Raw genomic sequence first — 111,282 nt, 5'->3', positions numbered from 1 at the left:
TTCGGCAACCGTGTTCTTCGCCGTGTTCGGCTACGACGCCATGAGTACCGCGGCCGAGGAAGCCACGGACGGCAAGAAGCACATGCCCAAGGCCATCATCCTCTCGCTCATCGTTGCCATGCTCCTGTACGTCGCCGCCACCCTGGTGCTCACCGGCATGCAGAACTACAAGGACATCGACCCGAAAGCCGGCTTCGCATCCGCCTTCAACGGCGTCGGCCTGCCCGTGATCGCCACCATCATCTCGGTGTTCGCCGTCTTGTCCATCCTCACCGTGATGCTCACGTTCCTCCTCGGCGTCACCCGCGTGTGGTTCTCTATGAGCCGGGACGGACTGCTTCCCGGCTGGTTCGCCAAGACCGACCGCCACGGCACCCCGCAGCGCGTCACCTGGATCGCCGGTGTGGCCTCCGCGGTCCTGGCGGGTATTTTCCCGATCAAGGCCGTGGCGGACCTGACCAACATCGGCATCCTGGCCGCATTCGTCGTCGTCTGCCTCTCCGTGATCATCTTCCGTTACAAGCGGCCCGAAGCACCGCGCACCTTCCGGCTGCCGCTCATGCCCCTGGTCCCGGCCTTCGGCATGCTGGCGTCGTTGCTGCTCATGTTCCAGCTGCACTGGGAAACCTGGGTGCGTTTCGTCGTCTGGCTCATCGTGGGTTTGGTCATCTACTTCGGCTACGGCCGTAAACATTCGCTGATGAACCCGGACAGCCCGCGGCATGAAGAAGCCGTGGCGCTGCACCGCCACGTCGGTTAGCCGGCCCGGCCCACACGCACCACCCACCACCCACCACCCACCATCGGCAGGCTCACCCCTTCCCCCCGTTGCGCTATCACTTACGGTCCCCATCCCACGGCTTTAGGGACCAAACGTGATAGCGCAACGGGGGAGGGCGGGTGGGTCTGCCGAAGCCGCTTAACGCCTGCCCGCTGCCTGCCCGCCGCCCGCTTCGGCAACAGCGCAAATCATCGGCTTTTCTAATTTGTATTGCTTAGAAAACATCGCTTTATCTTATGTGACTCCAAGTTCATACTGATGAATGAGACGCTCCCCACGTACGGAAAGAACGAGTATCAGCCATGACCAACATTTCAATGGAGTCCGGCGTTTTCGCCGATAAGCCGACCATCGGACCGGCCGCTGCCGGCGCCTCGGAGCTCGCTGAGGCAAAGGCCCTGGCAGGCGAGGCCGTGGCGCTGGTGCGCCACTGGCTCTCCGAGGCCTCCAAGGTTCCCGTCGACGCTTCCGCGCAGCAGCTCGCCGGCGTCCTGAAGGACCCCAACGGCCTGGACTTCACGGTGGGCTTCGTCGACGGCGTGGTCCGCCCGGAGGACCTCCACGTCGCCGCCCGCAACCTGGCAGCGCTGGCCCCGAAGGTCCCCGCGTTCCTGCCCTGGTACATGCGCAGCGCGGTCCGTCTCGGCGGCACCATGGCCCCGGTCCTGCCGCAGGTTGTCATTCCCATGGCGCGCCGGGTGCTCCGCGAGATGGTCGGCCACCTGATCGTCGATGCCACGGACGCCAAGCTGGGCCCGGCCATCGCCAGGATCCGCAAGGACGGCATTCAGCTCAACGTCAACCTCCTCGGCGAGGCCGTGCTCGGCGAGCACGAGGCCTCCCGCCGGCTCGAGGGCACCCACGCGCTGCTGGCGCGCCCCGACGTCGACTACGTCTCCATCAAGGTTTCCTCCACCGTGGCCCCGCACTCGGCCTGGGCCTTCGACGAGGCCGTGGAGCACGTTGTGGAGAAGCTCACCCCGCTCTTCACCCGCGCCGCATCCTTTGCCGCCGCCGCGTCAGGCACTGGCGGGGGAAAGACTGCCAAGTTCATCAACCTGGACATGGAGGAGTACAAGGACCTGGACATGACCATCGCGGTCTTCACCCGGATCCTGGACAAGCCCCAGTTCAAGAACCTCGAGGCCGGCATCGTGCTCCAGGCATATCTCCCGGATGCGCTCGCCGCGATGATCCGCCTGCAGGACTGGGCCGCCGCCCGCCGTGCCGCCGGCGGCGCCGCGATCAAGGTCCGCGTGGTCAAGGGCGCCAACCTGCCCATGGAGCAGGTGGAAGCCTCCCTGCACGGCTGGCCGCTCGCCACGTGGAACACCAAACAGGACTCGGACACCAACTACAAGCGGGTCATCAACTACTCGCTGCACCCGGAGCGCATCAGCAACATCCGGATCGGCGTCGCCGGCCACAACCTCTTCGACATCGCCTTCGCCTGGCTCCTGGCCAAGCAGCGCGGGGTGGAATCCGGCATCGAATTCGAGATGCTGCTCGGAATGGCCCAGGGCCAGGCCGAAGCCGTCAAGAGGGATGTCGGCTCCCTGCTGCTCTACACCCCGGTGGTTCACCCCGCCGAGTTCGACGTCGCGATCGCCTACCTGATCCGCCGCCTCGAAGAGGGTGCCAGCCAGGAGAACTTCATGTCCGCCGTGTTTGAACTTTCCGAGAACGAATCCCTCTTCGAGCGTGAGAAGCAGCGCTTCCTTGCCTCCCTCGCCAGGCTCGACGACGAGGTTCCGCCGCCGAATCGCCGGCAGAACCGCAGCCTCCCGGCCGATCCGATGCCGCACAGCTCCTTCGCGAACACCCCGGACACGGACCCGTCCCTGCCCGCGAACCGAGACTGGGGCCGGGCAATCCTGAAGCGCGTTCCCTTCTCCACACTGGGCAACGCCTCCGTGGAAGCTGCCACCATCACAGATGCTGAAACGCTCAACACGGTGATTGCCACCGCCGTCGAAAAGGGCAAAGCGTGGGGTGCCCTTTCCGGCGCCGAGCGCGCCGAGATCCTGCACCGTGCCGGCGATGTCCTCGAAGCCCGTCGTGCGGACCTGCTTGAGGTCATGGCCAGCGAGACGGGCAAGACCCTCGACCAGGGTGATCCCGAGGTCAGCGAGGCCGTCGACTTCGCCCACTACTATGCCGAATCGGCCCGCAAGCTCGACGACGTCGACGGCGCCACCTTCGCCCCGGCAAAGCTCACCGTCGTGACACCGCCCTGGAACTTCCCGGTCGCCATCCCTGCCGGCTCCACCCTGGCCGCGCTCGCGGCGGGCTCCGCCGTCGTGATCAAGCCCGCCAAGCAGGCCCGGCGCAGTGGTGCCGTGATGATCGAGGCACTCTGGGAGGCCGGTGTTCCGCGCGACGTCCTGACCATGGTCCAGCTGGGCGAGCGGGAACTCGGCCGGCAGCTGATCTCCCACCCGGCCGTGGACCGCGTCATCCTGACTGGCGGCTACGAAACCGCAGAGCTGTTCCGTTCTTTCCGCAAGGACCTGCCCCTCCTTGCGGAGACCAGCGGCAAGAACGCCATCATCGTCACCCCCAGCGCGGATCTGGACCTCGCGGCCAAGGACGTGGCGTACTCCGCGTTCGGCCACGCCGGCCAGAAGTGCTCGGCCGCTTCGCTTGTGATCCTCGTCGGATCGGTGGCCAAGTCCAAGCGTTTCCACAACCAGCTGATCGACGCCGTCACCTCCCTGAAGGTGGGCTACCCGGAGGACCCGACGAGCCAGATGGGCCCGATCATCGAGCCGGCCAGCGGCAAGCTCCTCAACGCGCTCACCACCCTCGGCGAGGGCGAGAACTGGGCCGTCGAGCCGCGCAAGCTGGACGAGACCGGCCGGCTCTGGAGCCCCGGCGTCCGCTACGGCGTCCGGCGCGGATCCTACTTCCACCTCACCGAGTTCTTCGGACCCGTCCTCGGCGTGATGACCGCGGACACCCTCGAAGAGGCCATCGCCCTCCAGAACCAGATCGAATATGGCCTTACCGCCGGCCTGCACTCCCTGAACACGGAGGAACTGGCACTTTGGCTGGACTCCATCCAGGCCGGCAACCTTTACGTCAACCGCGGCATCACCGGGGCGATCGTCCAGCGCCAGCCTTTCGGCGGCTGGAAGAAATCCGCCGTCGGCGCCGGTACCAAGGCCGGTGGCCCGAACTACCTCGTCGGCCTCGGCGAATGGGTCAGCACGCCGAGTCAGGCAAGCCGGACCGGCGGCGCCGCAGCCGCGATTATCCACTCGGGTGTCCGGCGCCTGGCCGACGCCGCGAAGGGGGCCGTGGGCACAGCCGAGTACGAGGCCCTGCAGCGGGCACTCGCGTCCGACGCCCTCGCCTGGGCCCAGGAGCTCGGCGCGGCCAAGGACGTCTCCGCCCTCAGCGCCGAGCGCAACATCTTCCGCTACCGGCCCCTGCCAGTCACCGTGCGCCTGTCCGAAGGCGAGCCGCTGGGCTCGCTGCTCCGGACGGTCGCGGCGGGCGTGCTGGCCGGCTCCGCCCTGAGGGTGACCAGCGCCGTCGAGCTTCCGGCGCCGCTTCAGGCGGCGCTGGCCGGGCTGGACATCACGGTAACGGTGGAGGACGACGCCGCGTGGCTGGCGTCCGCCGCCCGGCTTGCCGGCGCGGGAAAGGTGTCCGTGGGCAGGATCAGGCTGATCGGCGGAAACGCCGCGGCGCTGGCCGAGGCCATCGGCGGACGGCCGGACGTGGCGATCTACCCGCACCCCGTCACTGAGGCCGGCAGGGTGGAGCTGCTGCCGTTCCTGCACGAGCAGGCCATCAGCATCACAGCGCACCGCTTCGGCACACCCAACCACCTCTCGGACACCGTGATCTAAGGCAGGGCACGATCTAGGCCGGGCATAAAAGATCGCCGCCGGTGGAGACCATGACCTCCACCGGCGGCGATTTCTGTTTCAATCCTTGCTTGTACGGATAGTGTCCGTAGGAAAAGCCGGCCTAGCCGAAATACCAGCCGGGCGGCACCCACGACGCGGGGACCGAGTGCGCCGAGAACTCCTCACAGCCGGAGCAGAAGTAGGTGACTTCGCCCGGCCTCCTGAGTGTGCCATCGTGCCGGAACTTTGCCGGAACGAACGTTTCCAGATAGATGAACTCATCCGTGCCGCACCGTTCGCAATAGGGGCTGCCCACAAACTCGGCATCGACCAGGGTGTTTCCGGCGGGGTGCGGTTCGCGCCTTGTGCTTGCGTCAGCGTGCAAGTTGCTGTCGCGGTACGTCGGCGTGTTGCGGTGTGCGCCCACAGCTGGCGGGCGTAGTGTTTTGAGAGAACCTGCAGGTGAGACTGAAATGTGCGGGTGGTTCGTGGCTGGCGTCATCGCATGCCTATTCCCGAACTTAGTCCAAGGCGCCCCCCAAGGCAGCGACAATGGACAGCGGCTCGTATCGAAACGTCGTCATCGGCTTCTGCTTAACCTTCAACAAATCCAGCATAAATTACGCGCGAATTATGATCAATGACTTGCGGTTAACTCGTGCCCGCAGGCTAGGCGGACCGTTTGATGGTGCGGCCCACGATTGACTGCGTGAGGGCTTCAATCACCTCGGTGTTGGCGAGGGGATTGCGAATGAGCGTGAAGTCCACGTCCCCCACCGGCGGCAGGTCGAAGCGCCGCGTAATGATCTTCAGGTCGTCGGGAACCAATGAAGATGGCATGACCGCCACACCGATTCCTGCGCGGACCGCCGCCAGTACTCCGCTGATCTGCCGGGTGGTGCAGGTGATGCGCCATGTCCGTCCCCTTGACTCCAGCGCGTCGATGGCCAGCTTCCGGCTCAGGCTGGGCGACGGGTAGGCGATGACCGGCACCGGCTCGCCCGGATCCAGTACCGTCTGTTCCAGGCCCACCCATGCGAAGGCATCATGCTGAACCACGGTCCCGTCCTTCGCGCCGGCCACCCATTTCACGAAGACCAGGTCCAGTTGGCCGGCGTTGAGGCGCTTGTACAACTGGTCGCTCTGGCCCACGGTGAGCTCAAGATTGATTTGCGGGTAGATCTGCCGGAACTCGCGCAGGATGCGGGGCAGCCCGGTGATTGCCAGGTCATCGGCCGTGCCAAAGCGGAGGCGGCCGCGCATCGCGGATCCTGAGAAGTAGCGGGAGGCGGCATCATGGGCAGCCAGGATTGTTCTGGCGAATCCCGCCATGGCGTCGCCGTTGTCCGTGAGCCGCACCTCACGCGTGTCGCGGGCCACAAGGACCCGCTTGGCCGCGGTTTCCAGCTTCCGGACGTGCTGGCTGACGGTGGGCTGGGCCAGCCCCAGCCGCTCCGCCGCCTTGGTGAAGCTGAGGGTCTCGGCGACAGCCAGGAACGAGCGGAGCTGGGCGGGTTCAAACATGCGGGGACTCCTCGAACGGCGAGCGGCCTCCAGCAGGGACCGGTGATTGCGAATCGCAATGTTAGTTATAGGAACAATACGCTTCCATGATCACTGGGGCCACCATAGCGTTGAGGTATTCCCGCCCGTCCCCACCCCGAGGATTCCCTGTGGCACCCCCTTCGCCGTCCACGGCCACCGCCAACCCACCCCGCAGTGCCACCCAGCCCATCGCCGTCGTGAGCGAACGGCTGCCCTGGCGCCACACGTTCATTTCCCTCCGTGTACCCAATTTCCGGATCTTTGCCATGGGCCACTTCGTGGCCGTGGTGGCCCTGTGGATGCAGCGCATCACGCAGGACTGGCTGGTACTCCAGCTCTCCGGGTCAGTCACCGCCGTCGGGGTCACCGTTGCTCTGCAATTCACGCCGTCGCTGGTCTTGGGGCCCTGGGGCGGAATGGTGGCAGACCGGTTTGCCAAGCGGAAGATCCTGATCCTCTGCCAGTCCGTGGCCGCCGTGCTGGCTGGTGCGCTGGCGGTGCTGGCCCTGAGCCAGCGCATCGAAGTGTGGCACGTTTACGGCATCGCCCTGGTGCTGGGGCTCGTCACGGTGCTGGACCAGCCGGCCCGGCAGGTCTTCGTCAACGAACTGGTGGGACCGGCCTATCTTCGCAACGCCATCAGCGTGAACTCCACAACGTTCCAGCTCGGAGGCCTGATCGGGCCCGCGCTGGCCGGCATCCTGCTGACCGCGGTGGGCGCCGGCTGGGCGTTCGCCGCGAATGCGCTCGCTTGCTGCTCCACGGTGACCATGCTGCTGCTCCTGCGCAAGGACCAGCTCTTCATCACCGCCCCGGCGCCGAAACGCAAGGGGATGGTCCGGGAGGGGCTGCGCTACGCCCTGGGTAAACCAACCATCTACTGGCCGTGGCTGATGGCCGGCTTCATCTCTGTGTTCGCCATGAGCCTGCCCGTGGTGCTGGCTGCCTTCGCCGACCACGTCTACAACGTGGGCGCCGGGGGGTACGGACTGCTGAACGCGCTGGTTGCGCTGGGTGCCCTGGGCGGGGCCATTGCCTCCACCCGCCGACGCCAGCTGCGGCTGCGTTCCGTGGTCCTGGCTGCCGGAATGTACGGGCTGATGCTGTGCCTGGCCGCATTGACGCCGTCGATGGTGTGGTTCGGGGCCACCATGGTGCTGTCCGGGTTCTGGTGCCTGATGTTCCTCACGGCTTCAAACCAGCTGGTCCAGGTCAGCTCGAACATGGGCATCCGCGGGCGTGTGATGAGCCTCTACATCATGGTGCTGATCGGCGGGCAGGCCATCGGCGGCCCCATGATCGGCTGGATTGCCGAGCACCTGGACCCGCATGGCGCCCTCCTGGTCTCCGGTGGCGTGCCGGCGCTGGCCGCGGCAACGGTCGCCGTCGTGCTCGCCCGGCGAGGCGAGCTGAGAGTCAGGGTTGACTTCAAGGACCGGCGTCACCTGCTGCGCATCCTCAAGCGCCCGACGCCGCGGCCAGCGGTTTCGCCTGTTACGCCTTCAGAGGGCCGTGCGGATACTCCGGCGCCCGTTGCTGGAACTGCAGCACATCCTTGTTGAGGATGCCGCCGTCACGGATTTCAATCGCGCGGGCGATGGTCTCATTGCCCGCCCACGCCTCCGGCCCCGATATGACAGTTTCGAGGAACGGCAGCAAGGCCTCACTGATCTCCCACGTGGCGGAGTTCCAAAGATAGGACGGGCTGTGGTCCACCGCGTAGTAATCGATGTGATCACCCACAGTGAACATCGGTTCCGCGAATGTGGTGGTCCGCGCCCAGCTGAAGCCCATGCCCTCGTCGCAGGAAACGTCCACGATCAGGCTGCCGGGCCGGAAAGCCGAGAGATCCTCTTTCCGCAGGTAGGTCAGCGGGGCGTTGGGGTCCTGCAGCGTGCAGTTGACCACGATGTCACTCGCGGCGAGAAACGGCGCCAGCGGCACCTTGCCGCGCTCGGTGATGACCTGGCTGAGGAACGGCGCCTTGTCGTCATGGTCGAACTGGGCTATCCGCACAGAGTGGATGGGTGAGCCAACCGCGGCCACGCCGCGGTTGGTCAGCACCTGGACATCGTGGATGCCGTGGGCGTTCAGTGCCGTGACGGCTCCGCGGGCGGTTGCGCCGAAGCCGATCACGACGGCGGTAAGCCTCCGGCCGTAGTCGCCGGTGGAACCGGTCAGGGCCAGGGCGTGAAGGACTGAGCAGTAGCCGGCCAGCTCGTTGTTCTTGTGGAAGACGTGAAGCCCGAAGCCGCCGTCACTGGCCCAGTGGTTCATGGCTTCGAAGGCGATCAGCGTGAGCTTCTTATCGATGGCCAGCTGGGTGATGGCGCGGTCCTGGACGCAGTGCGGCCAGCCCCAGAGGACCTGTCCGTCCCGCAGCTCAGCCAGGTCTTCCGGCTGCGGCTTGGGCAACAGCACGACGTCGGCGTCGGCGATCAGCTCCCCGCGGCTGGCAAGCCGCCCCACAAGCGAGGCCAGATGAACGTCTGACACGCCAAACCGCTCGCCGTAGCCCTCCTCCAGGATGATTCGTTGCCGCAGTTCCGGCTCGATCCGCTCGAAATGCAGCGGATGAATGGGGAGGCGGCGCTCGTCCGGTTTCCGGGTGGAAGCCAGGATCCCGAGGGTGAGTTGGTTCAAGGGGGCGGCGGTCACTTCTTTTTGGGGCTCGCCGGCTTGGAGGTGGTGGCCTTGTCCATGGAACTGGGGGGCGCCGCGGCTGATCTCTTGTCTGCGCGCTTTTCCTTGATGGATTTGCCGGATTTCTTGGATGCTGCTTGACGGGGGGACTTGTCAGCCATGATCGCTCCTGTAGCGGAACCGAAGAGGTTCCTGGCTTCTGACGATACAGGTAGGCGCCTAATACCACGGCGTCCCGCACAACGCTGTGGACGAACGGCGGGTTTGGGGTAGCGCACGAGCAGGAATTGGAGCGGCTGACGGGAATCGAACCCGCGTATCAAGCTTGGGAAGCTAGCGCTCTACCATTGAGCTACAGCCGCAATTTGGCCTCATTTCACCGGGCCAGAACCTAGCTTAGCCTAGATGCGACGCGTGGCCGCACATTGCATAACTCTTCGATTAAGGCGCGCCATCAGGCGGTGCGGCACCGGCAGCGGCTGACTATCCTGTTCGAGTTAGCTGCCGTCTCAGGGGAACGGGCTGCGTCCGAAAGCCGTCCGCCAATCAAGGGATCCCTGTGGCATTTGCAGAGTACGAGGTCGTCATCAAGCGCGACGCCATCAGCATCTACAACTATCTGCTGGACGGACTGCACCTTCCCTCATGGCGGGAGGGAATCCGCAGCATCGAGCTTCGGTCCGGAGCCGTGGGGGCGCCGGGCGCCGTGTATCAGCAGACTCTGACCGGGCCCGGCGGCCGCCCGATCGCCGGAGACTTCCAGATCACCCAGCTGCGTCCCGGAGCCGAGATCCAGTTCCAGGTGATCGCTGGCCCGGCGCGGCCGCATGGCGGCTATTACCTCAGCACCGAGGGGGACAGCACGCGAGTCCGCTTCGCCCTCGAGTACCAGCCCAAGGGCCTGGCTGCACTCATGAACTTCATGGTCCAGCGGACCATGAATGCCGAGGTGGCGCAGCTCGAGCGGTTGAAGACGGTATTGGAAGGGCAACCGGCTGCCGGGTAGGAGTCCTGGGCCGCGCTACGGGGCAGCACTGGATGCGGTATTTTTGAGTGTGCTCATCTCTGACCGCGATATTCGTGCCGAAATAGATTCCCAACGGATTGTTCTGGAACCCTTTGACCCGGTGATGGTCCAGCCGTCCTCCGTGGATGTCCGCATCGACCGGTTCTTTCGGCTGTTCGACAACCACAAATACGCGCATATCGACCCCGCCGAAGAGCAGCCTGACCTGACACGGCTGGTCGAAGTCGACCCGGGGGAACCGTTCATCCTGCACCCGGGCGAATTCGTGTTGGGTTCGACCTACGAGACCGTGACGCTCCCGGACGACATTGCCGCCCGGCTGGAGGGAAAGTCCTCGCTGGGCCGCCTTGGCCTGTTGACCCACTCCACCGCCGGCTTCATTGATCCCGGGTTCTCAGGCCACGTCACACTGGAGCTCTCCAACATGGCCACCCTCCCCATCAAACTCTGGCCGGGCATGAAGATCGGGCAGCTGTGCTTCTTCCGGCTGAGCTCGGCGGCGGAATTCCCTTACGGCTCGGGCGAATACGGCAACCGATACCAGGGGCAGCGTGGTCCAACCGCAAGCCGCAGCCACTTGAACTTTCACCGCACGGACATCTGACGCAGCATCCGGAAGCGCCAGCAGCCCGTGTTGGTCGGCCCGCCGTCCGCCCAGACCTTCAGACGGCGCGGACTGGGCGCACCTTGGCGGGTCGCCACACCAGTTTGACGAGCGGCTCGATGTAGCGCGCCGCCAGTGGTCCGGTCACCGCCATGATCAGCACATAAGCAGTGGCCAGCGCGGCGAGGTCCCGTGGGACCACCCCTGAGGTGACGGCAAGCCCGGCGATGACGATCGAAAACTCGCCGCGCGCCACCAGCGCCGCGCCGGCACGGAATCGGCCGGGCCGGCCGATGCCCGCACGCTTTGCGGCCCAGTAGCCGGTGATCATTTTGGTGGCCCCCGTGACAACGGCCAGCACGAGCGCCCAACCCAGCACCGGCGGAATGGTGGTGGGATCGGTGTTGAGCCCGAAAGCCACAAAGAAGATCGCGGCAAAGAGGTCCCGCAGAGGCTCCAGGATCCGCGTGGCGCTGTGGGCCGTGGCTCCCGAGATGGCGATGCCGAGCATAAAGGCGCCCACGGCGGCAGATACCTGCAGCGCCGCGGCCAGGCCCGCCACCAGCAACGCGGCACCGAGAAGGTTCAGCAGGAACACCTCCGAATTCTCGCTGTGCACGGCCTTGGACACGTGGTGTCCGTGCCGGAGCGCCACGATAAGGACCAGGGTGACCACGGCCAGCGAGATCCCTACAGTCTGGAATCCGCCCAGGAAGCTGACCCCCGCCAGCATGGCCGTCAGGATGGGCAGGTAGACGGCCATTGCGAGGTCTTCGAATACCAGGATGGACAGGATCGCCGGTGTTTCGCGGTTACCGATCCGGCCGAGGTCTGTGATGACCTTGGCCGCGATGCCGGACGAGGATATATAGGTGACCCCACCCATCACCATGGCGCCCACCAGTCCCCATCCAAGCATCACGGCCAGGCCCGCTCCCGGGAGGAAATTCAGCACAAGGTCCAGGACCCCGGCCTGCCACGAACGCCGGAGGCCGGTGACAAGCTCGGCGGCCGTATATTCCAATCCGAGCATAAGCAGCAGCAGGATGACACCGATCTCTCCGGAGAGGTGCGCGAATTCGTGCGTGCCGTCCAGCTTGATCAGTCCGCCGGCGCCGAAGAACAGCCCGCCCACCAGATAGAAGGGGATGGGTGACATTCCGATCCGCCCGGCGAGCCTTGCCAGCAGGCCGAGGCAAAAGACGACGGCCCCCAGCTCAATCAGGGCAAGCGCCAACGGATCCATGACCGTTATCCGTTGCGGAGAATATTGGCCGCCGTATCCAGGCCCTCCTGCGTTCCCACCGCCACCAGCAAATCACCAGGGTGCAGGACTAAATCCGGGCCGGGCGAGGGCACCACCTCGCCCTCCCGCATGATGGCAACAATGGAGACGCCGCTGCGGGTGCGGATGCAGGCTTTCCCCATCGGCTGGTCGTGGAACGGAGAGTCGGCGCCGATCGAGAACTGGCGTGTGACAATCCCGGGGATCTCGCGGTGTTCCTCGGACAACTGCATGGCCAGACGCTGACCTCCGAGCAGGTTGCCCAGGGCGGCGGCTTCATCGGCTGTCAGGGGGATGGACGCCTGGCACGTGTCAGGATCGTCCCACGTGGAAACGATTAGCTCGGTTTGGCCTTCGCGGTATTCCACGACTCCGATCCGGCGGCCAGATGCGGTCATGAAATCCTTGCGCCGGCCCAGGCCGGGGAGGTCCGTCTCATCCACGTTCATGGCACCAGCCTAGTCCGCGAACCGGCGGCGGGGGAGGGGACGCGGCGCCAGTTCAGTCCTCGGGAACCACGGCAATCTCAACCTTGCCGGGGGGCTTAACGGGAAGGAGCACCAGCAGTCCTGCCAGGAGCACCGCCATGATGCCGAGGATGCCCCAGCGCTGGGCTTCGCCCGGATTCACCAGCGGAGTGGCCACTGCGATGCAGAGGGTGAAGAGCGACGGCGCCAGGAAACTGACAGCGCGGCCCGTAGTGGCGTACAGCCCGAAGAGTTCTCCGGATTCGCCATGCGGGGCCAAACGGGCAAGATAAGCCCGGGAGGACGACTGCGCGGGTCCCACAAAGAGGCACAGGAACAGCCCGAAAACCCAAAAGGTGGTGGTGCCTGGCCAGGCGTGCCCGAAGAAGACGTAGCGGCCGTTGCCGAGGATGAGGATGGCGGTTCCGGCGACCATGAGCCCGGCCAGCGAGCCGATGATCACTCGTTTAGGGCCGACGCGGTCGTCCAGGAGGCCGCCGATCATTGCTCCGGTTGCCGCCACCACGTTTCCGAAGATTGCGAAGAAAATGACCTCCTTCAGTTCGAACCCGAACGTTCCTGCCGCGATGATCCCGCCAAAGGTGAATACCGCCGCCAGTCCATCACGGAAGATGGCGCTGGCCAGGAGGAAGTAGATGGTGTGCGGGCTGGTCCGGTAGATCGCCTTGATCCGGCGTGCCAGGAGCCGGTAGGACGCAAGGAAACCCAGTCCGGGGGCCGTGGTGGACTTGGGGAGTTCCGGCACGGCGAACAGAACCGGCAAGGCGAAGACAAAGAACCAGAGTGCGGAAAACACGGCAACGAGCCGGATGTTGAGGCTGTCCTGGGTGGAGGCGCCGAACCAGTCGAAACTGGGCTGCACGAACAGCTGAAGCACGATCAGGAGAGCCACAATGCCGCCGAGGTAGCCCATTCCCCAGCCGAAACCGCTGATCTTGCCGATGTTTTTCGGTGTGGAGACCTGGACCAGCATGGCGTTGTAGTTGACGCCCGCGAATTCAATGAACACGTTGCCCAGCGCGATCAGGGTGACACCGAGCAGCAGGAATTCCGGCCGCGGAAAAACGAAGAAGCAAAGGCCGGTCAAAACGGCGACGGCGGCTGTGTTGACTCCCAGCCACAGCTTGCGTCGGCCGCCGGCGTCGGAGCGTTGCCCCGTCACCGGCGCCAGCAGGGCGATTGCCGCTCCCCCCACGGCGAGGGCACCGCCCAGGACAGCCGAGGCCTGGTCTTCGCCGCCGAAGGCCTTGGAGGTCAGGTAGACCGTGAACACGAAGGTGGTCATCACGGCGTTGAAGGCCGCGGACCCCCAGTCCCAGGCCGCCCAGGCAAGGACCCTTCCCCTGCTGGTTCCCGGGATCCCGGACTCCAGGTCGGACGGTTGATGCGTGGCCGCGGACGCGGTGGCGGGCTTCATAGCCTGAATGCTATCCGCCCGTAGCGCAACGGCTTGTGAACACAAGGTGGAAACTCGCCGGTATCCCGGGGATCCTTCGCCCACACGCCTTTCAGCTGCAAAAAGTAGTTGTATCCGCTTGATAAACTGTCTGGACTGAACCTGACGAATGACCGCCTGCTCCAACTCTTGACAATCGAATTCCTGACGTTGCGGAGATACCAGTGATCACAGTCCTTGCCGTGCATTTCGCGGTGGCTGCTGTGGCGCCCCTTCTCTTTCGGAAGTTCGGCAGGAATGCGTTTTACGCGCTGGCGGCCGTCCCGGCCGGATCGTTCATCTGGCTGGTTCTTCAGCACCCCGCCGTCTACCGGGCAGGGTCCGGCACCACCCCCGCTGAGCCCGGCTTCATCTCGGAGATTGTTCCCTGGGTCCCTGACCTTAAGATCGACCTTGCTTTCCGGATGGATGCGCTCGCCTGGATCATGTCCCTGCTGGTGCTTGGCGTGGGCGCGCTGGTTCTGGTGTACTGCGCCCGGTACTTCAAGGACAAGGACAGCGACCTGGGCGGATTCGGAGCCCAGTTGCTCGCCTTCGCCGGGGCAATGTTCGGCCTGGTGACAGCCGACGACCTGCTTCTGATGTTCATCTTCTGGGAACTGACCACGGTCCTGTCGTATCTGCTGATCGGGTACGCCCGCACCAGGCTCTCCGCCCGGCGCTCGGCGCTGCAGGCACTCATGGTCACAACTGCCGGTGGCCTGGCCATGCTGGTGGGTCTGGTCATCCTCGGGTTCAGCGCCGGCACTTACCGGATGTCGGCCATCCTGGAACAGGCCCCGGCACTGTCCACCGGCCCGGCGGCCGGGGCCGTGGGCGCCGCCGTCGTCCTGATCCTTGTCGGCGCCGTCACGAAATCCGCGCTCATCCCGTTCCACTTCTGGCTGCCGGGAGCCATGGCGGCCCCCACCCCCGTCAGCGCCTACCTCCACGCCGCGGCCATGGTGAAAGCCGGCGTCTACCTGGTGGCCCGGCTGGCGCCGGGTTTCGCGGAGACCGCGTACTGGCTGCCCATGGTGCTGGGGCTGGGTCTGGCCACCATGCTGGTGGGCGGCTACCGGGCGCTCCGCCAGACAGATATTAAACTCATTCTGGCCTACGGCACGGTCAGCCAGCTCGGCTTCCTGACCATGGTGGTGGGCCTCGGCACACCGGACGCCGCACTGGCCGGACTCGCGCTTCTCCTGGCCCACGGGCTCTTCAAAGCCACGCTGTTCCTCGTGGTGGGCATCATCGACCACCAGTCAGGGACCCGCGACCTCCGCAAGCTCTCCGGCGTGTACAAGTCCTCGCGCGCACTCGCCATAGTGGCGGCAATAGGCGCCGCCTCCATGGCGGGCATCCCGCCGATGGCCGGGTTCGTGGCGAAGGAATCGGTGTTCGAAGCTTTTCTGCATTACGGCCCCGCCCCGGGGGACGGCGCGCAGCCCGTCCCCTGGGTCTTGATGATCCTGGTTGGCCTGGTGTTGGGATCGGTCCTCACCTTTGCCTACAGCGCCCGTTTTATGTGGGGAGCGTTTGCAACAAAGCGTGGCGTCACCGCCACCCCGTTCAAGGCCATCAAGCCGTCTTTCCTGGCTGCCCCGGCCGTCCTGAGCCTGCTCACCATCATCTACGGCCTCTGGCCCGCTTCCGTGGACGGATGGATCCAGCCGTATGCGGCGCAGTTCGCGCACGACGCCGGTGCCGCGGCCGCCGGGGCCGGCCACCTTGCGCTCTGGCACGGTTTCACGCCGGCGCTTGGACTCACGGCCCTGACTTTCGCGTTGGGCCTGGCGATGTTTTATGGCCGCGACCTCGTGGCGCGGTTGCAGGCCCTGGTGCCCGGCTGGATCGACGGCGACCGGGCCTACCAGATGACCATCGGCGCCTTGGACGACACCGCCGTCTGGATTACGGGCCGGACCCAGCGTGGTTCCCTCTTCTTCTACCTTGCCGTCATCCTGACGATGGCGTTCGTGCTTCCCCTCACGGCACTTATCGCCGCCAACAAGCCGTTGCCCGAGGGCCTGTACTTCATCGATCCGCATTCCCCGTTGCAAGTCGTGGCCGGCGCCGGCATCGTGATCGGGGCCCTGGCGGCGGTGCGCGCCAACAAACGGTTCCTCGCGGTGCTGATGGTTTCCGTGACCGGCTACGGTATTGCGCTGATGTTTGCGCTGCAGGGGGCACCGGACCTGGCCCTGACGCAGATGCTGGTTGAAACCATCATCCTCGTGGCATTTGTGCTGGCAATGCGGAGCCTGCCGGCCGAGCTCCGGGACCGCACCGGCGGCAAGTACCGGGTGGTCCGGGTCATCATCGGCCTGGCCTTCGGCGCCACCATGATCTTTGTGGCTATCTACGCCATGGGCGCGCGCACCGCCCTGCCGGTCTCGTTGCAGTTCCCGCAGCTCGCCTACGAAGGCGGCGGGGGCCTGAACATCGTCAATGTGACCCTGGTGGACATCCGGGCGTGGGACACGTTCGGTGAGATCTCCGTCCTGGCCCTGGCGGCCACCGGCGTGGCAAGCCTGATCTTCGTGCGCAGCCGCGGCGACAGCGTCCGCACCCCCGCCACGGTTGTGGAGGGCACGGTGGGACGGCGCACGGTTGCTGACCAGAGTTCCCGTGACGGCGCCGCGCTGGCATTGAGCCGGAAATTCGCCGCGGCGACGCGCGACGCATGGCTGGTGGCGGGACGGACCATGGCCCCGGAGCGACGGTCCATCATCTTCGAAGTGGTTACGCGGCTGGTGTTCCACTCGATGATTGTCTTCTCCATCTACCTGCTGCTGGCCGGGCACAACCTTCCCGGGGGCGGATTCGCGGGCGGCCTCACGGCTGGACTTGCCCTGACCCTGCGGTACCTGGCGGGCGGCCGCTTCGAGCTGAGGGAAGCCACACCTGTGGGCGCCGGCACGCTCCTGGGCATAGGCCTGGCCACGGCCGCAGTCTCCGGCGTGATGCCGCTACTGCTCGGCGGACAGGTCTTCCAGAGCGCCGTCATCGAACTGTGGCTGCCGGTCTTTGGCGACGTCAAGTTCGTCACGTCCACCATCTTCGACATCGGAGTCTACATCGTGGTGATCGGCCTGGTGCTGGACGTGCTGCGCAGCCTTGGTGCCGAAATCGACGAGCATTTCGAAGAGCATCCCGGTGGACCGGGCGAGGACCAGGAACCGGGTGGTATTCCCGCCGAAACCACCGCAAAGGGGAAAGCATGAACGTCAATCTGACGTTGCTGACGGTGATGGGTGCGCTCTATGCCTGCGGCATTTACCTGATCCTGGAACGCAGCCTCACCCGGGTGCTCCTGGGCCTGATGTTGCTGGCCAACGCCACCAACCTGCTGATCCTGGCCACGGGAGGTTATGCCGGCGTGGCTCCCATGTTCAGGAAGGACACCGCGCCGGAGGCCTACAGCGATCCCCTCCCGCAAGCACTGATCCTCACCTCAATCGTGATCTCGTTCGCCGTCACCGCCTTTATGCTCGGAATCATCTACCGCGCCTGGGTGCTGGCCCGCCAGGATGAAATCCAGGATGACATTGAGGACCGCCGCGTTGCCGAAACCCCCAGCTTCGACGCTGAGGACGACGCCGAAATTCCCGTGGAGACTTCCGAGTTCCCGCTCACCATGATTGGCTCCGACGGCAGTGCAGTCTCCAACGCGGCAGCCGCGGACATTCTTGAAACGATCCCCGCGGGAGGCGGCGAAATTGCCGTTAGGGACGCGGCCGCCGAGGAACAGCCTGGTTCCCAGAACGTGGCACCCGGGCCGGAAGGAGGCACCAAGTGAACATCGCAAGCCTGGCACCGCTCGCCGTGGTGCTTCCCATCCTGGGGGCCGCGCTGACGTTTGTGCTGATCCGGTACTCGAAGGCTCAGCGCGCGGTCAGCATCCTCGTGCTGAGCCTCACGCTGCTGCTCGAGTGCCTTTTGCTGGCCTCCGTCTGGGAAGGCGGAACCGCGGCCGTCAGCATCGGCGGCTGGCTGCCGCCCTGGGGCATCGTCCTGGTGGTGGATCAGTTCTCCTCCCTGATGCTGGTGGTCTCCTCCGCCATCAGCCTTGCAGTGCTGGTGTACGCCACCGGACAGGGCATGGCCGACGGCGACCGCGACGCGCCGGTCTCGATCTTCCACCCCACCTACCTGATCCTGGTGGCGGGGGTGTCCAATGCTTTCCTCTCCGGGGACCTGTTCAACCTCTATGTCGGGTTTGAGATCCTCCTGACCGCGAGCTACGTCCTGATGACCCTGGGCGGAACCGGGCCGCGTATCCGCGCCGGCATCACCTACGCCGTGGTCTCGGTGGTTTCCTCCGTGCTGTTCCTGATTGCCATCGCCATGATCTACGGCGCCACGGGCACCATCAATATGGCCGACCTCGCCATCAAGCTCGCGGACCTGGACCAGGGGACCCGCACGCTGCTGCACGTCATGCTGCTGGTTGCCTTCGGCATCAAGGCGGCCGTCTTCCCGCTTTCCTTCTGGCTTCCAGACTCCTATCCCACGGCCCCGGCTCCCGTGACGGCCGTGTTCGCGGGCTTGCTGACCAAGGTGGGCGTCTATGCGATGGTCCGGACCGAGACCCTGCTCTTCCCGGGAGATACGCTCAACAATCCGCTAATGGTGGCGGCTCTGCTGACCATGGTGGTGGGTATTTTGGGTGCCTTGGCGCAGAGCGATATCAAACGTCTGCTGTCCTTCACCCTGGTGAGCCACATCGGGTACATGGTGTTCGGCCTGGCCATGTCCTCCGTGGCCGGGCTGGGCGCCGCGGTGTTCTACGTGGTCCATCACATTACTATCCAGACGAGCCTCTTCCTGGTCACTGGACTAATCGAGCGCCGCGGCGGAAGCTCGTCGATCGACCGCGTGGCCGGCCTGGCCAAACTGTCCCCGATGCTGGCCCTTCTGTTCTTCATCCCCGCCATGAACCTCGCGGGCATCCCACCGCTGTCCGGCTTCCTCGGGAAACTCGGACTGCTGCAGGCCGGCGTCCAGCTGGGGACCCCGTTGGCGTATGCGCTGGTGACCGGAGGCGTCCTCACCAGCCTGCTCACCCTGCTGGCCGTTGCCCGCGTATGGAACCGCGCGTTCTGGCGCAAACCCGAGGATGCCGACCACCCCGACCCGGTCCTGCTGGCCGCGCCGGAGAACTCCGATACCGGAAGCCGGGCCGGGAGGCACAACGTGGTGCTCTTGCCGCGGACCATGGTGGGCTCCACCCTGGGGCTGGTGCTTTTCGGGATCGCCTTGACCGTCTTTGCGGGCCCGCTGTTCAAGGTGGCGGACCAGTCCGCCCAGGACATGCTGAACCGGTCGTCCTACATTCAGGCAGTGCTGGGCGAAGACGCGGCCGTGCCGCCCCTGGCGCAGGGGCAGAAATGAGCCGGCGACGCGTCTCCCTCCGGCAGGAGCTGCCCCTGCTCGTGTGGCTGGTGATCGTCTGGTGCGCGCTCTGGCAGGACTTCAGCCCCGGCAACGCGCTCTTCGGCGCCCTCATTGCGATCGTGGTGGCCAGGCTCTTCTATCTTCCGCCGGTGGAGCTGGGCGGCCGCTTCAGCATCGTGCATGCCGTGCCGTTCGCCCTGCTTTTCCTGACCAAGGTGGTGGCGGCCAGCTTCCAGGTGTTTTACCTGGCGGTGGTCCGCGGACCCAAGGTGAACAACGCCGTCGTTGCCGTTCAGCTCAGAAGCCACTCGGACCTGATGGTAACGGCCACCGGCCACGTGATCTCGCTGATCCCGGGTTCGCTCGTGGTGGAAGTGGACCGCTCCACCTCCACGCTGTACATCCATGGGCTGAACGTGCGGAACGCCGAGGACGTGGTGGCGCTCCGCAAGGAGGTCCGCGACACCGAGGCCGGGCTGATCAGGGTTATGGGCAGCAAGGAAGAACTTCTGGCACTGAAGGAGGAAGCAGGCGCGTGATGCAGCTTGTCCTGGCCATAACGGCCGTAATCCTGTCCCTGGCTGCGGCCGGTGCAATTGTGCGGATCGCCATCGGACCATCGCTGCTGGACCGCGTCCTCGCCTCCGATGTCCTGCTGGCCATCATCGGCGCGGCGCTCTGCATCGACATGGCGGTGAACAGGCACCTGAACAACCTGATGCTGCTGGTGGCGCTGTCCATCATCGGCTTCATCGGCTCGGTGACGGTTGCGCGGTTCGTTGCGGACAGGCGGGACCACCCCAATGAATCCTGAGGCAGTGAGCATGGACTGGCTGATTGATGCGGTTTCGGCCGTCTTTATGGTGGGCGGCGCGGTGCTGTCCCTGGGCGCGGCCATCGGGCTGCTGCGCTTCCCGGACCTCATGAGCCGGATGCACGCGGCCACCAAACCGCAGGTGCTGGGGTTGTTCCTGCTGCTGGCCGCGGTGGGCCTTCAACTGCGGTCCTGGTGGGTATGGCCCGTGCTTCTGCTGGCGTGGATCTTCCAGCTGCTCACCGTACCCGTGTCCGCTCACATGGTGGGCCGCGCGGGCTACCGCACCAAGCACCTGCACAAGGAACTGCTCACCACCGATGAGCTGGAGGCCGTGGTGCAGCGGGCAGCAGATAAGCAGGGCCTCGAGGATGAGGCCTGACCCTGCGGGTTAGACGATGTCCTGGGTCTTGGCGAAGCGGGTGATGGCCCGCTGGGTGCCGCGGTTGGCGAGCACCTGGATGACCGCGCTGACCGATGCCGAGATCAGGGCGAACGTCAGGGCGGAGCGGAGCGTGGTGGGAACATCGTCCTTGCCGCCCTTCGGGGGCTTCTTGCCGGTGCTCTTTTCCCAGATGGTGTCCACGAGCTTTGTGCCGGCGAAGCCTGCCAGGAGGCTGACTCCGGTGCCAAGCAGCTTGATGAAGATGTTCATACAGGAACTCCTTGTGAGGGGAACAGGGCTTTCCCTAGCCTAACGGCATCCGTGAGAGGATTCCCGCCAACGCCTCGACCACCAGTTGGCGCCTGGAGCGGGACCAAGGGCTCTGGCAGCACCTGGCTCGGCCACGTCGTTTGATGCCATGGCTGCAGCAGCATCCGAACCGAAGCCCAGGAAAACCGCCGCCGGATTGTGACTGCCGGCCCGGGAATCACAGGTCATTCAGGTGTAAACTGAGCACCGCCCATAAGGGCGATTTGATACGACAGGGGAGCGCCGCCGTCGGGCATCACTGGAGCAATCCAAGGAAACCGTGGATGGGCGCTGAGAGTGCGGACAGCCGCAGACCCTCGAACCTGATCCGGCTAGTACCGGCGCAAGGGAGTCGAGTTCTCAGAGTGTCCGGTAGCAGGCGGCAACGCCGCGACAAAGCCGGGGAACACTCTCCCCTCCTGTACTTCAGGAGGAAGACATGACTGACATTTCTGCAAAGCAGACGCTGACCGGCAGCAAATACAACTGGCGGGTGGTGGACATTGTGGTGGCCGCCCTCGCCGCCGTGGCCGGCGGCGTCATTTTCTGGGCCTGGGACCAGGGCGCCAACGTGATCTCCACGCCTGTCAACGCGCTTTACCCGCCGCTGACAGGGCTCTACGCCGGCGGCTGGATGATTCCGGCCATCCTGGGCATGCTCATTGTCCGTAAGCCCGGCGCCGCGCTGTTCTGCGAAACCGTGGCCGCCACGGGCGAGCTGATCATGGGCTCGCAGTACGGCACCACGGTGCTGATCTCCGGCGTTCTGCAGGGCCTGGGCGCCGAACTGGTGTTCGCGGCGTTCATTTACAAGCGGTTCAACCTGCCGGTTTCCCTGCTGGCTGGCGCAGGCGCCGGCCTCTTCTGCGGCCTCAACGACTCCTTCATGCCCTGGGGCTGGAATATTGCCTACGAAGCCGGTGACAAGCTCGCCTACATCGTGTTCTGCGCCATCTCCGGCGCCGTTATTGCCGGTGCCGTCTCATGGGTTGCCACCCGTGGCCTCGCCAGGACCGGCGTGCTGAGCTCCTTCGCTTCCCGCAAGGCAGCAACGGAGCCCGTCTTCTCCTGATGAGCTCCCACGACGCCGGTGTCCGCCCGGCAGCAGTCGCGGCACGCGGTTGGGGCTGGCGCCACGCCGGCCGGCCCCGTCCTGCTGTCCGCGCCCTTGACCTGGACATCCGTCCGGGCGAACGGGTGCTGCTGCTGGGCCCCTCGGGGGCGGGCAAGTCCACGCTCCTGCACGCCCTGGCTGGGGTCCTCGGGGACAGTGCCGCCGGCTCCCACGGGGCGGCCGGCGGGGACCCGGAGGATGCGGACGAAACCGGCAGCCTCCTGATCGATGGGGCGCCCCCTCGCGCCCAGCGCGGCCGCGCCGGGCTAATGCAGCAGGATCCCGAAACCCAGGTGGTGCTCTCACGCCTGGGCGACGACGTGGCCTTCGGCGCGGAAAACCTCTCCGTGCCCCGCGAGGAAATCTGGAAGCGCGTGCATGAAGCACTCGACGACGTCGGGCTTGCCCACCTTTCGCTGGACCACCCGACGTCGGCCCTTTCGGGCGGCCAGAAGCAGCGCCTGGCGCTCGCGGGAATCCTGGCGATGCGCCCCGGACTGATCCTGCTCGACGAGCCCACCGCCAATCTCGACCCCGTCGGTGTCCTGGAGGTCCGTGACGCCGTGGGCCGCTGCCTGGACAAGGCCGGGGCCACACTGGTGGTGGTGGAACACCGGGTGGGCGTGTGGAAGGACCTCGTGGACCGGATCGTGGTCCTGCAGCCGGGATCCTCCACGGACCCCGCGGTGCTGATCGACGGCAGTCCCGACCAGGTGCTGGAACAGGCCAGGGATATGCTCACCGCCGCCGGAGTCTGGGTGCCCGGGTACGTGCCGGCCACCCGTGGCCGCTCAGGCGCGGACGCCGGCGGTCAGGGGTCCGGCACCCAGCGGTCCGGCACCGGCGGGGAGCCCGACGCCGGTGCGCTGCTGCTTGCAACGGAGCAGTTGGCCGTCTCCCGGGAAAGGCCCCGCCGCCGCGGTTTCACCACAGTCCCGCCCTCGCCGGTCCAGTCCGGCATAGCAGCCCAGGTCCGCGCCGGCCACGCGCTGACCATCACCGGGCCGAACGGTTCGGGAAAATCCACGTTCGCACTGACCCTCGCCGGACTGCTTGAGCCGGTGGCGGGCAAGGTGTCCGCCACGGTGGATCTCAGCACGGGTGCGGGCATCGATCCCTACAAGTGGCGGGCCGAACAGCTGATCTCGCGGATCGGCACGGTGTTCCAGGAGCCCGAACACCAGTTCGTCACCGGCAGGGTCCTGGACGAGCTGATGTTCGGACCCCGGCACCTGGGCCACGGCGAGGAGCGCGTGGACGAACTGCTGGAGCGGCTCCGGCTGGCCTCCCTGGTGGACGCCAACCCCTACACACTTTCCGGCGGCGAGAAACGCCGGCTTTCGGTGGCCACGGTCCTCGCGGCGCACCCGCAGGTGCTGGTCCTGGACGAACCCACCTTCGGCCAGGACGCCAACACCTGGGCGGAACTGGCATCCTTCCTCTCGGAGCTCCTGGACGGCGGCACCGCCGTGGTTTCCGTCACCCACGACCAGGAGTTCACCGCCGTGCTCGGCGGCACCGAGCTGAAACTGGGCTCCCCGGAGCGCGGCGCACCCGAGCTCACGAATCCGGGGGTGAGTCCGCTGTGAGGGAGGCCCTGACCCTGCGGGGCAACAGCGCCCTCCTCACGCGCGCCAACCCGCTGGCCAAGTTCGCCGCCGTCGTGCTGATCACCCTGGTGCTGGCGCTGTCGATCGACTGGGTGTCGGCGTCGGTGGCGCTCGCCGGTGAACTGCTGCTTTTTCCGCTGGCCGGGCTGACCGTGCAGTTGCTGTGGCAGCGCGGTTGGCCTTTGATCCTCGCCGCGGCCTTGGGTGGCTGGAGCACCGCCATCCTGGCGCCGGACAGGGGAAGAATACTGCTCGACGTCGGCATTTGGTCCATCAGCTCCGGTTCCCTTGAGCTTGGGGTGGGATTCCTCCTCCGCGGCCTGGCGATCGCCTTGCCCGCCGTCCTGCTCATGAGTTGTACGGACCCCACAGACCTGGCCGATGCGCTCGCCCAGAAGGCGAAACTGCCGCACCGCTTTGTCTTGGGAACGCTCGCCGCCATGCGGCTGGTGGGACTCATGGCTGAGGAATGGCAAACCATCGGCATGGCCCGCCGCGCCCGCGGAGTGGGTTCGCGCGGCAACCCGTTCCAGCGGATCCGCGCCACCCTCGGGCAGAGCTTCGGGCTGATGGTCCAGGCGATCCGGCGCGCTTCCCGGCTCGCCGTCACCATGGAGGCGAGAGGTTTTGGAGGTGCCCGGCGCACCTGGGCGCGGGAGTCAACGTACAGCCGCCTCGACCTCTGGGTGGTGCTTGGCGGACTGGCGATTGCATCCGCCGCCTACAGTGCCGCCGCCGGGGCGGGCACCTGGAATCTGGTCTTTCTGGTGCGGCAGTAGCAGGCATTTATCGCACAGGATGAATATTCTGTGACGTTGGCGGCAATTCGGCGCTTCCGTCCGGGCGGAATAGCTCACCCATGATATTTTTCTCGGATGACTCAAGAGACTGCTGAACACGTAGGCGTGCTGCTCCGCGATGCCCGGGGGGAGAAGGGCTGGACCCAGGGCCAACTGGCGGCCGAGCTGGGCACCAGCCAAAGCGCCATTGCCCGAATGGAACAAGGCAAACAGAACCTCAGCCTCAAGATGATTCAGCGGCTGGAGACCATCGTGGGCCGGACCATCGTCAAGGTGGGCCGCCCTGCCATGACTCACCTGCGGGTGGAGGGCGGCCGGACACTCTCCGGTTCCGTGGACGTGAATACGAGCAAAAACGCCGGGGTGGCCCTGCTGTGCGCAAGCCTCATCAACCGCGGCACCACCACGCTGCGCCGGCTTGCGCGGATCGAGGAAGTGAACCGGATCGTGGAGGTGCTGACCAGCATCGGCGTCGAATGCACATGGCTCAACGCCAACGATCTGCAGATCCGCCGCCCGGCCGTCCTGGACCTTGATGCCATGGACGTGGAGGCAGCCCGCCGGACCCGCAGCGTGATCATGCTGCTGGGCCCCCTCCTGGACGAGTCGGCCGAGTACCGCCTTCCGTATGCTGGCGGCTGCGACCTGGGCACCCGCACGGTGCAGCCGCACATGCAGGCGCTTCGCCAGTTCGGGCTGTCCGTCGAGGCGAAGTCCGGCTTCTATGCGGTGCAGGCGCCGCCGTCGGACGGCAACGACCGCACGTTTGTGCTCAGCGAGCGGGGCGATACCGTTACTGAAAACGCCATCATGGCGGCCGCCCACCGGCCGGGCACCACGGTCATCCGCAATGCCAGCCCCAACTACATGGTGCAGGATCTCTGCTTCTACCTCCAGCGGCTGGGCGTGGAGATCGACGGGGTGGGCACCACCACGCTGAAGATCACCGGGCGCCCGTCCATCGACGTGGACATCGAATACTTCCCGTCCGAGGACCCGATCGAAGCGATGAGCCTGATCACCGCGGGCATCGTCACCCACTCGGAGGTCACCATCCGCCGCGTGCCCATCGAGTTCATGGAGATCGAGCTGGCCACCCTGGCACAGATGGGCCAGGCGCTGGAGATCTCCGGGGAGTATTTCGCCCGGAACGGCCGCACCCGGCTGGTGGACGTCACCACCAAGCCCTCCGAGCTCCGCGCCCCCGAGGACAAGATCCACCCCATGCCGTTCCCGGGCCTGAACATCGACAACCTGCCGTTCTTCGCGGTCATTGCCGGCAACGCTCACGGCCAGACGATGATCCACGACTGGGTCTACGAGAACCGGGCCATCTACCTGACCGAGCTGAACAAGCTGGGCGCCCAGGTCCAACTGCTGGACCCGCACCGCATCTATGTCAACGGACCCACCAAATGGCGTGCGGCCGAGGTGGGTTGCCCGCCGGCACTGCGCCCGGCGGCCTGCCTCCTGCTGGCCATGCTCGCCGCCCGCGGGGTATCCGAGCTGCGCAACATCTATGTGATCGAGCGCGGGTACGAGGATCTGGCCGAGCGTCTCAACACCATCGGCGCGAAAATCGAGTATTTCCAAGACTGAATCGTCTGACGGCACCAAGGATCCCTTACCCCGGGCGGCGTGTCTGAGGGGGCGCCAGTGGCCCCCTGTAGCTCCGTGTACTTGCGTTACGATGCCTGTCTAACACGCAGCGCAAGGGGCAGAATGTATGCATGCGAACTTTCGGGGTTGAGGAAGAGCTGCTGATCGTGGACCCCGTGAGCGGGGAGCCGCTGGCGCTGGCGGACGCCTTGTTAACTGGACGGAAGCTCGCCGCGGACGACGCCCCGGACAGACCCCGGATCCCCGATCCCCACGATCAAACCACGCGACACGAGGCCTCCGGCCTGACTGCCGAACTGAAGCTCGAGCAGATAGAGACCCAAACGAAGCCGTGCCTGGACTACGCCGAGCTGTTGCAGCAGATCCGGCAGGGGCGGGCATTGGCGGACGAGGCGGCGCGGAAACACGGCGCCCGGGTGGCCGCCCTTGCGACGTCGCCCGTGCCGTCAACCACACACACCACCCCAAACCCGCGATACGCCACCATGCAGGAACGGTTCGGGCTGACCGTCCACGAGCAGCTGACCTGTGGTTTCCACGTCCACACCTTCATCGAGTCCCAGGACGAGGGAGTGGCGGTGCTGGACCGCGTGCGCGACAAGCTGGCCGTGCTGACCGCCCTCAGCGCCAACTCCCCGTACTGGAACGGCGTGGAAACCGGGTTTGAGAGCTACCGGACGCAGGCTTGGAACCGCTGGCCGACCTCGGGCCCTTCTTCGTTGTTCGGCACCCTGTCCTCCTATCGGCGCCTGGTCACCCGTCTGCTGGACAGCGGCGTGCTGCTGGACGAGGGCATGATTTATTTCGACGCGCGGCTTTCACGGAACCACCCCACCGTGGAAGTCCGCGTGGCGGACGTTTGCCTGAACGCGGAGGACGCGGCCCTGATCGCGGTACTGGTGCGGGGGCTGGTGGAATCGGCGGGCAGGGAATGGCGCGCCGAGGTGGATCCGGCGCCGGTGCCCACGGTGCTGTTGCGGATGGCGGCGTGGCAGGCAAGTAACTGCGGGCTCCGCAGCGAGCTGCTGGACTTCGGCACTTTCCGGCCTGCCCCCGCCGCGGAGGTGGTGGAGTCGCTGGTGGATTATCTTGCCCCTGTCCTCTCTGAACAGGGTGAACTTGAGCTCGCCCGCAGCGGCGTCCGCAGGATCCTGGAGCGCGGAACAGGCTCGCAGCAGCAGCGCCGTGTCAGGGACGCTGCCCTCTCCGGGGCCGCGTTCGACGACGCCGGGCTCGCCGCCGTCGTGGCGAACGCGGTGGAGGTGAGCATGCGGTGTGCGCAGGCCAACGCCGCGGAGGAACCCGCCCCGGTGTTGCTGCGCGTGCGCATGCCCTGAGCCCACGCCCTGATTGACCTGGGAGGCAGCCAGTCCAGAAGTACCGTCTTCGTCCAACGACCGGGAGCACGCCATGGAAACTGAATATGCCGACGTGGTGGATCATGATGTCACCACCATCACCTGCGTCTGCGGGAACACCGTCAGCAAGGACGGCCTGATCCAGGCCAACTCGCAAGGGATACCCGTGCATATTGACGGCGAGTCACCCGTGCCGGCCGGGCTGGCCCCGTGGCCTGACGACGAGGACGTCTACACCCTGTGCCCTTCGTGCGGCCGGGTGTACCGCGACGCCGTCATCGAAGAAACGGGGACCGCTCCGGTTGCCTTCCGGGTGGACGTGACAGGGGGCCCGGTGGCGGAGGCAATCCGTGTCCACTGGGACGTCGACACCGCGGGCTGATCCGGGAAATCCTGCACTGAGGCACTGAGGCACTGAGGCACTGAGGCACTGAGGGGCTGTTGCCCGGGCCCGTCGCCCGGGGAACCGCCGCCCGGGGGACCGCCGCCTAGATCTGTTTGAGAGCCTGTTGCAGGTCTTCGATGAGGTCGTCCACGTCTTCAAGGCCCACCGAGAGCCGCACCACGCCGTCGCTCAACCCGATGGCCGCGCGGCCCTCCGGGCCCATGGCGCGGTGGGTTGTGGTTGCCGGGTGGGTGATGAGTGACTTCGCGTCACCCAGGTTATTGGAGATGTCGATGATCCGCAGCGCATCCAGCAGCGCGAAGGCGGCCTCTTTGGCCGAGCGCCCGGCGGAGGGAGACAGCTCCAGGGTCAGGACGGTCCCGCCCGCCTTCATCTGCGCCGCCGCGAGTCCGTACTGCGGGTGGGACTTCAGCAGCGGATACTTCACCCAGCTGACCGCGGGCTGTTCCTCGAGCCATTCCGCCAGCCGCAGGGCCGAGGCGGACGAGTGGTTCACGCGCAGGGCCATGGTTTCCAGGCCTTTGGTGAGCACCCAGGCATTGAATGCGGACAGCGCCGGGCCGGTGTGCCGCATCAGCTGTTTGACGGGGCCGTCGATGAATTCCTTCGTGCCCAGAATGGCCCCGCCCAGGACCCGGCCCTGGCCGTCGATGTGCTTGGTCCCGGAGTACACAATCACGTCCGCGCCAAGATCGCCGCAGCGCTGGAGCAGCGGGGTGGCGAAAACGTTGTCCACCACCACGGTGGCACCGGCGGCGTGCGCCAGTTCGCTGACGGCGGCAATGTCCACGATCTCCTGCATCGGGTTCGACGGGGATTCGAAGAACACCGCCGTGGTGGGCCGGGACAGAGCCTCGCGCCACTGTTCAAGATCCGGTCCGTCCACAAAGACCGTCTCCACGCCCCAGCGGGGCAGGATCTCGTTCAGGATCACAAAGCAGGAACCAAACAGCGAGCGGGCCGCCACCACGCGGTCGCCCGCGGCCAGCAGGGCGCCCAGGGCGGTGAAGACGGCGGACATGCCCGACGCCGTCGCAAAGCACGCCTCGGTGCCTTCGAGCAGCCGCAGGCGTTCCTGGAACGTTGCCACGGAGGGATTCCCGTAGCGCGAATACACGAACCGTTCATCCTCGCCGGTGAAGGCACGCTCGGCTGCGGCCGCGGATTCGTAGACAAATCCGGAGTTGAGGAAGATCGGCTCGGCCGTTTCCTGAAAGTTGGTGCGGTCAAGGCCGCCGCGGACTGCCTGGGTGTCGGGGCTCCAGCTGGCGGCGTCGGGGTTGAAGGTCACTTAGTTCTTTCCGAGATTGGTGGGCAGGCCGCGGTTCTTCCAGCCGTTGACGGTGCGCTCGCCGTAACGGTCCGGTTCGCCTTCGAAGCCTTCCAGGACGTTGTAGGCCGTGTAGCCGGCCTGGGTGGCCGCGATCGCCGCCGCGATGGACCGTGCGCCGGACCGGCACAGGAACACCAGTTCGACGGCGGTGTCCTCAGGAGCCTGCTGTTTCAGCTGCTCGACGAAATCCGGGTTGGGGATGCCGCCCGGGAAGACCCACTGGATGAAAAGGGGATCATTGTCGGTGGCCTTGGTGTCCGGTATCCCGATATGGGCCCACTCTCCCTCGGTGCGGACGTCCACGAGGACGGCGCCTTGCTCCAGCTTGGCCCAGGCATCGTGAGGGCTGAGGTCTCCTGCGTAGCTCACGCGTGGCCCTCGAATCCTTCGTCCGGGAATTCGCCGTCGAAATCCAGCTCGTCAACAGCAGTGGCAACGGCGGCGTCCGCGGTGGCCACAGCGGCGGGCAGAATGACGGCCTGGGCAACGATCACGCTGGTGCCGTTGAACGTGGCGGCCGGGCTTCCGTGGAGCACATAGCCGTCGGCCAGCGCCTCGGAGATGCGCTCGCAGAAGGTGCGGTCGTCCGGGCCCGTGATGAGGCGATAGGCCAGTTTTTCCTGGGCGGGTTGTTGCTGACCGGCAGCAGGCTCAACGGCCGGGCTCAGATTGACGGGGGCATCAGACACAACAGATCTCCTTCTCTCACGCTTGCAACTCGAATGGGTCGATATGCCGAGTATTCACCTGAGGCACCCCGCCGCGAAAGGGAGGGTTGCCGACCGGCCAGTCAGGGCTTGGCACCGGTTCTCATTACTCCCCAAAAACGTAACACTTACAAGGACGGCCCGCACCGCCGTCGTCGTCATGTTCCGTAACGGCACGCGTCCAACGGCACGGAACACTGGCACAGGTCTTTCCTGATTCACCCGGGCATACAGAGTGAAACTCGCGTGCACAGATTACGACTCGATCACCAATAGCGATCACTACAGACAGAGAGCCCAGTCTCGTTGTACGCTTTTGAAACGTTCGCGGTTACTGCATCCTCGAATCAGTGTGCGGCAGCCATGGACGGGTCCCGGGCTCAGCCGGGACCAGCACTTATAAAGGAATAACCAATGTCAATGGATGAGACTTCTTTTCCAGCATTGACCGACGGAGAGCTGACAGCGGAATGGGGAACCCAGTCAATCCCGCCTTCGGACGTGAGTAGTCCTGCGATCCGTGGACAGGCATGGGACATTATCGAGTCGGTCCTGGACGATCCCTCTCCGCAGAGCGAGTGGGCGCGGGAACGGCTACGGACCCGCATGGCCACGCATCCGGGACGCCCCGAGCGCGCGTTGCTCGAACACCTGATCGCCACCAGGGCCGCAACGGATGATCACGCGCCCGGGGCCTCCGGTCCTGAGGCCCAGGGAATTGACGTGCCGCCAGCGGCCCTTCTCACTCCGATTCTGCCGCCGCCTGAGGCGGACACCGGGAACCCGGTTCTGTTCACGCGGCGCAGCAGGAAGAAGATCGAGGCGATCCTGGGTGACAGGATGCTCCTGACGGCATTCCAGCCGATCTGCGAACTCGCCACCGGAAGCGTTGTGGGCGTCGAGGCGCTCACACGTTTTGTGAGCGACGACGGCGCAAGCGCTGATCACTGGTTCAACGAGGCCGCGGCAGTCGGGTTGGGCGCCGATCTCGAGTTCGCGGCCCTGCAGGCGGCGCTCGCCGCTGCGGAAAAACTTCCCTCGCATCTCTATGTGGACCTGAACTTGTCGCCGGCAACGTGCCTGGACCCGCGGCTCCGCGCCTTCGTGGAGCAATCCGAGTTGGCCCTCGACCGGATCGTCATCGAATTGACCGAGCGGCTCGCTGAAGACGAGTACGCCCCCCTGGTGGAGGCACTGGCGCCCCTCCGATTGCGCGGACTGCGGGTGGCCGTGGACGGCGCGGGGGCCGGTTTCGGCTCGATGCGCCAGGTGAAGCTGCTGAGCCCGGATATCGTGAAGCTCGACCGGGGCCTGATATCAGGCATCGACCGGGCTGCCGGCCAGCAAACAGTCGGTGCCGCGATGGTGGAATTTGCCCGGCAGATCGATGCTGACCTGGTGGCCGAAGGAATTGAAACAGAGGCCGAACTCGCCACAGTCACCCGCCTGGGAATGACCGCAGGCCAGGGATATCTGTTGGGCCGCCCGTCGGTTCAACCGCTGGAATGGGCGCACTGGCGTGTGGCAGCCGAACAGGAATCGTCCCGCTCGCAGCCCTCCCATCAGACCACCTAGGTCTGTTCAGCCGCTTGAGCTGCCTTCCCGGGCGCACTCCGCTCCGGAAGGCAGCTGGTCCGGGCGAAAATAAATCTCATCCAGTTACTGGACTTTCCGGCGGGGACCCAACGACACTGGCTACAAGAGCTGGCTGCACGCTGCCGAACCCGCATGCCGGCGGCTCCGCGAATCCCGTCGAAAGGGCCCTGTGATGCCGGACTTGTCAGCGTTCTTCCCCCTGATTGCCGCCATCCTCGGGGCCGTTGTCGTCATCGCTTTCATCTGGGTGGCCGTAAAACTGATGTGGAAAGTCGCTGAGCCCAACGAGGCGCTCATCATCTCCGGATTGACGCGGGGGACCCTGGAGACCAGGGAGGGCATGGACTTCAAGATCGTCACAGGCAAGGGCGCGCTGGTGATTCCCGGGCTCCAGACGGTCCGGCCCTTGTCCCTGACCCTGAATGAAACGGAACTCAAGGTTTCCTGCGTGACGTCGCAGGGCATCCAGGTGATTGTCGAAGGCGTGGTCATCTACAAAATCGGAGACGCCCCGCCCTTCATCGCCAATGCGGCGCGACGCTTTCTGGGGCAGCAGCCCAAAATGCAGAGCCAGGTTTACAACGTCTTTGAGGGCCACCTGCGTTCGATTATCGGCAGCATGACAGTTGAGGAAATCATCAGGGAGCGCGACAAGCTCGGTTCCCAGGTCCGCAGCGCCAGTGGCGTGGAAATGGAGAAGCTCGGCCTGGTGGTGGATTCACTGCAGATCAAGGACCTCCAGGATCCCACCGGTTACATCCAGAACATTGCCAAGCCGCACATCGCCCAGGTGAAGATGGAGGCCCGGATCGCCGAGGCAACCAGAAACCGCGAGGCGGCGGAAAAGGAAGCAGAAGCGGCGGCCCTGATCGCGGATGCCCAGAGCGTCTCCGCGATTCGGCAATCCGTGGCCCAGGCGAATGCCGAAAGGGCACGGGCGAATGCCTCCCAGGCCGGCCCCCTGGCGGAGGCGACGGCGCGTCAACAGGTGGTGGTTCAGGAGACGGAAGTAGCCAAGCTCGAGGCGGACCGCGAGGAACAAAAGCTGCAGACCACCGTCCGCAAGCCTGCGGACGCAAAGGCCTACGCCAAGCGCACCGACGCCGAAGGCCAGAAGGCCGCAGACATCAGCGCCGCCGAAGCGCTCGCCCGCCGCACTGAGCTTGAGGCGCAAGTCAACGCCAGGCGGACCGAACTCCAAGCGCAGGCCAACGCAACAGCCGCGGCGGCCGCGGCTGGCGCCACCAAAGTCACCGGCGAGGCCGAAGCCGCGGCCACCCGGGCACGCGGTGATGCTGCGGCGTCGGCGATCAGGGCGAAGGCCCTGGCCGAGGCCGAGGGCATCAAGGCCCGGGCCGAGGCGCTCGGGACCAACCAGGACGCCGTCATTTCGCAGCAGCTCGCCGAGAACATGCCCGCCATCATCGCCGCGGCGGCCGAACCGTTCTCCCATGTGGGCCAGATGACCGTGTTGAACGGCGGCGAAGGTGTCAACAAGATGCTCGGCGGGATCCTCGCCCAAGTAGGTGACTATCTTCCTGCCTTGTCCTCGGCGCTGAGGAACAGCCGGGAAGGCAAGCGCCCCGCGAAAGCTCCAGATGCATAGAGATGTTGATCGGAGCCTTACCGGCAAGATCGGCAGGGTCACAGGACTCATCGGCCCAGGGACCATCGGCGAGGTTATGCTGCCGTTCCGCGGTGGAACAAGTGCGTTCCATGCCCATCCTTTTGATAAGACAAGTGTGTTTCCGGTGGGCGATATGGTTCTGGTCATCTACTTCGAGCCACCCCAAACGGTCTACGTTGACGCATTGCCCGACTTTCTCAAAGCGCAACCGTGACTCCTCGGAAGATGGAAGCGGCCTGCCGAAATAACACTTTTCGGTATACCTAAATTTGAGCTATCCTCGTTTATAGGCCCCCAAAGACGAGGAATGAACGAATGGCTACTTCCACCCTCACGGAACGCCAGGCTGCGAGCCCCCGGTGGCGATCCCGGCTGCTCCTCATGGGCCCCGCCTTTGTGGCCGCCATTGCCTACGTTGATCCGGGAAACGTGGCGGCCAACCTGACTGCGGGCGCGAGCTTCGGATACCTGCTCGTCTGGGTCCTGGTGGTGGCCAATGCCATGGCCGTCCTCGTTCAATACCAGTCGGCCAAGCTGGGGTTGGCCACCGGACAAAGCCTGCCCGAGATCCTGGGCCAGCGCCTTGGCACCCGCAGCCGCCGGCTCTACTGGGTGCAGGCCGAAGTGGTGGCCGGTGCCACGGACATGGCGGAAGTCATCGGCGGCGCCGTGGCCCTGAACCTGTTGTTCGGCCTTCCGCTGCTGGCCGGGGGAATCGTCATCGGCCTGGCGTCGATGCTGCTGCTGGCCCTCCAGTCACACCGCGGCCAGAAGTCCTTCGAATACGCCATCCTCATCCTGCTCGGAGTCATCGCCGTTGGATTCGTGTCCGGCCTCTTCGTCAATCCCCCCGAGGCGGGAAGCGTCCTCACCGGACTCGTGCCGCGCTTCGAGGGCACCGATACGGTACTGCTCGCCGCAAGCATGCTCGGCGCCACCGTGATGCCGCATGCCATCTACCTGCACTCGGCCCTGGCTCGGGACCGGCACGGCTTCTCCCCTGATCCAGCCGTGCGGAGCAGGCTCATCCGGGCAACCCGGGTGGACGTGGCGGGAGCCCTGCTGCTGGCCGGGGTGGTCAACATCGCCATGCTCCTGCTGGCCGCATCGAGCCTGCGGGGCATCGAGGGAACCGACACGATCGCGGGCGCGCACGCCGCCGTGACGTCCGCACTGGGCCCGGTGATCGGAGTGGTGTTCGCCATCGGCCTGCTGGCGTCCGGGCTGGCCTCCACCTCGGTGGGCTGCTACGCCGGCGCCACCATCATGGGCGGCCTGCTCAAGTTCAAGGTGCCGCTCATGACGCGCCGCGTGCTCACCCTTATCCCGGCCCTGGCCGTTCTCGGTGGAGGAATTGAACCGACTCTCGCCCTGGTCCTCAGCCAGGTCCTGCTCAGCTTCGGGATTCCCTTCGCCTTGATTCCGCTGATCCGGCTTACCGGCAAGCGCGAGGTGATGGGCATCCACATGGATTCCCGGCCCCTCAAGATCGCCGGGTGGGCCAGCGCAACGCTTATCGTGGGCCTCAACTGCGTGCTCATAGTGCTCACGCTGGCGGGCCACTCCTGATCTGCAAGCAAGGGCGCGGGCTACCCTAACCAGCCTTAACCGCAACCCCGACTATTCGATAGTGGCGAACAGTTCGTTGAGTTCGGCTGTCAGTTGCTTGCGCAGTGCCGGCGTTCCGATTTCCCTGCCGTCGATGTGGTTGACAGGCGCCAGCAGGCGGATGCTCGAAATCAGCCACACGGCGTCGGCGTCAAAAAGGTCCCGCGGCTCGAGCGGCCCGTAGCCCAGTTCCCAGCCAGCCGCCCTGGCGGCCGCGAAAAGCGCCCCCTGCGAGGTGCCGGGAAGAATGCCGCTGTCCAACTGCGGCGTGATGAGCCGCCGGGTGGTGCGGGTGCCACCGGCGCCGTCTTCGGCCGTTTCCAGGTGCGCAAGCAGCACCGTCGACGTAGGGCCTTCGAGGACCCTGCCGTCCGAGGAGGTGAAGATGACGTCGTCGGCTCCCTGCTTGCGCGCGTGCCGCAACGCCGCCATGTTCACCGCGTAGGAGAGGGTCTTTGCGCCGAGGAGCAGCCACGGGGCGCGTTCACCCACTTCGCTGTCGTAGCCGCGGTCCAGGAGGATCACGTCGATGCCGGCCTCCCGCTGCCTGCGGCCCGAGGCGGGAACGGGGGAGGCCTGCACCCAGCAAGTGGGGGCATCCGCGCCTTCCACACCGCGAGTGACCAGCAGCTTCACCACCGCCTCATCCTCCTCGGGGGCGGGCGCCGGGTGCTGGCGGCGGTACTCCGTGATGGCGGTCTGGATGGCCTTACGCCACGCATCCTGGGCCGGGATGTCAAGGTCAAGCAAGCGCGCGGACCCCGCCAGGCGCCGCAGGTGCGCATCGAGCTTCCTCGGGTGGCCCTGCACTGCGAGCATCGATTCGAACACCCCGTCGCCCCGGGTGGCGCCCTGGTCCGTTGCCATCAGTTGCGGCTTGGAAGCGTCGGCGATGCGGCCGTTTTCGGACTGGGGATCGAGGAATACCAGCACCGTGGCGGGGGCAGCAGAAGTCATGCTTCCAGCTTAGCCTCGCTGCCGGATACCCTGAGGGCTGCCCCGCCGTTCCGATTGGGCTGCCCCGCCGTTCCGATTGGGCCGCCCCGCCGTTCGCACCCGTCCGCACCCGTCCGCACTCGGGCCCCCGCACGCGGATCCAGCGCCACGACGGCGCCGGTGAGGCCGCACGTGGCCGGATCCCGGGGCTCCGGCGGGATAGGCTGGGCTGAATGCCCGCCACGGAACAGGTCCGGCGGGCGAGGAACCATTTAGGGGTCTGACTGTGCTGTGGCCGTTTCCGCTGGCGGGCGCCGCGCCCGGCTGGCTTATCGTGGCGTTGAGCGTCGTGGACCTGGTTATCCGTGTGCTGGCCCTCGGAATCATCCCCGGTAACCGACGTCCCACCACTGCCATGGCGTGGCTGCTGGGCATCTTCTTTGTGCCCTCCGTTGGCCTGGTGCTGTTTCTGCTCTTCGGGAACTTCCGGCTCTCACGCCGGCGCCGAGCGCAACAGCGCGCGGTGAACATGCGGATCCGGGCGGGCACGTCCCACATGGCGGCGGTGGAGAGCGACTACAACGGCCCTGAGTGGGTGGCCTCCGCCGCCGAGTTGAACAAGACCCTCGGCTCGCTGCCCATGGTGGACGGCAACAGCATTGATTTGCTCCCCGGGTACCCCGACTCCATCAAGGCCATGACCGCGGCCGTCCGCGAGGCGAAGGTGTTCGTCAACGCCGAGTTCTACATCATGAGCACGGACCACGTCACGGACGATCTCTTTACCGCACTCGAGGAGGCCGCCGATCGGGGCGTGGAAGTGCGCGTGCTGTTCGATCACCTGGGCACGCTGCGCATCAAGGGCTACCGCAAACTCATCGCCCGGCTCAAGGCCAGCAAGATCCACTGGCGGCCCATGCTGCCGCTGAATCCCTTCCACAGGCAGTGGCGGCGCCCGGACCTGCGCAACCACCGCAAGATCATGGTGATCGACGGCGATATCGCCTTCACCGGCTCGCAGAACCTGATCGAGCCCTCCTACAACAACCCCCGGCACCGCAAAGTCGGCCGTGAATGGGTGGAGCTTATGGCCTGCATGCGCGGACCTATCGTCACCACCCTGAACGTGGTGTTCGCCACGGACTGGCTGAGCGAAACCGACGAATCATTGGAAGCGCAGCTGGCTCACCAGCCCGCGCCGGCTCCCGGGAACATCACCGCGCAGGCCGTGCCCAGCGGCCCCGGGTTCGTCACCGAAAACAACCTGCGCCTGTTTAACACCCTGATCTATTCGGCGCAGCACCGGATCTCCATCTGCAGCCCGTACTTCGTCCCCGACGACTCCCTGCTCTACGCGGTGACGACCGCGGCGCAGCGGGGCGTCGACGTCGAACTGTTCGTCTCGGAGAAAGGCGACCAGTTCCTGGTCCACCACGCCCAGCGGTCCTACTACGAGGCGCTGCTGGAGGCCGGAGTGCGGATCTACCTGTACAAAGCGCCGTTCGTCCTGCACGCCAAGCACTTCACCATCGACGACGAAGTGGCCGTCCTGGGTTCCAGCAACATGGATATGCGGTCCTTCTCGCTCAACCTGGAGGTCTCCGTCATGCTGCTGGGGGAGGACATCGTGAACAGGATGCGGTCCGTCGAGGACACCTACCGGGACATCTCCCACGAGCTGAAGATCGACGACTGGATGCAGCGTCCCATGGGCGTCAAGTACGTGGACAACGTGGCCAGGCTCACTGCGACGCTGCAGTAGGCGCCCGGCCCAGGTACTAGCTGCCGGGGAATTCGGTCCCGAGCGCGGAGAGGACACCGTAGGCCTTGGTGCGGATTTCCTCGTACTCCTCCTCCGGCGAGGAATCCGCCGTGATGGCCCCGCCGACGCCGAGGCTGAGTTCCGCCGGGCCGGAACCGCCGCTGATGACCACCAGGGTCCGGATGGCCACTGCCGTGTCCATGGCCCCGCTCAATGAGAAGTAGCCGATAGCGCCCGAGTACACGCCGCGCGGGGCGGCCTCGAGACGGTCCAGGATGGCCATCGTGCTGATTTTCGGAGCGCCCGTCATGGAGCCCGGAGGGAAACACGCGGCCACGGCCTCGGCCCGCGGCAGCCCCGGGCGCATCCGGGCGTCGATGGTGCTGACCATCTGATGGACGGTGGCGTAGCTTTCGATAGCACACAGCCTGCTGACCGTCACCGAACCCGCCACGGCGAAGTGGCTGAGGTCGTTGCGCAGCAGGTCCACGATCATGATGTTCTCGGCGCGGTCCTTCGGCGAGGACTCGAGCTCCTGCCGCAACTGCTCATCGACGTCGCGGTCGGCGGCCCGGCGCCGGGTGCCCTTGATGGGCTCGGCGCGCATGCCGCCGTCGGCCCCTATCCGCAGGAACCGCTCCGGCGACGTGCTGGCAACGGTCAGTTCCCCGAAGCGCAGGTAGCTGGCGAACGGCGCGGGATTCCTCCTCCTCAGGGCGAGATAGGTCTGCCAGGGATCCAGCGGCCCCGAGCCGGCCGGAACCGTGGCGCTGAGCATGGTGGTGAGGCAAACCTCGTAGGTGTTGCCCTCCGTGATCTCACATTGCGCCTCGGCAATCTTTCGTTTATAGCCGGGTTCCGAGTCGCGCGCGGCGAACCGCAGGCCAGGGGCACCGGCCACGCCGTTGCTGGCGCCGGCAGCCGCTTCGGCGACCGGTGTTGCCGCCTCGGCGACCGCCGACCGTGCGCGCGCCAGCCACTCATCGGCGTCAGGGGAATCCAAGGCAAGCAGCCAGACGGCACCGTCGCGGTGGTCCAGGACCACCGCACGGCCGGCGAAGATCAGCGCGGCATCCGGTGTCCCGGCGGCGACGTCGCTCCCGCCGGTTTCACGCTTGAGCTCATAGCCGAGGTAGCCCAGCCAGCCCAAGGCGAACCCGCAGTCATAGCCTTCCGGGGCCCGGAGGGCGCGGCGGCCCCAGACCCCGTCCAGCCAGCGAAAGAACGGTCCGGGCGTCTGCACCGTGGCGCTGCCCGCCGTCAGCCGGGTCACGCCGGAGCTGTGGCGCACGTCCTGGCCGAACCGTCCGCCGTCGTCCGCCAAGATGCTGAACCGGCTGCGCTCCGCAGCGATGCCCTCTGCCCGCAGCGAGGAGTCCAGCCAGACGGCGTTCGGTGAGTGAGCGTAGAGCGCGGCGAAGAGCCGGCCGGCGTCGGCTTCGGCGTCGATTCGCTCGGACCTCAGCTGCAGTCCGCGGCGGGAGGACAACTCGGGGAGCAGGCAGGCGGCGAGGGCGGGCAGGTACTGCAGGGCCTGGAGCACGTCATCCGGGGCCGTGCCGTCCGCGTTGTTGCGCACCCGGACGTCGGCGTAATCATGCACCGGATCGGAGTCCAGCCACTCCTGCTCCTGCGCGGCCCACAGGTCCCAAAAGGCTTCGTACGTGCTTCCGTCGCGGGTCAGGGCCCGGGTGCGGCGGTCCTGATCGGGCGCCTCGGCCCAGATCACCGCGTCCAGCAGGGGGCGGGCTGCCGCGGCGGCTGCGCCCACGCCCTCCACGATCACTATCTCCGCCGGGAGCGTGACACGGGCCTCGCCGTCGTAGTGTTTCTCCCAGTCCCAGCTGACCCATTCCGCCGCCTCGCCGCGCCGCAGGGGTGACAGGACCGTGGTCACGAAGCGTTCAATGCCCGCGGAGAGCCCGTTCCAGCCGGGGTAAATGTCTTCCAAATGAAAGAGCGAAACCTTGCGGTGCTCCCGGAGCCTGGCCGCCAACTCGATAGCCAAAGTGGTTTTACCTGCGCCGGACCGGCCGTCAATGGCGATGATCACGGGTGCGGGGGTCATGAAATAGAGCGTACCTGCTGCTCTGGCTGGTTCCGTTGACGTAATTCCGCCCGGACGTGGTCCACGATCCCGGGAATGGCCCCCCGGATCAGGTCCCACGTGACGTCGAAATCCGCGTGCCCGCCGTACCAGGGGTCCTCGATGCCCTGGTCCAGCAGATCCCGGGCCGCCACCGCCGGGTCAAAGCTGCGAAGCATCCGGACCCGGGCCAGGGCTTCGCCGTCCGGAGCGCTGGCCCGCAGCCAGCCGTAATGGTCCACGTCCAGTGCCAGGATGAGATGCCGCTGGTGGAACCACTCGGGCCGCCATTCACGGGCGACATGCCGATCGGAGCTCAGCTGATGCGCCGCAAGCTTGCGAGCTGCCCTGGGATCGATGGGACGGCCCGCCTCATACGCGGTGGTTCCGGCCGAGTCCACAATGGCGTCGCCGGCGAGCCCCGCTGTTGCCAAGGCCTCGGTCAGCATCAGCTCGGCCATCGGGGACCGGCAGATATTGCCTGTGCAGACCGCGATGATCCGGTATGGGCTCGACATTGAGGACATGGAAGCAAGCATGGGGGATAGTGGCCCATCTTGGCTAGTCAAGCTGCTTGACGAGCCAAGATGGGCCAGGACATGCGCCGCCGGCCTTGGCAGGCGGCAAGCCAGCCGGAGTAATTTTCATCACGGTTTCTGCGTCTTGCCGTAATCCAGGTTTCCCTGACCCCATACTAAAGATGACCCGGTGAGTCCGTTGCCCGGCCAGTCAGGAGGATAAGCCATGAATACTTTGATGACTGTAGTGACCAACGAGTATTTTCCCGCGGCGGCGGTTCTCTTGGCCGTGGTGCTTTTCTGGACGGTTGGCCTGTTCGGCGGCCTGTCCCTGCTCAGTACCAGCCAGCCGCCCATAGCCACGCTCACATGGCTGCTGTTTGTGTACACGGCGGCGGTCCTCTCGCCGTTGGCCGGGCTTCTGGCCGTTGTTGACTTGCTGCGGCGCTGGGTGCGCAACCGCCGTTCGGCCCGCACGGCTGAGACCACCTCCGCGTAACCGTTCTGGGCTGTGCTTGGGAACACTCTGAAAAAAGGGTAGTGACCACTCCACCGCAGGGGCTGTTCGGCTCCTAGAATTGATGTGGGGTCGACGGCGAATTGCCCGCTGAGACCCGGGCAGCCCCCAGTCGCCGTCGGCCCTTCAAGCGAAGGGTTTGTGCCCGGAGTTCCGCTTCATCGCACCCCGGAGGTCTTATGGCACCGCGCCTTCCCGACACCATTGACGAAAAGCTTTTTGGGCTCTATCTGTCCGATCACCTGACCGGCGCCACTGCGGGGCTGGCCCGGATTGACCGTATGTCCGACGACTTCACGGACACCCCCGTTCATGCCGAGCTTGCACGGATCGGCTCCGAGATACGCGGCGAGCGGAGCTTGTTGCGTGCCCTGATCCATGATCTTGGGCTGCGTCAGCGACCGTACCGTCAGGCGGCATCGTGGCTGCTGGAGCGGGTAGGCCGGCTCAAGCTCAACGGCAGGATCTTTAATCGCTCCCCGCTGACCCTTGTGCTGGAGGCGGAGCTGATGCGGTCCGCGATCATGGGAAAGTTCGGGCTCTGGCAGACGTTGGAGGATAGGGCGGCGGAAATCGGGCTCGATCCGGCCCGGTTCGCCGATTTGGCGCGTCAGGCCCAGGACCAGCTGGCCGCCCTGGAGCGTGTTCACGCCTACGCCCGGGCCACCGGATTCCGCGCGCAGGACAACGCCCGGTCGTAGGATGTTGCGGTTGGCGCCCGCTGTCAGCCACCGCGTGGCCAGCGCGGCTCCCGATTCTCCAGCGGCTGCGGCTGTTACTTCGGGCGATTCCTTCAACGGGCCGCCACCAGCGCCTGCGGGGCGGCCTGTTTCATCCGGGTTTGCAGCCATTTGAGCTGGGTGGCCGTTTCCGCGTCGCATTCGCCCACCACGGAAAGCAGTTCCCGGTCCCGGAGCGCGAAAGCCGCCTGCCGGACCATGGTCCAGGTCACGTCCACGAGGCTGGCAAGAAGGTAGAGGTCCTGGAGATCCCGGAGCAGTCCCACGGGTCCGCTTCGGGTCTCCGAGAGGCCTTCGGCGTGCAGCCGCTCAGGCTCGTTGTCCGAAGTGTCTTCGCCATAGCGTTCCACGATGGGCTGCAGGAGCTCCTCGTGGTGGTCGCACTGGCGCGCCAGGGTCTGGCAGAGGAAATGGACGTCCGGCTCCGACCCGTGCCCGTCGGAGACCTGACGAAAGGATTCGGCCAGGGTCTGTTCGGCCCGGCGAAGCATGCCCAGATAGATGCTCAGGTTCATGGCGTGCCTCCTGGTTGTACGTTGTGGGGTGGGGTTGGTTGGGCGTCCCGGATCGCGTCGGGGAACTGAGGGGGCGCCGAATGATATAGGAACTCCTCCGCTTCACCCGCCTGGCCTCCGGCAGTGGCGGTAGCCGGTGCGGAACCTGAGGAGCGGACCGGGCGGGAAGCCGTAGTGGTCGGCGCCGGAGCATAGCCTGTGGACGGACCGATCTTTTCCACCCTGACTGCCGCGTTCTTGAACATTGGCTGCTTGGACACCGGATCCCACTCCGTAAGGGTGAGCTCATTGGCTGCAGTAGGGTGCTGCGCGGGGCTGGCGCCTGCGTCCCAGTAGCCGTAATGGAAGGGCGCGAACACCGTGCCGGGACGGATGGCGGAGATGCGGGCCGGCACTTCGATGCGGCCCCGCCGCGAGGACACCCGCACCAGATCCCCCTCGGAAATGCCCAGCGCGTCCGCGTCTTCCCCGGCGATCTCCACCCACGCCTTCGGGGCAGCGGCCGTGAGGGGCGCGGACCGCCCCGTTTTGGTGCGTGTGTGGAAGTGGTAGGCAGTGCGTCCCGTGGTGTAGCGAAGCGGATACGCGGGGTCCGGTTCCTCGTGCGGGGAGGTGTACACGGCGCTCTTCAGGATGGCCCGGCCGCCGGGCGCCATCGCCTTGAACGCCTGGGCTCCCACCGAGGCGCCGGTGAGTAGATCGTGGCCGTAGCTTTCGCAGTAGTCAGGCTCGGTAGGGAAGACGCCGTCCTCATAGAGCCGCATCCGTCCATGCGGATTCTCCTCATTGCACGGCCAGGCTATGCCGCTGCCGCCGCGCAGGCGTTCGTAGCTGATCCCGGTGTAGTCGCAGGGCCGGCCGCCGGAGCATTCCTTCCAGGCTTCGAAGGCGTCCTCCGGTCCGTCCCACGTCAGCAGCGGAGATCCGTCCAGGGTGGTGAACCCCATCCGGTTTGAGTAGTCCAGAAAAATGTCCAGATCGCTGCGCGCCTCCCCGGGCGGTTCCACAGCCTTGTCCGAAAGGTGGACGGTGCGGTTGACGTTCGTGAAGGTGCCGGTCTTTTCACCCCAGCCCGCCGCGGGAAGCACCACGTCTGCGGCCTGCGCCGTTTCGGTGAGGTAGAGGTCCTGCACCACAAGAAAAAGCCCGGGCTTGGCGAGGATGTCCCGAATACGCGGCAGCTCCGGCATGGAGACCGCCGGGTTCGTGGCGGAAATCCAAAGGAACTCGATGGAACCTTGTTCGGCGTAGCGGAAGATCTGCATCGCATGTGTTGGCGGGGCCCAGTGCGGGATGGTCATGGGATCCACATTCCACAGGCGGGCCAGCTCCTGGACGTGTTCCGCGTTCTCCCAGTTCCGGAAGCCGGGAAGATCGCCGTCCGCGCCGCACTCCCGGTTGTTTTGCGCGGTGGGCTGGCCGTTCATCTGCAGGATGCCGCAGCCCGGCTTCCCCAACATGCCGCGCAGCAGGTGCAGATTGTTGACCTGGCAGGACGCGGCGGTTGCCTGGGAAGACTGGTAGAAGCCCTGCAGCACCGTGGACAACACCCGCCCTGAGGTTCCAAAGATGCGCGCGGCCTCCCTGATGTCCGCGGCGTCCACGCCGCAGACCTCCGCGGCGGCCTCGGCTGTCCACGGTTCCACGGCCTTGCGCAGCTCGTCCAGGCCCTGCGTATGGGCCTGGACATACTCCGGGTCCTCCCAGCCCATGTGGAGTAGTTCACGGACAAGGGCGTTCATCAGGGCCAGGTTGGTGCCCGGCCGCACCGCGAGGTGGACGTCCGCGTACTGGGCAACCATGGTGTCGCGCGGATCCACGCAGACGATCTTGGGGCGGTCAGGGCCGGCGATCCTGTCCAGCACCCGTGTCCAGAGAACGGTCTGGGTTTCGGCCATGTTGTGCCCGTACAGGAACATCGCATCGCAGCTGTCGATGTCCGTGTAGGCGCCCGGCTGGCCGTCCGCTCCGAAGGATTCCTTCAGTGCCGCTGCCGCCGTGGCCGTGCAGAGCCTGGTGTTGCCGTCCATGTGCGGGGTGCCGATGCCGGCCTTCCCGATCACAGCGAGGGCGTAGTACTCCTCGAGGAACAGCTGTCCGCTCGTGTAGAAGCCATGGCTGAGCGGTCCGCGCTCCCTGAGCAGCTGCTTGCTCCGGTCCACGATCCGACCCATGGCCGTGTCCCAGTCGCACTCCACCAGTTCGCCGTTCTCCCTGATCAGCGGGCGGCTGAGGCGGTCCTTGTTCGCCACGCCCTGCCAGCTGGCGAAGAGTCCCTTTGGGCCCAGCCGGCCGTGATTCACCAGGTCCCCGGCCCGGCCCCGGACACCCACCATGGCGCCGTCCTTGACCGCGATATCGCAGGCACAGCCATTGCTGCACAGGACGCAGGCCGACTGGACCCACCGGTCCACATCGCCTTCGGCCACCCCGGCGTCGAGCGCTTGGTCAACCCGGACAGGCCAGGGCTCATCTCGGGCGTAGGGAGTCCGGGTTCCCCAGATCTCGGATATGCGGTCAGCCATGGTGAAGCCTCCTGACTGTGCCCCAGGCGTGACGGCACTTTGTTGTGGCCCTGCCCACGGTATTACCAATCGCCGCCGAGGGGAAGGAAGTAACCTTAGTAATTGCGCCGGGACTGACTTTTCCGGTGGATCGGGATCAATCCGCTGCCGGCGCCCTCTCGTAGCGCAGCAGGACCACGCCGTTCCCGAACCGCCGGGTCTCGGCCAGCGCGAGCCGGACCTTGGCGTCCAGGGGCTGAAACAGGGGCCTGCCCTTTCCGATCAGCACCGGGTGGACATAGAGCCTGTACTCATCGATCAGGTCCAGCCGCCGGAAAGTGGCCGCCAAGTCCGCGCCGCCCAGCGCCAGATCACCGCCCGGCTGGGCCTTCAGCTCCCGCACATCCTCCGGAACCACATCCCGGACCACCGTGGTATTCCATGCGGCATGGTCCAGCGTCCGCGAATACACCAGCTTGGGCATGTCCCGCCAGATGCGGGCGAACTCCACCATGGGTGCCGTACTCGAAGGGTCCTGGTCCGCCGCCGGCCAGAACTCGGCCATCAGCTCATACGTGACGCGACCGTCCAGGAAGCCGCCCATCCCGCCGAGCAGCTCATTGAAGTGCCGATGCAGCTCGTCGTTCACCATATGCCAGTCGAGCTCGCGGTTGGGTCCCTCGAAAAAGCCATCAAGGGACACCTGCATCATCAAGATAATTTTTCTCATGGTTCCTCCCGTGGTTCAGGTCCGGATGTGTTTCGGCGGGAGGCCGGCGATGAAGCCGCTCCAGCTCGGCGGTGTCGCGGGCGAAGGAAACAACAAGCAACGGCAGCGCCATGGCCGGTCCCAGGAGGGCGAGCCACGGCGGGACGCCGGGGGCCAGGGCCAGCAGCAGGGCAAACGGCTGGAAGGCGCCGATGGCCTTGCGGGCCGGACTCGCCGGCAGCGGTCCCCGCAGATGGGGCCGAAAGCGGCCGGCGGCGACGAAGGCGTAGTAGAGAAGGCCGATAGCCAGGGTCCACGGCCCAACGGGTCCCGCGGTGGCGCAGGACAACACCAGGACAAGGGCGGCGTCGGTCCCGGTGTCGAGCCGTGCTCCGGCGGCCGACGCAGTGCCCGTACGCCGCGCAACGGGGCCGTCGACGGCGTCGAGCAGGAAAGCGACGGTGCCCACAACGGCGAGGGCCGGGCCGGGAGGCCGCCCCGTGAAGAGTCCCGGAACAGTGAGGACCGCACAACAGGCCACGAGGACGGCGCGCAACAGGGTGACACGGTCCGCCGGGGTGGACCGGCGGGGAGAGCGCTGCAGGATGGAGGCAGTGGCGTGGCCAATGACCAGCGTGCCGGCAGCCATGCACATGGCCCGAATTTCGAGATTGGCGGTGTACGCAGCAGAGAGCCAGACTCCGGCAATGCCATACGCTGCGACGGCTGCCATCGCGTCCGTTGATGCGCGCCGTGCGGTTCTGCTGTCCATGAGCCACCTCGCCTCGCCCACATGCTAGCAACAGCTGCAAACTGCAGACCACCAAAGCGCGGCAGCTTTGTGAGCAACTGCGGGCGGCGTACCGAAGCCGGACCGGGGCATTTAGGCCGCGCGTCGCCGGGACAAGCGCCTCGAGGTGCCAGACTGCCTCGGGTTACGTGCCTGCCGCCGGTTGCCCGGCCGCGCGAGGCCAGCCGCGGCCAGAAGCGCGCCAGCACCTTCGGCAACCGCGCTCAGGGACTTCTCAAAGAACCAGACGGGGTCGTACATGGCAGGAAACGGCCCGAACGCGGGGATGTCCACGTACCGGTACAAGAGGACGGCCGCGAAAGCACTCAGGGCCACGGCGAAAGCGAGCGCATACGCGGCCCGGCTCCCACGGACCAGCACATAGAGCGCGGCCACGACGGCGGCAGCGGCTTCGAGGAGGAACAGATTGCCCTGGCCGATCCCGGTGGATGACGCCGCCTGATAGCCAGGGGCCAGGTGGAGGTGAACCGCTGCATCGATGAACAAGGCGACGGCGGTCAGTACCCTTAGCGCCATGTTCATTTAACCGTCAGCGTTCCGTGCATATTCGGATGGTAGGTGCAGTGGTAGGTATAGGTTCCGGGGGCTGACGGGGCCGTGAAGGTGGCTGTTCCCCCGCTTCCCTTGACATCCACGTCGAAGGCCGAGCCTTGATCCGCGGTGACCGTGTGGCCCGCACTGTCCATGTTGGTGACCGACACCATGGCTCCCGGAGACACCGTCAGCGGCGTCCCGAAATCGAAATTGCGGATGGTGATGCCGGCGGCCGCCGTGGTGGTCCCGGTGGTTGCCGCGGCCGTCGTGCTGTCCGCGGGGGCGGTGCTTGGCCCGGAGCCTCCACCGCCGGGCGCGCAACCGCCCGTGACGATCACTGTCAAAAGCAGCAAAAGTGCAACCCGGGCCCTTACCGTGTTCATGACAACCGTCCTTGACGCCGGAATCAGGGCGTGGGGCCCTGCCTCTTTTTACAATTGTGCACGCGCGGCGGGGAAATAGCGCCGGTACCGCGGCTGTATTGCTGGCCGTGGCAGCGAGGGCCATAATGATCTCCTGATGAGTGTCCGGCTCCCCCCGCGGGGATGGCCGGTGCCATCAGGGCGGGGGGTCCGGAGAACTCGGTGCGAGCATCGGAGGAGACCCGTGGGGCCGTTCAACGTTCGACGCGGACCCGGTCTGGCGCGGCCTGCCGCGCCGCACTTCCGGGACCTGCTCAACTTATGCCGGGTCAGCGTCCGCGTACCGCGTGGGGCGCCTTCCGCCCGACGGCAGAGCTTTCGAGGCCTGATCGCCCGGGCCGCATGCCTCCTCAGAGAAGGAAATCGAATCATGCGCAAGATGATGAAATCCGCAATTGCCTGCGTGGTCGCGGCTCTGTTCGCCGTAGCCGGGACCTCGGCCGCCCGCGCGGCCGACCCCATTCCCCTGCCCCCGCCGGGCGCCTCTCCACTGGTGGTCGGAGGTGAGCGCGCGGACCTCACGCGCTGGGCTGTGCAACTGGTCTTTGTGCAGGGCCAGGGGCAGTTCGGCTGCACGGGCGAGGCCATCTCCGAGTCCTGGGTGCTGACGGCCAAGCACTGCGTCGCCGGGATCTCCTCCATGCTCGTCTTCTACAGCAACAGCACCACAAACCCGGGCACGCCGGTTGCCGCGGACCGGGTGTACGGATCTCCTTCCGGGGACGTGGGGCTGGTCCACCTCTCGGCATCACACTCTCTCAGGTCATATCCGGATCTCACCAACAGCTATGAACCCGGCTTCGAAGACTCCGGAACCATCATGGGATACGGTCTCCGGGCTGATAAGCAGGGCGCGAAGGGCCTGTATGAGGCGGAAGTCTCAGTCACGAACGCCTCGGCCGATGGCTACGGCGGCCCGGCCATCCACGTCACCGGCGTCACCGGCGCCGCCAACCACGGCGATTCGGGCGGTCCGCTCATTGTCGGCGGCGAAATCGTGGGAGTCTGCTCCACCGGGGACCTCGCTGATCCGGGCGCCGATGTTCATGCCGGGTCCAACTACGCCAACCTCAGCGTCAGCCGCGACTGGATCCACTCCACCTCCGGCGTGTAAGCCGCGGCTCCGATGCCGGAAGGGTCTCCGGCCTCTGACCGGCCAGGTGGCTGAGTTAGACGCGTGATCCGGTATGGAGGCCCCGCGTCGTTGGGGCGTACGTCAGGGAAGGTTCGACGGCGGCCGGTTGTTCTTCACTAGGTAAGGTTTGTGTGCCTTTAGGTGAGGCGGCTGTCATGGCGATCATTGCGGTGGTACTCGGCACAACCAGGCCCGGGCGGCTGGGGAAGGCGGTGGCTGACTGGGTCTACGCCCGGGCATTGGAGCGCGCCGATGCCCGGTTCGAGCTTCTCGACGTGGCCGACTTCGACCTTCCCCTCCTGGATGAAGCATTGCCGCCGTCCCGCGGCCGCTACGAGCATGACCACACGTTGGTCTGGGCAAGGGCCGTGGCACGCTACGACGGATACGTCTTTGTGACGGGGGAGTACAACCACTCCATTCCCGGTTCGCTGAAGAACGCCCTGGACTTCCTATACGCGGAGTGGAACAACAAGGCGGCCGCCTTCGTCAGCTATGGCAGCGCCGGAGGCATCCGCGCGGTGGAACATCTGCGCCAGGTGGCCGGCGAGCTCCAGATGGGGGACGTGCGCGCCCAGGTGGCACTGCCATTTGCCACCGAATTCGAAAACTACCGGACGTTCACCCCGTCCCAAGGCGCGGAGAAAGCCCTCCAGGTGCTGTTCGATCAGGTGATCGCATGGTCCGACGCGCTCAAGGTCCTGCGCTCCCCGGGCGGCCAGGAACCGGGCAGCCGCGACCCAACCAGCGAAAGACCGGCGAGTTAGGCGTCAGCGTGGCCCCACAGCGCCTTCCGAAGCAGCGCCTTCAGCTGCGCGGCCTCGTCCGCTTCGAGGCCCGCCAGGACCGCCGACTCGGCCTGCCGTGCGGCCTCGGCCGCCTGCTTCCGGAGCTTGCCGCCTTCCGCCGTGGCGGTGACGGTCTTGGCCCGGCGGTCCTGCTTCCCGGGCGCGCGCACCACCAGGCCGCGCTTTTCCAGTTCGTCCACCAGGTTCACGATCTGGCTGGGATCGAGGCTGAGGAAGTCCGCCATCTCGCGCTGGGTCGGTTCCAGCCCGCTGGCGGCGAGGATCAGCACGGAGTAGGAGCGCTCCTTGAGATCGAACTCGGACAGCGCGCGGTTGTTGAGCACCGAGCCGGCGGCGTGCAGTTTGGCGAGCAAGAAACCCAGGTCCTGGCTGATCGACGCGGCGACGAGCTTGTGGACGGGTTCGGTGCGCTGCCCGCTTTGTGTTTCCACCGTCATGCCCAACTCCAATTATCGTGAAAATAAATCATTGACTTTTTCAACTATCCATATTTTCATGGATACAGAACAGCATCCCATGCCGAGGGCCAGGATGCACAAGGTGAGCTAGCAAAGGAGCAGCGATGAGCCTGTCAGGGAAAGTAGCAATCGTCACGGGAAGCGGCCGGGGCCTGGGCCTCGCCTATGCCCGGGAGCTGGCCCGCCAGGGTGCCGCGGTCATCGTCAACGACGTCGATGCCGAGGTGGCCGCGGAAGCGGTCAGGACCATCGAGTCCGACGGCGGCCGCGCCGCCGCCGTCGTGGCCCCGGTGGGCAGTTCCGAGGTGGCCCGCCAGCTCGTCCAGGCCGCCGTGGAGGCGTTCGGCCGGCTGGACATCCTGGTCACCAACGCCGGCATCCTGCGGGACAAATCCCTGCTGAAGATGACGGACGACGACTTCGACCTGGTGATCAACGTTCACCTCCGGGGCACCTTCACCTGCGCCCGCGAAGCATTCGCCCACTTCAAGGAGAACGGCATCGCCGGCCGCATCATCACCATCGGCTCACCCACCGGGCAGCGCGGCAACTTTGGCCAGACCAACTACGCGGCCGCCAAGGCCGGCATCGTGGGCATGGTGCGCACCTGGGCGCTGGAAATGAAGAAGGCGGGCGTCACGGCCAATGCCGTCATTCCTGTCGCGGCAACGGCCATGACCAAGACGGTCCCGTACTTCCAGAAAGCCGTTGAAGCCGACGAACGGGGCGAGGCCATGCCCGCCTTCTTCCGCCACGACCTCGGATTCGGCACCGCCAGCGACGTCGCCGGACTGGTTGCCTTCCTCGCCTCCGACGCGGCGGCCGGCATCACCGGCCAGGCCATCGGCGCCGGCGGGGACCGCCTGCAGCTGTGGACGCACCCGGAGCCGATCGCCACCGAATACCGTGAGGGCGGCTGGAAGTACCAGGACCTCGTGGAGAACTTCGAGTCCCTGTTCGGAAACAAACTCCAGACCGTGGGCGAGGAATTCCTGCCGCTGCCTGCCGAACTGCGGCCCGAGACGGCGGCAGCTCCCGTGAAGGCAGGCTAGCCATGGCTGCCACCCGCTACGAGCTCGGAATCGACACCGCGAAGCTTGACGCGATCGACATGCACGTCCACCTCGAAGTGGACGGCCACGGCCACGGGTCCCTGCCCGCAGCCCTGACCGAGGCATCCGCCAAGTACTTCAAAGCGGAGGACCGCACCCCGTCGCTGGACCGGATCGCCGAGGTCTACCGCGAACTGAACATGGGCGCCGTCGTGTTTACCGTGGACGCCAGAACCCAGCTCAAGCACGAGCCCAACAGCATCCCCGAACTCATCGCCGGGGCCGCCCGGAACAACGATGTGCTGGTCCCCTTCGGAAGTGTGGACCCCCGCACCGGCGCGGAGGCTATCCAGGGCGCCAAGCACCAGGCGATAGACCTCGGCGCCCGCGGCTTCAAGTTCCACCCCAGCCTGCAGGGCTTCGACCCCTCGAACGAGCAGTTCTACCCGCTCTGGGAAACCCTTCAGGAACTTGGACTGCCGGTAATCTTCCACACGGGCCAGAACGGCATGGGCGCCGGGCTCCCGGGCGGGTACGGCATCAAGCTGGCCTACTCCAACCCGCTCCTGCTTGACGCCGTGGCCGCGGACTTCCCGGAACTGCAGATCATCATGGCGCACCCATCCGTGCCGTGGCAGGACGAGGCCAACTCGATCGCCACGCACAAGTCCAACGTGTTCATCGACCTCTCCGGCTGGTCACCGAAGTACTTCCCCGAGTCCCTGGTGCGGATGGCCAACTCGGTCCTCCAGGACAAGGTGCTGTTCGGCACCGACTTTCCGCTGATCACGCCGCAGAAATGGCTGGGAGCCTTCGCGGAGCTCCCGCTCAAGGACGAGGTCCGGCCCAAGATCCTCAAGGACAACGCCGTCCGGCTTCTCGGGCTGGGTGGCTGAGATGAGCCTGGACACGGGTGTGGACGCCGGCCCTGATTCCGTGGCGCCGGAACGCCTCTACAGCGTCTGCGACTATTACGAGGCCGAGTCCCTCCTGACCGCGGATGAACGCCGTGTGCTGGGGCGGTTGCGCCGCTTCCTGGACCAGGAGGCCCGCCCGGTTCTGGCCGACTACTGGGAACGCGGCGAGTTCCCGGACCAGCTGGCCGCGCCGCTCATCGACCTGGACCTGATGGAACCGGCCGAGCTGACTGGCGCCCCGGGTGCAGAGCGAACGCCGGCCCGCGGAATCTACCAGGGCTTCCGGATCTTCGAACTGGCCCGCACCGACGCTTCGCTCGCCACCTGGTACACCGCCCAGGCCGGGCTGTTCCGGACCGCCATCAGGGTGGGCGCCTCCCCGGACCAGCAGGCCGAGTGGATGCCGAAGGTCATCGACTTTTCGCTCAAGGGCGTCTTCTCGCTCACTGAACCGGAGTCCGGTTCAGACATCGCCGGCGGATTGTCGACCACCGCCCGCAGGGAAGATGGCAGTGAGGGGGATTCATGGGTCCTTGACGGCGCCAAGCGCTGGATCGGCGGCGCCGTCACGGCGGACGTCCTGGCCGTGTTCGCCCGCGATGTGGCCGATGGGCAGGTCAAGGCCTTCCTCGTGGACCGCCAGGCGCCCGGCGTGACGCTGGAGAAGATTCACGGCAAAACGGCCCTGCGCATGATGCAGAACGCCCACATCACCCTCGACGGTGTCCGCGTCCCGGAAGCAATGCGGCTGCACAACGTGAACTCCTTCCGGGACGTCGCGGCCATGCTGCGGGCCATGCGCTCGGACGTCGCGTGGATCGCCGCGGGCCTGCAGGCCGGAGCGTTCGAGGCGGCACTGCGGTACGTCAGGCATCGGCAGCAGTTCGGCCGCCCGCTCGCCTCCTTCCAACTGGTCCAGGAAAAGCTCGCCCGGATGCTCGGGAACGTCACCGCGGCACTGTCCCTCGTGGTCCGGCTCACCGAACAGCAGGCCAACGGCATCTACCGCGACCAGGACTCCGCTTTGGCCAAGATGCAGACGTCCCTGCTCATGCGCGAAACCGTCGCGCTGGCCCGCGAGGTGGTGGGCGGCAACGGCATCACGCTCGCAGCCGACGTGGCACGTTTCCACGCCGATGCCGAGGCCGTCTATTCCTACGAAGGCACCCACGAAATTAACGCCCTGATCGTCGGTCGGGCCCTCACCGGCGAAAGCGCCTTCACGCGCTGAGCCGCCCGAACCGAACTGCTGCGAACTGAACTGAACAACAACTCAAAACCCGACGGCGGCAGCACCGCGCCGCCGTCGTACTTCCGCACCCCCAACCAGCACAGGAGCCCAAGATGGCCAATCTCGTCGTCGACTTCGACAAACTACTCACCCTCTCCGGCACCGATCTCGGCGTTACCGAATACCGCGAAATCACCCAGGAGCAGATCAACAAGTTCGCCGATGCCACCGGGGACGACCAGTGGATCCACGTGGACCCGGAACGCGCCAAGGACGGACCCTTTGGCGCCCCGATCGCCCACGGCTTCCTCACCCTCTCGCTCATCATCCCGTTCTGGGGAGAGCTGTTCGACGTCGAGGGCGTCACCACCAAGGTGAACTACGGCCTGGACAAGGTCCGCTTCACCTCCCCGGTCAAGGTGGGTTCGCGCATCCGGATGCGGGCCAGCATCACGGAAGTCACCGAGGTCAAGGGCGGGGCCCAGATCAAGGTGTCCAACACCATCGAGATCGAAGGACAGGAACGCCCCGCCGTCGTGGCCGAATTCCTCGCCCGCTTCTATAAGTAAGAGCGCCCGGACAGTACCGCCAGCCCCACTCTCCTCATCCCTCTGCCCACAAGGAACAACGATGTCCCAAATATCGCAGTTGCAGGCCCTGGACGCGGGCACGCGTCGCCGTGAAGCACGGACCGTCATAGCCTCGAGCTATCTCGGCAGCACCATCGAGTACTACGACTTCCTGCTGTACGCCACGGCCGCCGCCGTGGTCTTCCCCAAGGTGTTCTTCTCCGGCATGGACGACTGGGTGGGCGTCGTCGCCGCCTACGGCACCTTTGCCGCCGGGTATGTCGCGAGGCCCCTCGGTGGCATCATTTTCGGGCACTTCGGCGACCAGCTCGGACGCAAGGGCATGCTGATTGTCTCGATGCTGGTCATGGGCATCGCCTCCACCCTGATCGGCCTCGTACCCGACGCCTCGGTGGCCGGGCCCTGGGGCGCCGTCATACTCGTGATCCTGCGCGTCTTCCAAGGCATCGCCGTGGGCGGGGAATGGGGCGGTGCCGCCCTCATGGCGCTGGAGCATTCGGAATCGGGCAAGCGCGGCTTTGCGGCTTCGTTCGTCAACGCCGGCGCCCCCACCGGCGCGGTCCTGGGCACCCTCGCCATGGGCGCCTTTTCCGCTCTGCCCAACGCGCAGTTCCTGGCGTGGGGCTGGCGGGTGCCGTTCCTGCTCTCCTTTGTCCTGCTGGGCGTGGGCATGTTCGTCCGGCTCAAGGTCTCCGAAAGCCCCATCTTCAAGGCCGCAATGGAACAGGAGAAGGCCGAACAGGAGAACGCCGATCGGCGGCAGACCGCACAGGGGAACGCGGCCGTGCGCCGCGACATTCCCCTGCTGCAGGTCCTTCGCCGGCCCAAGACCCTCATCTTCACCATGCTGGCCGGAGCAGCCGGCTTTGCGCTGCAGGTGGTCCTGGCCACGTTCTCCGTCACCTACGCGGTCTCCAAGGGAGCCGACCGGCAGGGCGTGCTTTACGCCTTCGCGGCGGCCTCGTTGGTGTCCATCGCTTTTGTGGTCATGGGCGGCCGGCTCTCCGACAAGCTGGGCAGGCGGCCTGTGATGATCGGCGGCCTGGTGCTCTTCATCCTCTACCTCGTGCCGATGTTCTCGCTGCTGTCCTCGAACAACATCGGGCTCATCTTCGTGGCCTTTGCGGTGGGCCTCATGATCCATTCCACCCTGTTCGGCCCCCTCGCGGCATTCGTTTCCGAGCAGTTCGGCACCACCTCCCGCTACACCGGAGCCTCGCTGGGATACCAGCTCGCAACCCTGCTCGGGGCCGGATTCACCCCGGGCATCGTGGCGCAGATTTTCAAGGACTCCGGCCAGAACACGGCGTCCGTGGTCTGGTACCTGGCCATCATGTCGGTCGTGTCGATCGTCTTCATCCTGCTGACGCGGGAGCCGAAGAACAACGACCTGGCCGCCGTCCGGTCCTGACCGGGCCCTCAGGCCTTACCGTCTAAGTAGAAAGGATTTGCCGTGGAGAATTTTGGCATCGGCTCGTGGCTGCAACGGCGCCGCCCGAAGTCGGGCACCAAGACCGCCGTCGTCGCCGGGAAGCGGGAGCTCAGCTACGAGCAGTTGGCGGAGCGCTCCGCCCGGCTCGCCAACGCCCTGCGGGAGCGGGGCGTTGGCAGCGGCGACCGCGTGGCCTACCTTGGCGAGAACGATCCCTCATTCCTCGAAACCCTCTTTGCCGCGGGACTCGCTGGCGCGGTCTTCGTTCCGTTGAACACCCGTCTGGCGCCGCCCGAAATCCAGTTCCAGCTCCGGGACTGCGGCGCCGTCGCCTTGGTCCACTCTGCGGACCTGGCCCTGCTCGCGGAGCGGGGGGCTGCGGACACCTCGGTGGCTGGCCGGATCGTAGTGGGCGATTCCGGAGAACCCGGCGTAGGGACTGCCGAACTGGGCGCCCGTGCGGGAGCTGACCGGCACCGCGGGAACGCCGTGGAGGCTTACGAAGACGTGGTGGCGTCCGGTTCGCCGCTGGCGCCGGACGAACCCGTGGGACTGGAGGACGGCGCCATGATCCTCTACACCTCCGGGACCACAGGAAACCCGAAGGGTGCCCTCCTGACGCACGGCAACATCACATGGAACTGCATCAACGTGCTCGTCGACTTCGACTTCGCCTCCACCGACGTCGCCTTGATGATCTCGCCGATGTTCCACGTGGCCTCGCTGGACATGGGCGTGCTGCCCACACTCCTCAAAGGCGGGACCGTTGTCCTGGAGCCGAAGTTCGATCCCCGGCGGACGCTGGAACTGATCGAACAGCACCGTGCCACCACCATCAGCGGGGTTCCCACCACATACCAGATGCTGTGCGAGGATCCGGCCTGGGACACCACTGACCTCAGCTCGCTCAACAAACTGACGTGCGGCGGCTCCGCGGTGCCCATGCGGGTCCTGGAGGCGTATGAACGGCGCGGATTGCGGTTCTCCAACGGCTACGGCATGACCGAGACGGCCCCGGGCGCCACCACACTGCCGGCGTCCCGGTCCCGGGACAAAGCCGGGTCCTCGGGCCTGCCGCACTTTTTCACCGATGTCCGGGTGGCCGACCCCGCTGATCCGGAGGCGGGCCCGCCAGCGCCCGGAACGGTGGGAGAGATCCAGATCAAGGGGCCCAACGTCATCAACGAGTACTGGAACCGACCGGAGGCCACCGCGGACTCCTACACGGAGGACGGCTGGTTCAAATCCGGGGACATGGGCTACAAGGATCCGGACGGATTCGTCTTCATCTCCGACCGGCTCAAGGACATGATCATCTCGGGCGGGGAGAACATCTACCCGGCCGAGGTGGAGCAGGCGATCGCCGAGCTCGACGCCGTCGGCAGTGTTGCCGTGATCGGCGTCCCGGACGAGAAATGGGGCGAGGTGCCGCGGGCCGTGGTGCTCCTGCGCGAGGGCGCCGAACTGACGGAAGAGCAGCTGCGGCTCCATCTGGACGGCAGGCTGGCGCGATACAAGATCCCCAAGTCGGTGGTCTTCGTGGCCGAGATGCCCAGGACGGCCAGCGGCAAGATCCGCAAGGCCGAGCTGCGGAAACTTACGCCCGCGAACGGTCAGCTGCAGCCCTGACCGGGCTGCGGACATTTAGCGCGAACGTACAGTTCGGGCCCGGTCGGTGACGCATGTGGCGCCGCCGGCCGGGTCTTTTGCGCGCGAACGGACAGTTACGCCCCGGGGCGAGCGCGCGAACGGACAGTTGCGCCCCGGCCGGCAGGTCCGGCGGCTTCCTCAGTGGATCAGCGCCAGCAGCACGCCGACGCCGACAAAGAGCACCCCGAACGTCCGGTTCAGGACCCTCTGCCCGCGCGCGTCGTGGGTGAAGCGCTGGAATGATTTGGCCGCTGCCGCGAAGAAGAACCACATCACCAGGATGTCGATGACCACCACGGTGGCCGTCAGGACCACGTACTGGGGCACCAGGGGCTGTTCCGGGCGGATGAACTGGGGCATAAAGGCCAGGAAGAACACGATTGCTTTGGGGTTGAGCAGGTTGACCCAGAGCCCGCGGCGGAACATGGAGAGGGACGGCTCATTCCGGAGCGTTGCCGCCTTTTCCTGATCGAGGTCCGGCTTGTGCAGGAACTGCCGGATGCCCAGATAGACCAGGTAAGCGGCCCCGGCATACCGGATCACGTTGAAAGCCACCGGGGAACTGGCCACCAGCACGCCAACACCCAGGGCCACAACCACCACATGCACGATCAAGGCGGCCTGCTGGCCCAGGATGCCCCAGATGGAACGACGGAAGCCTGAGTTCAGCGAATTGCTCATGGTGTTAATGGCGCCCGCGCCGGGGGTGAAACTGATCAGGACGCCGGCGCCGGCCAAGGCGAGCCAAAGGGAGGGTTGCACCCGTCAAGTTTACGGGCCGGCCGGTACAGCCCTTTCCCGGCGCTTCCCCGGCGTGCTCGGGACCCGGGCTGCCCTCGAGGTCCGGTTCAGCCGGCCCTCAGGCCATAAGTCAGGACCATGTTTCCCTTGCTGGTCTGCTGAGATTCCTGGAGCTCCAGCCTGGTCAAGGGATCGCCGTCCACGAAGAGCCGCCGGCCAGTTCCCGCAATGACGGGGTGGACCATCAGCATCAGGGAATCGAGCAGGCCGGCAAACAGGAGCTGGCGGACCAGGGAAATGCTCGCGAAAACTCCGATCTCGCCGCCGTCGCTGCGCTTGAGCCCGGCCACGAAGTCCTCCAGGGGTTCCTTGATGAGGTGGGAATTCTGCCATGCCAGCTCACCGGAGAGGGTCCTGGAGGCCACATACTTCGGAAGGGGGTTGATGAAGGCTCCGAAAGGGTCTTCGCCGGCGGCGTTGGGCCAGTAATCAGCCCACTGCTCGTACCCCACCCGCCCCATGAGCGCTGTGTCCACGCGCTCCATCATCTGACCCATTCCGGCACCCAGCTCGTCGTCAAAGCTGTCAAACTGCCACAGGTTGGGGGACTCCACCACACCGTCCACCGAATAGAAAAGGCCAGCCATCAGTCTGCGCATTCGCGTTCTCCTCACGGGTAGGTTTTCTTGCACCCTATAGACAGATCCAATCGTTGGGAACCGTCCCTGGGTCATTTCCCGTGCACCCGAGCGGGCAGGTCCCGGCCGGCGATGTGCGCCCCCGGCCGGGACTGTGCGCGCTGAGTACGAGGCAGGCCGGACTAGCCGCACCCGGGATGACTAGCCGTTGAAGTAGCCCTCCACCTTGGGGGCGGTGTCGCCGGTCAGGATTTCCTCGGTCTTGCCGTTCGCCTGGTGCTGGCCGGCCTGCAGCCAGCCTCGGCCCCCAAGGTGTGGCGGGACTTTGGCGCGGCTGTGGCACCGCTGTGAGGGCAGGAAGGAGTCCGTGGCGGCTTCACGCCCGCGGAGGCCGGCGCGCGTATGTGGGCAAGGGCCCGCGGCGTCAGGCCCGGGCGATGATCTCACCGTTGGGAATCAGGAACCAGCCGTCGTCAGTGGAGCCCCACCTGTGCCAGCCCGCGGAAATCCGGGCCAGGTCCGCGGCGTTGGCGAAGCCGTACTCCAGCGCCTGGTCCGCGAAGGAGGAATGAAGCACGCGCTCGCCCCACACCCGTGCCTGCCACCGCCGCTGCTGGCCCGTGGCGTACAGCCAGTTACTGCTGGACGGCGCCACGTCGGTGAAACCCGCGGCCTGGGCCCATGAAACCAGGCGCCGGCCAGCGTCCGGCTCCGCCCCGTTGCGCCGGGCAATACGCTGGTAAAGCTCCATCCATTCGTCCAGTTCAGGGATGGCAGGGTACCAGCTCATACCGTGGAAATCGGCGTCGCGCACTGCCACGATGCCGCCGGGCTTGGCCACGCGCCGCATTTCCCGCAGGGCTTCCACGGGATTGGTGAGGTGCTGGAGGACCTGGTGGGCGTGGACCACGTCGAAGGTCTCGTTCTCAAAGTCGAGGTCATAGATGTTGCCGGCGACGAATTCGGCGTTCCCTACACCACGTTCGGCCGCAAGCGCCGTGGCGTGGGCGATCACCTCGGGGGAGCGGTCCAGGCCTGTGACCTTTCCCGGCGATACGAGGGCGGCGAAGTCGCATGTGATGCTCCCCGGCCCGCAGCCCACGTCCAGCACGGACACGCCGGGGGTGAGGTAGGGGATCACGAATGCCGCGGAGTTCTCGGCAGTCCGTGACGCATGGGCGCGGACCACGGACTCATGATGTCCGTGCGTGTACACATCTTCAGGCTGCTGCGCACTCATAGGGAAACGCTACTCCTCCGGGCTGGCAAAGGAGCAGAGCCGGCTGGCAGCCAATTCGCAGTCCCGCGTTTGCGGAAACCCCGCCGTCCGTGGGGTCCGTCAGGCCGGTGGGGTCCTGCCGGCGCCTTTTGGCGGCTGTTCTGCCAGAATGAAGCCATGACCGCGCAGCCGTGGGGAAGGCCGTCGTCGGAGCGGGGACTGTCGCTTCGGAACGCAGCACCGGCTGAGGGGCTGCGTCGACCCTTCTTTGTCGCCGCAGTGGTCGTCTTCGCCATCGCCGTGCTGGCCGAGATCGGCTTGGCGCTCCTCCTGGGTTCCACTGCGGTGGACCCGGTGTCACCGGCGGCGGCCAATGAACTGGGTGTGCCGCCGGAACTCCTGCTCCGGACTGAGCAGGCGGGCGCCGAGCCGCCGGGAAGCGGCATCGGCTTCCTTGCATTCCTGGACGGGCTGCTGCTGTTCACCGTGGTGATGCTCGGGCTGAGCCTCATCATGGACCTGCGGGTCTATGGCCGCCTCCAGGGGATCGTGACGCTGATCGTGTCCTTCCTCTGGGTGGCGGGGGCGTTCTTAGCGGCCATGACTGCACTGGCCAAACTGTTTCTGATGTTCGGATTGTTCGTGGCCACCCCGTTCGGCACCCTGGCCTACCTCGCGTTGTGGGGAAGTTTCCCGGTGGGTAAGGCCGCGGCCATCCTTGGCCTGATCCTGCTGCTTAAAATCGTGTTCGTGGTGCTGCTGGCCGTATCCGTGCTCCTGCAGCTGGTCCTGGGCCTGATCCACGGCTTCCTGCCCGGCCCGCTGGTGTCCATTGGTGACCAGTTCTGGGCTCTGGTCACCGTAGTGGTTTCGCTGGTGTGGGCCCTTGTGATGCTGATCGGGTCCATTCCGGCCATCGTCAACGCCGTGCGCGTGAGCGGCTCAGCCGACGACTGATCCGACTGTCCCGGCCTAAGGCTCAGGGACTGATTACTTTCTCGCAGATCCCGGGGAACTTCTTGCAGATGTTGACGTCGGGGAAGACGACCCCGGTTTTCCGGATCTCCGTGACCACTGCTACCCGGCTGCCGGCGTTTGCCTGCGCGCCCGGGGCGGGTTCCACTCCCGACACCGCACAGTAGTCGTAGATCAGGGCGTTTGACGGCCGCGGCGGGGACACCGTGCAGGCGGAGTTGGCGGCGAAGACCAGCTCAAGCTTCGAGGCGGCCAGTTGGGTCTTGGCGTTTTCAACCGAAGTGTTGAGGACGCTCGGAACTGTCACTTTCACGGGTTTGGCCACTTCGAGTTTCACCGTGGAACCACGGCCCGCGGTGGTGTTGGCGCCCGGGTCCTGGTGCAGCACCTGGCCCTCCGGAGCCGGGTCTTCCTTTTCGCTTGTTGACACCGTAAATCCGGAGTCCTTCAGCAGCTGGGTTGCTTCGCCCACGGGCTTTCCTTCCACGGCCGGGACATTGACGTCCTTCAGCAGGAACCAGACCACACCGCCTATCACTGCCAGAAGGACGACGGCGCCCATCACCCAGACCCAGGGAAACCCCCGCTTGGCCTTCTCCGGCGAGGTGGGCTGGGGCACCACGAGGGTGACCACGTGGGCCTGGTCCGCGTAGTCCTCGGGGGCATAGTCGGCCGAGTACGCGATGAGTTTCACGGGGTAGCTGCCAGGCGGCGCTTTCGTGGTATCAAAGGCCACGACGTATTGCTCCGTGGCGCCAGCGGGAATGGTCCGCAGCGGATTTGCAATGGTGGCGAAGGTAGGGGCGGCGGGCGTGGCGGCCTGGCTTGGGAATGCCCCGAGCACGACTCGTTCCGGCTCCATTCCCGCGTTGGTTACCGAGGCCGCCAGCGAACCCTTGCCGTTCTTGAGCTCCACCTCCGGCGAACTGAGCGTCATGGTGATGCTGGTCATTTTCATCCTCCTGCTTCCAGTAGCTGCACGGCGCAGCCGCCCGCGGACAGGCAGGTGACGCCCAGCTGCCCGCCCGATTTCCCAAACGTCAGGGGAACGGTCTTTCCAGGATCCACGTGCTGTCCGATCCTGGTTCCTTCCACGACCACCTCGATGTCGATCGCCTGCTGTGGAACCAGGGTGGCCCGCTTCGTGGGCGGCCCAAGGCCGAAGGCGCCCCCAAACGGCTTGATCAAGAACGCGCAGCTCCCTGCCACCAGCAGCTGCCGTCCCGTGGCCGTGCACCCGCTGGAGCCTTCCAAGTCTCCGGCCGTCAGCGAGGACCCCTGGGCCGCGCCAGCGAACGAGTCCTGCCAATCCCTGGCGCCGGGGCGGTTGCCGCCCCCGCAGCTGACGCCCACCAGCAGCACCGTCACTGCGACCGCTGCGCACACCGCAACGATGATGACGGGCCGCTTACCGGCAGCGCCACTCACGGCTGGCCGTCGTGTCCGGCCGCGGACTGCTCGGCCACGACGATCTCGTCCGTGACATGGGCCGGCTTGATGCCCTTGACTATGCGCCGGATTAGGTTCATCTGCCCCGCCCCGGAGGCCGGCACGCTGACCCGAAGGTGGAAGGCCCCCGGCACTGCATCCACCGCGAACCCGCGGAGGCCCGTGGCCAGCTGAAGGAACCGGGTCAGCCCGTCCACCGTGCCCCGGCGTGAGGACAGCTCGGACGCCGCCGCAATGAGGTCCCGCTGGCGTGCGGCCGGAATGCCGGCCCCAGCCGATACGGCGGCGTCGGGCGCCGGCAACGTGAGCCAGTCAAGGTCAACCCACCGGGACAGGAATGGAACCAGCGACGACGGCACCCGGCCCGGGTCCGGAATCGTCTCCACCCGGTCCAGGAGCCCGCGGACGGGCTGGTGCAGGTCCTCCGCCACAATCAGTAGGGCCTGAAGGGGAGGACTGTGGGCCGCCGCGACCTGGAACACCTCGGGCAGCACCTTCAACAGGGCGGGTTGGGGAACCGGCGTTTCAGTCACGGCCGTGCACCACCTCGATCCGATGATCACCGGAACAGAACAGCCAGGTCTCCGGCAGCGTTACGACGTCTTCCACCACGCGGCGCCCGCAGCTGCGCCACGAGGCGGCGCCATCCAAGCTGCGGTAGATGCCCCGGGGACCCGCGGCCAGGATGACCGGGGAGCCGCCGACGCTGCCGTTGTTGCTGTTGCCTCCCCCGTCTCCGGTGCCCCGGTCTCCGTCGCCGCCGTCGACGCCGTCGACGGCCAGAACCGCGCCGGACACCGAGCGCACCGGCTCGAAGCGCGTCCGGTCCCGGAGCGGCAGGCCGCAGTTCACGTCCGGGACGCTCCACGCAGCGGACGCCCCACCGAGTGGAAGACGCAGGACACCGCCACTCTGGGTGGCTGCAAAGGCGGCGTTACCCGTCACATGCACTCCCCAGCAGCTCCCCCCTGTCCAGCCGGCGCTGAACTGCTCCCACGAGTCCGGGAGCGAATCGAGGCTGGTGCGGGCCAGCTCGTCGATCTTGAGCCGAAGGCACCCCGTCCCGGTCCCTTCCGGCACTGAGCGGCCCACCCACACGTAGCTCGCGGCGCCGTCGTACTGAATGGCCATGCACCGGATGTCCTCGCCGGCAGCCTTGACCTGTTGAAAGGACCCCGCGGCGGCGGCATCGGGTGAGAGCCAAATACCCGCGGATGCCTCCGCCGCCACGGCTACGCCTGTGCGGCCCCGGACATCAACGAAAGCGTCCACGGCATAGAAGCCGCGGTCCGGCTGCGACGCATCCACCAGATTCTGCACCGGGATGGACCCCTCGCCCACGGGGAGTTCATAGAGCCCGCGCTCGCCAGCCAGAAGCAGCACCGCTGCCCCCTGCCGGTCCACCCAGCAGAGGTCCGCGACGACGAACCCGAGTTCCGCGGCGAGGCGCCACGATTCGCCAAGGTCCTCGCTGATGTGGATGCGCGAGCCGGTCGCGGTTATGGTGGCCACCGCCACCATCCCGGGGTGTTTCTCCGGACCTAAGCGGCCTGGGGCGGGGGAACGGAAAGGGGCAATGGAGCGCACGGTTTCCGAGCCTCCCGGAGCATCACCGAACTCGGAGCAGGCCTCCCAGCCGTCGCCTGCGTTGGTGGTGCGGAACAATGTTCCCTGTTGCGCCACAAACCAGGTCCGGGGCTGCCCGTCCGCCTGCACCAGGGCCGTGGCGTCGGTGTCCGGCACCTTGTCCACCTCCAGCTGCACCCGGTCCACGTACTGCACCCCCGGCTCGGCCTCTTCCATGGCCCGGTACAGATTGGAAACACGGAGGGGCTTGCCGAAGCCGGAGCCGTAGCCCGAGCTTCCCTGCGCCAGCGGGCTGATCGCGGCGGACAACCGGCCAATGATCCGTGACCTGACCGCTTCCGTGTCCTCGTCGCTGCGCACCACGATGCGGGCGTCCACGAGCACCTGCTTGTAGTGGCCCCACCGCACCACGGGCTCAGCACCCACCGTGGCCCTGCGCCGAAGGTACCCCTCCACGTCCGCCCGCACCTCGTTCGTGGCCACGGCCTGCAAGTCCGCCGCTTGGATCGGGACGGAGCCGGCTCCGCGCCCCGGCACGAACGGCACCATTACCACTTCCACTTCGCCGGGTTTGGCAAAAGCCCAGAGATCCTTGCGGGTGAACGCCCGGGCTCGGGCCACCCCGCCGTGCCGCGCGGCCAGCACCTCGTAGTCCCGCACAGTGACGGCCCGGTCCCTCGCCTGGAAGTCCTGGGGGGCCCGGCGCAACGCGTTCTCCAGGGACTCGCCGTCCCGGCCGCCCGTAGCCGGTTCCGGATTGCTCACCCTGACCCCGGTCACCGGTGTGCGGAGGACTGTCAGCTGACCGGCGCCCACATTGCCGCGCTCCCCGCCCCCGGCCCTGTACCAGGCGCGGATCTCGGCACCGGGCCCGGGTACGGTCACGTCACCGGCGCCGTCACCGGCGCCGTCACCGGCAGGATTGACTGCGCCGGCGGCCTCATCCCACCACGCGAACATCGCTACCCCGGCGCTGCGATCGATCTTCACGGCCAGCTCGCCCGGATCGGCATCGGCGAAAGCCTCCACCTCACGGCAGTAGCGGAAGCGCTTGCCGTCCACGAGGACCGCCTCGCCACTGCGGAGCCTTGCTCCGGCCGGCACTTCGACGGCGACCGACAGGCCGGCCCCGGACACAATCGGGGCGTTGGGGATCACGAAGCTTTGCCCGGGACGCCCGTTCCCGACGCCGATCGGCACGGCGTCGTACAGAGTCACGTCGGCGGCGGGGATCAGAACGCTGGGCTCGCCGGCCGCCAGGATGCCCGGGACCGTCGTCGTGAAAACGGGCTGTGGCGCGCCGGGAACACCGGCAACGCAGCCCACCTGGGTGCCACGGGGGATGCGGAGCTCGTCCGTGCCCGGGGTGGCGCGGCTGAATTCCAGCATGGTTTCAGCCGTGCTTGGCGGGTAGAGGCTGGTGCCGAGGAGGTTCAGGAAAACTGCGTAGAGCTTCTCCGGCACCCGGTTGAGCCGGTAGAGGAGGGTCTCGGTCATAAACGCAAAAGCCTCCAGGATCACAATGCCGGGATCATGGACGGAGAGGTCCGTCCATTCGGGATCGATCTGGCGGATGCGCTCGCGGGCCGCGGCGACCAGCTCGGCGAAAGTCCGGTCATCGAGGTTAGGTACGGGGATACTCACGGGGCTCCTCCGGAAGCAACGGGGACTGCGACGGCGATTTCGTCCTCCCGCTCGGTGGTGCGGACCCGGTATCGCAGCCGGACCTCCAGCAGTTCCGGGGTTTGCACCGGCCGGCTTGCATCGAGGGAAAGGACATTGATGCGCGGCTCCCATTGCTCCACCGCGCGCGCCACGTAATGGATGGCGAGGCCCGCCGTGGTGTCATCCGCGGGTGCGAAAGCCAGCCGGAACAAGTGGCAGCCATAGGTGGGACGGTTAACGCGTTCGCCGGGCCGGGTGCTCAGCAGGAGCAGCAGCGCCTGCCGGACGGAGGCTGCATCGGTGACCACCGCGAGGCGCCCCGCCGGGGTGAGCCGTAACCCGGGCAAGCCTGCGCTGGCGTCAAAATCCGGATGGATGAAGGCAACGGACCGGTACCGGGGGGCGCTCATGCTGCTGCCTCAACGAATCCCTGGCCCGGGCGGCGCACCGTGTACTTCACGGCTCCGGGCGGGGTGCCGTCCGTGAATCCTTCCACAGTGTCCAGGCAGACCGCCTTTGCGTTGATCCGAACGAATGCCGAATAGCCCTTCTGTACCAGGAGGGTCCTGTTGCACGGCTTGATGTTGATGCCCACGTTCGGGCACATGGCAATGTCCCGGCCCTGCGGATCGTGGTCCACGAGTACCGGCAGCCCGGCAACCCGGACCCACTGTTGCGAGGGCATGTTTTTCACCAGGCCGTCGTGTCCGCAGCGCAGGATCGCCGCCGTCACCAGCAGCTTCATCAGGCCTCCTCGAAATCCACGGTCTTGGCACGGATCCGCATCGCCTTGCCGGGCGCCTCCAGGACGAGGTCGGTGGCAGCCGTGATGCGGAGAGTGTCCGGGCCAAGTTCCACCATTGACCCGTGTCCGTCGCTGAGACGGATGCTGCGCGCGTTTCCGTCCATCACGATCTCCTGGCCGTCGCGGCTCCTGAATGTGTAGCGGCTTTCCCGGGGTGTGACGACCTGCGTGTCCGGCGGCTGGTCCGCGCCGTACAGCCCGCCTAGCACCATGGCCTGGGCCGGATCCGACGCCGGCAGCAGCACCAGCACCGTGTCCTCCGGAGCCGGCGGTGCCACCAGGCCCTTGCCGGCGCCCGCCCCCGCGAAGAGCACCGGCGCCCATGGGGTCTCCAGCTGCGGAAAGGCCGGAAGACGGACCTTCGCCCGGCCGCGGCCATCGGGATCCTCGACGTCGGCCACCACTCCCAGCGTGAAGACGTCCGGCCTGCGTTGCGGCGGAGCGGCCGGCGGGCGTGTGGAGACGGTGGTTTCGTAGCCGGTGTCGTCGATGCGGTGGGTCACGGAGGTCACTGCGTACGTGCCCTCCAGCGAGGATGCAATGCCGCTCACGCGGACCCGGGAGCCCGCCCGGAGCCGGGGGTCGCCATCGGCGACAAATACGGCGGTGACCTGACCCGCCGCGCGGACGTCGAGCTCCGCCTGCGCCAGACTGTCCGCGAGGGTCTCCGAACTGAGGGGTTCGTTCTCGCGCAGGAGGTCTCCTCCGCCGCCCACGCTGGCGAGCACGGGATCGGCGCCGACCCGCGGGCCGGCCGTGCTGCTGGGGGCGGAGGCGGTCTGGAAAGAGGCGTCGTCCGCGCGCCAGCCGGCGGTCCGCGCCCCCGCAAACGCTGGCTCCTGGCTGATTTCCACCTCCGCGGAATGCAGGCTGGCGCCAAGTTCCAGCTCCAGGGCCTCTCCTTCGCCGGCCAGCCCGGGCAGCCGCAGCGTGCCGTCGTCCACCACGGGAAAGACCCCCACTCGGGCGCTTTGTTCCACCAGCAGGCTGAGGTCCGAGCTCGCGCACTGGTACACGTTGCCCAGCGCGACTCCGCCCCCGGTAACCTGCAGGCCGGTACCTTCGCAGAGCTTTCCAGCGAGCCGGGCCAGATCCATGTCCGGGTGCAGACGGGTGAACTGCCGCTTGCGGAGCCGGTGCAGGGCATCGTAGGCACGCACACGGATTTCCTGTGACCGATCGGCACCATACACGTACTCCACCACCGTTACTTCACCCACGAACAGCGGGGCCCGGTAGCCGCCCACCTCCACCCGCAGGGCGTCACCGGTCCCGGGATCCACGCTCCCTCCGGACGAGCGCGCGCCGGGACCGCCGGGCCGGCCCGGACCCGGGCGCCAGCTGATGAGGCACTGCGCCGGACGGGCCAGGGTGCTGAGGACCTGGACGGATACGATCGCGGCGGTTTCGGCCGCCGTGAGGCGGCGCCGGCCGAGGGTCACGATCAGTTCGGGCAACCCCTGCAGCTGCCTCACGGCCTGTCCGCCCTTACCGGCCGTCCAGACCATGCGGACCAGCCATTGCCGCGGCCCCTCATGGGGTTTCCCCCATCGGCGGGACGGCGAGCGGGCCGGCGAAGCGGGCCGGCGAAGCGGGCCGGGTCATCGATGTTGTTGTACTCAAGCAGCAGTTTCCACAGCAAGGGTGTACCGAAGGCGGCGAGGGAGAGCCTGCCCAGCTCTCCCGGGGGAACCTCCGGAACAGCGGTGCCGCCGTCGGGCGCTGTTCCTGCCGCCGCGCTTCCGGGTGTGCCGCCGTCCCCATAGACGGCCAAGGTGTCCACGGGCGGAGCGGTGAGGTCAACCGGGGGCAGCCGCTGGGCGAGCTCGTAGTTCTCGCCCCTTCCTCGTCCGCGCTTTGGCCAACCCGCACAAAGACCATCCGCATCCAGGAGCGCAGCGGAGAACCGTCCGGTGAGAAGCGGTCGAAACGCTCCGCCACTTCCGTGACGATCCCCGGCACGTTCCACGCCCGCCCCCACACAAAACGGACGGACGGGGGACGCCGCTGGCGTTCCACTTCCGCCGAGTTCTCCGCGAGGGCCCAGATGGGCCGGGTCATTTGGCGCACATCCTGCACGTGGAAGTTCGCGGGGGCCAGATCCACGTCGAACAGCAGGTCCAGCCGCAGCTCAGTGTGGCCGCCACCCGTGAAAAGGAGCGGATCGTCGGCAAGTCCGGTTCCGGTGAGCTTGCCGCCGGCGGACCGCCGCGGTTCCACGCCCGCAGTCCGTGACATAACCACGCTCTCCGGGTTCAGCAGGCAGCCCAGGTGCTCACCGGTGTCCTCAATCAGGAATGCCACCCGTTCCATGTCAGAGCGCCCAGTGCTCGGTGTGGAGCCGGAGGTGCCGGGTCATGGATTGCTCGATTCTCTCCGGCGGCAAGGCCACGGCGCCCGTTGCCGGAAGCACGGGCAGTTCGGGCCAGTTTCCGGTGAGCGCGGGAGCCGGGCCCCGCTGCCCGTCCGGCTGCCCGGCAGTGGGAGCGCGGTCTGGATATTTGTTGCTGAGCCGTTGCGCGGGGCCCGCGACGAAGGCAGGTCTCCCGGCAGGCGGTCCAGCCCCAGCACCGTTGTCGGAGGGAATTGCGGCGGGCGGAAGAACGACGACGGCGCCCGGGCGGGTGTCTTCCCGCCCGCCTTGCGGTGGGGGTGGGACCTGCTGGAGCCGGGCGGCCTGGAGTGGGAGCTGTTGACCTGCGGCCTGGAAGACCGTCCCTGACCCGGCGGCCGGGTGTGAGGTGACGGAGGGGGTCTCGCCGGACAGTTCCGAGGATTTGACGGAAGCTGGCGGCAGGCGGAACGGGATCCCGGGCGGGGGATTTCCGGCCGTGGGCATCACGGCCGGAGAGATCCCGGCAGGGCGGGCTTCAGGTGCGGGCCGGTTCCGCAGGCCAACCAGCAGCCGCGGGACCGCTGGCAGCCGGACGCGGTCTCCGCTGGCCTCCCCTTCCTGGGACGGCCCGTCCGCGTGGACCTCGGCGTCATTCCCCCGCTGTGCCGATCCAGGCCGGTGCTGCCAGCCCGCGGAGGGTCTCTCCGCATCAGCCGGGCGGGCCGCCCGGTTCCGGCTCACGCGATCCCCGGAGCTCCCCCTCATTGCCGCGGACAACGGCTCAAGCCCGCCGCCGCCGACGGCCCAGTCCGTGAAGACCCCAGACCCGATCCTTCCCCGGGCGCTGGACCACGCCCTCCCCACGGTGCGCCCCGCATGCCGCCGCCCCTTGATCGCGCCGGGCGCGCCGGCCATCCATGGCGCCGCCGGAAGGGGGACCGTTTCCGAAGGGGCCTCTCCCGGCACGCCCTGCCCCGCACAGTGCTCCCCGCTGACCAGACCGGCGTCCCGCAGGAGCCGCACCCAGTGCGCCGGCGCGCCAGTCACGTCGAAGCCCCTGGCTGCTCCTGTAGTACCCGCCGCCGGGCTGCCCGGCGGCCTTCCGGCCGCCTGAGGAGGCGACTGTGCCCACGGCATGTCCGGCCCGCGCGTGTCCTCTAACGGCGAGGGCACCTGCTGGTCCGTGTCCGGCGCCAGCCTCGCGGCAGCCACCCTCAGTATGGCTGCGGCTGCGCTACGCCAGCGGTGCCCGGGCATCGTCAAGTTCCAGGCGGTCGTAGGCAATGCTGAGGGACTCGATGGCCAGGTTCTTGCCCAAGGCGTCCAACGGGGCGCCGAACCAGTCGCACGGCCAGGCCCCGATCAGGTTCCAGCGCCGGATCTCGGCCGAACCGGCGTCGTTGAGCATGGCGATGGAGACGTTGCGGCGCTCCACCTGGCCGTCCACCGCTTTGAACAGCCATTGCAGCATTTCCGTGGAATCGGTGAGGCCGTACCGCAAAGTTACGGGGGAGTATTCCACTTGGCCCGGGATCACCCGGACCGCGCTGTTTTCGCCGCCGGCGCGGAACAGGATCCTGCCGATCGACATGCCCAGGCCCTCCACCTTGGTGAAGTGTCCCTGGACCACGCCTTGGATGACCACTTTGAAGTTGTAGTCACGGTAAGGAGTGACCTGTACGCCGGGCTGGGCTGACGGGGCAGGGGTGCTTGCCTGGGTGGTCATCTTAGTCTCCCGCGTTTTCTATCTCGGTGGTATCAGCGGACTGCATGAGTTTGAAGACCACGAATTCGGCGGGCTTGACCGGTGCGATGCCGATCAGGGTGACGACCTGGCCGGCATCCCGGACCTCCGGAGGGTTGGTCTCCTCATCGCACTTCACGAAGAACGCCTGTTGGGGAGTGGTCCCCAGAAGTGCGCCGTCCCGCCACACATTGGTGAGGAAAGCGCCGATGTCGCGGCGGATGGACTTCCACAGCGTGTGGTCATTCGGTTCGAACACCACCCAGCGCGTTCCGGCGGCCACGGACTCCTTGATCATGTTGGTGAGGCGGCGGACGTTGATGTAGCGGTACTCGCTCGCCTCCGGCGCCTTGGTGCGGGCGCCCCAGATCCGGATACCCTCGCCGGGAAAATACCTGATGCAGTTCACGCCGGCCGGGTTCAGGACCTCCTGCTCGCCGCGGCTCACCCGGCGCACCAGGTCGAGGGCGCCCTGTATAGGCTCGTTGGCCGGCGCCTTGTGGACTCCTCGGGTGGTGTCCACCCGGGCCCACACCCCGGCGATATGGCCCGACGGCGGCTGGGTCACCTTCTTGCCGGATAGGGGGTCGGCCATCACGAGCCAGGGGAAGTAAAGCGCCGTGTAGCCGCCCGGTGACTGGGGTGCGCCGAGGTCATCCTCCCCTGCCGCCGCCCGACGGGCAATCGGGGCAGTCGCCGGAGTCGGCGAGGCGGAAGGCTTCACGCCGCCTTCGCCGCCGGCACCACCGTCCGACCCCTCAGCCCCGCTGTCCGGGTCCTCGGAACCGTGGTCCGGAACGCCGGACGTGGCAGCGCGAAGGAGTGCGCCGACGTCGTCAACGTCCTCCACGGTGTCCAGAATGGCCATCCGGTCCTGCCGGAGCGGGTGCTCCACGTGTGACTGCAGTGCGGCGTAGGCCTCGGCGCCGGTGAAACCCGGTGCGGCCACCATGGAAATGTCATCGATCGCCTCGAACAGCGTCAGCCCGGTGGGCTTGGCGGCTGTGCCGGTGAGGCTCCCGCCGGTTCCCACGTTCACCACATAGCAACGGCTTCCGCCGTTGGTGAAGAAACCGAACACCGCATTGGACAACGCGGTTCCTTCCGTGGCCTTGCCCGCGAACTGGTCCACGAACTGAGTCCAGTTGTCCAGCACCCGGACCTCGTGCAGGTGCGCGGACGCATCCGGGGCCACCCCCACGAACGCCCCGATGCCGGTGCTGACCTGGCCTATGGGGCGGGCGCCGCTGGGCACCTCTTGTACATACACTCCCGGCGCCTGGTAGTTCGCCATGGTGCGCTCCCTTTCATTCCCATCGGATCGTCACCGGCAGGGTATTGGTGGTTGCAGTGACTTGCCGTTCGGTGCCGCGGACTGTCACGGCGAAATGCTGGAGTTCGTCGGCGGAGGCCAGTACCTCAAACCGGCCGGAGTCATCGCTGACCACGGCGTTGGCGGACGAATGGGCGCGGATCCGCGCATGGGCAATGCCGTTGTCCTGGCTGTCCAGCAGCCGGCCGCCGATTCTGCGGCCGATGACGGTCTTTGCGATCAGAGGTTCCAGGACGGGCGGCCCGGAAGGCTCGTCTATTCGAACGGATACCGGGACCCGGACCAGGAAGCCCAACCCGGGCCGTTCTGTGTCCGGAGCGGTGGTGTACTGGCTGTGCCGCTCGACGGCGATCAGCAGCTTCTCCAGATTGTCCAGCTGGCGGGGCCCCCGGCACTGCAGCCAAACGGAGAGCTCAAGGTCGAGGATGGGCCCGTCCCGCCGGGAGCGGCCCACCGTCGTGAGGGCGGTCGGTTTGATGGTGACCGGTGCACCCGGGGGCTCTTCTGCCTCACTCCGGGAGTCGTCGTCGAGCGTGATTTCCTCTGGCGTGATGGCGTCATTGAGGAAACCGATGAGCTCGGTCAGCGACGATCGCACTACGCCCATGAAGTTGGCCCCCAGTCCACAGGATTCACGCAGAACTGATGCCTTAGGTTACTCCCGGGCAGAGCCTGGCGTCACGGATTTTCGGGTGGGGTGTCGTCGCGGGCCGCTTCCTCGCCGGCGCGTATGGTCGCCTCGATCATGGAGTTCATAAACCGAGTGGCAATCTCCAGTTCCTCCGGCGTGAAGCCAGCCAAGGCTGCGCCCATGTGACGGGCCAGCGGCAGGAACATTGCGCCGCCGTCGCTGTAGGCCTTCGGGGTCATCAGCAACTGGACCTGGCGGCGGTCCGTGCCCTGCCGTTCGCGGACCACATGACCCGAACTGTGGAGCCGGTCGATCAGCGCCGTTGTGGCCGGTGAGCTCAGGTTCAATTCCTTGCGGAGCACCCCGGGCGTGACCACCTCGCCCCGGGCCGTGTGCCGCATGATCACGGACAGCGCGTTGAGGTCGGTGCGGTGCATGGCATTGCGGCCCCCGGCGGCATCCACGTAGCGGTTGGCTTCAAGGGTGAATTCCTGCAGGAGCCGGACCAGCGGGGGCGGCCCGGGCGCGGCCATCGATTCCTCGGACACGGCCCACCTCCTTCTTCCGCTGGCTTTGTTCGGCCGGCTTTGTCTGCGGCGCCCTCCGGAGTTTACTCCTGTGGAGCGGGCTCAGCCCGGATAGCACACTTCGGACCTTGACTATCTCTATGATGGAGATACTCTATGATGGAATTGATTTTACCCCCGTCGAGGCAAAGATCAGAAGGACAGATGAAAATGACCCCACCCGGCACCGTGCGCGTCCCGTTCTGGCTGCGCTGGCTGGTTCCCGTGTTGCTCGTTGTCACCTGGCTCGCCATCGCCGGGATCGGCGGGCCCACCTTCGGCCGGCTCAGCGAAGTCTCATCCAACGACCAGGCCTCGTTCCTGCCCGCCGGCGCTGAAGCCACCGAGGCCCAGGCCTGGCAGGCGAAATTCCGCGACTCCAACGAAATTCCCGCGGTGATCGTGGTGGAAAATGACGCCGCGTTCACCCCGGCGCAGCTCGGTCAGGCGGCGGCGCTCAAGGGCAAGCTGGAGGCGCTGAAGGCCGGCAGTGCCGTCATTGGTCCCATCCCGGCGGAGGACTCCAAGGCCGTGCAGTTTGTGGTGCCCATTGCTTCTTCCGGCGAGGTGAAGGCCACAGTCAAGGCGCTGCGCGAAGAGGTCAAGGCCTCCGCTCCGGAGGGGATGCGGACCTTCGTTACCGGCCCGGCGGGCCTGGCAGCGGACCTGGTCAGCGCCTTCGCCGGCATCGACGGAATCCTGTTGCTCGTGGCCCTGGGAGCAGTGTTCCTGATCCTGCTGATTGTTTACCGATCGCTTTTGCTGCCGGTGGCGGTGCTGTTTACCTCGGTTTTCGCGCTCTGCGCCGCAATCCTGCTGGTCTTTGGCATGGCCAAACTTGGCTGGATCCAGCTCAACGGCCAAAGCCAGGGCATCCTTTCCATCCTGGTCATCGGCGCCGCTACGGACTACGCCCTCCTGTATGTGGCACGGTTCCGCGAGGCCCTGACCCACACCACCAACCGGACAGCCGCGGCACTGACGGCATGGAAGAGCTCCTTCGAGCCGATCCTCGCCTCCGGCGCCACGGTCATCATCGCCCTGATGTGCCTGCTCTTCTCGGACCTCAACTCCAACAAGGCCCTGGGCCCCGTGGCGGCCGCCGGCATTCTTTGCTCCCTTTTCGCGGCCCTGACGCTGCTGCCGGCACTGATGGCCCTGCTGGGCCGCGCCGCGTTCTGGCCGTTCCGGCCCAAGGTTTTGCCGGAGGCCGAGCGCGAGCCGGAGCTGATTACGGGGCTGGAAGGCCAGCGGGGACTCTGGCGCGCCACGGGAACCCTTGTGTCCCGCCGGCACCGCATCGTCTGGGTGGCCTCCGTGCTGCTGCTCCTGGCGGCGTCCGCCGGCGTCCTGCAGCTGAAGGCCAACGGAGTCCCGCAGACCGACGTCATCCTGACAGCCTCCAACGCCGTGGACGGCCAGGACGCCCTGGCCCGGCACTTCGACGCCGGCTCGGGCAGCCCGGCGGTCATCGTGGCGGACGAAGCCAAGGCCGACCAGGTGCTGGACCAGGTCAAGAAGACTGACGGCGTGGGGGACGCCTATCTGCTCGGCGCGGGCAATGTGCCTATTATTACCGGCCCGCCGGCAGTCCCGGGCGCCCCCGCTGCCCCTGCCGTTCCTGCCGTCCCTGCTGTTCGGGACGGAAAGGTGCTGGTCAATGCCACGCTGAACTTCGCCGCGGACTCCAACGACGCTGAAAACGTTGTGGTGGCGCTGCGGAACGCTGTCAAGACGGCGGACCCCGAAGCGCTGGTTGGCGGTGTGACGGCCACGGCGCTGGATACCAACACCACGGCGCAGCGCGACCTTGCCACCATCATTCCCGTGGTCCTGGCCGTCATCCTCGTGATCCTGATGCTGCTCCTGCGGTCGGTGCTGGCGCCGGTTCTCCTGGTGGCCTCCGTGGTCCTCTCCTACGGGGCGGCCATGGGCATTTCCGCCCTCGTGTTCAACAACATCCTTGGATTCCCGGGAGCAGACGCCACCGTTCCCCTCTTCGGCTTCGTCTTCCTCGTGGCGCTGGGGGTGGACTACAACATCTTCCTGATGAGCCGCGTGCGGGAGGAATCCCTGAAGCATGGCACCCGGGCCGGGATCCTGAGGGGCCTGGGGGTGACGGGCGGTGTGATCACCTCCGCCGGTGTGGTGCTCGCGGCCACCTTCGCTGCCTTGGGGGTTATTCCCATCATGTTCCTGGTGCAGCTGGCGTTCATCGTGGCGTTTGGTGTGCTGCTGGATACCGTATTGGTCCGCTCACTGCTGGTTCCGGCGCTTGCCTACGACCTCGGTCCGCGTATTTGGTGGCCGAGCCGGCGGGGACGCGCGGAGGTGGATGCCGCCACCCGGGTTCCGCCGATGGCGCCGTCGCCGGAATCCCCGTCCCCGGAATCCGCGGAGGCGGGGATCCGCTAGCAGGAACAACCCGTGCCGTGCCCCGATTGAGCCGCCGTCACTGTTCCTGGTCTCCCCACCAGGCAACGGTGGCGGCAGCCGCTTCATCAAGCGGGGTGGGCCGCAGCCCCAGGGCTGCTTCGCTGGCGCGCGAGTCCATCACGAATGGACGCTCGAACTGGTAGAGCATTTCAGCGATCTCCTGCATGGCCGGGGCGAAGATGGCCGCCATCCGCACCGCCCAGCCGGGGACAGCGGCCATTCGCGGTGCCCGGACACCGGCGGCTACCGCGAACGCTGCGGCGATCTGCCGCTGGCTCAGCGCAGGGCCGGTGGGCGCATGCCACACCTTGTTCCACGCTGCCGGATCCTGTGCGCCCCTGATCATGGCGGCCGCAAGATCCGGCACATAGGTAAAGGAGTGCGGCTTGTCCGCGTTCCCGATCACCTGGAGCGGCTTGCCCGCCAGAACCGGCCGGACCATGCGCTCGCCGGCGTGCGCGCCGCGGACCCTGGGGCCGAAAAAATCGGCCGCCACCACGCTGACGGTGTCCGTTGCGGAAGCGGCGCGGGCCCGCAGCAGCGCGGTGCGGATGCCACGCTTGCCACCCTGGGCCTTCCGCGGGCCCTCCTCGGTCATCGGCCGTTCCGGTTCGCTGTATGAGTACAGGCTTTCGGGAAAGACGACGACGGAGCCTTCCCGCCCGGCGGCAGCCATTACCGCCTGCTCCGCCTGCGGAAGCTCCCGCTGCCACGCCTCGGCGCTGTATGCGGAGCCATGGATGCAGTGGAACACCGCTTTGGCCCCGGCGAAGGCTGCGCCGAGCAGCGCGGCGTCCGAAGCATCCACGGCCAGCTTTTCGACGCGTCGGTGGTCCGGGCCGCTACCGGATCGCGTCAGGAGACGGACGGCGTGACCTGCTTCGGCGAGTTGTTCGGCAACGGTCCAGCCCACGGGCCCTGCACCCGTGACAACGTAAAGCTCAGAAAGCTCAGACATGATTGGCTTCTCCTTCGGTTTCTCCTGTTGGGAGAGCACTGCTCTCGCTTCAAGGATGGCGCTGTCCGCCCCTCCCGTCAAGAGCGGCGCTCTCTTTTGTTGACAGTGCTCGCGGTTGTGCGATGCTGAACGTATGCCTGAAGCACTCACGGCCCGGACCCCGCGGGAGCGGGCCAGGGCGCAGACCATTGCAGACATCATCCGGCTGGGCCGCGAACACTTGGCCCTTCACGGCGCCGCGGCCCTTTCCCTGAGGGCGGTGGCCCGGGACCTGGGCGTCGTGTCGTCAGCCGTGTACCGGTATGTCGACAACCGCGATGAGCTGCTCACGCTCCTGCTCATCGATGCCTATGGCGAGCTGGGGGATGCGGTGGACGACGCCCTGGGCCGTGAGGCGGATGATGATTTTCCGGGACGGTTCAGGGCGCTGGGACGGGCCGTCCGGAGGTGGGCCCTCCGGGAACCCGCCCGCTATGCCCTGTTGTTCGGCAGTCCCGTGCCCGGATACCGGGCGCCGGCCGAGCGGACCACGGAGCCCGGAACCCGCGTGATCCATGCCCTGATGGGCGTGCTCGACGCCGCCTGGCGCGCCGGCAAGCTGCATGACGAGCCTGCGTCCCCGGTGGTTATCCCGGAGGCCATGGCGGTGGACCTCGAAGCGATCCGCCGCGGGCTGGACGTGGCCGTTCCGGACGGACTCCTCGCCAGGGGAGCACTGGTCTGGACCTCGCTCTTCGGCGCCGTCAGCTTCGAGGTATTCGGCCAGTACGGCGAGGGAACGTTTGCGGCGAAGGATGAACTCTTCGATCACCATCTGCACGTCCTGGCGCGGGTGGCCGGCTTCAGGTGATGCAGGGAATGGCGCCGGAAGCCCGCGCCGGCAGTGCCCTGCCCCCCCTGTTGCCTTCCGGAGCGGCTGGATAGACTGCCCCTGCGTCCGCTCGGGCGTCCGATGCTTCCAGGAGGGATTCTTCCGTGTCCGAAAACAGCGAATTTGAAGCAGAAAAGCTCCCCGCCGGTGATCCGGAGCCGCTGGTCGCGGGCGACCGGGCTGCGGAGGACGAGGGCACCCTTGGGCCCGAGGGCGGCCAGTATGTCGGCGGTGACTATGGCGAGGCGGGCGTCGCCGGCCAGGACCTGACCGCCGAGGGTGAGGGGGCGTATCCGGAGGGCGACTATGGTGCCGGCGGCGTCCTCGAAGAGGAGGGCGCCGGCGTTGCCGAGGGTGAGTATGCGGCCGGGGACTACGGCAAGGCCGGGACTGCCGGCTCAAATCTTGTCACCGCCGATGATGCCGAATATCCCGACGGTGACTACGGGCGTGCCGGCAGCACAGGCACTGCCGGCAGCGCGCCGGACATCGAAGGCGAATAGTTCACGGAAAGCGAAACTTCCGCTCCCGCAGCCGTCCCCCAAAAAGCCCGGAATCACGCCGATGCGCCGCGGTGCGGTCCCGGCCCTGAGTCAAACTTGAGCGCAGTTCACTCAACTTTGGATTGACTTTAAGGTCGGCTTGAGTAAAGTTGAGTCTAGATCGCTCAATAAGTGGGCGTGCCTGAATTTTGACCAGCTCGGCCAACGGGCAGCAGCTCGAAAGCCGGGCACCAGATAGTTTCCAAGGAAAGAAGGAAGCAACACATGTCACGTGCAGTAGGTATTGACCTCGGAACCACCAACTCCGTCGTCTCCGTTCTCGAAGGTGGCGAGCCCACCGTAATTGCCAACGCCGAGGGTGGCCGCACCACGCCGTCGGTCGTTGCATTCTCCAAGTCCGGCGAAGTGCTGGTGGGCGAGATTGCCAAGCGCCAGGCCGTCAACAACATTGAGCGCACTATCGCGTCCGTCAAGCGCCACATGGGCACCGACTGGACCGTCGCCATTGACGACAAGAAATACACGGCGCAGGAGATCTCCGCCCGTATCCTCATGAAGCTGAAGAACGACGCCGAGTCGTACCTGGGCGAAAAGGTCACCGACGCCGTCGTCACCGTCCCGGCGTACTTCAACGACGCCCAGCGCCAGGCCACCAAGGAGGCCGGCGAAATCGCGGGCCTGAACGTGCTGCGCATTGTCAACGAGCCCACTGCCGCTGCGCTGGCGTACGGCCTGGACAAGGGCAAGGAAGACGAACTCATCCTCGTCTTTGACCTCGGCGGCGGAACCTTCGACGTCTCCCTTCTGGAGGTGGGCAAGGACGAAGACAACTTCTCCACCATCCAGGTCCGCTCCACGGCTGGTGACAACCACCTCGGCGGCGACGACTGGGACCAGCGTGTCGTCGACTACCTGCTGAACCAGCTCAAGGTCAAGGGCATCGACCTGTCCAAGGACAAGATCGCCCTGCAGCGCCTCCGCGAGGCATCCGAGCAGGCCAAGAAGGAACTCTCTTCTTCCACCAGCACCAATGTGTCGCTCCAGTACCTCTCCGTCACCCCGGACGGCCCGGTGCACCTGGACGAGCAGCTGACCCGCGCCAAGTTCCAGGACCTCACCAAGGACCTCCTGGACCGCACCAAGAAGCCGTTCCAGGACGTCATCAAGGAAGCGGGCATCAAGCTCTCCGAGATTGACCACATCGTGCTCGTGGGCGGTTCAACCCGTATGCCGGCTGTCTACGACCTGGTCAAGGAACTTGCCGGCGGCAAGGAACCCAACAAGGGCGTCAACCCGGACGAGGTTGTGGCCGTTGGCGCTGCGCTGCAGGCCGGCGTCCTGAAGGGCGAGCGCAAGGACGTGCTGTTGATCGACGTCACCCCGCTTTCCCTGGGCATCGAAACCAAGGGCGGCATCATGACGCACCTGATCGAGCGCAATACCGCCATCCCCACCAAGCGGTCCGAGACCTTCACCACGGCGGATGACAACCAGCCGTCCGTGGCCATCCAGGTCTTCCAGGGCGAGCGCGAGTTCACCCGCGATAACAAGCCGCTGGGCACCTTCGAGCTGACCGGCATCGCCCCGGCCCCGCGCGGAGTCCCGCAGGTCGAGGTCACCTTCGACATTGACGCCAACGGCATTGTGCACGTCTCCGCGAAGGACAAGGGCACCGGTAAGGAACAGTCCATGACCATCACCGGTGGCACCGCACTCTCCAAGGAAGACATCGACCGCATGGTCCGTGACGCCGAGGAGCACGCCGCGGAGGACAAGGCCCGCCGCGAGGCAGCGGACACCCGCAACACCGCCGAACAGCTCGCCTACTCCGTGGACAAGCTGATTGCGGACAACGCCGACAAGCTGCCTGAAGATGTCAAGACTGACGTCAAGGCCGACGTCGACGCCCTCAAAAAGGCGCTCGAAGGCACCGACGACGCGGCCGTGAAGTCCGCGTTCGAGAAGCTGCAGACATCCCAGACCAAGCTCGGCGAAGCCATCTACGCGCAGGCCGGTTCGCCGGACGGCGCCACGGGTGCAGCCGGTTCCGAGGGTGCTCCCGCGGGCGGGAAGTCCGCGTCGGATGAGGACATCGTCGACGCCGAGATCGTTGACGAAGAAGAGAAGAAGTAACCATGCCGCATCACGGTAACGAAGAAGAGCACGCCTCTTCCGGGGACCCGCGCGACAACCGGGACAACCGGGACAACGATTCGCAGAAGCCGGTTATCCGGGACAACCGCAAGGTTGACCCGGAGACCGGGGCGGCCCGTCACCCCGAACGTGAAGGCCAGCACCCGGACACCGAGGGCGACGCGCTCTCCCAGGCGGAGGACATCCTCAACAGTGTTGAGGTCCCCGCCGAGGAATCGGTGGCCCAGGGTGTGGGCGCGGCCGAAGCGGAGGAGCTCAAGAACGATCTCCGCCGCCTGCAGGCTGAGTACGTCAACTACCGCAAGCGCGTGGAACGCGACCGTGCCGTGGCCGGGGAGATGGCCGTCATCGGCGTCCTGAACTCGCTGCTTCCGGTGCTGGACGACGTCGACGCCGCCCGCCAGCACGGCGATCTGGCGGACGGCCCGTTCGCCGCCATCGCTGCCAAGCTGGAGAATGCGCTGAAGACCTACGGGCTGGTGCGCATCGATGAGACCGGAGTCGAGTTCGATCCGACGATCCACGAGGCCCTCATCCAGCAGCCCGGACCGGACGTGGAGGTGGACACCGTCAGCCAGGTCCTTCGCTCTGGCTACAAGTCCGGCGAACGCGTGCTCCGGGCAGCCCAGGTGATTGTGGCTGTTCCGGCGTAGGTTGCGTTGGCGCTCCGCCGGATAGGGGGCGGTGCCCGCTTCGCGGTGCCCTCCACACCGCCGCCCTCTATCCGGCCTCCGCGCCAGCGTGTTGCTCGCCTAAAGTGAGTGAACAAACAACGCGAAGCAGATGATGGGCCCCGGGAGTGGCATCGGGCCTGCCGGAGCGTGGTGGCCACGCGAAGGGGCGGGGGCCCATCATCTGTGAAGCGCACTCTGCACGACTTTTGAAAGGAAACGCCATTGGCTAGCCAGGATTGGGTGGACAAGGACTTTTACAAGATCCTTGGTGTCGCCAAGGACGCTTCCGACGCCGACATCAAAAAGGCCTACCGCAAGCTTGCCCGGCAGCACCACCCGGATAGGAATGCGGGTGATGTCGCGTCGGAGAAGAAGTTCAAGGACATCTCCGAGGCATATTCCGTGCTGTCAGATCCTGAGGAGCGCCAGCAGTATGACGCCATCCGGGCCATGGGCGGCGGTGCCCGGTTCGCGCCGGGTGGAGCCGGCGGAGCCGCGGGCGGCGCTGGGTTCGAGGACCTCTTTGGCGGGCTGTTCACTGGCGGCGGCGGACGCCATTCCGGCGGGTTCAGCACGGCAGGTGGCATTCCGCCCGAGTTCGCCGACCTGTTCGGCGGCGGTTACGGCGGCGCTCCCACCGGCTTCCAGCGCGCACCGCAGAAGGGCGCGGACCGTACCGCGTCCACCACTATCTCGTTCGCCGGCTCCATCCGCGGCACCACCATCGGCCTGCGCGAACCGGACGGTGAGGTCATCGACGTCCGCATCCCGGCCGGGATCAAGGACGGGCAGAAGGTCCGGGTCCGCGGCAAGGGCCAATACGGTCCCGCGGGCAACGGGGACCTCATGGTGACGGTCTCGGTGAAGCCGCATGATTTCTACATCCGCGACGGCGACAACCTACGCATGCACGTCCCGGTCACTTTCTCCGAAGCGGCGCTGGGCGCCGACATCGAAGTGCCCACGATCGACGGCGACAAGGTCAGGCTGCGCGTTCCCGCGGGCACGCCGTCAGGCCGCACGCTCCGCGTTAAGGGCCGGGGCGTCAAGCACGCCAAGGCCACCGGAGACCTGCTGGTGACGATCGACGTCGCCGTCCCCAAGAAGCTGAGCAAGGAAGCCGAGGAAGCCGTGAAAGCGTTCGCTGCGGCCACAGCCGGCGAGGACGTGCGCGCCGGCCTGGCAGCCAAGGCCAGGCTGTAGGGACTGGACCCGGCCATGGACATCGACTTCGACCAGCCGATCTTCGTCATCTCGGTGGCGGCGGAGCTGGCCGACATGCACCCGCAGACGTTGCGCCAGTATGACCGCCTGGGCATCGTCTCGCCCAGCCGTGCCCCGGGTAAGTCCCGCCGCTACTCACAGCGGGACGTGAACATGCTGCGCGAGGTCCAGCGGCTTTCGCAGGAGGGAGTCTCGCTGGAGGGGATCAAACGAATCCTCCAGCTGGAGAACCAGGTTGCTGCTTTGCAGCGCAGGGTGAGCGAACTGACCGAGGAGCTGGGCCGCCGTCGCCAGCCGCTGGACTCCCGGATATTCGCCGCCGGCGCCGCCGGCGACGTGGTCAGTTTGGCCCGCGGGCAACGGCCCCGCGCACGGTCCCAGGCGTTGGTGGTGTGGCGCCCGCGCGCCTCTGACTGAGCACCCTCCCGGTAGCCGCCCGCGGCGCCCTTGACAGCCGCGCGGAGCCGATGAAAAGTGAAGGACACGCCCACGGGCCCGTCCGCCGGGTCCAGGCTGCCGAATTGCTGTGTAGCTTGCCCGGCCGGGCCAGGAAGCAGAGTCTCCCAACGGAAGGAACACCCCTCATGGCGTTTATCCCTGTCGGAACAGAAAACAGCACCACGATCGAGCTCTACTATGAGGACCACGGAGACGGTCAGCCGGTGGTCCTGATCCACGGGTATCCCCTGGACGGGGCATCCTGGGAGCGCCAGACGGCCGCGTTGTTGGAAGCCGGCTACCGGGTAATCACCTATGACCGCCGCGGATTCGGCAAGTCCAGCCAGCCGGTCACCGGCTACGACTACGACACCTTCGCCGCGGACCTCAATACCCTGATGACGGACCTCGACTTGAATGACGCCGTCCTGGTGGGCTTCTCGATGGGGACCGGCGAGGTGGCCCGTTACCTGGGCACCTATGGCTCAGCGCGCGTTGCGGGTGCGGTCTTCCTCGGTTCGCTCGAGCCGTTCCTCCTGAAGACGGACGACAACCCCGGCGGCGTGCCCCAGGACGTATTCGACGGTCTGCTCGGCGCCGTCAAGGACGACCGGTACGCCTTCTTCACGGAGTTCTTCAAGAACTTCTTCAACACCGACGACACCCTCGGAAGCCGCCTCAGCGAAGAGGCCCTCCGCGCGAACTGGTCCACGGCCGCCCGGGCATCCGCCCATGCCTCGGTGGCTGCCCAACCCACCTGGCTCACTGATTTCCGCGCTGACATCCCCAAAATCGACGTGCCGGCGCTGATTGTGCACGGAACCGCGGACAACATCCTGCCCATCGACGTGACAGGCCGCCGGTTCGCCGAAGCGCTGCCCGCAGCCCGGTACGTCGAGATCGAGGGCGCCCCGCACGGAATGCTCTGGACCCACGCCCCCGAAATCAACAAGGCGCTGCTGGAGTTCCTTAACAAGTAAGTTCCCTAAATTCCCCGGCAGGGGCCCTTAACCGCAAAACTGAGTACCGCCGGGTTCCGTCGCGGGACCCGGATTCCGAGAGTCGAGTACACGCTACTCGTGACGGGCCCGGCGGCTGGCGGCTTGAATGGACCAAGCTGAGTCTCACAGCGTGGTTTCAGGTCTCTGGGGGTTTTCTCATGTGCAATGACCGCAACATTCAAGCCGGTGTCCGGTGAACGCGGGGATGGCGCCGGTCGCCGTGTTCGCCCACTCCCTGCCCGGCCTCATCGTGATGTCGTTGGGGCAGGCGCTGGTGGTGGCGTGCGTCTGTTTTGACATGGTGCGCGCACTTTCGGTGCCACGGTCGCATCGACGCTACGTGGCGAACACCGTCTTCAGGACACTCGCCGTGCCGTCCATCCTCGTCACGGGAGTAAGCGTCCTGGTGGACGCGCTCTCGTGGTCGTGGCAGGACGTTGCCATGGGCGTCTTCCTGCTGGTGACCATCATCTTCCGGCTCCACCACGACACGGACGAGGACAACTGGTGGAAGGGCAAGGGTAAAAAGCTGGCCCGCTGGGCACGGAGGACGCTGGGCACCCGAACGGTGGCCGCACCAGCCCTCGGCTGAGCCGCCGCCCCGGCTGGCACCAGCCGGGTGGCACGCACCCTCGGCTGACCCGTCAGTCGTTGAACAGGCCGGCCAGGTCCTCCGCCGTGAGCGCCCCTCCGGAGAGCGCGTCGCCTTCCATGACGTCCGCGAAGAGCTGGGATTTCTTTGCTTTGAGCGCCATGACCTTTTCCTCGATCGTGTCCTTGGCGACGAGCCGGTAGACCATGACGTTCCTCGCCTGTCCGATCCGGTGAGTCCGGTCCACGGCCTGCGCCTCGGACGCCGGGTTCCACCACGGGTCCAGCAGGAAAACGTAGTCGGCCTCGGTCAGGTTCAGGCCGAACCCGCCGGCCTTGAGGCTGATCAGGAACACCGGCGCCGCGCCGTTCTTGAACTCGTTGACCACATCGGAGCGGTTGCGGGTGCCGCCGTCGAGGTAGCAGAACTCGATGTTCTCCTCCACCAGCCGCTCGCGGACCTTGCCCAGGAACCCGGTGAACTGGCTGAAGATCAGCGCCCTGTGACCCTCCGCCACCAGGTCCTCCAGCTGCTCGAACAGCACATCAAGCTTGCTGGACCGCACTCCGGACAGTGACGGATCGATCAACGACGGGTCCAGGCTGAGCTGCCGCAGCAGGGTCAGCGACTGGAAAATGGTGAAGCGGTTCTTGTTGACGTCGTCAATCAGGCCCAGGATCTTCTGACGCTCCCGCTGCAGGTGGGTCTGGTACACCTTCTGGTGCCGCGGATTCAGCACCACTTCCAGGATCTGTTCCTGCTTCGGCGGCAGATCACGGATGACCTGCTCCTTGGTGCGGCGCATCATCAGCGGACGGACCCGACGCCGGAGCTTGTCCAGCTGCGCCTTGTCCCCGTTCTTTTCCACGGGCTTCTGGTAGTACTCGGCAAAGCGCTTGGGGCTCGCAAAAAGCCCCGGCGCCACGATCGATGTCAACGCCCAGAACTCCATGAGGTTGTTTTCGAGCGGCGTACCCGTGATGGCCAGCTTGAAGGCAGCCGGCAGTTTGCGGGCGCACTGGTAGGCCTTGGACTGGTGGTTCTTGACGAACTGGGCCTCGTCCAGCATCAGGCCGGCCCACTGCTGCGAAGCGTAGGCCTCGTAGTCGATGCGGAACAGCGCGTAGGACGTGATCACAACGTCCGCCCCGGCCATGGCAAGGGCGGGATCCGAGCCGCTCTTGGCGAAGGTCTCACCGATGGCCCGGACCGTGAGCCCGGGAGCGAAGCGTTCCGTTTCCGCCTGCCAGTTGCCCACAACGCTGGTGGGGGCCACCACCAGGAAAGGAGCGGCGCCGTCGGAATTTCCCGCTCCGGACTCCGTTGCGGATTCCGGGCCCGATCCCACCGTGGGTCCCGTGCCTGTCCGGGCGGCCTCTTTGGCGGCGCAGATCAGGGCGAGGCTCTGGACGGTCTTGCCCAGGCCCATGTCATCGGCAAGTACCCCGCCCAATCCGTGCCGGTAGAGGAAGCTGAGCCAGTTGAAACCTTCGAGCTGGTACGGGCGCAGCTCCGCGTTGAGCGTCTCCGGCAGGGGCAGCCCGTTGATACCACCCTCAAGGAGGCCACCCACGGCGTCGCGCCAGGCAGCGGCCTGCTCATCCACGATGCCCAGGTGGGCCAGTTCGTCCCACAGCCCTGCCTGGAACCGGCTGATCTGCAGCGGCGCATCCTTGTTGTCCTGCAGGGAACGGGCCTCATCAATCAGTGCACGCAGCTGGTGAAGTTCGGGCAGGTCCAGGGAGAAGTAGGCGCCGCTGGGCAGGAGCATGCGCGTCTCCCCGGCCGCAAGGGCAGAGAACAACGCGGCAAAGGACACCGGCTGGCCCTCGAGGGTGATCACGATGCCCAGGTCGAACCAGTCGCGGCTGTCCGTGGCCTTCGTGGAGATGGCCACCACCGGTGCCTCCTCGGCCTCGCGGTAATCCGCGATCTCGCCGGACGTTTCCACCGCCACATCCGGCGTCCGGCGCAGGCGGGGGAGGACTTCCTCGGTGAACGCCAGGGTGTCCAGCCCGCTCAGTTCCGCGGTGGCCGCCAGCCGCGGCGTGCCCCACCCGCCTGTGGCGGACTCGCCCAGGGCCGGCACCACGTCCCACGGCTGGCCTACCGCTTCCAGAATCCGTGCCTCGGTTGCATCGTCGCGGTAGCCGTGATCGCCCGGGTGGCGCCACAGCGGCTGGGCCGTGACCAGGTTCCCCGACCTGTAGTGCCATTCCCAGTGCAGCCGGACCTTGTGGTCGGCGCCGTAATTGGCCAGCAGGGACAGCGAGGGAACGGCGAGCGCGGGTAGTTCCACCGACTCGTCCGAGGCTGTGACGCGGGCCGCCTGCTTGAGTTTGGGGTAGAACCCGGTCAGGAAGCGGGTCTCGTCCCTGGCCGGGATGTGCAGGGTGCTCCCGGCCGTGACGAACGTCAGGAGTTCCTCGCTGAGGCCGCTTTCCAGCGGGGCCAGGGTAATGATGGAATCCTCGGAAACTCCCGGCAGCGACTCCCCTCCGGACGTCAGGAAAATGCCGTGCGCCGGCCTCCCGATGGTGCCGACCGAAGCCGGATCAACGGCGACTCCCTCGACGGTGATGGTGGGCGCGAGCGTCAGGCCGCCGTCCTCGGACGCCTGATCGCCGCCGGCTGGACCGGCGCCTTCAACGGGGACGCCTGAGCGGGTCAGATTCAGGCCCACCGCGGCGGGCTCCTCCACAAGCCGCACGGGCTCCTGCCCGTGGGCGTGGACCAGCGCGACGCCGATCTTCCGTGCCTGGGCCAGCAGGCTCCACAGGTTCTTTCCGGCGTAGGTGTTCAGTCCCAGCCAGGGCGCAGTGGAATTGTGTTGCCGGTTGGCGAGTGCGGTGTGGGACGCGAGGAATTCCTGCATCCACTCCACGTGTGCCTCGTTGCATTCCCGCCGGTAGTTGAGGTAGCTCAGGGTGTTCCACGAGACGTCTCCGCGGATCCACTTGCCCTTGGCGCCCATGATCACCGGCCGCGCCTTAAGCTGGCGGACGCTCCGGAGCGGATCGCGGCGGCCTGTGTAGGAGAAGTGCGGGGCGGGTTCCTCGATCTCGAACTGGAGCGCCAAGGGGATGCCGTTGGTGGAGGGCGTGATGCCCGGCCGCGCGATCAGCGGATTCAGGGCCTGCTCCCAGTCCGGGATCTCCAGGGCCGCCGGTACCCTGGCCACGCGGGTGGATTCCGCCGGGGCCAGAAGCTGGAGCCGGGTGGCCGGGTTGTCCTCGGCGGCGAAAAGCAGTGCCGCCACGTGCTTGCAGTCCTTCCGCACCGGGCAGCTGCAGATGCCCACGGTGCAGCTCCAGCCGCCGCTCTTCCGGACCAGCTTGGCGGTGGTGGAGTAGGGCACGTCAGCGCCCCCGCGGACCTTGCCCAGCATCAGCCCCGTGGCGGCGTCGAAGGAGATGGAGGAGACCCGGCTGCCCATGGCGTAGGCGAGTCCGGCCGCGAGGGAGCGGTCGTTGATAGCGGGAGTCTGTATTGCCAGTGCCGCACTCTCGTCCGGTTGGGATGGCATGGTGCGCGCTACTTTCAGCAGGTCACTGTCCTGCACGTGCCACTGTTCCGCACTGTGCTGTTGTGCACCATGCAGGGGGCCGTGGCCATGAAGGGTTATCTGATCCATCTTAGCTAGCCGGAAAGGGGCCCTGAAACTTGACCTCCAGTGTTCTGCCCACAGCGTCACGGTGCTACGGTGAAATGTGATCTGGGGCACGTCTGATTCGGCCAACAGGAGAAGTGAGCAGAATGAACGGACCGCTGGAAAAATACGCTCCGCTTTTCGGTAAGACCGGCACATGGTGCACTGTCCTCGCGGATGCGGGAACCGGCACCGTGGTGTCCCAGGAGAGCGTTGATGTCAGGCCGGCGCAGGTGGCGGACGCACTTCGGGCTGCCGGAGCGGAGGACGCCGACGCCAGGGCCGCCGAGGAAGCCCTTCGGCCTGAGGAGGGGCTCCCCAGCCCGGTGGCACGGCTTCTCCTGGTCCGCAACGGCACGGTCGAGCTGGACCGCGTGCTGCCCGGTGAGCGGGTGGAAAACCCGTACATCAGTGTGGGTGTGATTCCTGACCTGCTGCCCCTCGTCCGGCACGAGGGTTCCGACCTGCCGGTGATCACCGCCAACGTGGACAGGTCCGGCGCCGACATCGTGCTCTCTTACGCCCGTCCGGGGATGGAGGGGCGCCAGGCCACGGAGGAGCACACCACCGAGGGAAGCACGGAGAACCTAAAGAAAGTCCCCGGCGGTGGCTGGGCCCAAGGGAAATACCAGCACCGGACGGAGGAAATCTGGCGGCAGAACGCCGATGAGGTGGCCGGCGAAATCGACCGCCTGGTCGAAGCCAGGCGTCCGGCACTGGTGGCTATTGGCGGCGACCAGCGGGCCCGTGACCTTGTGTTCAGCCAGTTATCGGACCACAGCCGCGCGATCGCCGCCACCGTGGACTCCCACACCCGGGCGGCTGGCGCCGACCCGGAAGTGATGACCGCCGCCGTCGAACGGTTGTTGGCCGAGAAGCAGGCACATGCCCAGCACCAACTGTTGGAACGTCTGGAACAGGAGAAGGACCACCCCAACCCCCGGGCTGTCTTTGGCATCGGGGCCGTGGTCCGGGCGCTGCAGCAGGCGCAGGTGGAGACGCTGGTTCTCAGCGACCAGCTCGCCCCCGATCCCGGGGCCGGCAACACCGCCACGGACCAGGGAGGCCGTCAGACGCGCGAGCTGGTGGTCCTGGACGAGGCTCCCTGGATCGCCGCTGCCGAAGACGAGGTGGCCGGCGCCCGTGTTCTGGGGCGGGCCGCCGCCGCTGCCGCCCTGCTTCGCGCCGCGGTCCTGACGGACGCCACGGTGGAGCTGCTGCCTGCGGCCGCGATCCCCGGCGGAGCCGAGGCCGCCGCCGTCCTGCGCTGGGGTGCGGGCCAGGCCTGACGGCGCTGCCAAGTGACCGGACCGGCCACGAAGCCTTTGCCCAACGTTCAACTCCGGCTCAACCGGCGGCCGCTCCCGGCACGTACCGTGAAGGGGTCCTGAGCACCACCGGCATCAGCAGTGAGGATTTCCATGAGCAACGGTCAGCCGACGAACAACTTCCCAGTGGTCCTGACGGCGGAAAGCGCCGGCGCCAGCAACGAGGACGTGGTTGACGCGAACGTAACGGTGGTCAACGCCATGTACGCGGAACTGCTGGACGCCCCGGAAATCGCGCCGAACGCCCTGCGCAGCTATTACGTGGACTTCTACCTTACCCAGGCCCTGGGCGGCGGATTCGCCCAGTACGTCTTCACCGCTCCGGAACGGGAGGAGATCGACGCCCACGTCCGCGAAGGACTCGAGGCAATGGGTGCAACGGCCCACCTTGACCTGTTCAACCGGGCCGCAGCAGCCTTTGACGCACTCTCCGACGACGACGCAGACAGCTATCTTGACGGCGATTTCGACGCCGGACTTGATGAGGACGGCGGCTCCGCAGGCGGGGCTTCGGAATCGGTCCTGGAGCTCGAAGAGCTCGACGGCGAATTCGAGTCGCTGCTCGAAACCGAGGACATCACGGCACTGAACGCCGCGTGGCTCCGAAGCCAGGAAGGCCTGCTGGTGCTGGACGACGAGCAGCTGGAAGTCCACATCGCGGGCCGCGTGGCGCTGATCCCCAACCTCGAGGAACGCCAGGCAGAGGCTGCCGAGGAGGCCCTGGAGAGCGCGCCCGAGTTTGAACTCATCATCCGCGAGCTCTGCGATGTGGCAGGGCACGAGCTGGAAAAGATCACCATGGGCGATCCGAACTATCAGCACAACGGCGAAACCATCCTGGCCTGGCACTTCACCACGGACCAGGGCGATTTCCTCATGGTGGAGGACGACGAAGAGGCCTACATGATCAGCCCGGAAAGCCGGGAAATCATCGCGGCCGTGGAGTTTGAGGAAGCCGACGCGTAGCGGGCATTAGCTGCCGCGCTCCCGCAGGCCCTGAACGTGGCTTTCGATGGCGTTGGCGGCCGCGGCCGCGCCTCCCGCGCTGCGGACGTTCCCGCTCATCGAAGCCACGTTCTTCCGGATCTCCGCGTTCCCGCTGACCTCCGAGACGGTCTGCAGCAGCGAGGCGGCGGTGAGATCCGCCGTTTCCAGCCTGCGGCCCAGGCCCAGTTCCTCAATCCGGCGGGCAGTGGCTTCCTGTTCGGGCTGCTGGGGAAAGGCCACCAGGGGAACGCCGAAATAGAGTGCCTCCATGGTGGAGTTCATTCCCGCGTGCGTGAGGAACACATCTGCCTGTTGAAGTACCTGAAGCTGGGGAAAGAACGCCTGCACCCGGATGTTCTGCGGAATCGTCCCGAGCGAAGCCGGACCGGTCTGCTCGCCGATCGCCATGGCCACGTCCCACTTTCCCTGGCCGAATGCCTCCAGGCAAGTTCGGAAGAAGTCGGGACGACGGTTCAGCGGAGTGGTTCCGAGCGAGATAAAAAGCAGTGGATTGGTGCCCTCGTGGCTCCAGCCGGCGTCGTCCCGGCCGCCCACGCAGGGGCCCACGAAACGGAAGCGGTCATCGAACGTTTCGGCCATGGGCTGGAACTCGCGGGGGATGAAAACGATATTGAACGGTGCCGGCGGCCCGTCAAACATCCGCGGTACGCCCACGCCCTGCTCGGCGGCAAACTCGGCGAGCGAACCTCGCATGGCGGCCCATGCCTCCGCCATCTCCGGGGGCGGGTCAGCGGGCAGCAGCGTCCTCAGCGAGAAGTGCTCATTGCTGGCGTACGTGGGCATCAGGGAAATGGCCGGGACGCCGATCTTCTCCGCGGCCATACTTCCGCTAACGGTCATGGCATCGAAGCAGACGGCGTCCGGAGGGTCCTCCCTGAGATGCTCAACCAGGGCGGGAAAATCGGCCCGGATGTCCTGGAATACCCGTTTTAGCATGGGCAGCATCAGCTGCCGGCGGTCCGGCAGGGCCGGCCCGCCGATGGGCAGGGAAGCAAACCAGTCCTGGCCGGAGGCCCGGAACTCGGCCCCGGCCCGTTCGACCCTCTTGGCGAAGGTGGTGGCCGTGAAGTAGGTGACGCGGTGTCCGCGGCGGACGAGTTCGGCAACCACGGCCAGGGTGGGGTTCACATGGCCCGCGGCCGGAATGGAAATGAACGAAAGATGCATGACGGCCACTCCTCAGCGACGGCCGGCATTACGTCGGCGGAGTCATAACTAATCATGGCCTCATTCAGCGCCGGGTAGCAGTGGGACGCCGGTTAGTCGGCCGCACTGTTGCGGTACGCGGACAAGAAGGTGGCGATCCGCCGCACGGCTTCCTCAATGTCCTCGACCGCCGGAAGGATGACGAACCGGAAGTGGTCGGGCCGGGGCCAGTTGAAGGCCGAACCGTGGGAGACCAGGATCTTTTGTTCCTGGAGCAGGTCCAGGACGAACTGCTCATCGCTCTTGATCGGGTAGAGATCCGGATCCAGGCGGGGAAAGAGGTACATGGCCCCGGCGGCGGGAACACACGTCACTCCGGGGATGGCGGTCAGGAGTTCAAATGCCCGGTCACGCTGTTCGCGCAGCCTCCCGCCTGGCCTGATCAGCGCGTCGATGCTCTGGTAGCCGCCCAGGCACGTTTGTATCGCGTGCTGCGCGGGAACATTCGGGCACAGGCGGAGCGAAGCCAGCAACTCCAGGCCCTCGCGGTATGCCAAAGTGGCGGCGAGCGGGCCCGTCACGGCCACCCAGCCGGCACGGTAGCCGGGCATGCGGTAGGCCTTCGAGAGGCCACTGAACGTAAGGCAGCAGACGTCCTCCGCCACTGAGGCGGTGTGGATGTGCTGGGCGTCCTCATACCGGATCTTTTCGTAGATCTCGTCGGAAAACAGGGCGAGGTGGTGTTTGCGGGCCAAGGAGGCGAACTGCTCCAGGACGTGCCTGGGATACACCGCTCCGGTGGGGTTGTTCGGGTTGATGATCACGATCGCCTTGGTGCGCTTGGTGATCTTCGCCTCGACGTCGGCCATGTCCGGCCACCAGTTCTCGTCCTCGTCGCACAGGTAATGCACCGGTTTGCCGCCCGTGAGGGTCACCGCGGCAGTCCACAGCGGGTAATCGGGTGCGGGGATGAGTACTTCGTCCCCGTTCTCCATAAACGCCTGCAGGCACATGGAAATGAGCTCGCTGACCCCGTTGCCGATGAAGATATCCTCGACGCCGATCTGCATGAGCCCGCGCGTCTGGTAGTACTGCGAGATGGCGGTGCGTGCCGAGAAGATGCCCTTGGAGTCGCTGTAGCCCTGGGCTCCACGGAGGTGGTGGATCATGTCGACCACCACGGATTCGGGGGCCTCCAGCCCAAACGGCGCGGTGTCGCCAAGATTCATCTTGAGGATCCGGTGACCCTCCGCCTCCATCTTTTTGGCCGCCTGAAGGATGGGCCCGCGGAGTTCGTACCGGACGTTCTGGAGTTTGCTGGAGTGCTGCATCGGACGCATGCTTGATCTTTTCACAGACACGCCCCGATGGCGTCGCGCTTCCGGGCTCGGCTCAGCGGACGTCCTGCTTGCCCACTGACGCCACATGGACGGCCACGCCCAGATCGCGGATATTGTCCTGGATCTCGTGGGGGAGCTGTTCGTCGGTCACCACGGCGTCCAGGTTTTCGATGGGCGCCACCCGGAATCTGGAGACAGTGCCGAATTTGGTGCTGTCCGCCAGCAGGAAGCACGACGACGACGACGCCAGGGCTGCGAGCTTCACCTCCACCTTGTCCATTGACGGCGTGGTCACGCCACGGGACATGTTCCACGTGCCGGTGCTCAGGAAGAACATGTCCACATTGATGGACTTGACGGCTTCGGCCGCGATGCGGCCGCAGCTGGATGCGCTGGACGGATCCACCAGGCCACCGGTGTGGATCGTCTCTATGTTCGGGTACGCGAACAGGCTCGTGACCACATAGAAGTCGTTGGTGACCACGGTGAGGTTCTTGCGCTGACCCAGGAACGGAACAACGGACTGGCAGGTGGTTCCGGCGTCGAGAAACAACACCATCTCATCCTCCACGAATTGTGAGGCCAGTTCGGCAATGGCCTGTTTCCGGGGAAGCTCAAGCTGGGCCCGGAACTCCCGTTCCCGCGGCGGCTCCTGGCTGGTCCAGTCCGCGAGACGTACGCCCCCCTGAACCGACACCACCTGCCCCAGGTCCTCCAGTGCGGTGATGTCCCTGCGAACCGTCATGTGGGAGACGTTCATGTAGTCCGTGAGGCTGCGGATACTCAGGACGCCCTCCCTCCGGAGCAGCCGAAGGATCTCCTGGTGGCGCTGCTCGGGAATGAGGGGTCGTACTGACGGGCTCACGCATGGCTCCTTTGGGACGTCGACGGAACAAGCTTAACAAGTTTTCACACACTGTTCCGATTTGTGAATATTTGGGGTAATCTCTTAATCGATGTTAAACAAATTTGAAGTCTTAGAAACCATCGTCCGCACCGGCGCCCTGCTCATCGCACGGCTCGATTCGGCCGACGAGGCCTACCGCGTAGCGGAGGCCGCCATTGAGGGCGGCGTCCGCGCCGTCGAAGTCCCGTTGACCGTTCCCGGCGCGCTCGGCGTCATCGAACGCCTGGCCGACAAGTACGCCGGCCAGGGGATCGTTGTGGGAGCCGGCACAGTGCTTGACGCCGAGGCCGCCTACGCCGCGATCTCGGCGGGAGCGCGGCTGCTGGTCAGTCCGCAGCTCAACCCGAAGATGATCGCCACCGGCAACCGGTACCAGGCCGTCACGGCCAGCGGCGCCTTCACCCCGACTGAAGTCGTCAACACCCTCGAAGCGGGCGCGGACATCGTCAAGCTGTTCCCCGCGGAACTGGGCGGACCGGCTTACGTGAAGACCATCCTGGCGCCCCTGCCCCAGGCTCCTGTCATGCCTTCCGGTGGAGTCACCCCCGGGAACGTCGGCGCCTGGTTCGCAGCCGGCGTGACCGCCGTCGGCGTCGGCAGCTTCGTCACCAAAGCGGCTCAGAACGACGGCGACTACGGGCTTGTGACCCGGGCCGCCAGGACGTTCCTCACGGCAATAAACGACGCCCGGCACTAACGCCGGGAACCGACCCCAAAGCCGACAGATCCTGTCGCCCCAGAACACAAAGGAGTGAGCTGCATGAGCCAAACTTCAGCAGAGACCGACACCACGCACGCCAGGCCGCTGAAGAGCGTGCGGATCAGGTGGTTCCTGATCGCGTTGCTCGTCATCGGTGGAATCATCAACTACCTGGACCGCAATAACCTCAGCATCGCGAACACCACCATCGCCAAAGAGTTCGGCCTCAACGCACTGCAGATGGGATTGCTGCTTTCGGCCTTCTCCTGGCCGTACGCCATCGCCAACCTTCCCGCCGGCTACCTCGTGGACAAGTTCGGCCCCAAGCGGATGTTTGCCTGGGCCGCGGGGCTGTGGTCCATCGTGTCCATGCTTTCCTCGCTCGCCAATTCCTTCGGGTTCCTCTATGCCGCTCGCGTGGCGCTGGGCATCGCGGAGTCGCCCTTCTTCACCTCGGGCCTCAAGGTGGCCGACCGCTGGTTCAACAAAGCGGAGCGTGCGCTTCCTGTCTCGATCGTTAACACCGGTTCACAGATTGCCAACGCGATTGCACCGCCGCTGCTGACGTTCCTGATGCTCACCATGTCCTGGCGGGGCATGTTCGTCGTCATCGGCGGACTCGGAATTGTCATCGCCCTGGTCTGGCTCCGGATTTACCGCGACCCCACCATGAAGGAACAGTTCATCATCAAGGGCGCCGAGTTCGAGGAGCAGTCCGAGCCGGCGGAAAAGCCGGCAGGCTGGGGCGAACTGCTCAAACAGAAGAACACCTGGTTCATGGTCCTGGGCGCGTTCGGAATCTTCTACACGGTGTGGGTCTACCTCACCTGGCTGCCGAGCTACCTGCAGACAGCGCGCGGATTCAGCCTCAGCCAGATCGGCTGGCTGGCCGGGCTGCCGTTCCTCTGCGGCATCATCGGTGTACTGGCCGGCGGCATAATCTCCGGCAAGTTGATCAAACGCGGAGTCCGCACTGTCACCGCCCGCAAAATCCCGATCGTGGGCGGCGCCCTGCTCGCCGCGGCAGCCGTCCTGCCGGTGGCCTACGTGGAGAACCCGGCGCTGGCCATTGTCCTGCTCTCCGTGGGCTACTTCGCCGCGCAGGTTCCCATCGGAGTCCTGTGGACGCTGGCATCAGATATTGCAGAACCGAACCAGGTGGCCTCCCTCGGCGCCATCCAGAACTTCGGCGGCTTCCTCGGCGCGGCGCTGGCTCCCATTGTGACGGGGTACATCCTGACCGAGACCGGCGGCAACTACACCCTGGTGTTCCTGATCGGCGGGGCGCTGTTGATCGTGGGCGCCCTGTCCTATGGCATCTTTGTGAAGGACCGCCGCGCGGCCGTCACGGCCTGACCGGAGCCCACCCCTTGCCGGACCGTCCCGGCGGGCGCCGCGCTGGCGCCCGCCGGGACGGCAAACCGGCAGCTGCAGCCCCCAAGGTTCAAGGAAGAACAGGCAGTTGAAAACAACCATCCCCAAGGTGTTCTTTGTGATAGGCCCGGCCGGGTCGGGCAAGTCCAGCGTAAGCAGGCTCATCGCGCAACGGTTCGGAGCCGCCTACATCGACAAAGACACAGCCACCATCCGCTTCACGGAGCTGTTGCTCAAACTCAACAACTCGGACCCGAACGAACGCGACAATAACGAGTTCTACCAGAGCATCATCATGCCGCTGGAGTACGCATCCATCCTTGACCTCACCCGGGACAACCTCCAGGCGGGCAACTCCGTTGTACTGGATGCCCCTTTCGGGAAATATTTCCCGGATGCCGGCTACCTGGCCAAGATCCGGGCCGCTCATCAGTGGCCCGAGGCCGAGCTGATCGTGGTACATGTCCGGCTCTCGGGTGACGCCCTCCGGCGGCGGCTCCTCGACCGGGGCTATCCCAGGGACGAGTGGAAGCTCGCCAATTGGGAGACGTTCTGGTCCGGAGCCCAGGCCAACTCCTGCCATTGGACGGGCGCCCGCCACATCGACTTCGACAACAGTGCCGGGGCGGCCGATATCACCGCCTTCGCCGCGGCCATCGCTGACGGGGACCTATGAGCCGATGTGTACATTGTGAGAATGACAGCACTCACTGACCTTGATCGCCGCCTTCTCTCCGCGCTGCGCGAGGACGGCAGGGCTTCGGTGGCCAGCCTCGCCCGGAAACTTGATGTTGCCCGGGCCACTGTGAACAGCCGGCTCGAGCGACTGATCGCATCCGGGACCATCGTGGGCTTCACTGCCAGGGTGCGCGATGAACTCGACCCGCTGGCAATCCACGCCATCGCCCTCATTGCGGTGGAAGGCAGAACCACGGACAGGGTCATCCGCCAGCTCAGGGGCTTCCCGGAAATCACGGCCCTGCACACCACGAACGGTGGCTGGGACCTCGTCGCGGAGCTCCGGACCGAGAGCCTCCTCGGCTTCGACCAGGTCCTGGGGAGGATCCGCGGGATCGAGGGCATCGTCAACAGTGAAACCAGCCTTTTACTCAGCTCCGTCCTCCGCTAGGAGTTCGTTACGACAAATTGCCTTAAGAAGCTCGTCAAAATGTGCAGTCACTCAACAAAAAGAGTGCTATTTGGGAATTGAGCCTGCATAACGCAGAAACCTACTGTGGTGCCAACAGCGGTTTACTACAGAAACGGGGGCGCAACATGACGCGCTTTGTCGACGTCCACAACATGGTTCGCTGGGTCGCGGCCCAAGGACCTGAGAGCATCATCGCCGGCATGATCCAATACCTCGAGGAGGACTTCCGGCGTTGGGAATCCTTTGACAAGACCCCAAGGGTCGCGAGCCACACGCCGTTCGGAGTCATCGAGCTCATGCCCACCAGCGACCATGAAACCTACGGCTTCAAGTACGTCAACGGCCACCCCTCCAACCCGGCACGGGGCTATCAGACCGTCACCGCATTCGGCGTCCTCTCGGACGTCCACAACGGCTACCCCACCTTCCTCGCCGAGATGACGGTGCTCACTGCGCTGCGGACCGCGGCGACCTCGGGCATGGTGGCGAAGAAACTCGCCCGCCCTGATTCCCGGATGATGGCCATGATCGGCACCGGCAGCCAGTCCGAGTTCCAGGCGCTGGCCTTCCGGAGCGCCTTGGGCATCACCACGCTTCGGGTCTGGGACACCGATCCCGCCGCCCTGGAGAAGCTAATCCGCAATCTCACCCCGCTCGGCTTCGACATTAATGTGGCCGCCTCGGCCGCGGACGCGGTGCGGGGCGCGGACATCATTACCACCTGCACCGCGGACAAGGCGAACGCCACCATATTGACCGCAGACCTCATCGCCCCGGGTGTCCACCTGAACGCCATAGGTGGTGACTGCCCGGGAAAGACTGAACTGGACGCCGCCATCCTGACGCTCGGCAGCGTCTTTGTGGAATTCGCGCCCCAGACGCGGATTGAAGGCGAAATCCAGCAGATGGGCCCGGACTTTGGCGTCACGGAGTTCTGGGAGGTCCTCGGTGACCATTCCCCGGGCCGCACGTCCGCGGAGCAAATCACAATCTTTGACTCCGTCGGCTTCGCCATCGAGGACTTTTCTGCACTGCGCTACGTGCGCGACGCCGTGGCCGGAACCGACTACTCCATGGAAATCGACCTGGTGGCGAATCCGGAGGACCCGAAAGACCTCTTCAGCCTGGTCGGTGCGCTGTCCCCGGTCGGGTCCTAAGCCGGTCCGGTCCTAGGCCACCAGGTTGTCCGCGGCGCTATCCATGTGTTCGCGGATGGTCTTGCGGGCCAGGGAAGCGTCGCCGGTTTCGATGGCGGCCACGATGTCGTGGTGCCGTTCCACGCTCATGTTCGAGACGCCCTTTTCCAGCCCGGCAAACATGATGGACATCCGGATGGAGCCTTCCAGTGATTCCCAGGAGTGCAGCAGCGTCTCGTTGCCGGTAAGCCGGCACATGGTGCGGTGGAATTCGAGGTCCGATTCGATCCGCTCTTCGAGGCTGCCCTTAGCTGCCGCCTCCATGGCGCCGATGGCCGCGCGCAGCGAACCGAGCACGTGCTGGCGGTCCGGAAGCTCACACAAGGTGCGGGCAGCCAGTGATTCCAATGCCGCACGGACGGAGTAGATGTCCCGGATTTCCTTGGCATCGAGGTGCCGGACGGAAAGGCGGCCCCGCGGCCCCGCTGACAACAGGCCTTCCTGCTCAAGCTGGCGCAACGCCTCCCGCAGGGTTCCCCGGCTGATCTGAAGCATGTCCGAGAGTTCGGTTTCCACCAGGTGCCGGCCGGGCTCCAGCTCGCCGCTGGTGATGGCGCTGCGCAGCGCGGAAAGGGCCTGCTCGCGCAGGCTCTTCTTCTGCAGTCCCAACAGGGGTGCTGTTGCTCCGGCCATGATATTACGTCCTCAATGTCAATGGTCGACTGTTTACAGTCGGTGTGTTAACTGTTGATGTTACGGCAGAAGCGCGGAAACGGCTTGTGCCGCTCCGCGCTTCCGCCGCTGCGTCCGCTAGCCGAGTTCGGCCAGGACTTTTGCCACGATCCTTTGCACGGAGAGGCCGTAGCGCTCGTGCAGGGTGGGCAGGGCCCCGGCGTCGAGGAACGCATCCGGAAGTGCCACCGGGACCACCCGCTTGCCGAGTCCCGCGGTGACCACGGCGGAGGCGACTGTTTCGAACAGGCCGCCCACCACGCTGTGGTTTTCAAGGGTCACGGCGAGCCGGTCCGTGTCGATCTCGGCCAGCACCGTCGCCGCGTCGAACGGCTTGATGGTGGGGGTGTGCACCACGGAGACGTCCACGTTGTGTTCGGCCAGCGCCTTGGCGGCCTGGAGCGCCCGCATGGTCATCAATCCGCTGGAGATGAAGACGACGTCGTTGCCACCGCGCAGCACCTTGGCCTTGCCGAGCTCGAAGGAATAGCCGTATTCGTCCAGCACGGTGGGCACATTGCCGCGCAGCAGGCGCAGGTACGTTGGTCCCTCACTGGCCGCGAGCTGGGGGACGGCCTGTTCAATATCGATCGAGTCGCAGGGGTCCACGATGGTCAGGTTGGGCATGCCACGAAAGATCGCCATGTCCTCGGTGGCCTGGTGGCTGGGCCCGTAGCCGGTGGTCAGGCCCGGCAGTCCGCCCACGATGTTCACATTGAGGTTGGGTTCGGCGCTGTCCAGGCAGAGGAAGTCATATGCCCGCCGTGCCGCGAACACGGAGTACGTGGACGCGAAGGGCACCAGGCCGGTCTCGGCCAGTCCCGCCGCTGCCCCGAAGAGCAGTTGTTCGGCCATGCCCATCTGGAAGAAGCGCTCCGGGAAGGCCTGCGCGAAGATGTGCATATCCGTGTATTTGCCCAGGTCCGCAGTGAGGCCAACGATCTTGTCGTTCTCCTGCGCGGCCTTCACGAGTGCGTGCCCGAACGGCGCGGAGGCGGTCTTCTGGCCGGGATCGGCGAAGGACGCGATCATGGCCGAGGTCTTCAGCTTGGGGGCGGTGCCCTTCAAAGCAGCGGTGCTCATCGGCTTGCCTTTCCTTCGAATCCTGCGCTCAGTTGTTCGCGGCATTGCTGCCATTCGTGTTCCTCGATGCGCATAAAGTGGGCCTTCTCGCGCTCTTCGAGCAGCGGTACTCCCCGGCCCACCTTCGTGTCGCACAGAATCACGGAAGGACGTCCGACGGCGGCCGCCTGGGCGGCTGCGTTGTCGAACGCCGCCAGCAGCGCGCCGACGTCGTTCCCGTCCACCCGCTGGGTGTACCAGCCGAAGGATTCCCACTTCTCCGTTACGGGTTCGGTGCGGAGAACGGTGTCCGTTTTACCGTCGGCCTGCAGGGCGTTGATATCCACCATGGCGGTGAGGTTGCCAAGCCGGTGGTGGTGCGCGCCCATGGCGGCCTCCCAGGTGGAGCCTTCATCCAGTTCGCCGTCGGAGAGGAAGTTGTAGACCCTCGATCCGGACCCCTGGTACCGCAGGCCCAGCGCCATGCCCACCGCGATGGTGAGGCCGTGGCCCAGGGACCCGCCGGAGATCTCCATCCCCGGGGTGTACGTGGACATCCCGGACATCGGCAACCGGGAGTCGTCCGAGCCGTAGGTCTGCAGTTCCTCCACCGGCACGATCCCGGCTTCGGCCAGCGCCGCGTAGTGTCCGATCGCGTAGTGGCCGGTGGAGAGCAGGAAGCGGTCCCGCCCTTCCCATTCCGGGTCAGCGGCCTGGAAGCGGAGCTGGTCCGCATAGACGGCGGCCAGCATGTCCGCCGCGCCGAGCGCCTGGCCCACGTAGCCCTGTCCCTGGACTTCGCCCATGTTCAGGGCGTGGTGACGGATGCGGTAGGCGGCGGCAGCCACCCGTGCCGTCCGGTCGTGGGGCGCCTCGCCGGAGGTCCGTGCGGGGTTGTGTGTTTCCTGGATGGCTGTCATTAGACGGTCACCTCTTGGGGGGTGCTTTTGGTGGCTTCATCTGCAAAGGCACGCTCGCGCTTGCCCCAGGTTTCGCGGGTGGCGACGGCGGCCCAGAGCCCGATTGCCGCGTAGAGGCCGAAGAGCAGTGCCGGGCCCATCCAGCCGAGGCTGACGAAGAGCAGCGTGGTGATGAACGGGGTGAAGCCGGACACCATTGCCGAGATCTGGTAGGCCAGCGAGGCGCCGGAGGCGCGGGTCTTGGCTTGGAAGAGCTCCGGGAACCATGGGCCCTGGGCGCCGGCGAGGGAGTTCTGGCAGACGGCGTAGGAGATCACCAAGGTGGCGATGATGAAGATGAACAGGCCGGTGTTAACCAGCAGGAACATCGGCACGGCGAACAGGACGGCGAACGCGCAGGACCAGATGTAGAGGGGGCGGCGTCCGATTCTGTCTGTCAGGCGGGCCCACGCCTGGGTGGCCACAATGCCGATGGCCGATGCGATGCACAGGGCCACAAGCGTCTGGGTCTTGTCGGCCAGGTGCTGGCTGTTGAGGTAGGAAATCATGTAGGTGATGGACACGGCGTAGCCGGCGGTCTCGGCGATGCGGAGGCCGATGCCCTTGACGATGTTGCGCCAGTCGGTTTTCAGGACCTCGACGATGGGCGACTTCACGATTGCTCCGCTGTCCTTGACCTCGTCGAACACGGGGGACTCAGGGACCTTGGAACGGATGACAAGGCCCACGGCCACCAGCAGGATGCTGGCGAGGAACGGAATGCGCCATGCCAGTTCACCGCCGAGCTGGACGCTGACCAGGAACACGAGGTTGGCCAGCAGCAGGCCCACGGGGAAGCCGGCCTGCACCATTCCGGTGTATTTGCCCTTTGATTTCCAGGGAGCGTGCTCGTAGCTCATCAGGATCGCGCCGCCCCACTCCGCGCCGAAGGCCAGGCCCTGGACGATGCGGACGAACACGAGCAGTGCGGGGGCCAGCAGGCCCACCTGGCCGTACGTGGGCAGCAGGCCGATCACGAAGGTGGCGATGCCCATCAGGATCAGCGAGGCCACCAGGACCGGCTTGCGGCCGAGTTTGTCGCCAAGGTGGCCGCCGATGATGCCGCCGATGGGCCGTGCGGCAAAGCCGACGCCCAGGGTGGCGAACGCCGCCAGTGTTCCCGTGACGGGGTCCCCTGTGGGGAAGAACGCTGTACCGAAGTACAGGGCGGCAGCTGTGCCGAAGCCGATGAAGTCATAGGTCTCGATGACTGCGCCGACGCTCGAGCCGATCGCAACCCGCCTCGCGTCCTTGGTGCCGTGGACCGGACCGCGCATGGTCAGAGCTTCTTTGCTCATTGGTGAATCCCTTTCGAATAGCTACTGCCGCACTCGGCGTCAGCACTGTCGACTGTTAACAAATGATACGCCAGTGTGACCTGCGCCATGCGCTTCTGTCAACAGTCAACTTCAAGGGTTGACTGTTGACAGTCGACTTTTGTACTGTGGTATCCATCACTACGTCCCGGGCGCACCAAGCCCTGGGCACTACCAGAGGATCAACGAAGATGTTCAACTCCCGACTCGGCTGCTCGTCCATCAGCTTCCGCCACCAGGGCCTGGGTGCGGCCCTGCGGACCATCGGCGGCCTGGGCTTCGAGGAGATCGACCTGGGCGCCCTGCCCGGTGTCTGCGACCACGTTCCCTATGAACTCGATGCCGGCGCCGTCAAGGCCGTCACCGCCGAGGTTGCCGCCTCGGGGTTGCGGGTCCGGTCGGTCAACGGTGACATCGGGGACCTGAATGCAGTGCTCGACGACGGCCGGCAGGCCGCCCGCGAACGGCACCTGGAGGCCCTGCTCACCCTCACGGCCAACACGGGTGCAAAGGCGCTGGTGCTTCCATGCGGCGCTCTGGGCCATGAACCGGTCCGGGGCCTCGACGAGGACCTGGACACCATCGCAGCCCAGCTAATCCACGCCGGACAGCGGGCGGCGGAGTTCGGCGTCGAACTCTGGACCGAGTCCCTGCACTTCCTGAGGTTCTGCTGGAACCTGGAACGCGCCGAACTGCTTGCCAACCGGCTGGCCGGTTCCGGCGTGGGGATCGTTATGGACTTCAGCCACATCGTCGCCGCAGGCGAGGACCCGCTCGAATACCTTGAACGCCACGACGGCCGCGTTGCCCACGTCCACCTCCGGGATGCCGTGCCGGGCAACATCAACCTCAGCATTGGAAACGGCCACGCGGACTTTGCCGCCGGGCTGCGCTCGCTCGCGGCCCGGGGCTACACCGGCCACTTCTCGCTGGAACTGGAAACCCGGGACGTCACCCACGAGGAACGCCCGGCGGCCGCCGCCAAGGCTGCCAGCTTCATCACGGACCTCATCTAATCCACTCTCCGAACCACCACCAAGCAATCCAAGGAGCATCACCATGACCAGCACCATCCAGCGCACCGCCGTCCTCACCGGGGCCACCTCGGACCGGGGCATCGGCATCACCACCGCACGCCGCTACGCCAGCCAGGGCTGGGGCGTGGTGATCCTGGACCTCGACGGCGAGAAGTCCGCCAAGGTCGCCGCGGAAATCGGCAACGAATTCAACGTCCCCGCCTTCGGCCACGAGATCGACGTCGCCATTGAAGACTCCGTCAACGCTGCGTACAAGGCAGTGGCCGCAGAAGTCGGCGCAGGCAACCTTCCCGCCGTCGGCGCCGTGGCCAACATCGCCGGCATCACCTCGCCGGTTCCTTTCCTGGAAACCACCTTGGAACTCTGGCACAAAGTGATGGACGTGAACGCCACCGGCACCTACCTGGTCACCAAGGCGTTCCTCCCGGACATGATCGCCAATGGCTGGGGCCGGATCGTCAACATGTCCTCTGTCTCCGCCCAGCGCGGCGGCGGCGTGTTCGGCAAGGTGCCTTATTCCGCAGCCAAGGCCGCCATCCTCGGCTTCACCAAGGCCCTGGCCCGCGAAATCGGCGCCACGGGCGTCACCGTCAACGCCATCACCCCGGGCGCCGTGGACACCAACATCCGTGTGGGCAGCACGGAGGAGCAGGAGGCCGCCATCAACGCCGGGATTCCCCTGGGCCGCAACGCCACCACCGAAGAAATCGCCGCCGTCATCACCTTCCTGTCCTCCGAGGAATCGGCCTACCTCACGGGAACCACCATCGACATCAACGGCGGAAGCCACATCCACTAGCAGTCTCGCCATTCAAAAGACCGAGCGCAGCTTAGAGAGCCCATCATGACAAGAATTTTCAACGATCCCTCCGCCTTTGCCGAGGAAGCCCTCGCCGGGTTCTGCGACGTCCACGCCAACCTGGTCCGCCAGGTTCCCGGCGGGGCTGTGCGCCGCAACCGCCCCGCCAAGCCCAAGGTGGCTGTCCTCGCCGGCGGCGGTTCCGGCCACTACCCGGCCTTCGCCGGTCTGATCGGCACCGGACTGGCCGACGGCGCCGTCGTTGGCAACATCTTCACCTCACCCTCCGCGCAGCAGGCATACTCGGTGGCCAAGGCCGCCGACAGCGGGGCCGGTGTGGTGTTCACCTACGGCAACTACGCAGGCGACGTGATGAACTTCGGCATGGCCAGCGAACGGCTGGCCGCGGAGGGGATACCGGTGGAGAACGTGCTGGTGATGGACGACATCGCCAGCGCCCCGCCGTCGGAATCGGAGAAGCGCCGGGGCATCGCCGGAGACTTCACCGTTTTCAAAATCATGGGCGCCGCTGCCGAGGCGGGTGCCGGCCTTGCCGACGTCGTTCGCCTGGGACGGAGGGCCAACGACCTCACGCGCAGCATCGGCAGCGCCTTCAGCGGGTGCACGTTCCCCGGTGCCGACGCGCCGCTGTTTACCCTTGCGGACAAGCAGATGGGGCTCGGCCTGGGAATCCACGGGGAGCCCGGGCTTTTCGACACCGAGCTGCCGCCGGCCAGGGAACTTGGCCGGGAACTCGTGTCCCGGGTGCTCGCAGAGACGCCGCACGGTGCCAGCCGCAGGATCGCGGTGCTCCTGAACGGGCTTGGCTCCACGAAACAGGAGGAGCTGTTCGTGCTGTGGCTGACGGTGGCGCCCCTGCTGCGCGCAGCGGGCTACACGCTGGTGATGCCCGAGGTGGGCGAACTGGTCACCAGCCTGGACATGGCCGGCGTCTCACTGACCGTCACCTGGCTGGACGAGGAACTCGAACCACTCTGGACCGCTCCCGCCGAAACCCCCGCATACAGGCGCGGCAACGCCGCCCCCCAGGCGGGGGAGGCGGCGGAAGAGAATTCGTTCGACGACGCCGCGGCCACGGAGACTTTCTCGGCAACCGAGGCCTCGGCCTACTACGCGCGCAGCTGCGTGGCCGCGCTCCATGCCACCCGCGAGGCACTGCACGAGGCCGAGAAGACTCTGGGGGACCTCGACGCCATTGCCGGCGACGGCGATCACGGCCGGGGCATGGTCCGCGGGATCGACGCCGCCTGCACCGCGGCCACGGAGGCCGCGTCGCGCGGTGCCGGAGCTGGCTCCGTGCTGGCCTCCGCCGGGGACGCGTGGGCGGATAACGCCGGCGGAACCTCCGGCGTGCTGTGGGGCGCCGGCCTCAGGGCATTCGGCGAGTCCGTCGGGAACGAGCAGGCGCCCGGCGCGGAGGAGCTCGCCTCCGCCGTGACGTCATTTGCGGGCCGGATCGCTGAGCTGGGCAAGGCGGAAGTGGGGGACAAGACCATGGTGGATGCGCTGGTCCCGTTCGCCGGAACGTTCTGCAGGCTCACTGCGGCAGGAACCGACGTCGGCCGGAGCTGGTCCGAAGCAGCCGCGGCAGCCGCCGCAGCCGCAAAAGCCACCGCTGCCCTGCGCCCCCGGAAGGGACGCGCCCGGCCGCTGGCCGAAAAGAGCCTGGGAACTCCGGATCCGGGAGCCACGTCCCTGGCGATGATCTTCACAGTAATGGGGCCGCACCTGGCCCCTGCCCGTCAGCCGGCCGGAGCGCGGTCATGAGCGCCGGACTCAGGGTCATCGTGGGCTCGGACGAGGCAGGCGTCGACTACAAAGACCGGATCATGGCGGATCTCCAGGGCGATCCCCGGATCGGGGAGGTCATCGACATCGGCGTCAACCGCGGCGATGACGCCGAGCAGTTCACCAGGCCCTACCCCTACGTCGGTATCGCTGCCGGAGAGATGATCCGGGACGGACATGCGGACCGGGCCATCCTGTTCTGCGGCACGGGCATCGGCGTGGCCATCGCAGCCAACAAGGTGGACGGCATCCGGGCCACCACGGCCCATGACTCGTTCAGCGTGGAGCGTTCCGTGCTTTCCAACGACTGTCAGGTCCTGACGATGGGCCAGCGGGTGGTGGGGCTGGAGCTTGCCCGCCGGCTGGCGCGGGACTGGATCGGCTACACGTTCGATCCCACGTCTGCCTCCGCTGACAAGGTGAAGGTTCTTACTGACTTCGAAGGCTTAGGCTGATTTCACGTCCTGTTTCGGTTGCGGATGCCTTCCGTTCAGTCCGGTTCATGAGCATTGGGCCGGTGAATTCACCATGTAAAGCCCACGAGGCAAACAGTGTTCCCCTATCGCCAAGCCGCCGCGGGTTCCTGGCCGCGGCACTCACCGGTGCAGCCATCACCCTGGCGCCCATGAGCTTCGCGGCTGCAGAGAACGGCAGCACCAAAACGAAGACCATCACCGGACACCTTGACCCAGGTGCGGCGGACTTCGTGTACCTGCCGGTTGAGGTTCCGGCCGGAGTCAACAAGATCAGCGTCTCCTACACCTACAGCAAGCCGGCCGTCACCTCCGGGCTCCTAAGCAACGCGTGCGACATCGGGGTGTTCGACGAAAAGGGAACGGAGCTGGCAGGGAAGGGCTTCCGCGGCTGGTCCGGCGGGTTCCGCACCGAATTCTTCATCAGCGCCGCCGAGGCCACCCCTGGATACCTGCCCGGCCCCGTCGGCAAGGGCACGTGGAACATCGCCCTGGGCCCCTACCAGGTGGCAGAACAGGGCATGGATTACACCGTAAACGTCACCCTGGATTACGGACCCGACGGCGCACCCTTCCGCCCGCAGTACCCGGCGCAGCAGATCGCCGGCCGCGGCGCCGGGTGGTACCGGGGAGACGCCCACCTGCACACCGTGTACTCCGACGGCAAGCGCACTCCCGCCGAAGTTGCTGCCGGAGCCCGCGCCGCGCGCCTGGACTTCATGATCAGCACCGACCACAACACCCCGGCGTCACACGGCTCATGGGGGCCGCTGGCGGGCAATGACCTGCTCATCCTCACGGGCGAGGAAGTCACCACCCGGAACGGCCATTACCTTGCCCTCGGCCTCGAGCCGGGCGATTGGATCGACTGGCGCTACCGGGCCCGGGACAAGGGCTTCGAGCAGGAGTCCCAGCGGATCCATGCCTCGGGCGGCATCGTGGTCCCGGCCCACCCGTTCTGCCCCTACGTCGCCTGCCGGTGGAAGTTCGGGTACGACGACGCCGACGCCGTCGAGGTGTGGACCGGCCCCTGGACAGCCGACGACGAGTACGCCATCAACTCGTGGGACTCCATGCTGGCCCACTCGGTGCGTACCGGCGGCCGCTGGCTTCCGGCCATGGGCAACAGCGACGCCCACAGCGTCCCCCAGGTCATAGGCTTCCCCCACAATGTGGTCAACGCCTCGGCATTGTCCCGGGACGCCCTGCTCGAGGGCATCCGCAACGGCCGGAGCTGGATCGCGGAATCGGCGGATATCTCCCTCGACTTCGGTGTTGCATCCGGTGGCAGCAGCGCCGGCGTCGGGGAACGCCTCGAGGCGGCCGCGGATGCCCGCGTTACGGTCACGGCGAAGATCTCCGGTGTGCCGAACGGAGTGGTCCGGTTCATCACGGATGAAGGCCAGACCCAGCAGGTTACGCTCCCGGCCTCCGGCGAGGGCACCAGCACCTGGCTGACCACTCCGCAGCTCGCCGCCTACGTGCGGGCCGAAGTCCGCCACCCGATGCCCGACGGCACGGCCAGCAACGGGACGGCGATGGGAACGGCTCTCCTGTTGGGCCCCATGGCGGCGCTCACCAACCCGATCTTCCTCGGCAAGAAATAGGCACACGCAAGAAAACAGGTAAAATGCCCGTCCGGGTAACCCGGACGGGCGTTTTACTTGCTTCCCGTAGCCGGTGATGATCCGCTACGGGAGGCTCACGCGTGGCGGACGCCTGCCGGCACCTCCGGGTGACGCACAAACACAGGCTTTGGACCATGGTCACGCCACCGCGGCGGTACTACCATCGATTCACTGGGGTTGTCAATTTCCGTAGGTGAATCAGATGACTCAAGGAGGCACTCGCGATGAGTGAAATCAGTCCACTGAGGAATGCTGTCCGGCACGGCAGTGGCCTTAAACAGCTGGGCGGCACCTGGGGTGAACTTCTAGCGGAATTTCTCGGCACCTTTGTGCTGATCTCCTTCGGCGACGGGGTCGTGGCGATGGCAGTCGCCGCCCTGCCTGGCTCCGGCCGGGCCGCGACATCCACCACGATCTTCATGGCCGCCGGGGACTGGCTGTTGATCACCTGGGGATGGGCCTTGGCGGTAACGCTGGCCGTCTATGTGGCCGGCGGGGTCAGTGGCGCGCACATCAATCCGGCCGTGACCCTGGCCTTCGCGGTCCGGCGGAAGTTCCCCTGGAACAAGGTGGCGCCCTATATCGTGGCACAGGTTGTGGGTGCCTTCGCCGGGGCCGCGATGGTGTATCTGCTCTATCATGACGCCATCGATGCCTATAACAAGGCCGTCGGCACGGGCCGTGCGGATCCGAAGGGGCTGGCCACCTATTCCATTTTCGCCACTTTCCCGGCACCCTACTTCAGTGGCAACCCCGTGGGCCCGCTGATCGACCAGATTGTCGGCACGGCCTTCCTCGTGATGTTCGTGGTGGCCATCATCGACATGCGCAATACGGCCGTCCAGGCGAACCTCGGCCCCTTTATGATCGGGCTGGCCGTGGCCGCCATCGGCATGTCCGTGGGCGCGAACGCCGGCTACGCCATCAATCCTGCCCGCGACTTCGGGCCGAGGCTGTTTGCCTGGGTGGCCGGATGGGGGCAGACGGCACTGCCGGGCACCGTTGACGGGGCGTTCAGCTGGTACTTCTGGGTGCCCATCATCGGGCCCCTGATCGGCGGGGTCATCGGTGTGCTCATCTATGACTGGTTCATCGGCGACATCCTGCACGCACGTGCCCGGTTGCAGGAATCCACGCCTCCGGGCCGGGCAGGCGGGGAAACGCCTCCGGCCGCCGAACCAAAAAGGGCGGCCTGAAAAGCGACCCGGGGCTATGGAGTCCTGGAAGCGCCGCCGAAGAGTGACCGGCACCGGGAGCGCGGCAGTGCCTGATGCGTCAGCCAGGCTTTATCTGACGGACGGTTCAGTCCTTGTCGCCGGCTGAGCGGATGCTGCGCATGTGATCACGTGCGCAGCACACGATGGCGGACAGGTCCAGCCCGTAGGCCGGACCTCCGTTGGAACCGTAATCCTCGAGTCGGAGCGCACCGCGCTCGAAGAGCCGAAGCGCACCCACGCTGTTCCCCCGGGCGGCGTGGGTGAGCCCGACGCAGATCTGGGCGAGGCCTTGCCAGAGGTTGCGCTCCCCCTCCGGCCCGGCCTTCCAGCGCGCCTCAAGTACCTCATGGGCGGCGAAAGGCCGGCCGGCCTCCACCAGGCTTCGGGCCGAGGTGAGGGTCTGTTCCGGCGGCAGGGGTTCCTCCGGAACAGGCTCGACGCCGGCGCTTCCGTACGGCAGCGGCCTCCCGAGGGCGTCACGCGGCCGGGCCTGCCGCGGGCGCCTTGAAGCATCCCGATCCCTGTCGCCGGTCATTGCGGCTTAAGTCCTGGGCGTTCCTGGAGTTGGCTAAGCGTCATACGCCCAATGCTAAGACCACGGCGGTCCCAGGGGTGTATCCGCGCACTAAGGCTCAAGAACTAAAGTTCCATGAGCTAGAAGGCCGCTGTGCGCCGTTCGATCAGGACGGTGTCGCGCCATTGGCCCGCAGCAGGGCCGTGGGGCATGCGGGCAATTCTTTCCCGTCGCCCCACAATCCTGAAACCGTGGGCGAGGTGCAGCTTCAGGCTCGGCTCGTTCTCGGGAAAAATGCTTGCTTGGATGGTCCAGATGCCGGCCTCTTCCGTCGAAGCAATCAGGGACCGGAGGAGCGCTGAGCCTATCCGCCGGCCGCGGGCTGCCTCGGAAACATAGATGGAGTGTTCCACCACACCGGAGTACGCCGGGCGGGCGGAAACGGCGGAGATGGCGGCCCAGCCGAGGATCGCTCCGGCGGAGTCCTGCGCCACCAGGCGGTGTGCGGAGAGCCTGGAGCGGTCGAAACGCACCCAGTCCGGCGCTTCGGCCTCGAATGTTGCCTGGCCGCTCGCGATTCCCTCGTTGTAGATCCTTTGGACCTCAGTCCAATCTGGTTCCCGCATCGGCCGGACAATTGCGCTGGACGCCGAACGGTGGCTCACAGGGACGCCAGGAGGCCGGCCGTCTGCTCCATGGCGCCCGGGACCAGGGAGTAGTAGGCCCAGGTGCCGCGCTTCTCGCGGTGCAGCAGCCCGGCGTCGACCAAAATCTTAAGGTGATGCGACACCGTGGGCTGCCCCAGGTCCAGCGTCTCGGTGAGATCGCAGACGCAGGCCTCCCCGGATCCGGCGCCCTTCACGATGGAAAGCAGCCGCAATCTGTTGGGGTCGGACAGGGCCTTGAACACGAGGGCCTTGCGTTGTGCTTCCTCCGCGCTGAGGGCCGGCTGACTGGACGGGGCGCAACAGCCCTCATCGGTGGCGGGTCCGGCGCTTTGCAGAGAATTCATGTGTCTATTATGCACATAGATTGACAATCGTCGATATAGTTGGGGATACTTCATATCGACATTGATCAATTTATCGCAGAGCAGCACTGCAGAGCAGCAACAGGAGTCCCGTGAGCATCCAGACTGACCCGTCGCCCACTCGTGAAGGCGAGGCTGCCGTCGTCGGCCAACTCTCCACCCTGGACCGCTTCCTGCCGGTGTGGATCATCGCCGCGATGGTGCTGGGTCTGCTCCTGGGCAGCTTCATCCCGGGACTGAACACAGCGCTCGGAGCCGTCAAGCTCGGCGAAGTCTCAATGCCGATCGCCCTTGGGCTGCTGGTGATGATGTATCCGGTGCTGGCGAAGGTCCGGTACGACCAAGCGCATCGCATCGTCGGGGACCGCAAACTCATGATCACCTCATTGGTCCTGAACTGGGTGCTTGCGCCGGCGTTTATGTTTGCCCTGGCCTGGACCTTCATCCCGGATCTGCCCGAGTACCGCACCGGCCTGGTCATCGTGGGCTTGGCCCGCTGCATTGCCATGGTGATGATCTGGAACGATCTCGCCTGCGGCGACCGGGAAGCCGCCGCCGTGCTGGTGGCCATCAATTCCGTGTTCCAGGTCGTCGCGTTCGGGGCGCTCGGCTGGTTCTACCTTCAATTCCTGCCCTCACTAATGGGCTTGCCCACTACCAGTGCCGACTTCTCATTCTGGGCCATCACTGCCTCCGTACTGGTCTTCCTGGGAATCCCGCTGTTGGCAGGTTTCCTCACCCGCACCCTCGGCGAAAAGGCCAAGGGCCGCGACTGGTATGAAGGCACGTTCCTGCCCAAGCTCGGACCGTGGGCGCTGTACGGCCTGCTCTTCACCATCACGCTGCTCTTCGCCCTGCAGGGCGGCACCATCACTTCCCGGCCGCTCGACGTCGTCCGGATCGCCCTGCCGCTGCTGGTCTATTTCGTCGTCGTATTCGGCGCCGGCATGCTGATCGGCTGGCTGCTGAATCTCGGCTACGCCAAAACGGCAACCCTGGCGTTCACTGCGGCGGGCAACAACTTCGAGCTCGCCATCGCTGTGGCGATCGGAACCTTCGGCGTCACCTCCGGTCAAGCGCTGGCCGGCGTCGTCGGGCCCTTGATCGAAGTCCCGGCTCTTGTTGCACTGGTTTACGTGGCACTTTGGGCCCGGAAGCGCTTCTTCATCTCCAGGCCCCTTTCCGTCTGACCCCCGCACATTTCAGGAGAATAAACCGTGAGCACCGAAACCGCCAAGAAGCAGTCCGTCCTGTTTGTCTGTGTACACAATGCCGGACGCTCCCAGATGGCCGCAGCCTTCCTCACCACCTTGTCCAAAGGGGCCATCGAGGTCCGCTCGGCCGGTTCCCAGCCCGCGGAACAAGTGAACCCGGCCGCCGTCGAGGCCATGGCCGAACTGGGCATCGACATGTCCGCGGAGATCCCCAAGGTCCTCACCACGGAGGCTGTGAAGGAGTCCGACGTCGTCATCACCATGGGCTGCGGGGACACCTGCCCGATCTTTCCGGGCAAGCGCTACGAGGACTGGGAGCTCGAAGACCCCGCAGGTCAGGGCGTCGAGGCCGTCCGCCCCATCCGCGACGAGATCAAGGCCCGCATCGAGGACCTCATCGCCTCCCTCACCCCCGCAGCCAAGTAACCGGCACCCACGCCAAAGGAGCACCACCATGAGCGCTGACACCGTGAACACCGAACAGCTGATCATCATCGGATCCGGCCCGGCCGGCTACACCGCGGCGATCTATGCCGCCCGTGCCGGCCTCCGACCCCTGGTCATCGCCGGAGCGGTCACCGCAGGTGGCGCCCTGATGAACACCACCGAAGTGGAGAATTTCCCGGGTTTCCCGGGTGGTATCCAGGGTCCCGAGTTGATGGACGGCCTGCAGCAGCAGGCCGAGAGGTTCGGCGCCAATGTGGTGTTCGACGACGTCACCGAAGTGACGCTCACCGGCCACCTCAAGCGCGTCGTCACCGGCGGCGGCGAGACCCACGAAGCCCCCGCCGTCATCCTCGCCACCGGCTCCGCCTACAAGGAACTCGGCCTGCCCGAGGAGAAGAAGTTCAGCGGCCACGGAGTGTCCTGGTGCGCCACGTGCGATGGCTTTTTCTTCCGCGAGCAGGACATCATCGTGGTGGGCGGCGGCGACTCCGCCATGGAGGAGGCGACGTTCCTCACCCGCTTTGGCAAGTCCGTGACGGTCGTGGTCCGCAAGGGCGAGCTCCGAGCCTCGCGCATCATGGCCCAGCGGGCAAAGGACAACCCCAAGATCCGCTTCGCCTGGAATTCGGCCGTCACCGCAATCCACGGAGACGGGAAGGTCACCGGCGTCACCCTGACTGACACCATCACCGGCAAAACCCGGGAACAGGCCGTCACCGGCATCTTCGTCGCGATCGGCCATGTGCCGCGCACGGAACTGCTCAGTGGCCAGGTTGAGCTGGACGCTGAGGGCTACATCAAGGTGGACTCACCCACCACCGTCACGAACCTCTCCGGCGTCTTTGCGTGCGGGGACGCCGTGGACCATCGCTACCGCCAAGCCATCACGGCCGCCGGCACCGGCTGCTCCGCCGCGCTTGACGCCGAGCGTTACCTCGCCGCGTTGGACGACGCCGACAGCATTGCCACCGCCCTCGTCGAGGAACCCACCCACTCGTAGGCCACCCTGCCGGTCCCAAGGGACGGGCAGGGCGCCAATATCGAACCGCCACCCCGCGGATGAAACAGAGGACACCATGGCCGTAAAC

General features: G+C 66.3%; 108 protein-coding genes, 1 tRNA gene and 2 riboswitches (2 of these 111 cut by a window edge). Of the genes, 58 read left to right on the top strand and 51 right to left on the bottom strand.

Going from position 1 to position 111,282, the window contains the following annotated elements; all coding sequences use genetic code 11:
* Both ACP4XC_RS21725 and ACP4XC_RS21720 read left to right on the top strand, forming a co-directional pair.
* Positions 1-760: the 3' portion of an amino acid permease gene (locus ACP4XC_RS21725; protein WP_427172808.1), read on the top strand. 704 nt of this gene lie to the left of the window's left edge; the window shows 760 of its 1,464 coding nt (coding positions 705-1,464); the start codon falls outside the window, past its left edge; it ends in the stop codon at positions 758-760.
* 323 nt (positions 761-1,083) lie between these two features.
* Positions 1,084-4,638, top strand: a complete 3,555-nt coding sequence (locus ACP4XC_RS21720; protein ID WP_427172807.1) for a bifunctional proline dehydrogenase/L-glutamate gamma-semialdehyde dehydrogenase — start codon at positions 1,084-1,086, stop codon at positions 4,636-4,638.
* A 121-nt stretch (positions 4,639-4,759) separates the two neighbouring features.
* On the opposite strand, the gene ACP4XC_RS21715 is transcribed toward ACP4XC_RS21720, so the two are convergent.
* Positions 4,760-5,065, bottom strand: coding sequence for a hypothetical protein (locus ACP4XC_RS21715; protein WP_427172806.1), 306 nt, complete (start codon positions 5,063-5,065; stop codon positions 4,760-4,762).
* Positions 5,066-5,307: 242 nt separating this feature from the next.
* Positions 5,308-6,162 carry a LysR family transcriptional regulator gene (locus ACP4XC_RS21710; protein WP_427172805.1) on the bottom strand — a complete coding sequence of 285 codons (855 nt, stop codon included), beginning with the start codon at positions 6,160-6,162 and terminating at the stop codon, positions 5,308-5,310.
* A gap of 149 nt (positions 6,163-6,311) precedes the next feature.
* On the opposite strand from ACP4XC_RS21710, the gene ACP4XC_RS21705 reads away from it, so the two are divergent.
* Positions 6,312-7,745 (top strand): MFS transporter, encoded by a 1,434-nt coding sequence (locus ACP4XC_RS21705; RefSeq protein WP_427172804.1) that lies wholly within the window; start codon positions 6,312-6,314, stop codon positions 7,743-7,745.
* On the opposite strand, the gene ACP4XC_RS21700 is transcribed toward ACP4XC_RS21705, so the two are convergent.
* From ACP4XC_RS21700 to ACP4XC_RS21690, 3 genes are all read right to left on the bottom strand, one after another.
* Positions 7,678-8,826, bottom strand: coding sequence for a N(5)-(carboxyethyl)ornithine synthase (locus tag ACP4XC_RS21700; RefSeq protein ID WP_427172803.1), 1,149 nt, complete (start codon positions 8,824-8,826; stop codon positions 7,678-7,680). The two genes, ACP4XC_RS21705 and ACP4XC_RS21700, sit on opposite strands and share 68 nt — an antisense overlap.
* 11 nt (positions 8,827-8,837) lie before the next feature.
* Positions 8,838-8,987: a hypothetical protein gene (locus ACP4XC_RS21695; protein WP_427172802.1), complete on the bottom strand. Its 150-nt coding sequence runs from the start codon at positions 8,985-8,987 to the stop codon at positions 8,838-8,840.
* 127 nt (positions 8,988-9,114) lie between these two features.
* Positions 9,115-9,188, bottom strand: a tRNA-Gly gene (locus ACP4XC_RS21690).
* A gap of 197 nt (positions 9,189-9,385) precedes the next feature.
* Between ACP4XC_RS21690 and ACP4XC_RS21685 the strand changes: the two genes are divergently transcribed.
* Both ACP4XC_RS21685 and dcd read left to right on the top strand, forming a co-directional pair.
* Positions 9,386-9,832 carry an SRPBCC family protein gene (locus ACP4XC_RS21685; RefSeq protein WP_427172801.1) on the top strand — a complete coding sequence of 149 codons (447 nt, stop codon included), beginning with the start codon at positions 9,386-9,388 and terminating at the stop codon, positions 9,830-9,832.
* A gap of 49 nt (positions 9,833-9,881) precedes the next feature.
* Positions 9,882-10,457 (top strand): dCTP deaminase, encoded by a 576-nt coding sequence (dcd, locus tag ACP4XC_RS21680; protein ID WP_427172800.1) that lies wholly within the window; start codon positions 9,882-9,884, stop codon positions 10,455-10,457.
* A 58-nt stretch (positions 10,458-10,515) separates the two neighbouring features.
* Here dcd and ACP4XC_RS21675 read toward each other — a convergent pair whose 3' ends face one another.
* The 3 genes from ACP4XC_RS21675 to ACP4XC_RS21665 are packed head-to-tail and all read right to left on the bottom strand — an operon-like array spanning position 10,516 to position 13,647.
* A complete protein-coding gene (locus ACP4XC_RS21675; RefSeq protein ID WP_427172799.1) occupies positions 10,516-11,703 on the bottom strand; it encodes a cation:proton antiporter in 1,188 nt (395 codons plus the stop codon).
* A 5-nt stretch (positions 11,704-11,708) separates the two neighbouring features.
* Entirely contained in the window at positions 11,709-12,191 is a 483-nt protein-coding gene (locus ACP4XC_RS21670; RefSeq protein WP_427172798.1) for a cation:proton antiporter regulatory subunit, read from the bottom strand.
* Between the two features lie 52 nt (positions 12,192-12,243).
* Positions 12,244-13,647, bottom strand: coding sequence for an MFS transporter (locus ACP4XC_RS21665; RefSeq protein WP_427172797.1), 1,404 nt, complete (start codon positions 13,645-13,647; stop codon positions 12,244-12,246).
* A 203-nt stretch (positions 13,648-13,850) separates the two neighbouring features.
* On the opposite strand from ACP4XC_RS21665, the gene ACP4XC_RS21660 reads away from it, so the two are divergent.
* Genes ACP4XC_RS21660 through mnhG form a run of 6 tightly spaced genes read left to right on the top strand, consistent with a single transcriptional unit; the run spans position 13,851 to position 20,261 of the window.
* Positions 13,851-16,892, top strand: a complete 3,042-nt coding sequence (locus ACP4XC_RS21660; protein WP_427172796.1) for a Na+/H+ antiporter subunit A — start codon at positions 13,851-13,853, stop codon at positions 16,890-16,892.
* Entirely contained in the window at positions 16,889-17,467 is a 579-nt protein-coding gene (locus tag ACP4XC_RS21655; RefSeq protein WP_427172795.1) for a Na(+)/H(+) antiporter subunit C, read from the top strand. Before ACP4XC_RS21660 ends, ACP4XC_RS21655 begins: the two co-directional genes overlap by 4 nt.
* Complete coding sequence (locus tag ACP4XC_RS21650; RefSeq protein ID WP_427172794.1) at positions 17,464-19,062, top strand: Na+/H+ antiporter subunit D; 1,599 nt, start codon at positions 17,464-17,466, stop codon at positions 19,060-19,062. The genes ACP4XC_RS21655 and ACP4XC_RS21650 overlap by 4 nt, the downstream gene beginning before the upstream one ends.
* A complete protein-coding gene (locus tag ACP4XC_RS21645) occupies positions 19,059-19,604 on the top strand; it encodes a Na+/H+ antiporter subunit E (RefSeq protein WP_427172793.1) in 546 nt (181 codons plus the stop codon). Before ACP4XC_RS21650 ends, ACP4XC_RS21645 begins: the two co-directional genes overlap by 4 nt.
* Entirely contained in the window at positions 19,604-19,879 is a 276-nt protein-coding gene (locus ACP4XC_RS21640) for a monovalent cation/H+ antiporter complex subunit F (RefSeq protein WP_427175196.1), read from the top strand. Before ACP4XC_RS21645 ends, ACP4XC_RS21640 begins: the two co-directional genes overlap by 1 nt.
* Positions 19,869-20,261 (top strand): monovalent cation/H(+) antiporter subunit G, encoded by a 393-nt coding sequence (gene mnhG / locus ACP4XC_RS21635; protein ID WP_427172792.1) that lies wholly within the window; start codon positions 19,869-19,871, stop codon positions 20,259-20,261. Before ACP4XC_RS21640 ends, mnhG begins: the two co-directional genes overlap by 11 nt.
* Positions 20,262-20,270: 9 nt before the next feature.
* Here the strand turns inward: mnhG and ACP4XC_RS21630 are convergent, their stop codons facing one another.
* Entirely contained in the window at positions 20,271-20,534 is a 264-nt protein-coding gene (locus ACP4XC_RS21630; protein WP_427172791.1) for a DUF4235 domain-containing protein, read from the bottom strand.
* A gap of 263 nt (positions 20,535-20,797) precedes the next feature.
* Positions 20,798-20,941, top strand: a riboswitch (TPP riboswitch).
* A gap of 71 nt (positions 20,942-21,012) precedes the next feature.
* Between ACP4XC_RS21630 and ACP4XC_RS21625 the strand changes: the two genes are divergently transcribed.
* The 6 genes from ACP4XC_RS21625 to ACP4XC_RS21600 all read left to right on the top strand — a co-directional run bounded on the left by ACP4XC_RS21625 (position 21,013) and on the right by ACP4XC_RS21600 (position 27,457).
* Positions 21,013-21,645, top strand: a complete 633-nt coding sequence (locus tag ACP4XC_RS21625) for an ECF transporter S component (RefSeq protein ID WP_427172790.1) — start codon at positions 21,013-21,015, stop codon at positions 21,643-21,645.
* Positions 21,645-23,276 carry an ABC transporter ATP-binding protein gene (locus ACP4XC_RS21620; RefSeq protein ID WP_427172789.1) on the top strand — a complete coding sequence of 544 codons (1,632 nt, stop codon included), beginning with the start codon at positions 21,645-21,647 and terminating at the stop codon, positions 23,274-23,276. The genes ACP4XC_RS21625 and ACP4XC_RS21620 overlap by 1 nt, the downstream gene beginning before the upstream one ends.
* Positions 23,273-24,076 (top strand): energy-coupling factor transporter transmembrane component T family protein, encoded by an 804-nt coding sequence (locus tag ACP4XC_RS21615; RefSeq protein WP_427172788.1) that lies wholly within the window; start codon positions 23,273-23,275, stop codon positions 24,074-24,076. The genes ACP4XC_RS21620 and ACP4XC_RS21615 overlap by 4 nt, the downstream gene beginning before the upstream one ends.
* Positions 24,077-24,172: 96 nt before the next feature.
* On the top strand, positions 24,173-25,696 hold the full coding sequence (locus tag ACP4XC_RS21610) for a UDP-N-acetylglucosamine 1-carboxyvinyltransferase (protein ID WP_427172787.1): 1,524 nt from the start codon (positions 24,173-24,175) through the stop codon (positions 25,694-25,696).
* Positions 25,697-25,827: 131 nt separating this feature from the next.
* Complete coding sequence (locus ACP4XC_RS21605; protein WP_427172786.1) at positions 25,828-27,054, top strand: glutamate--cysteine ligase 2; 1,227 nt, start codon at positions 25,828-25,830, stop codon at positions 27,052-27,054.
* 73 nt (positions 27,055-27,127) lie between these two features.
* A complete protein-coding gene (locus ACP4XC_RS21600) occupies positions 27,128-27,457 on the top strand; it encodes a hypothetical protein (protein WP_427172785.1) in 330 nt (109 codons plus the stop codon).
* A gap of 106 nt (positions 27,458-27,563) precedes the next feature.
* On the opposite strand, the gene ACP4XC_RS21595 is transcribed toward ACP4XC_RS21600, so the two are convergent.
* The 3 genes from ACP4XC_RS21595 to ACP4XC_RS21585 are packed head-to-tail and all read right to left on the bottom strand — an operon-like array spanning position 27,564 to position 29,482.
* On the bottom strand, positions 27,564-28,772 hold the full coding sequence (locus ACP4XC_RS21595) for an O-succinylhomoserine sulfhydrylase (protein ID WP_427172784.1): 1,209 nt from the start codon (positions 28,770-28,772) through the stop codon (positions 27,564-27,566).
* A complete protein-coding gene (locus ACP4XC_RS21590) occupies positions 28,773-29,183 on the bottom strand; it encodes a rhodanese-like domain-containing protein (RefSeq protein WP_427172783.1) in 411 nt (136 codons plus the stop codon).
* Positions 29,180-29,482: a DUF1737 domain-containing protein gene (locus ACP4XC_RS21585; RefSeq protein WP_427175195.1), complete on the bottom strand. Its 303-nt coding sequence runs from the start codon at positions 29,480-29,482 to the stop codon at positions 29,180-29,182. Before ACP4XC_RS21585 ends, ACP4XC_RS21590 begins: the two co-directional genes overlap by 4 nt.
* Before the next feature lie 34 nt (positions 29,483-29,516).
* A riboswitch (SAM riboswitch) is annotated at positions 29,517-29,632 on the bottom strand.
* A 390-nt stretch (positions 29,633-30,022) separates the two neighbouring features.
* Here ACP4XC_RS21585 and ACP4XC_RS21580 point away from each other — a divergent pair.
* From ACP4XC_RS21580 to ACP4XC_RS21570, 3 genes are all read left to right on the top strand, one after another.
* Positions 30,023-31,096, top strand: a complete 1,074-nt coding sequence (locus tag ACP4XC_RS21580; RefSeq protein ID WP_427172782.1) for an EAL domain-containing protein — start codon at positions 30,023-30,025, stop codon at positions 31,094-31,096.
* A 193-nt stretch (positions 31,097-31,289) separates the two neighbouring features.
* On the top strand, positions 31,290-32,723 hold the full coding sequence (locus ACP4XC_RS21575; RefSeq protein WP_427172781.1) for a flotillin family protein: 1,434 nt from the start codon (positions 31,290-31,292) through the stop codon (positions 32,721-32,723).
* 336 nt (positions 32,724-33,059) lie between these two features.
* Positions 33,060-34,313, top strand: coding sequence for an Nramp family divalent metal transporter (locus ACP4XC_RS21570; protein WP_427172780.1), 1,254 nt, complete (start codon positions 33,060-33,062; stop codon positions 34,311-34,313).
* A 51-nt stretch (positions 34,314-34,364) separates the two neighbouring features.
* Here the strand turns inward: ACP4XC_RS21570 and ACP4XC_RS21565 are convergent, their stop codons facing one another.
* Positions 34,365-35,309 (bottom strand): aminodeoxychorismate lyase, encoded by a 945-nt coding sequence (locus tag ACP4XC_RS21565; RefSeq protein WP_427172779.1) that lies wholly within the window; start codon positions 35,307-35,309, stop codon positions 34,365-34,367.
* Between the two features lie 265 nt (positions 35,310-35,574).
* Between ACP4XC_RS21565 and cls the strand changes: the two genes are divergently transcribed.
* Positions 35,575-37,050 (top strand): cardiolipin synthase, encoded by a 1,476-nt coding sequence (cls, locus tag ACP4XC_RS21560; protein WP_427172778.1) that lies wholly within the window; start codon positions 35,575-35,577, stop codon positions 37,048-37,050.
* 16 nt (positions 37,051-37,066) lie between these two features.
* On the opposite strand, the gene pabB is transcribed toward cls, so the two are convergent.
* Together pabB and ACP4XC_RS21550 are read right to left on the bottom strand one after the other, a co-directional pair.
* A complete protein-coding gene (gene pabB, locus ACP4XC_RS21555) occupies positions 37,067-39,118 on the bottom strand; it encodes an aminodeoxychorismate synthase component I (RefSeq protein WP_427172777.1) in 2,052 nt (683 codons plus the stop codon).
* Positions 39,115-39,663, bottom strand: coding sequence for a low molecular weight protein-tyrosine-phosphatase (locus tag ACP4XC_RS21550; protein WP_427172776.1), 549 nt, complete (start codon positions 39,661-39,663; stop codon positions 39,115-39,117). The genes pabB and ACP4XC_RS21550 overlap by 4 nt, the downstream gene beginning before the upstream one ends.
* 217 nt (positions 39,664-39,880) lie before the next feature.
* On the opposite strand from ACP4XC_RS21550, the gene ACP4XC_RS21545 reads away from it, so the two are divergent.
* Entirely contained in the window at positions 39,881-40,153 is a 273-nt protein-coding gene (locus tag ACP4XC_RS21545; protein ID WP_427172775.1) for a hypothetical protein, read from the top strand.
* A gap of 197 nt (positions 40,154-40,350) precedes the next feature.
* A complete protein-coding gene (locus tag ACP4XC_RS21540; protein WP_427172774.1) occupies positions 40,351-40,872 on the top strand; it encodes a hypothetical protein in 522 nt (173 codons plus the stop codon).
* A gap of 92 nt (positions 40,873-40,964) precedes the next feature.
* Here ACP4XC_RS21540 and ACP4XC_RS21535 read toward each other — a convergent pair whose 3' ends face one another.
* The 6 genes from ACP4XC_RS21535 to ACP4XC_RS21510 form a co-directional block, all read right to left on the bottom strand.
* A complete protein-coding gene (locus ACP4XC_RS21535; RefSeq protein ID WP_427172773.1) occupies positions 40,965-41,426 on the bottom strand; it encodes a hypothetical protein in 462 nt (153 codons plus the stop codon).
* Positions 41,423-43,951, bottom strand: coding sequence for a molybdopterin oxidoreductase family protein (locus ACP4XC_RS21530; protein ID WP_427172772.1), 2,529 nt, complete (start codon positions 43,949-43,951; stop codon positions 41,423-41,425). Before ACP4XC_RS21530 ends, ACP4XC_RS21535 begins: the two co-directional genes overlap by 4 nt.
* 136 nt (positions 43,952-44,087) lie before the next feature.
* Entirely contained in the window at positions 44,088-44,660 is a 573-nt protein-coding gene (locus ACP4XC_RS21525; protein ID WP_427172771.1) for a dihydrofolate reductase family protein, read from the bottom strand.
* The gene (locus ACP4XC_RS21520; RefSeq protein WP_427172770.1) at positions 44,623-45,411 is read right to left on the bottom strand and encodes a CDP-alcohol phosphatidyltransferase family protein; all 789 of its coding nucleotides are present in this window, start codon (positions 45,409-45,411) and stop codon (positions 44,623-44,625) included. The genes ACP4XC_RS21525 and ACP4XC_RS21520 overlap by 38 nt, the downstream gene beginning before the upstream one ends.
* 111 nt (positions 45,412-45,522) lie before the next feature.
* Positions 45,523-45,972 carry a hypothetical protein gene (locus ACP4XC_RS21515; protein WP_427172769.1) on the bottom strand — a complete coding sequence of 150 codons (450 nt, stop codon included), beginning with the start codon at positions 45,970-45,972 and terminating at the stop codon, positions 45,523-45,525.
* On the bottom strand, positions 45,969-46,367 hold the full coding sequence (locus ACP4XC_RS21510; protein WP_427172768.1) for a cupredoxin domain-containing protein: 399 nt from the start codon (positions 46,365-46,367) through the stop codon (positions 45,969-45,971). The genes ACP4XC_RS21515 and ACP4XC_RS21510 overlap by 4 nt, the downstream gene beginning before the upstream one ends.
* 409 nt (positions 46,368-46,776) lie before the next feature.
* On the opposite strand from ACP4XC_RS21510, the gene ACP4XC_RS21505 reads away from it, so the two are divergent.
* Positions 46,777-47,520 (top strand): S1 family peptidase, encoded by a 744-nt coding sequence (locus ACP4XC_RS21505; RefSeq protein ID WP_427172767.1) that lies wholly within the window; start codon positions 46,777-46,779, stop codon positions 47,518-47,520.
* A gap of 176 nt (positions 47,521-47,696) precedes the next feature.
* Positions 47,697-48,308 carry an NADPH-dependent FMN reductase gene (locus ACP4XC_RS21500; protein WP_427172765.1) on the top strand — a complete coding sequence of 204 codons (612 nt, stop codon included), beginning with the start codon at positions 47,697-47,699 and terminating at the stop codon, positions 48,306-48,308.
* Here the strand turns inward: ACP4XC_RS21500 and ACP4XC_RS21495 are convergent.
* On the bottom strand, positions 48,305-48,787 hold the full coding sequence (locus tag ACP4XC_RS21495) for a MarR family winged helix-turn-helix transcriptional regulator (RefSeq protein ID WP_427172764.1): 483 nt from the start codon (positions 48,785-48,787) through the stop codon (positions 48,305-48,307). The genes ACP4XC_RS21500 and ACP4XC_RS21495 overlap by 4 nt on opposite strands.
* Positions 48,788-48,912: 125 nt before the next feature.
* On the opposite strand from ACP4XC_RS21495, the gene ACP4XC_RS21490 reads away from it, so the two are divergent.
* The 6 genes from ACP4XC_RS21490 to ACP4XC_RS21465 all read left to right on the top strand — a co-directional run bounded on the left by ACP4XC_RS21490 (position 48,913) and on the right by ACP4XC_RS21465 (position 55,659).
* Positions 48,913-49,860 carry an SDR family NAD(P)-dependent oxidoreductase gene (locus tag ACP4XC_RS21490; RefSeq protein WP_427172763.1) on the top strand — a complete coding sequence of 316 codons (948 nt, stop codon included), beginning with the start codon at positions 48,913-48,915 and terminating at the stop codon, positions 49,858-49,860.
* Between the two features lie 2 nt (positions 49,861-49,862).
* Positions 49,863-50,756: an amidohydrolase family protein gene (locus ACP4XC_RS21485; RefSeq protein WP_427172762.1), complete on the top strand. Its 894-nt coding sequence runs from the start codon at positions 49,863-49,865 to the stop codon at positions 50,754-50,756.
* Between the two features lies 1 nt (position 50,757).
* Entirely contained in the window at positions 50,758-52,008 is a 1,251-nt protein-coding gene (locus ACP4XC_RS21480; protein WP_427172761.1) for an acyl-CoA dehydrogenase family protein, read from the top strand.
* Positions 52,009-52,121: 113 nt separating this feature from the next.
* Positions 52,122-52,577, top strand: a complete 456-nt coding sequence (locus tag ACP4XC_RS21475; RefSeq protein WP_427172760.1) for a MaoC family dehydratase — start codon at positions 52,122-52,124, stop codon at positions 52,575-52,577.
* A 61-nt stretch (positions 52,578-52,638) separates the two neighbouring features.
* The gene (locus ACP4XC_RS21470; protein WP_427172759.1) at positions 52,639-54,009 is read left to right on the top strand and encodes an MFS transporter; all 1,371 of its coding nucleotides are present in this window, start codon (positions 52,639-52,641) and stop codon (positions 54,007-54,009) included.
* Positions 54,010-54,051: 42 nt separating this feature from the next.
* The gene (locus ACP4XC_RS21465) at positions 54,052-55,659 is read left to right on the top strand and encodes an acyl-CoA synthetase (protein WP_427172758.1); all 1,608 of its coding nucleotides are present in this window, start codon (positions 54,052-54,054) and stop codon (positions 55,657-55,659) included.
* A gap of 159 nt (positions 55,660-55,818) precedes the next feature.
* Here the strand turns inward: ACP4XC_RS21465 and ACP4XC_RS21460 are convergent, their stop codons facing one another.
* The 4 genes from ACP4XC_RS21460 to ACP4XC_RS21445 form a co-directional block, all read right to left on the bottom strand.
* Positions 55,819-56,442: a LysE family transporter gene (locus tag ACP4XC_RS21460; RefSeq protein WP_427172757.1), complete on the bottom strand. Its 624-nt coding sequence runs from the start codon at positions 56,440-56,442 to the stop codon at positions 55,819-55,821.
* Between the two features lie 86 nt (positions 56,443-56,528).
* Entirely contained in the window at positions 56,529-57,080 is a 552-nt protein-coding gene (locus tag ACP4XC_RS21455; RefSeq protein ID WP_427172756.1) for a dihydrofolate reductase family protein, read from the bottom strand.
* A 180-nt stretch (positions 57,081-57,260) separates the two neighbouring features.
* Positions 57,261-57,506 (bottom strand): hypothetical protein, encoded by a 246-nt coding sequence (locus ACP4XC_RS21450; protein ID WP_427172755.1) that lies wholly within the window; start codon positions 57,504-57,506, stop codon positions 57,261-57,263.
* Entirely contained in the window at positions 57,484-58,299 is an 816-nt protein-coding gene (locus tag ACP4XC_RS21445) for a methyltransferase domain-containing protein (protein WP_427172754.1), read from the bottom strand. Before ACP4XC_RS21445 ends, ACP4XC_RS21450 begins: the two co-directional genes overlap by 23 nt.
* A gap of 156 nt (positions 58,300-58,455) precedes the next feature.
* Here ACP4XC_RS21445 and ACP4XC_RS21440 point away from each other — a divergent pair, with 156 nt between their 5' ends.
* Positions 58,456-59,235, top strand: a complete 780-nt coding sequence (locus tag ACP4XC_RS21440) for a hypothetical protein (protein WP_427172753.1) — start codon at positions 58,456-58,458, stop codon at positions 59,233-59,235.
* A 22-nt stretch (positions 59,236-59,257) separates the two neighbouring features.
* Here the strand turns inward: ACP4XC_RS21440 and ACP4XC_RS21435 are convergent, their stop codons facing one another.
* The 13 genes from ACP4XC_RS21435 to ACP4XC_RS21375 form a co-directional block, all read right to left on the bottom strand.
* Entirely contained in the window at positions 59,258-60,205 is a 948-nt protein-coding gene (locus ACP4XC_RS21435; protein ID WP_427172752.1) for a PASTA domain-containing protein, read from the bottom strand.
* Positions 60,206-60,207: 2 nt separating this feature from the next.
* Positions 60,208-60,681, bottom strand: a complete 474-nt coding sequence (locus tag ACP4XC_RS21430; RefSeq protein ID WP_427172750.1) for a hypothetical protein — start codon at positions 60,679-60,681, stop codon at positions 60,208-60,210.
* Positions 60,678-61,235 (bottom strand): phage tail protein, encoded by a 558-nt coding sequence (locus ACP4XC_RS21425; protein ID WP_427172749.1) that lies wholly within the window; start codon positions 61,233-61,235, stop codon positions 60,678-60,680. The genes ACP4XC_RS21430 and ACP4XC_RS21425 overlap by 4 nt, the downstream gene beginning before the upstream one ends.
* Entirely contained in the window at positions 61,228-63,933 is a 2,706-nt protein-coding gene (locus tag ACP4XC_RS21420; protein ID WP_427172748.1) for a baseplate J/gp47 family protein, read from the bottom strand. Before ACP4XC_RS21420 ends, ACP4XC_RS21425 begins: the two co-directional genes overlap by 8 nt.
* Entirely contained in the window at positions 63,930-64,364 is a 435-nt protein-coding gene (locus ACP4XC_RS21415; protein WP_427172747.1) for a GPW/gp25 family protein, read from the bottom strand. The genes ACP4XC_RS21420 and ACP4XC_RS21415 overlap by 4 nt, the downstream gene beginning before the upstream one ends.
* Complete coding sequence (locus tag ACP4XC_RS21410) at positions 64,361-64,699, bottom strand: hypothetical protein (RefSeq protein WP_427172746.1); 339 nt, start codon at positions 64,697-64,699, stop codon at positions 64,361-64,363. The genes ACP4XC_RS21415 and ACP4XC_RS21410 overlap by 4 nt, the downstream gene beginning before the upstream one ends.
* Positions 64,699-66,234, bottom strand: a complete 1,536-nt coding sequence (locus tag ACP4XC_RS21405) for a phage baseplate assembly protein V (protein WP_427172745.1) — start codon at positions 66,232-66,234, stop codon at positions 64,699-64,701. The genes ACP4XC_RS21410 and ACP4XC_RS21405 overlap by 1 nt, the downstream gene beginning before the upstream one ends.
* A gap of 58 nt (positions 66,235-66,292) precedes the next feature.
* On the bottom strand, positions 66,293-67,072 hold the full coding sequence (locus tag ACP4XC_RS21400; RefSeq protein WP_427172744.1) for a hypothetical protein: 780 nt from the start codon (positions 67,070-67,072) through the stop codon (positions 66,293-66,295).
* Position 67,073: 1 nt separating this feature from the next.
* Positions 67,074-68,141: a hypothetical protein gene (locus tag ACP4XC_RS21395; RefSeq protein WP_427172743.1), complete on the bottom strand. Its 1,068-nt coding sequence runs from the start codon at positions 68,139-68,141 to the stop codon at positions 67,074-67,076.
* A gap of 187 nt (positions 68,142-68,328) precedes the next feature.
* On the bottom strand, positions 68,329-68,820 hold the full coding sequence (locus ACP4XC_RS21390; protein WP_427172742.1) for a phage tail protein: 492 nt from the start codon (positions 68,818-68,820) through the stop codon (positions 68,329-68,331).
* Between the two features lies 1 nt (position 68,821).
* A complete protein-coding gene (locus ACP4XC_RS21385) occupies positions 68,822-70,132 on the bottom strand; it encodes a phage tail sheath family protein (RefSeq protein WP_427172741.1) in 1,311 nt (436 codons plus the stop codon).
* Positions 70,133-70,145: 13 nt separating this feature from the next.
* Entirely contained in the window at positions 70,146-70,778 is a 633-nt protein-coding gene (locus tag ACP4XC_RS21380; protein WP_427172740.1) for a hypothetical protein, read from the bottom strand.
* Between the two features lie 71 nt (positions 70,779-70,849).
* Complete coding sequence (locus ACP4XC_RS21375; protein WP_427175194.1) at positions 70,850-71,335, bottom strand: MarR family winged helix-turn-helix transcriptional regulator; 486 nt, start codon at positions 71,333-71,335, stop codon at positions 70,850-70,852.
* 198 nt (positions 71,336-71,533) lie between these two features.
* Between ACP4XC_RS21375 and ACP4XC_RS21370 the strand changes: the two genes are divergently transcribed.
* A complete protein-coding gene (locus ACP4XC_RS21370; protein WP_427172738.1) occupies positions 71,534-73,783 on the top strand; it encodes an MMPL family transporter in 2,250 nt (749 codons plus the stop codon).
* Between the two features lie 37 nt (positions 73,784-73,820).
* On the opposite strand, the gene ACP4XC_RS21365 is transcribed toward ACP4XC_RS21370, so the two are convergent.
* Complete coding sequence (locus ACP4XC_RS21365; protein ID WP_427172737.1) at positions 73,821-74,762, bottom strand: NAD-dependent epimerase/dehydratase family protein; 942 nt, start codon at positions 74,760-74,762, stop codon at positions 73,821-73,823.
* Between the two features lie 133 nt (positions 74,763-74,895).
* Here ACP4XC_RS21365 and ACP4XC_RS21360 point away from each other — a divergent pair, with 133 nt between their 5' ends.
* The 8 genes from ACP4XC_RS21360 to ACP4XC_RS21325 all read left to right on the top strand — a co-directional run bounded on the left by ACP4XC_RS21360 (position 74,896) and on the right by ACP4XC_RS21325 (position 82,219).
* Positions 74,896-75,612 carry a TetR/AcrR family transcriptional regulator gene (locus tag ACP4XC_RS21360; RefSeq protein WP_427172736.1) on the top strand — a complete coding sequence of 239 codons (717 nt, stop codon included), beginning with the start codon at positions 74,896-74,898 and terminating at the stop codon, positions 75,610-75,612.
* A gap of 125 nt (positions 75,613-75,737) precedes the next feature.
* Positions 75,738-76,136, top strand: a complete 399-nt coding sequence (locus ACP4XC_RS21355; protein ID WP_427172735.1) for a hypothetical protein — start codon at positions 75,738-75,740, stop codon at positions 76,134-76,136.
* Between the two features lie 264 nt (positions 76,137-76,400).
* Complete coding sequence (gene dnaK / locus ACP4XC_RS21350) at positions 76,401-78,269, top strand: molecular chaperone DnaK (protein ID WP_427172734.1); 1,869 nt, start codon at positions 76,401-76,403, stop codon at positions 78,267-78,269.
* Positions 78,270-78,271: 2 nt separating this feature from the next.
* A complete protein-coding gene (locus ACP4XC_RS21345; protein WP_427172732.1) occupies positions 78,272-78,943 on the top strand; it encodes a nucleotide exchange factor GrpE in 672 nt (223 codons plus the stop codon).
* Between the two features lie 243 nt (positions 78,944-79,186).
* The gene (locus ACP4XC_RS21340) at positions 79,187-80,167 is read left to right on the top strand and encodes a DnaJ C-terminal domain-containing protein (RefSeq protein WP_427172731.1); all 981 of its coding nucleotides are present in this window, start codon (positions 79,187-79,189) and stop codon (positions 80,165-80,167) included.
* Between the two features lie 15 nt (positions 80,168-80,182).
* Positions 80,183-80,605 carry a heat shock protein transcriptional repressor HspR gene (locus ACP4XC_RS21335; RefSeq protein ID WP_427172730.1) on the top strand — a complete coding sequence of 141 codons (423 nt, stop codon included), beginning with the start codon at positions 80,183-80,185 and terminating at the stop codon, positions 80,603-80,605.
* Between the two features lie 167 nt (positions 80,606-80,772).
* The gene (locus tag ACP4XC_RS21330; RefSeq protein WP_427172729.1) at positions 80,773-81,606 is read left to right on the top strand and encodes an alpha/beta fold hydrolase; all 834 of its coding nucleotides are present in this window, start codon (positions 80,773-80,775) and stop codon (positions 81,604-81,606) included.
* 214 nt (positions 81,607-81,820) lie between these two features.
* Positions 81,821-82,219 (top strand): hypothetical protein, encoded by a 399-nt coding sequence (locus ACP4XC_RS21325; RefSeq protein ID WP_427172728.1) that lies wholly within the window; start codon positions 81,821-81,823, stop codon positions 82,217-82,219.
* A 52-nt stretch (positions 82,220-82,271) separates the two neighbouring features.
* Here the strand turns inward: ACP4XC_RS21325 and ACP4XC_RS21320 are convergent, their stop codons facing one another.
* Positions 82,272-85,745 (bottom strand): SNF2-related protein, encoded by a 3,474-nt coding sequence (locus ACP4XC_RS21320; RefSeq protein WP_427172726.1) that lies wholly within the window; start codon positions 85,743-85,745, stop codon positions 82,272-82,274.
* Between the two features lie 230 nt (positions 85,746-85,975).
* On the opposite strand from ACP4XC_RS21320, the gene ACP4XC_RS21315 reads away from it, so the two are divergent.
* Both ACP4XC_RS21315 and ACP4XC_RS21310 read left to right on the top strand, forming a co-directional pair.
* On the top strand, positions 85,976-87,157 hold the full coding sequence (locus tag ACP4XC_RS21315; RefSeq protein WP_427175193.1) for a Vms1/Ankzf1 family peptidyl-tRNA hydrolase: 1,182 nt from the start codon (positions 85,976-85,978) through the stop codon (positions 87,155-87,157).
* A 132-nt stretch (positions 87,158-87,289) separates the two neighbouring features.
* Positions 87,290-88,162 (top strand): DMP19 family protein, encoded by an 873-nt coding sequence (locus ACP4XC_RS21310; RefSeq protein ID WP_427172725.1) that lies wholly within the window; start codon positions 87,290-87,292, stop codon positions 88,160-88,162.
* Between the two features lie 6 nt (positions 88,163-88,168).
* On the opposite strand, the gene ACP4XC_RS21305 is transcribed toward ACP4XC_RS21310, so the two are convergent.
* The 3 genes from ACP4XC_RS21305 to ACP4XC_RS21295 form a co-directional block, all read right to left on the bottom strand.
* Positions 88,169-89,371, bottom strand: a complete 1,203-nt coding sequence (locus ACP4XC_RS21305; RefSeq protein ID WP_427172724.1) for a macrolide family glycosyltransferase — start codon at positions 89,369-89,371, stop codon at positions 88,169-88,171.
* A gap of 92 nt (positions 89,372-89,463) precedes the next feature.
* Positions 89,464-90,690: a pyridoxal phosphate-dependent aminotransferase gene (locus ACP4XC_RS21300; protein WP_427172723.1), complete on the bottom strand. Its 1,227-nt coding sequence runs from the start codon at positions 90,688-90,690 to the stop codon at positions 89,464-89,466.
* A gap of 52 nt (positions 90,691-90,742) precedes the next feature.
* Positions 90,743-91,555, bottom strand: a complete 813-nt coding sequence (locus tag ACP4XC_RS21295; RefSeq protein WP_427172722.1) for a DeoR/GlpR family DNA-binding transcription regulator — start codon at positions 91,553-91,555, stop codon at positions 90,743-90,745.
* Between the two features lie 91 nt (positions 91,556-91,646).
* Here ACP4XC_RS21295 and ACP4XC_RS21290 point away from each other — a divergent pair, with 91 nt between their 5' ends.
* The 5 genes from ACP4XC_RS21290 to ACP4XC_RS21270 all read left to right on the top strand — a co-directional run bounded on the left by ACP4XC_RS21290 (position 91,647) and on the right by ACP4XC_RS21270 (position 95,978).
* Positions 91,647-92,294 (top strand): bifunctional 4-hydroxy-2-oxoglutarate aldolase/2-dehydro-3-deoxy-phosphogluconate aldolase, encoded by a 648-nt coding sequence (locus ACP4XC_RS21290; protein ID WP_427172721.1) that lies wholly within the window; start codon positions 91,647-91,649, stop codon positions 92,292-92,294.
* 63 nt (positions 92,295-92,357) lie between these two features.
* Entirely contained in the window at positions 92,358-93,653 is a 1,296-nt protein-coding gene (locus ACP4XC_RS21285) for an MFS transporter (RefSeq protein WP_427172720.1), read from the top strand.
* A gap of 106 nt (positions 93,654-93,759) precedes the next feature.
* Positions 93,760-94,347, top strand: coding sequence for an AAA family ATPase (locus ACP4XC_RS21280; protein WP_427172719.1), 588 nt, complete (start codon positions 93,760-93,762; stop codon positions 94,345-94,347).
* Between the two features lie 21 nt (positions 94,348-94,368).
* Positions 94,369-94,800, top strand: a complete 432-nt coding sequence (locus ACP4XC_RS21275; RefSeq protein ID WP_427172718.1) for an Lrp/AsnC family transcriptional regulator — start codon at positions 94,369-94,371, stop codon at positions 94,798-94,800.
* A 146-nt stretch (positions 94,801-94,946) separates the two neighbouring features.
* Positions 94,947-95,978 (top strand): ornithine cyclodeaminase, encoded by a 1,032-nt coding sequence (locus ACP4XC_RS21270; RefSeq protein WP_427172717.1) that lies wholly within the window; start codon positions 94,947-94,949, stop codon positions 95,976-95,978.
* A gap of 12 nt (positions 95,979-95,990) precedes the next feature.
* On the opposite strand, the gene ACP4XC_RS21265 is transcribed toward ACP4XC_RS21270, so the two are convergent.
* The 4 genes from ACP4XC_RS21265 to ACP4XC_RS21250 all read right to left on the bottom strand — a co-directional run bounded on the left by ACP4XC_RS21265 (position 95,991) and on the right by ACP4XC_RS21250 (position 100,008).
* Entirely contained in the window at positions 95,991-96,650 is a 660-nt protein-coding gene (locus tag ACP4XC_RS21265) for a GntR family transcriptional regulator (protein WP_427172716.1), read from the bottom strand.
* A 117-nt stretch (positions 96,651-96,767) separates the two neighbouring features.
* Entirely contained in the window at positions 96,768-97,772 is a 1,005-nt protein-coding gene (locus tag ACP4XC_RS21260) for a transketolase family protein (RefSeq protein WP_427172715.1), read from the bottom strand.
* A complete protein-coding gene (locus tag ACP4XC_RS21255) occupies positions 97,769-98,671 on the bottom strand; it encodes a transketolase (protein WP_427172714.1) in 903 nt (300 codons plus the stop codon). The genes ACP4XC_RS21260 and ACP4XC_RS21255 overlap by 4 nt, the downstream gene beginning before the upstream one ends.
* Positions 98,671-100,008, bottom strand: a complete 1,338-nt coding sequence (locus tag ACP4XC_RS21250) for an MFS transporter (RefSeq protein ID WP_427172713.1) — start codon at positions 100,006-100,008, stop codon at positions 98,671-98,673. The genes ACP4XC_RS21255 and ACP4XC_RS21250 overlap by 1 nt, the downstream gene beginning before the upstream one ends.
* A gap of 209 nt (positions 100,009-100,217) precedes the next feature.
* Here ACP4XC_RS21250 and ACP4XC_RS21245 point away from each other — a divergent pair, with 209 nt between their 5' ends.
* The 6 genes from ACP4XC_RS21245 (at position 100,218) to ACP4XC_RS21220 (ending at position 106,968) form a co-directional block, all read left to right on the top strand.
* Positions 100,218-101,042, top strand: coding sequence for a sugar phosphate isomerase/epimerase family protein (locus ACP4XC_RS21245; protein WP_427172712.1), 825 nt, complete (start codon positions 100,218-100,220; stop codon positions 101,040-101,042).
* Between the two features lie 43 nt (positions 101,043-101,085).
* The gene (locus ACP4XC_RS21240; protein ID WP_427172711.1) at positions 101,086-101,862 is read left to right on the top strand and encodes an SDR family NAD(P)-dependent oxidoreductase; all 777 of its coding nucleotides are present in this window, start codon (positions 101,086-101,088) and stop codon (positions 101,860-101,862) included.
* 45 nt (positions 101,863-101,907) lie between these two features.
* Complete coding sequence (locus ACP4XC_RS21235) at positions 101,908-103,650, top strand: dihydroxyacetone kinase family protein (protein ID WP_427172710.1); 1,743 nt, start codon at positions 101,908-101,910, stop codon at positions 103,648-103,650.
* On the top strand, positions 103,647-104,126 hold the full coding sequence (locus tag ACP4XC_RS21230) for an RpiB/LacA/LacB family sugar-phosphate isomerase (RefSeq protein ID WP_427172709.1): 480 nt from the start codon (positions 103,647-103,649) through the stop codon (positions 104,124-104,126). The genes ACP4XC_RS21235 and ACP4XC_RS21230 overlap by 4 nt, the downstream gene beginning before the upstream one ends.
* Before the next feature lie 62 nt (positions 104,127-104,188).
* Positions 104,189-105,751, top strand: coding sequence for a CehA/McbA family metallohydrolase (locus ACP4XC_RS21225; RefSeq protein WP_427172708.1), 1,563 nt, complete (start codon positions 104,189-104,191; stop codon positions 105,749-105,751).
* A gap of 245 nt (positions 105,752-105,996) precedes the next feature.
* Positions 105,997-106,968 (top strand): MIP/aquaporin family protein, encoded by a 972-nt coding sequence (locus ACP4XC_RS21220; protein WP_427172707.1) that lies wholly within the window; start codon positions 105,997-105,999, stop codon positions 106,966-106,968.
* A gap of 106 nt (positions 106,969-107,074) precedes the next feature.
* Here ACP4XC_RS21220 and ACP4XC_RS21215 read toward each other — a convergent pair whose 3' ends face one another.
* The 3 genes from ACP4XC_RS21215 to ACP4XC_RS21205 form a co-directional block, all read right to left on the bottom strand.
* The gene (locus ACP4XC_RS21215) at positions 107,075-107,524 is read right to left on the bottom strand and encodes a DUF309 domain-containing protein (RefSeq protein WP_427172706.1); all 450 of its coding nucleotides are present in this window, start codon (positions 107,522-107,524) and stop codon (positions 107,075-107,077) included.
* A 119-nt stretch (positions 107,525-107,643) separates the two neighbouring features.
* Complete coding sequence (locus ACP4XC_RS21210; protein WP_427172705.1) at positions 107,644-108,129, bottom strand: N-acetyltransferase family protein; 486 nt, start codon at positions 108,127-108,129, stop codon at positions 107,644-107,646.
* A gap of 35 nt (positions 108,130-108,164) precedes the next feature.
* Positions 108,165-108,515: an ArsR/SmtB family transcription factor gene (locus ACP4XC_RS21205; RefSeq protein WP_427172704.1), complete on the bottom strand. Its 351-nt coding sequence runs from the start codon at positions 108,513-108,515 to the stop codon at positions 108,165-108,167.
* A gap of 116 nt (positions 108,516-108,631) precedes the next feature.
* Here ACP4XC_RS21205 and arsB point away from each other — a divergent pair, with 116 nt between their 5' ends.
* From arsB to ACP4XC_RS21185, 4 genes are all read left to right on the top strand, one after another.
* The gene (arsB, locus tag ACP4XC_RS21200; RefSeq protein ID WP_427175192.1) at positions 108,632-109,723 is read left to right on the top strand and encodes an ACR3 family arsenite efflux transporter; all 1,092 of its coding nucleotides are present in this window, start codon (positions 108,632-108,634) and stop codon (positions 109,721-109,723) included.
* Between the two features lie 27 nt (positions 109,724-109,750).
* Positions 109,751-110,173: an arsenate reductase ArsC gene (locus ACP4XC_RS21195; protein WP_427172703.1), complete on the top strand. Its 423-nt coding sequence runs from the start codon at positions 109,751-109,753 to the stop codon at positions 110,171-110,173.
* Positions 110,174-110,216: 43 nt separating this feature from the next.
* The gene (gene trxB / locus ACP4XC_RS21190) at positions 110,217-111,194 is read left to right on the top strand and encodes a thioredoxin-disulfide reductase (RefSeq protein WP_427175191.1); all 978 of its coding nucleotides are present in this window, start codon (positions 110,217-110,219) and stop codon (positions 111,192-111,194) included.
* A 76-nt stretch (positions 111,195-111,270) separates the two neighbouring features.
* Positions 111,271-111,282, top strand: the beginning of a protein-coding gene (locus ACP4XC_RS21185; RefSeq protein WP_427172702.1) for an NAD(P)-binding domain-containing protein. 1,389 nt of this gene lie beyond the right edge of the window; only the first 12 of its 1,401 coding nucleotides appear in the window; the start codon lies at positions 111,271-111,273; the stop codon falls past the right edge of the window.

The sequence above is a fragment of the Arthrobacter sp. 92 genome, from assembly GCF_050260325.1.
In the GTDB taxonomy this organism is placed as follows: Bacteria; Actinomycetota; Actinomycetes; order Actinomycetales; family Micrococcaceae; genus Arthrobacter.
Note: the sequence above shows the minus strand (reverse complement) of the source record. Positions and strands in the feature narration are given on the sequence as shown.

Excerpts from the sequence above, each read along its gene's own strand:
- ACP4XC_RS21720 (WP_427172807.1), top strand. The coding sequence starts at position 1,084 with ATGACCAACATTTCAATGGAGTCCGGCGTTTTCGCCGATAAGCCGACC.
- ACP4XC_RS21710 (WP_427172805.1), bottom strand. The coding sequence starts at position 6,162 with ATGTTTGAACCCGCCCAGCTCCGCTCGTTCCTGGCTGTCGCCGAGACC.
- ACP4XC_RS21695 (WP_427172802.1), bottom strand. The coding sequence starts at position 8,987 with ATGGCTGACAAGTCCCCCCGTCAAGCAGCATCCAAGAAATCCGGCAAA.
- ACP4XC_RS21675 (WP_427172799.1), bottom strand. The coding sequence starts at position 11,703 with ATGGATCCGTTGGCGCTTGCCCTGATTGAGCTGGGGGCCGTCGTCTTT.
- ACP4XC_RS21670 (WP_427172798.1), bottom strand. The coding sequence starts at position 12,191 with ATGAACGTGGATGAGACGGACCTCCCCGGCCTGGGCCGGCGCAAGGAT.
- ACP4XC_RS21665 (WP_427172797.1), bottom strand. The coding sequence starts at position 13,647 with ATGAAGCCCGCCACCGCGTCCGCGGCCACGCATCAACCGTCCGACCTG.
- ACP4XC_RS21655 (WP_427172795.1), top strand. The coding sequence starts at position 16,889 with ATGAACGTCAATCTGACGTTGCTGACGGTGATGGGTGCGCTCTATGCC.
- ACP4XC_RS21645 (WP_427172793.1), top strand. The coding sequence starts at position 19,059 with ATGAGCCGGCGACGCGTCTCCCTCCGGCAGGAGCTGCCCCTGCTCGTG.
- ACP4XC_RS21640 (WP_427175196.1), top strand. The coding sequence starts at position 19,604 with ATGCAGCTTGTCCTGGCCATAACGGCCGTAATCCTGTCCCTGGCTGCG.
- mnhG (WP_427172792.1), top strand. The coding sequence starts at position 19,869 with ATGAATCCTGAGGCAGTGAGCATGGACTGGCTGATTGATGCGGTTTCG.
- ACP4XC_RS21630 (WP_427172791.1), bottom strand. The coding sequence starts at position 20,534 with ATGAACATCTTCATCAAGCTGCTTGGCACCGGAGTCAGCCTCCTGGCA.
- ACP4XC_RS21625 (WP_427172790.1), top strand. The coding sequence starts at position 21,013 with ATGACTGACATTTCTGCAAAGCAGACGCTGACCGGCAGCAAATACAAC.
- ACP4XC_RS21620 (WP_427172789.1), top strand. The coding sequence starts at position 21,645 with ATGAGCTCCCACGACGCCGGTGTCCGCCCGGCAGCAGTCGCGGCACGC.
- ACP4XC_RS21610 (WP_427172787.1), top strand. The coding sequence starts at position 24,173 with ATGACTCAAGAGACTGCTGAACACGTAGGCGTGCTGCTCCGCGATGCC.
- ACP4XC_RS21605 (WP_427172786.1), top strand. The coding sequence starts at position 25,828 with ATGCGAACTTTCGGGGTTGAGGAAGAGCTGCTGATCGTGGACCCCGTG.
- ACP4XC_RS21600 (WP_427172785.1), top strand. The coding sequence starts at position 27,128 with ATGGAAACTGAATATGCCGACGTGGTGGATCATGATGTCACCACCATC.
- ACP4XC_RS21575 (WP_427172781.1), top strand. The coding sequence starts at position 31,290 with ATGCCGGACTTGTCAGCGTTCTTCCCCCTGATTGCCGCCATCCTCGGG.
- ACP4XC_RS21570 (WP_427172780.1), top strand. The coding sequence starts at position 33,060 with ATGGCTACTTCCACCCTCACGGAACGCCAGGCTGCGAGCCCCCGGTGG.
- ACP4XC_RS21565 (WP_427172779.1), bottom strand. The coding sequence starts at position 35,309 with ATGACTTCTGCTGCCCCCGCCACGGTGCTGGTATTCCTCGATCCCCAG.
- pabB (WP_427172777.1), bottom strand. The coding sequence starts at position 39,118 with ATGACCCCCGCACCCGTGATCATCGCCATTGACGGCCGGTCCGGCGCA.
- ACP4XC_RS21550 (WP_427172776.1), bottom strand. The coding sequence starts at position 39,663 with ATGTCCTCAATGTCGAGCCCATACCGGATCATCGCGGTCTGCACAGGC.
- ACP4XC_RS21545 (WP_427172775.1), top strand. The coding sequence starts at position 39,881 with ATGAATACTTTGATGACTGTAGTGACCAACGAGTATTTTCCCGCGGCG.
- ACP4XC_RS21540 (WP_427172774.1), top strand. The coding sequence starts at position 40,351 with ATGGCACCGCGCCTTCCCGACACCATTGACGAAAAGCTTTTTGGGCTC.
- ACP4XC_RS21535 (WP_427172773.1), bottom strand. The coding sequence starts at position 41,426 with ATGAACCTGAGCATCTATCTGGGCATGCTTCGCCGGGCCGAACAGACC.
- ACP4XC_RS21530 (WP_427172772.1), bottom strand. The coding sequence starts at position 43,951 with ATGGCTGACCGCATATCCGAGATCTGGGGAACCCGGACTCCCTACGCC.
- ACP4XC_RS21525 (WP_427172771.1), bottom strand. The coding sequence starts at position 44,660 with ATGAGAAAAATTATCTTGATGATGCAGGTGTCCCTTGATGGCTTTTTC.
- ACP4XC_RS21520 (WP_427172770.1), bottom strand. The coding sequence starts at position 45,411 with ATGGACAGCAGAACCGCACGGCGCGCATCAACGGACGCGATGGCAGCC.
- ACP4XC_RS21515 (WP_427172769.1), bottom strand. The coding sequence starts at position 45,972 with ATGAACATGGCGCTAAGGGTACTGACCGCCGTCGCCTTGTTCATCGAT.
- ACP4XC_RS21510 (WP_427172768.1), bottom strand. The coding sequence starts at position 46,367 with ATGAACACGGTAAGGGCCCGGGTTGCACTTTTGCTGCTTTTGACAGTG.
- ACP4XC_RS21505 (WP_427172767.1), top strand. The coding sequence starts at position 46,777 with ATGCGCAAGATGATGAAATCCGCAATTGCCTGCGTGGTCGCGGCTCTG.
- ACP4XC_RS21500 (WP_427172765.1), top strand. The coding sequence starts at position 47,697 with ATGGCGATCATTGCGGTGGTACTCGGCACAACCAGGCCCGGGCGGCTG.
- ACP4XC_RS21495 (WP_427172764.1), bottom strand. The coding sequence starts at position 48,787 with ATGACGGTGGAAACACAAAGCGGGCAGCGCACCGAACCCGTCCACAAG.
- ACP4XC_RS21490 (WP_427172763.1), top strand. The coding sequence starts at position 48,913 with ATGAGCCTGTCAGGGAAAGTAGCAATCGTCACGGGAAGCGGCCGGGGC.
- ACP4XC_RS21485 (WP_427172762.1), top strand. The coding sequence starts at position 49,863 with ATGGCTGCCACCCGCTACGAGCTCGGAATCGACACCGCGAAGCTTGAC.
- ACP4XC_RS21480 (WP_427172761.1), top strand. The coding sequence starts at position 50,758 with ATGAGCCTGGACACGGGTGTGGACGCCGGCCCTGATTCCGTGGCGCCG.
- ACP4XC_RS21475 (WP_427172760.1), top strand. The coding sequence starts at position 52,122 with ATGGCCAATCTCGTCGTCGACTTCGACAAACTACTCACCCTCTCCGGC.
- ACP4XC_RS21470 (WP_427172759.1), top strand. The coding sequence starts at position 52,639 with ATGTCCCAAATATCGCAGTTGCAGGCCCTGGACGCGGGCACGCGTCGC.
- ACP4XC_RS21455 (WP_427172756.1), bottom strand. The coding sequence starts at position 57,080 with ATGCGCAGACTGATGGCTGGCCTTTTCTATTCGGTGGACGGTGTGGTG.
- ACP4XC_RS21445 (WP_427172754.1), bottom strand. The coding sequence starts at position 58,299 with ATGAGTGCGCAGCAGCCTGAAGATGTGTACACGCACGGACATCATGAG.
- ACP4XC_RS21440 (WP_427172753.1), top strand. The coding sequence starts at position 58,456 with ATGACCGCGCAGCCGTGGGGAAGGCCGTCGTCGGAGCGGGGACTGTCG.
- ACP4XC_RS21435 (WP_427172752.1), bottom strand. The coding sequence starts at position 60,205 with ATGACCAGCATCACCATGACGCTCAGTTCGCCGGAGGTGGAGCTCAAG.
- ACP4XC_RS21415 (WP_427172747.1), bottom strand. The coding sequence starts at position 64,364 with ATGAGCGCCCCCCGGTACCGGTCCGTTGCCTTCATCCATCCGGATTTT.
- ACP4XC_RS21410 (WP_427172746.1), bottom strand. The coding sequence starts at position 64,699 with ATGAAGCTGCTGGTGACGGCGGCGATCCTGCGCTGCGGACACGACGGC.
- ACP4XC_RS21400 (WP_427172744.1), bottom strand. The coding sequence starts at position 67,072 with ATGGAACGGGTGGCATTCCTGATTGAGGACACCGGTGAGCACCTGGGC.
- ACP4XC_RS21390 (WP_427172742.1), bottom strand. The coding sequence starts at position 68,820 with ATGACCACCCAGGCAAGCACCCCTGCCCCGTCAGCCCAGCCCGGCGTA.
- ACP4XC_RS21385 (WP_427172741.1), bottom strand. The coding sequence starts at position 70,132 with ATGGCGAACTACCAGGCGCCGGGAGTGTATGTACAAGAGGTGCCCAGC.
- ACP4XC_RS21380 (WP_427172740.1), bottom strand. The coding sequence starts at position 70,778 with ATGGGCGTAGTGCGATCGTCGCTGACCGAGCTCATCGGTTTCCTCAAT.
- ACP4XC_RS21375 (WP_427175194.1), bottom strand. The coding sequence starts at position 71,335 with ATGGCCGCGCCCGGGCCGCCCCCGCTGGTCCGGCTCCTGCAGGAATTC.
- ACP4XC_RS21370 (WP_427172738.1), top strand. The coding sequence starts at position 71,534 with ATGAAAATGACCCCACCCGGCACCGTGCGCGTCCCGTTCTGGCTGCGC.
- ACP4XC_RS21365 (WP_427172737.1), bottom strand. The coding sequence starts at position 74,762 with ATGTCTGAGCTTTCTGAGCTTTACGTTGTCACGGGTGCAGGGCCCGTG.
- ACP4XC_RS21360 (WP_427172736.1), top strand. The coding sequence starts at position 74,896 with ATGCCTGAAGCACTCACGGCCCGGACCCCGCGGGAGCGGGCCAGGGCG.
- dnaK (WP_427172734.1), top strand. The coding sequence starts at position 76,401 with ATGTCACGTGCAGTAGGTATTGACCTCGGAACCACCAACTCCGTCGTC.
- ACP4XC_RS21345 (WP_427172732.1), top strand. The coding sequence starts at position 78,272 with ATGCCGCATCACGGTAACGAAGAAGAGCACGCCTCTTCCGGGGACCCG.
- ACP4XC_RS21335 (WP_427172730.1), top strand. The coding sequence starts at position 80,183 with ATGGACATCGACTTCGACCAGCCGATCTTCGTCATCTCGGTGGCGGCG.
- ACP4XC_RS21330 (WP_427172729.1), top strand. The coding sequence starts at position 80,773 with ATGGCGTTTATCCCTGTCGGAACAGAAAACAGCACCACGATCGAGCTC.
- ACP4XC_RS21320 (WP_427172726.1), bottom strand. The coding sequence starts at position 85,745 with ATGCCATCCCAACCGGACGAGAGTGCGGCACTGGCAATACAGACTCCC.
- ACP4XC_RS21315 (WP_427175193.1), top strand. The coding sequence starts at position 85,976 with ATGAACGGACCGCTGGAAAAATACGCTCCGCTTTTCGGTAAGACCGGC.
- ACP4XC_RS21310 (WP_427172725.1), top strand. The coding sequence starts at position 87,290 with ATGAGCAACGGTCAGCCGACGAACAACTTCCCAGTGGTCCTGACGGCG.
- ACP4XC_RS21305 (WP_427172724.1), bottom strand. The coding sequence starts at position 89,371 with ATGCATCTTTCGTTCATTTCCATTCCGGCCGCGGGCCATGTGAACCCC.
- ACP4XC_RS21300 (WP_427172723.1), bottom strand. The coding sequence starts at position 90,690 with ATGCGTCCGATGCAGCACTCCAGCAAACTCCAGAACGTCCGGTACGAA.
- ACP4XC_RS21290 (WP_427172721.1), top strand. The coding sequence starts at position 91,647 with ATGTTAAACAAATTTGAAGTCTTAGAAACCATCGTCCGCACCGGCGCC.
- ACP4XC_RS21285 (WP_427172720.1), top strand. The coding sequence starts at position 92,358 with ATGAGCCAAACTTCAGCAGAGACCGACACCACGCACGCCAGGCCGCTG.
- ACP4XC_RS21275 (WP_427172718.1), top strand. The coding sequence starts at position 94,369 with ATGACAGCACTCACTGACCTTGATCGCCGCCTTCTCTCCGCGCTGCGC.
- ACP4XC_RS21270 (WP_427172717.1), top strand. The coding sequence starts at position 94,947 with ATGACGCGCTTTGTCGACGTCCACAACATGGTTCGCTGGGTCGCGGCC.
- ACP4XC_RS21265 (WP_427172716.1), bottom strand. The coding sequence starts at position 96,650 with ATGGCCGGAGCAACAGCACCCCTGTTGGGACTGCAGAAGAAGAGCCTG.
- ACP4XC_RS21260 (WP_427172715.1), bottom strand. The coding sequence starts at position 97,772 with ATGAGCACCGCTGCTTTGAAGGGCACCGCCCCCAAGCTGAAGACCTCG.
- ACP4XC_RS21255 (WP_427172714.1), bottom strand. The coding sequence starts at position 98,671 with ATGACAGCCATCCAGGAAACACACAACCCCGCACGGACCTCCGGCGAG.
- ACP4XC_RS21250 (WP_427172713.1), bottom strand. The coding sequence starts at position 100,008 with ATGAGCAAAGAAGCTCTGACCATGCGCGGTCCGGTCCACGGCACCAAG.
- ACP4XC_RS21245 (WP_427172712.1), top strand. The coding sequence starts at position 100,218 with ATGTTCAACTCCCGACTCGGCTGCTCGTCCATCAGCTTCCGCCACCAG.
- ACP4XC_RS21240 (WP_427172711.1), top strand. The coding sequence starts at position 101,086 with ATGACCAGCACCATCCAGCGCACCGCCGTCCTCACCGGGGCCACCTCG.
- ACP4XC_RS21235 (WP_427172710.1), top strand. The coding sequence starts at position 101,908 with ATGACAAGAATTTTCAACGATCCCTCCGCCTTTGCCGAGGAAGCCCTC.
- ACP4XC_RS21230 (WP_427172709.1), top strand. The coding sequence starts at position 103,647 with ATGAGCGCCGGACTCAGGGTCATCGTGGGCTCGGACGAGGCAGGCGTC.
- ACP4XC_RS21220 (WP_427172707.1), top strand. The coding sequence starts at position 105,997 with ATGAGTGAAATCAGTCCACTGAGGAATGCTGTCCGGCACGGCAGTGGC.
- ACP4XC_RS21215 (WP_427172706.1), bottom strand. The coding sequence starts at position 107,524 with ATGACCGGCGACAGGGATCGGGATGCTTCAAGGCGCCCGCGGCAGGCC.
- ACP4XC_RS21210 (WP_427172705.1), bottom strand. The coding sequence starts at position 108,129 with ATGCGGGAACCAGATTGGACTGAGGTCCAAAGGATCTACAACGAGGGA.
- ACP4XC_RS21205 (WP_427172704.1), bottom strand. The coding sequence starts at position 108,515 with ATGAATTCTCTGCAAAGCGCCGGACCCGCCACCGATGAGGGCTGTTGC.